Source organism: Anaeromyxobacter terrae, from assembly GCF_022690685.1.
GTDB lineage: Bacteria > Myxococcota > Myxococcia > Myxococcales > Anaeromyxobacteraceae > Anaeromyxobacter > Anaeromyxobacter terrae.
In genome coordinates, this window is the sequence record NZ_JALCYY010000022.1 from 1 (window position 1) to 83,158 (window position 83,158).

At 71.9% G+C, this 83,158-nt stretch carries 73 protein-coding genes, 2 tRNA genes, 2 other RNA genes and 2 pseudogenes; 34 read left to right on the top strand and 45 right to left on the bottom strand.

From position 1 onward, the window contains the following. Both MNY62_RS11665 and MNY62_RS11670 read left to right on the top strand, forming a co-directional pair. Positions 1 to 222, top strand: a pseudogene (locus MNY62_RS11665) (hypothetical protein); the annotation flags it as partial. A 12-nt stretch (positions 223 to 234) separates the two neighbouring features. Then, positions 235 to 1,119 (top strand): ATP-binding protein, encoded by an 885-nt coding sequence (locus tag MNY62_RS11670; protein WP_242344334.1) that lies wholly within the window; start codon positions 235 to 237, stop codon positions 1,117 to 1,119. 70 nt (positions 1,120 to 1,189) lie between these two features. On the opposite strand, the gene MNY62_RS11675 is transcribed toward MNY62_RS11670, so the two are convergent. Continuing rightward, the gene (locus MNY62_RS11675) at positions 1,190 to 2,353 is read right to left on the bottom strand and encodes an aspartate kinase (protein WP_242344336.1); all 1,164 of its coding nucleotides are present in this window, start codon (positions 2,351 to 2,353) and stop codon (positions 1,190 to 1,192) included. A gap of 213 nt (positions 2,354 to 2,566) precedes the next feature. On the opposite strand from MNY62_RS11675, the gene rpoZ reads away from it, so the two are divergent. Next, a complete protein-coding gene (gene rpoZ, locus MNY62_RS11680; RefSeq protein WP_242338539.1) occupies positions 2,567 to 2,833 on the top strand; it encodes a DNA-directed RNA polymerase subunit omega in 267 nt (88 codons plus the stop codon). 85 nt (positions 2,834 to 2,918) lie between these two features. Here the strand turns inward: rpoZ and MNY62_RS11685 are convergent, their stop codons facing one another. Both MNY62_RS11685 and MNY62_RS11690 read right to left on the bottom strand, forming a co-directional pair. Continuing rightward, on the bottom strand, positions 2,919 to 3,605 hold the full coding sequence (locus MNY62_RS11685) for a hypothetical protein (RefSeq protein ID WP_242344337.1): 687 nt from the start codon (positions 3,603 to 3,605) through the stop codon (positions 2,919 to 2,921). Next, entirely contained in the window at positions 3,602 to 4,222 is a 621-nt protein-coding gene (locus tag MNY62_RS11690) for a hypothetical protein (protein WP_242344339.1), read from the bottom strand. Before MNY62_RS11690 ends, MNY62_RS11685 begins: the two co-directional genes overlap by 4 nt. 398 nt (positions 4,223 to 4,620) lie before the next feature. Here MNY62_RS11690 and groES point away from each other — a divergent pair, with 398 nt between their 5' ends. The 5 genes from groES to MNY62_RS11715 all read left to right on the top strand — a co-directional run bounded on the left by groES (position 4,621) and on the right by MNY62_RS11715 (position 15,983). Next, a complete protein-coding gene (groES, locus tag MNY62_RS11695; protein ID WP_242344340.1) occupies positions 4,621 to 4,914 on the top strand; it encodes a co-chaperone GroES in 294 nt (97 codons plus the stop codon). 42 nt (positions 4,915 to 4,956) lie between these two features. Then, entirely contained in the window at positions 4,957 to 6,600 is a 1,644-nt protein-coding gene (gene groL / locus MNY62_RS11700; protein WP_242344341.1) for a chaperonin GroEL, read from the top strand. Between the two features lie 637 nt (positions 6,601 to 7,237). Beyond that, the gene (locus tag MNY62_RS11705) at positions 7,238 to 13,096 is read left to right on the top strand and encodes an RHS repeat-associated core domain-containing protein (RefSeq protein WP_242344342.1); all 5,859 of its coding nucleotides are present in this window, start codon (positions 7,238 to 7,240) and stop codon (positions 13,094 to 13,096) included. Between the two features lie 1,555 nt (positions 13,097 to 14,651). Continuing rightward, entirely contained in the window at positions 14,652 to 15,398 is a 747-nt protein-coding gene (locus tag MNY62_RS11710) for a DsbA family protein (RefSeq protein ID WP_242344343.1), read from the top strand. 378 nt (positions 15,399 to 15,776) lie between these two features. Beyond that, positions 15,777 to 15,983 (top strand): hypothetical protein, encoded by a 207-nt coding sequence (locus MNY62_RS11715; RefSeq protein ID WP_242344344.1) that lies wholly within the window; start codon positions 15,777 to 15,779, stop codon positions 15,981 to 15,983. 137 nt (positions 15,984 to 16,120) lie between these two features. Here the strand turns inward: MNY62_RS11715 and MNY62_RS11720 are convergent, their stop codons facing one another. Continuing rightward, positions 16,121 to 16,567: a hypothetical protein gene (locus MNY62_RS11720; protein ID WP_242344345.1), complete on the bottom strand. Its 447-nt coding sequence runs from the start codon at positions 16,565 to 16,567 to the stop codon at positions 16,121 to 16,123. A gap of 197 nt (positions 16,568 to 16,764) precedes the next feature. Here MNY62_RS11720 and MNY62_RS11725 point away from each other — a divergent pair, with 197 nt between their 5' ends. Next, positions 16,765 to 18,279 carry an InlB B-repeat-containing protein gene (locus tag MNY62_RS11725; RefSeq protein WP_242344348.1) on the top strand — a complete coding sequence of 505 codons (1,515 nt, stop codon included), beginning with the start codon at positions 16,765 to 16,767 and terminating at the stop codon, positions 18,277 to 18,279. 8 nt (positions 18,280 to 18,287) lie between these two features. Here MNY62_RS11725 and MNY62_RS11730 read toward each other — a convergent pair whose 3' ends face one another. The 4 genes from MNY62_RS11730 to MNY62_RS11745 all read right to left on the bottom strand — a co-directional run bounded on the left by MNY62_RS11730 (position 18,288) and on the right by MNY62_RS11745 (position 22,615). After that, on the bottom strand, positions 18,288 to 18,653 hold the full coding sequence (locus MNY62_RS11730; RefSeq protein ID WP_242344350.1) for a metal-sensitive transcriptional regulator: 366 nt from the start codon (positions 18,651 to 18,653) through the stop codon (positions 18,288 to 18,290). A gap of 8 nt (positions 18,654 to 18,661) precedes the next feature. After that, a complete protein-coding gene (locus MNY62_RS11735; protein WP_242344352.1) occupies positions 18,662 to 21,070 on the bottom strand; it encodes a heavy metal translocating P-type ATPase in 2,409 nt (802 codons plus the stop codon). Positions 21,071 to 21,072: 2 nt separating this feature from the next. Further along, positions 21,073 to 21,462 (bottom strand): cupredoxin domain-containing protein, encoded by a 390-nt coding sequence (locus MNY62_RS11740; protein ID WP_242344354.1) that lies wholly within the window; start codon positions 21,460 to 21,462, stop codon positions 21,073 to 21,075. A 244-nt stretch (positions 21,463 to 21,706) separates the two neighbouring features. Further along, positions 21,707 to 22,615, bottom strand: a complete 909-nt coding sequence (locus MNY62_RS11745; RefSeq protein ID WP_242344356.1) for a DUF1207 domain-containing protein — start codon at positions 22,613 to 22,615, stop codon at positions 21,707 to 21,709. Between the two features lie 312 nt (positions 22,616 to 22,927). Between MNY62_RS11745 and MNY62_RS11750 the strand changes: the two genes are divergently transcribed. Beyond that, positions 22,928 to 23,287: a cupin domain-containing protein gene (locus MNY62_RS11750; RefSeq protein WP_242344358.1), complete on the top strand. Its 360-nt coding sequence runs from the start codon at positions 22,928 to 22,930 to the stop codon at positions 23,285 to 23,287. 105 nt (positions 23,288 to 23,392) lie between these two features. Here MNY62_RS11750 and sucD read toward each other — a convergent pair whose 3' ends face one another. Continuing rightward, a complete protein-coding gene (gene sucD / locus MNY62_RS11755) occupies positions 23,393 to 24,382 on the bottom strand; it encodes a succinate--CoA ligase subunit alpha (protein WP_242344360.1) in 990 nt (329 codons plus the stop codon). Between the two features lie 34 nt (positions 24,383 to 24,416). After that, positions 24,417 to 25,595: an ADP-forming succinate--CoA ligase subunit beta gene (gene sucC, locus MNY62_RS11760; protein ID WP_242344361.1), complete on the bottom strand. Its 1,179-nt coding sequence runs from the start codon at positions 25,593 to 25,595 to the stop codon at positions 24,417 to 24,419. A 244-nt stretch (positions 25,596 to 25,839) separates the two neighbouring features. Here sucC and prpR point away from each other — a divergent pair, with 244 nt between their 5' ends. After that, complete coding sequence (gene prpR, locus MNY62_RS11765; RefSeq protein ID WP_242344362.1) at positions 25,840 to 27,777, top strand: propionate catabolism operon regulatory protein PrpR; 1,938 nt, start codon at positions 25,840 to 25,842, stop codon at positions 27,775 to 27,777. A gap of 46 nt (positions 27,778 to 27,823) precedes the next feature. Here prpR and MNY62_RS11770 read toward each other — a convergent pair whose 3' ends face one another. After that, positions 27,824 to 27,970, bottom strand: coding sequence for a hypothetical protein (locus MNY62_RS11770; RefSeq protein ID WP_242344363.1), 147 nt, complete (start codon positions 27,968 to 27,970; stop codon positions 27,824 to 27,826). A gap of 55 nt (positions 27,971 to 28,025) precedes the next feature. Next, positions 28,026 to 28,247 carry a hypothetical protein gene (locus MNY62_RS11775; RefSeq protein ID WP_242344365.1) on the bottom strand — a complete coding sequence of 74 codons (222 nt, stop codon included), beginning with the start codon at positions 28,245 to 28,247 and terminating at the stop codon, positions 28,026 to 28,028. A gap of 572 nt (positions 28,248 to 28,819) precedes the next feature. Between MNY62_RS11775 and MNY62_RS11780 the strand changes: the two genes are divergently transcribed. Further along, on the top strand, positions 28,820 to 29,581 hold the full coding sequence (locus MNY62_RS11780) for an endo alpha-1,4 polygalactosaminidase (RefSeq protein WP_242344366.1): 762 nt from the start codon (positions 28,820 to 28,822) through the stop codon (positions 29,579 to 29,581). A 118-nt stretch (positions 29,582 to 29,699) separates the two neighbouring features. Here MNY62_RS11780 and MNY62_RS11785 read toward each other — a convergent pair whose 3' ends face one another. Then, complete coding sequence (locus MNY62_RS11785) at positions 29,700 to 30,008, bottom strand: hypothetical protein (RefSeq protein WP_242344367.1); 309 nt, start codon at positions 30,006 to 30,008, stop codon at positions 29,700 to 29,702. 88 nt (positions 30,009 to 30,096) lie between these two features. On the opposite strand from MNY62_RS11785, the gene pdxR reads away from it, so the two are divergent. Next, positions 30,097 to 31,614, top strand: coding sequence for a MocR-like pyridoxine biosynthesis transcription factor PdxR (gene pdxR / locus MNY62_RS11790; protein WP_242344369.1), 1,518 nt, complete (start codon positions 30,097 to 30,099; stop codon positions 31,612 to 31,614). 316 nt (positions 31,615 to 31,930) lie between these two features. On the opposite strand, the gene MNY62_RS11795 is transcribed toward pdxR, so the two are convergent. Continuing rightward, positions 31,931 to 32,449: a hypothetical protein gene (locus tag MNY62_RS11795; protein WP_242344370.1), complete on the bottom strand. Its 519-nt coding sequence runs from the start codon at positions 32,447 to 32,449 to the stop codon at positions 31,931 to 31,933. A 220-nt stretch (positions 32,450 to 32,669) separates the two neighbouring features. Next, positions 32,670 to 32,744: pseudogene (locus MNY62_RS25740) on the bottom strand (SEC-C metal-binding domain-containing protein); the annotation flags it as partial. Between the two features lie 183 nt (positions 32,745 to 32,927). On the opposite strand from MNY62_RS25740, the gene MNY62_RS11800 reads away from it, so the two are divergent. After that, complete coding sequence (locus tag MNY62_RS11800; protein WP_242344372.1) at positions 32,928 to 34,400, top strand: hypothetical protein; 1,473 nt, start codon at positions 32,928 to 32,930, stop codon at positions 34,398 to 34,400. Positions 34,401 to 34,554: 154 nt separating this feature from the next. After that, on the top strand, positions 34,555 to 35,304 hold the full coding sequence (locus tag MNY62_RS11805; RefSeq protein ID WP_242344373.1) for a DUF2971 domain-containing protein: 750 nt from the start codon (positions 34,555 to 34,557) through the stop codon (positions 35,302 to 35,304). 372 nt (positions 35,305 to 35,676) lie between these two features. Here the strand turns inward: MNY62_RS11805 and MNY62_RS11810 are convergent, their stop codons facing one another. The 6 genes from MNY62_RS11810 to rnpB all read right to left on the bottom strand — a co-directional run bounded on the left by MNY62_RS11810 (position 35,677) and on the right by rnpB (position 39,446). After that, positions 35,677 to 36,546: a hypothetical protein gene (locus MNY62_RS11810; RefSeq protein WP_242344374.1), complete on the bottom strand. Its 870-nt coding sequence runs from the start codon at positions 36,544 to 36,546 to the stop codon at positions 35,677 to 35,679. A gap of 156 nt (positions 36,547 to 36,702) precedes the next feature. Then, a complete protein-coding gene (locus MNY62_RS11815; RefSeq protein WP_242344375.1) occupies positions 36,703 to 37,023 on the bottom strand; it encodes a hypothetical protein in 321 nt (106 codons plus the stop codon). 11 nt (positions 37,024 to 37,034) lie between these two features. After that, a complete protein-coding gene (locus MNY62_RS11820) occupies positions 37,035 to 37,619 on the bottom strand; it encodes a hypothetical protein (protein ID WP_242344377.1) in 585 nt (194 codons plus the stop codon). A gap of 428 nt (positions 37,620 to 38,047) precedes the next feature. Next, positions 38,048 to 38,551, bottom strand: a complete 504-nt coding sequence (locus MNY62_RS11825; protein ID WP_242344379.1) for a hypothetical protein — start codon at positions 38,549 to 38,551, stop codon at positions 38,048 to 38,050. Next, entirely contained in the window at positions 38,497 to 38,994 is a 498-nt protein-coding gene (locus MNY62_RS11830; protein WP_242344380.1) for a hypothetical protein, read from the bottom strand. The genes MNY62_RS11825 and MNY62_RS11830 overlap by 55 nt, the downstream gene beginning before the upstream one ends. 72 nt (positions 38,995 to 39,066) lie before the next feature. Then, an RNA gene (rnpB, locus tag MNY62_RS11835) (RNase P RNA component class A) lies at positions 39,067 to 39,446 on the bottom strand. 164 nt (positions 39,447 to 39,610) lie between these two features. Between rnpB and MNY62_RS11840 the strand changes: the two genes are divergently transcribed. Beyond that, positions 39,611 to 40,285, top strand: a complete 675-nt coding sequence (locus MNY62_RS11840) for a PadR family transcriptional regulator (protein WP_242344381.1) — start codon at positions 39,611 to 39,613, stop codon at positions 40,283 to 40,285. 40 nt (positions 40,286 to 40,325) lie between these two features. Here the strand turns inward: MNY62_RS11840 and nth are convergent, their stop codons facing one another. Then, on the bottom strand, positions 40,326 to 41,006 hold the full coding sequence (gene nth / locus MNY62_RS11845) for an endonuclease III (protein ID WP_242344382.1): 681 nt from the start codon (positions 41,004 to 41,006) through the stop codon (positions 40,326 to 40,328). Positions 41,007 to 41,097: 91 nt separating this feature from the next. On the opposite strand from nth, the gene MNY62_RS11850 reads away from it, so the two are divergent. The 7 genes from MNY62_RS11850 to MNY62_RS11880 all read left to right on the top strand — a co-directional run bounded on the left by MNY62_RS11850 (position 41,098) and on the right by MNY62_RS11880 (position 48,066). Continuing rightward, a complete protein-coding gene (locus MNY62_RS11850; RefSeq protein ID WP_242344384.1) occupies positions 41,098 to 41,709 on the top strand; it encodes a mismatch-specific DNA-glycosylase in 612 nt (203 codons plus the stop codon). A gap of 12 nt (positions 41,710 to 41,721) precedes the next feature. Continuing rightward, positions 41,722 to 42,753, top strand: a complete 1,032-nt coding sequence (locus MNY62_RS11855; RefSeq protein ID WP_242344385.1) for a threonine aldolase family protein — start codon at positions 41,722 to 41,724, stop codon at positions 42,751 to 42,753. 90 nt (positions 42,754 to 42,843) lie between these two features. Next, positions 42,844 to 43,827, top strand: coding sequence for a M23 family metallopeptidase (locus MNY62_RS11860; protein WP_242344387.1), 984 nt, complete (start codon positions 42,844 to 42,846; stop codon positions 43,825 to 43,827). A 346-nt stretch (positions 43,828 to 44,173) separates the two neighbouring features. Further along, positions 44,174 to 45,226: a hypothetical protein gene (locus MNY62_RS11865; protein ID WP_242344388.1), complete on the top strand. Its 1,053-nt coding sequence runs from the start codon at positions 44,174 to 44,176 to the stop codon at positions 45,224 to 45,226. A gap of 144 nt (positions 45,227 to 45,370) precedes the next feature. Beyond that, positions 45,371 to 46,225, top strand: a complete 855-nt coding sequence (gene pssA, locus MNY62_RS11870; RefSeq protein ID WP_242344389.1) for a CDP-diacylglycerol--serine O-phosphatidyltransferase — start codon at positions 45,371 to 45,373, stop codon at positions 46,223 to 46,225. 3 nt (positions 46,226 to 46,228) lie between these two features. Next, positions 46,229 to 46,816, top strand: a complete 588-nt coding sequence (locus MNY62_RS11875) for a phosphatidylglycerophosphatase A family protein (protein WP_242344390.1) — start codon at positions 46,229 to 46,231, stop codon at positions 46,814 to 46,816. Positions 46,817 to 46,830: 14 nt separating this feature from the next. Continuing rightward, on the top strand, positions 46,831 to 48,066 hold the full coding sequence (locus MNY62_RS11880; protein WP_242344391.1) for a competence/damage-inducible protein A: 1,236 nt from the start codon (positions 46,831 to 46,833) through the stop codon (positions 48,064 to 48,066). A 58-nt stretch (positions 48,067 to 48,124) separates the two neighbouring features. Here the strand turns inward: MNY62_RS11880 and MNY62_RS11885 are convergent, their stop codons facing one another. Next, positions 48,125 to 48,571 (bottom strand): hypothetical protein, encoded by a 447-nt coding sequence (locus tag MNY62_RS11885; RefSeq protein ID WP_242344392.1) that lies wholly within the window; start codon positions 48,569 to 48,571, stop codon positions 48,125 to 48,127. Between the two features lie 64 nt (positions 48,572 to 48,635). Between MNY62_RS11885 and MNY62_RS11890 the strand changes: the two genes are divergently transcribed. Next, positions 48,636 to 49,121, top strand: a complete 486-nt coding sequence (locus MNY62_RS11890; RefSeq protein WP_242344393.1) for a hypothetical protein — start codon at positions 48,636 to 48,638, stop codon at positions 49,119 to 49,121. A 91-nt stretch (positions 49,122 to 49,212) separates the two neighbouring features. Further along, complete coding sequence (locus MNY62_RS11895) at positions 49,213 to 52,347, top strand: hypothetical protein (RefSeq protein ID WP_242344394.1); 3,135 nt, start codon at positions 49,213 to 49,215, stop codon at positions 52,345 to 52,347. A gap of 51 nt (positions 52,348 to 52,398) precedes the next feature. Here MNY62_RS11895 and recA read toward each other — a convergent pair whose 3' ends face one another. From recA to MNY62_RS11980, 17 genes are all read right to left on the bottom strand, one after another. Next, positions 52,399 to 53,421, bottom strand: coding sequence for a recombinase RecA (gene recA / locus MNY62_RS11900; protein WP_279426480.1), 1,023 nt, complete (start codon positions 53,419 to 53,421; stop codon positions 52,399 to 52,401). Positions 53,422 to 53,479: 58 nt separating this feature from the next. Further along, on the bottom strand, positions 53,480 to 55,003 hold the full coding sequence (locus tag MNY62_RS11905; protein WP_242344395.1) for a YifB family Mg chelatase-like AAA ATPase: 1,524 nt from the start codon (positions 55,001 to 55,003) through the stop codon (positions 53,480 to 53,482). 133 nt (positions 55,004 to 55,136) lie between these two features. Then, positions 55,137 to 55,850, bottom strand: a complete 714-nt coding sequence (locus MNY62_RS11910; protein WP_242344396.1) for a uracil-DNA glycosylase — start codon at positions 55,848 to 55,850, stop codon at positions 55,137 to 55,139. Positions 55,851 to 56,010: 160 nt separating this feature from the next. Further along, complete coding sequence (locus MNY62_RS11915) at positions 56,011 to 57,564, bottom strand: tetratricopeptide repeat protein (protein ID WP_242344397.1); 1,554 nt, start codon at positions 57,562 to 57,564, stop codon at positions 56,011 to 56,013. A gap of 299 nt (positions 57,565 to 57,863) precedes the next feature. Then, on the bottom strand, positions 57,864 to 58,457 hold the full coding sequence (locus MNY62_RS11920) for a hypothetical protein (RefSeq protein ID WP_242344398.1): 594 nt from the start codon (positions 58,455 to 58,457) through the stop codon (positions 57,864 to 57,866). Between the two features lie 118 nt (positions 58,458 to 58,575). Continuing rightward, complete coding sequence (locus MNY62_RS11925; RefSeq protein ID WP_242344399.1) at positions 58,576 to 59,163, bottom strand: GTP-binding protein; 588 nt, start codon at positions 59,161 to 59,163, stop codon at positions 58,576 to 58,578. Between the two features lie 2 nt (positions 59,164 to 59,165). After that, complete coding sequence (locus MNY62_RS11930) at positions 59,166 to 59,645, bottom strand: roadblock/LC7 domain-containing protein (RefSeq protein ID WP_242344400.1); 480 nt, start codon at positions 59,643 to 59,645, stop codon at positions 59,166 to 59,168. Positions 59,646 to 59,814: 169 nt separating this feature from the next. Further along, complete coding sequence (gene recR, locus MNY62_RS11935) at positions 59,815 to 60,411, bottom strand: recombination mediator RecR (RefSeq protein WP_242344401.1); 597 nt, start codon at positions 60,409 to 60,411, stop codon at positions 59,815 to 59,817. Between the two features lie 2 nt (positions 60,412 to 60,413). Continuing rightward, positions 60,414 to 60,725: a YbaB/EbfC family nucleoid-associated protein gene (locus tag MNY62_RS11940; RefSeq protein ID WP_242344402.1), complete on the bottom strand. Its 312-nt coding sequence runs from the start codon at positions 60,723 to 60,725 to the stop codon at positions 60,414 to 60,416. A gap of 18 nt (positions 60,726 to 60,743) precedes the next feature. Beyond that, the gene (gene dnaX, locus MNY62_RS11945) at positions 60,744 to 62,546 is read right to left on the bottom strand and encodes a DNA polymerase III subunit gamma/tau (protein WP_242344403.1); all 1,803 of its coding nucleotides are present in this window, start codon (positions 62,544 to 62,546) and stop codon (positions 60,744 to 60,746) included. A gap of 28 nt (positions 62,547 to 62,574) precedes the next feature. Further along, an RNA gene (ffs, locus tag MNY62_RS11950) (signal recognition particle sRNA small type) lies at positions 62,575 to 62,668 on the bottom strand. A gap of 66 nt (positions 62,669 to 62,734) precedes the next feature. Next, positions 62,735 to 62,824: transfer RNA gene (locus tag MNY62_RS11955), tRNA-Ser, on the bottom strand. 351 nt (positions 62,825 to 63,175) lie between these two features. Continuing rightward, positions 63,176 to 63,263, bottom strand: a tRNA-Ser gene (locus MNY62_RS11960). Positions 63,264 to 63,307: 44 nt separating this feature from the next. Continuing rightward, a complete protein-coding gene (tadA, locus tag MNY62_RS11965; protein WP_242344404.1) occupies positions 63,308 to 63,760 on the bottom strand; it encodes a tRNA adenosine(34) deaminase TadA in 453 nt (150 codons plus the stop codon). Positions 63,761 to 63,817: 57 nt separating this feature from the next. Further along, the gene (locus MNY62_RS11970) at positions 63,818 to 64,723 is read right to left on the bottom strand and encodes a hypothetical protein (protein WP_242344405.1); all 906 of its coding nucleotides are present in this window, start codon (positions 64,721 to 64,723) and stop codon (positions 63,818 to 63,820) included. A gap of 12 nt (positions 64,724 to 64,735) precedes the next feature. Then, the gene (locus MNY62_RS11975) at positions 64,736 to 65,587 is read right to left on the bottom strand and encodes a hypothetical protein (RefSeq protein ID WP_242344406.1); all 852 of its coding nucleotides are present in this window, start codon (positions 65,585 to 65,587) and stop codon (positions 64,736 to 64,738) included. A 147-nt stretch (positions 65,588 to 65,734) separates the two neighbouring features. Continuing rightward, a complete protein-coding gene (locus tag MNY62_RS11980; RefSeq protein WP_242344425.1) occupies positions 65,735 to 67,483 on the bottom strand; it encodes a radical SAM protein in 1,749 nt (582 codons plus the stop codon). A gap of 250 nt (positions 67,484 to 67,733) precedes the next feature. Here MNY62_RS11980 and MNY62_RS11985 point away from each other — a divergent pair, with 250 nt between their 5' ends. From MNY62_RS11985 to truD, 3 genes are read left to right on the top strand one after another with little or no spacing between them, the layout of a single operon-like run. Beyond that, positions 67,734 to 68,678, top strand: coding sequence for a DsbA family protein (locus MNY62_RS11985; RefSeq protein WP_242344407.1), 945 nt, complete (start codon positions 67,734 to 67,736; stop codon positions 68,676 to 68,678). A gap of 10 nt (positions 68,679 to 68,688) precedes the next feature. Then, a complete protein-coding gene (locus MNY62_RS11990) occupies positions 68,689 to 69,963 on the top strand; it encodes a DUF4388 domain-containing protein (protein ID WP_242344408.1) in 1,275 nt (424 codons plus the stop codon). Further along, on the top strand, positions 69,960 to 71,009 hold the full coding sequence (gene truD, locus MNY62_RS11995; protein WP_242344409.1) for a tRNA pseudouridine(13) synthase TruD: 1,050 nt from the start codon (positions 69,960 to 69,962) through the stop codon (positions 71,007 to 71,009). The genes MNY62_RS11990 and truD overlap by 4 nt, the downstream gene beginning before the upstream one ends. A 53-nt stretch (positions 71,010 to 71,062) precedes the next feature. Here the strand turns inward: truD and MNY62_RS12000 are convergent, their stop codons facing one another. Both MNY62_RS12000 and MNY62_RS12005 read right to left on the bottom strand, forming a co-directional pair. Then, complete coding sequence (locus MNY62_RS12000; protein WP_242344410.1) at positions 71,063 to 72,307, bottom strand: OmpA family protein; 1,245 nt, start codon at positions 72,305 to 72,307, stop codon at positions 71,063 to 71,065. Beyond that, positions 72,304 to 72,603, bottom strand: a complete 300-nt coding sequence (locus tag MNY62_RS12005; protein ID WP_242344411.1) for a DUF4398 domain-containing protein — start codon at positions 72,601 to 72,603, stop codon at positions 72,304 to 72,306. The genes MNY62_RS12000 and MNY62_RS12005 overlap by 4 nt, the downstream gene beginning before the upstream one ends. 150 nt (positions 72,604 to 72,753) lie before the next feature. Here MNY62_RS12005 and MNY62_RS12010 point away from each other — a divergent pair, with 150 nt between their 5' ends. Next, on the top strand, positions 72,754 to 73,020 hold the full coding sequence (locus tag MNY62_RS12010; protein ID WP_242344412.1) for a GlsB/YeaQ/YmgE family stress response membrane protein: 267 nt from the start codon (positions 72,754 to 72,756) through the stop codon (positions 73,018 to 73,020). 54 nt (positions 73,021 to 73,074) lie between these two features. On the opposite strand, the gene MNY62_RS12015 is transcribed toward MNY62_RS12010, so the two are convergent. From MNY62_RS12015 to MNY62_RS12025, 3 genes are read right to left on the bottom strand one after another with little or no spacing between them, the layout of a single operon-like run. After that, positions 73,075 to 74,730 carry a right-handed parallel beta-helix repeat-containing protein gene (locus MNY62_RS12015; RefSeq protein ID WP_242344413.1) on the bottom strand — a complete coding sequence of 552 codons (1,656 nt, stop codon included), beginning with the start codon at positions 74,728 to 74,730 and terminating at the stop codon, positions 73,075 to 73,077. After that, the gene (locus tag MNY62_RS12020) at positions 74,730 to 75,698 is read right to left on the bottom strand and encodes a PEGA domain-containing protein (RefSeq protein WP_242344415.1); all 969 of its coding nucleotides are present in this window, start codon (positions 75,696 to 75,698) and stop codon (positions 74,730 to 74,732) included. The genes MNY62_RS12015 and MNY62_RS12020 overlap by 1 nt, the downstream gene beginning before the upstream one ends. Further along, on the bottom strand, positions 75,695 to 77,134 hold the full coding sequence (locus MNY62_RS12025; RefSeq protein WP_242344416.1) for a serine/threonine-protein kinase: 1,440 nt from the start codon (positions 77,132 to 77,134) through the stop codon (positions 75,695 to 75,697). The genes MNY62_RS12020 and MNY62_RS12025 overlap by 4 nt, the downstream gene beginning before the upstream one ends. 165 nt (positions 77,135 to 77,299) lie before the next feature. Between MNY62_RS12025 and MNY62_RS12030 the strand changes: the two genes are divergently transcribed. From MNY62_RS12030 to MNY62_RS12050, 5 genes are all read left to right on the top strand, one after another. Next, on the top strand, positions 77,300 to 78,232 hold the full coding sequence (locus MNY62_RS12030; RefSeq protein ID WP_242344417.1) for an FHA domain-containing protein: 933 nt from the start codon (positions 77,300 to 77,302) through the stop codon (positions 78,230 to 78,232). 152 nt (positions 78,233 to 78,384) lie between these two features. After that, positions 78,385 to 79,836, top strand: coding sequence for a sigma-54-dependent transcriptional regulator (locus tag MNY62_RS12035; RefSeq protein WP_242344419.1), 1,452 nt, complete (start codon positions 78,385 to 78,387; stop codon positions 79,834 to 79,836). 90 nt (positions 79,837 to 79,926) lie between these two features. Further along, positions 79,927 to 80,310, top strand: coding sequence for a hypothetical protein (locus MNY62_RS12040; RefSeq protein ID WP_242344420.1), 384 nt, complete (start codon positions 79,927 to 79,929; stop codon positions 80,308 to 80,310). Positions 80,311 to 80,329: 19 nt separating this feature from the next. Further along, complete coding sequence (locus tag MNY62_RS12045; RefSeq protein WP_242344421.1) at positions 80,330 to 81,028, top strand: PTS sugar transporter subunit IIA; 699 nt, start codon at positions 80,330 to 80,332, stop codon at positions 81,026 to 81,028. Beyond that, on the top strand, positions 81,025 to 83,037 hold the full coding sequence (locus tag MNY62_RS12050) for a proton-conducting transporter transmembrane domain-containing protein (protein WP_242344422.1): 2,013 nt from the start codon (positions 81,025 to 81,027) through the stop codon (positions 83,035 to 83,037). The genes MNY62_RS12045 and MNY62_RS12050 overlap by 4 nt, the downstream gene beginning before the upstream one ends. The last annotated feature ends 121 nt before the right edge of the window (positions 83,038 to 83,158 follow it).

Here is an 83,158-nt window from a genome sequence, read left to right on the forward strand (position 1 = left end):
CGGCTCGAGGCCGCGCTGGCCGACGCAGACGCCCGCATCCTCGCCGGCTGGCTCGCCTCGCTCGAGCCGCCCGCCCGCGCGGCGCTCGGGCCGCGCGCGCGCCTGCTCGCCGGCCCGCGCCTGCGGGCGGCGAGCCGCTCCGCCTACCGCGACGCGCTGCGGGCGCACCTCTCCGACGCGGCGCGGGCGGCGGGGGTCACGTGCCTCCGCGGTTCGGTGTAGACTCCCGCCCCCATGTCAGACCCCGGGACGACCTCCTGCGCCGACTGTGGCGGCAGCGGCTACGTCGTGGAGCAGGTGCTCGGGCAGCCCGCGCGGGCGCGGCGCTGCACGTGCCAGTCCGCCTGCCCCCGCTGCGGCGAGACCGGCTACACGCTCGTCCCGTCGGGCGGCTCGATGGTCGCGCAGGTCTGCTCGTGCCGGCACCTCGACGAGCGCATCGGCGTGTTCAACCAGATCGGCATCCCCGCCGCCGTCGCGAAGGCCTCGTTCGACGGGTTCAAGAGCTGGTCGCAGGACCACGCCAAGGCCAAGGCGGTCGCCGAGGACTTCGCGCGCAAGTTCCGCAAGGACGCTCCGACGAAGGGCTACCTCCTCTACGGGCGCCCAGGGGCGGGCAAGACGCACCTCCTCGTCGCGACGCTCCGCTACCTCGCGCTCGAGAAGGGCGTCGGCGGCCGGTACGTCGAGTTCATGCTGCTGCTCTCCGACATCCGCTCCGGCTTCGACGCGAACCGCGGCCACATGGAGATCCTGCGGCCGCTCCTCTCCGTCCCGGTGCTCGCCATCGACGAGCTCGGCAAGGAGCGCGGCACCGAGTGGGAGCGCTCGATGCTCGACGAGCTCATCAGCCGCCGCTTCAACTCCGGCCTCGCGACGCTGTTCGCGACGAACTACTTCCTCGAGGCGCGCGCCCCCGCCGAGGAGCCGGGCCGCGTCGTGCGCACCCGCTCGCCCGAGTTCCAGCGCGACGCCGAGGCGATGACGCTCTCCCAGCGCGTGGGCGATCGCATCTACTCGCGGCTCAACGAGATGTGCAGCTTCGTGAAGCTCGACCCGGGCCACGACCTCCGCAAGGACCGGCACGGCGCCGGGAGCGGCGGCTTCTGGGGGTCGTGAACGGCGACGAGCGGCTCGCCCGCGCGCGTCCACGGACGCCCGCCGCGGGGCCGCCCTCGCGCGCCGCAGCTCAGCCGATGAGCCGCCGGTGGAGCTCCCTCGCCGCGTCGGGCAGCGCGCGCGCGTCGCAGTAGGCCGTCACCCGCAGCGCGGAGGTGAAGAGCGCGCGGGCGGGCGCGCCGAGCCCGTCGAGCACGCCGGTCACCTCGCGCAGCACCCGGTGCCCGGCGGAGAGCCCGGTCCCGACCACCGATACCGCACCGAGCCCCTCGTCGGCGATGTCGATCCCCGGCACGTCCGCGCGGAGGGCGCGCGCGAGGAGCTCCCAGTCGTGCACGTTCTCGAGCGCGAGGACGAGCCCGGCGCGCGTGCCCGGCATCGCGATCTCCGCGGCGATGGCGCCGCGCCCCTCGAGCCGCTCCAGCACGGCGGGCAGCGCGCCGGCGGGCAGCCCGAGCAGGGCGAGCTCCTTCTGCGTGGCGACCCCGGCGATCCGCTCCGGGTGCGTCCCGCCACGGACGACGGTCTCCTCCGCCCCGCCGAACGTCGAGCGGGCGTGGATGGCGATGCCCTTCTCCTTCGCGAACTCGACCGCCTGCGCGTTCAGCACCTTCGCGCCAGCCTGCGCGAGCTCCTGCATCTCGTCGTAGGAGAGCGCGTCGAGCCGCCGCGCCGAGGGGACGACGCGCGGGTCCGCGGAGAACACCCCCGCGACGTCCGAGTAGATCTCGCAGTCGCCGCCGAGCGCCGCGGCGAGCGCGACCGCGGTCGTGTCCGAGCCGCCGCGGCCGAGCGTCGTCACCTCCTTGCGCGGAGAGACGCCCTGGAACCCGGCCACGATGACGACCTTGCCGCGGGCGAGCTCCTCCTGCACGCGGTACGGCCTCACCTCGATGATGCGCGCGGAGGCGTGCGCGTCGGTGGTGATGATGCCCGACTGGCTCCCGGTGAAGCTGATCGCGTCGACGCCCTGGTCCTGGAGCGCCATCGAGAGGAGCGCCATCGAGATGCGCTCGCCGGCGGTGAGGAGCATGTCGAGCTCGCGCCGGGGCGGAGCGGCGGAGACCTGCTTCGCGAGCGCGAGGAGCTCGTCGGTCGTGTCGCCCATCGCGGAGACGACCACGCACACGTCCTTGCCCGCGCGCCGGGCCGCCGCGACCTTCGCGGCCACCTTGCGCATCTTCTCGACGTCGGCGACGGACGAGCCGCCGTACTTCTGCACGACCACCGGCATGGGGGACCTCCGGGCGGGAGAGCTTGCCCGCGGAGCGCCCGGCGGTAAAGGGCCGCGGGGCGAGCGGGGCGGCCCCTCGCCTGCCCGCCGGCGTGTGCGATATCTGGGGCCCGCACGGTACGGCGGGGAGGCCCGCCCGCAGCTGGAGGTTGACCCCCGCGAAAGACCCTCTTATGTTCCGCCGTTCCGCCGTTCCGGAAAGAAGGTAGAGCTATGGCCCGCGTCACCGTCGAAGACTGCCTCCCCATGGTCGACAACCGCTTCGCGCTCGTGCTCCTCGCGACCAAGCGGACCCGTCAGCTGATGGCGGGCGCACGGCCCCTCCAGGGCATGACCAAGAACAAGCCGCCCGTGCTCGCCCTCCGCGAGATCGCGACGGGCAAGGTGCGCTTCGACCGCTCGGTGAAGGACGCGCTCTCCGGCAAGTTCGACAAGGAGAAGTCGACGATCCCGGCCGGCCAGACCCGCACGCTGCGCTAGCCGCGCGTCCGAGCGTCGCCGCACCCGCGGGGCGTGTCCGAGAGGGCGCGCCCCGCGCGCTTTCTCCCGCCCCCCTCCGCCCTCGTCACGAGAGAGCGCGCGTCCCCAGGTAGGCGAGCTTCTCCCACCCTCCGAGCCGGTAGCTCTGGCGCAGCTCGCGGAGGAGCCCCTCGATGTCGGCGTCCTCGACGAACCGCCCCTCGAGCCACCGCGCGTAGCCGCCGCCGAGCCGGTTCGCCTCCCGGTAGCGCGCGAGCGCCTCGGGGCCGAGGTGCGGGTGGTAGCGGACGCGCTCGAACAGCCGCCGCCGGAGCGCGCCGCTCGTCCGGCGGAGGCCGCGCCGCCACAGGTGCAGGAGCAGGACCGCGAACTTGTCCACCTCCGCCTGCGCCTCCAGCTCGAGGAGCGACACCGGCCGCCCCGCCGCGGCGCGGGTCGCGAGGTAGACGAAGTGCGAGACGCCCTCGGCGGCGCAGGCGACGCGCGCGAGCGCTGCGCGCGCCACGAGGCGCGGGCGGCGGTGGTGCGGATCGGCCGCCGCCGCGGTCTCCATCACCGCGTCGTCGAGGTAGAGCCCGAGCGCGACGCCGTCCTCCTCCTCGAGGACGAGCAGCTCCTCCGGCGCCTCGGGCACCCGCCCGGCGGCCTTCGCCGCGTCGCGCCCGACGAGGAACGCGCCGACGCGCGGCGCCTCCACGGCGTAGATCGCCTCGAGCTCGCCCTGGAGGAACGCGAGCGTCCGCCCCGCCCGGCCGCGCGCCGCCCGCGTCACTGCGGCAGGTCTCCCTTGCCGCGCGGCGCCCCGGGCCCGGCGAAGAGCGCGACGCCCCGCTCGCGGAGCAGCTGCGCGACGCGCTCCGAGCGCGTCTGGAGGAAGCGCTCGTAGAGCCGCACGAGGCCGCGGTTCGAGCGCAGGTCCGAGAGCTCCGCGATCTCGGCGAACAGATCGACGAACTGCCCGAAGCGCCCGGAGAGCTCGGCGTAGAGCGCGTCGAGGCCCGGGCCGCGCTCGGACTCGGCGAGGGCGGAGTAAGCGCGCTCCCCCATGGCGATGTAGTAGTCGACGTCGACCGGCGAGCGCGCGAGCGAGTCGCCGAAGAAGCCCGAGACGAAGAGCGCGGTGTCGCCGAGGCGGCGCAGGTGCGCGGCGCGCGCGCGGCGATCCGCCTGCAGCGCGCGGAGCAGGACGAGCGCGAGCGGCTCGGAGTGGACGGTCCCGTCCGCGTCCTCGACGAACAGCCGCTCCGTCTCGAGGAACCGGGTGAGGAGATCGACGAGGTAGAACTCGGTGACCTCCTGGATCTTGAGCCTGCGGGTGGAGAGGGTGTCCGCGACGAGCTCGCGGAACCACTCCTGCGCGGACTTGCCGACCAGGATCGACTGGCTCACGGCTGCCGGGCCCTCCTCTCGCCCCCCCACGAAGCGCCCTCCCCGACCGGCGGAGAGAGACCTCTCCAAGACGGTACGCTTCGTGATCTCGCGCGGCAACTTGCCGCACTTTGGGCGGATTTCCCCGAGCCGTGCGCCGCGCCGCGCCACGCCGAGCAGCCCGGCCGCACGACTGCCAGCCGCCGCCTCGGCACTCGATCGGGGTGACTGCCAGCCGCAGGCGTAAAAGGCGCCCGTTTTCAAGGATTTCCGGATCCGCGCTGGTCGCTTGACACGTGGGGGGCGGTGGTTAGGATCCGCCGCGCCGCTGGCAGTCGGTTCGGTCGAGTGCCAGCGGCGAAGAACGACCTTCTTCACCGTCCCGGCGCGGCGCGTCGGGAACACACCGGAGGCATCCAATGACGAAGATCCGTCCGCTGCAGGACCGCATCATCGTGAAGCGCGTGCAGGAGGAGGAGAAGACGAAGGGCGGCATCATCATCCCCGACTCGGCGAAGGAGAAGCCGATCGAGGGCAAGGTGCTCGCCGTCGGCAACGGCAAGGTCCTGGAGGACGGCAAGGTCCGTCCGCTCGACGTGAAGGCCGGCGACCGCATCCTCTTCTCCAAGTACGCGGGCACCGAGATCAAGATCGACGGCGAGGAGCACCTCATCATGCGCGAGGACGACATCCTCGGCGTGATCGAGGGCTAGTCGCTCAGCCTTCCCCCTCCCAACGAAACGGAGCACATCAGAATGTCTGCCAAGGAAATCTGCTTCGACCAGAAGGCGCGCGACGCGATCCTCAAGGGCGTCAACACGCTCGCCGACGCGGTGAAGGTGACGCTCGGGCCCAAGGGCCGGAACGTCGTCATCGAGAAGAGCTTCGGCTCCCCGACGATCACGAAGGACGGCGTGACGGTCGCGAAGGAGATCGAGCTCGAGAACAAGTTCGAGAACATGGGCGCGCAGATGGTGAAGGAGGTCGCCTCGAAGACCTCCGACGTCGCCGGCGACGGCACCACCACCGCCACCGTGCTCGCCCAGGCGCTCTACCGCGAGGGCTCGAAGCTCGTCGCCGCCGGGCACAACCCGATGGACATCAAGCGCGGCATCGACAAGGCCGTCGAGATCATCGTCGGCGAGCTGAAGAAGCTCTCGAAGCCGACGAAGGACCAGAAGGAGATCGCCCAGGTCGGCATCATCTCCGCGAACGGCGACACGACCATCGGCAACATCATCGCCGAGGCGATGGAGAAGGTCGGCAAGGAGGGCGTCATCACCGTCGAGGAGGCGAAGGGCCTCGAGACGACGCTCGACGTGGTCGAGGGCATGCAGTTCGACCGCGGCTACCTCTCGCCGTACTTCGTGACGGACGCGGAGCGGATGGTCGCGAACCTCGAGGACGCGTACATCCTCATCCACGAGAAGAAGATCTCGAACATGAAGGATCTGCTCCCGCTGCTCGAGCAGATCGCGCGCTCGGGCAAGCCGCTCCTCATCGTGGCCGAGGAGGTCGAGGGTGAGGCGCTCGCGACGCTCGTCGTGAACAAGCTCCGCGGCACGCTGCACGTCGCCGCGGTGAAGGCGCCCGGGTTCGGCGATCGCCGCAAGGCGATGCTCGAGGACATCGCGATCCTCACCGGCGGCCGCATGATCGCCGAGGAGCTCGGCCTCAAGCTCGAGCAGGTCAGCCTGAAGGACCTCGGCCGCGCGAAGCGCATCTCGATCGACAAGGACAACACCACGATCGTCGACGGCGCCGGCCAGAAGGCCGACATCGAGGCGCGCGTGAAGACGATCCGCGCCCAGATCGAGGAGACCACCTCCGACTACGACCGCGAGAAGCTCCAGGAGCGGCTCGCGAAGCTCGTGGGCGGCGTCGCGGTGATCAACGTCGGCGCGGCCACCGAGACGGAGATGAAGGAGAAGAAGGCCCGCGTCGAGGACGCGCTCCACGCGACCCGCGCGGCCGTCGAAGAGGGCATCGTCCCCGGCGGCGGCGTGGCGTACCTGCGCGCGGTGAAGGCGCTCGAGGGCATGAAGGTGAGCGAGGGCGAGAAGTTCGGCCTCGACATCGTCCGCCGCGCCGTGGAGGAGCCGCTCCGCCAGATCGCCGGCAACGGCGGCTACGAGGCGTCGATCGTGGTGAACAAGGTGAAGGAGGCGAAGGAGGCCAACTTCGGCTTCAACGCCGCCTCGGGTGAGTACGAGGACCTCGTGAAGGCGGGCGTCATCGACCCGACCAAGGTCTCGCGCTCGGCGCTCCAGAACGCGGCCTCGGTCGCGTCCCTCATGCTCACCACCATGGCGCTCATCGCCGAGAAGCCGAAGGAGGAGGGCGCGGCCCCGGCCGGCGGCGGGATGGGCGGCATGGGCGGCATGGGCGGGATGATGTAGCTCGCCTCCCGCTGGCGTCGCGCCCGCCTCAGGGCGGCGCGGACCGCGGGACCGCTCGCAGGAATCGAAGGGCCGCCGGGAGACCGGCGGCCCTTTTTCTATTGGCATTTCCATTCCCGCCGCTGGACGAGCGCGGTCGCGCTGCGCCCGGTCTCCGCCCCTCGCCGGTCACGTGTACGAGGTTCGCGGGGTGTCGGTCGAGGCTCTGCAGGTACTCCTGCGCTCACGGTGATCGACGGGTGCGGCGTTCGGCCGCGAGCCCGTGAAATCCACCATTCGTGTGTGCTGGACCGCCTGGAGGACGAGCACCCGACCGAGCCCTTGTGTTTCACGCGGCGTGTAGAACTATGCCCGGACGCGGCGTGAAGGGTCGGATCCCTCTGGACCCTCACCCTCGGAACCAGGGGGGTCATCGATGTTCGCCGGGATCGTCGCAGCACAACTGCTGTTCTTGACGCAGGGAGTCTGTGCCACGGGGAGTACGCGTACCTGCAAGCTCAGCGGCTGCGCCGCTGCCGAGCAGGTCTGCCTCGACGGCCGGACGTGGGGCACGTGCACGTGCACGCGCTGCGACGACGCGAACGTGTGCACCGCAGACAGCTGGGGGGGAACGAGCTGTCGCTACGATCCCGTACCCGTGGAGGACGACGGAGACTCTTGCACGACGGACAGCTGCGATCCCGTCAAAGGGATGCTTCACGTCGCAATCGCGGGCTGCACAGTCACGCCTCCCGACCCGTCGACGGTGGCGAGTCCGCTCAGCAGCACGTCCATCACGTCGTTCGCCGATTCGGTAGCGTTTCTCTACTCGGGAACGAATCGCATCCAGTTCGGTGTCGCTGCCGGCGCGATCGATCTCACGCGTATCGCGGTCGCGCGCGGCAAGGCGCTCTCGAGCGAGGGCGTTCCGGTTTCGGGCGCGCTGGTGACGATCGTCGGGCGCCCGCAGTTCGGTCATACGTACACCCGAAGCGATGGCAGCTACGACCTCGTCGTGAACGGAGGAGAGCAGGTCGTGGCGCAGGTCGCGAAGGCAGGGTTTCTCCCCGCGCACGCGCGGGCTTTCGCACGACCACTGGACTACACGCCTCTCGAAGACGTCATCTTGCTCCCACACGATGCTAGGGTCACCAGGGTCGCCATGGGGATCTCGGCGACGCAGGTCGCACGTGGCTCGGCGGTCGATGACGGCGCCGGCGTGCGGCAGGCCACGGTGGTGTTTCCTCCTGGGACCTACGCTGGGATTTCTCTTCCCGATGGGACGAGCCAGCAGCTCTCCACGATGAACGTGCGCTTTACCGAATACACGGCGACGCCATACGGGAAGAAGGCGATGCCGGGCGAGCTCCCCCCGACCAGCGCCTACACATACGCAATCGAGCTGGGAGCCGACGAAGCGGTCGCGGCGGGAGCGACCGAGGTCAAGTTCAATCAGGCCGTAGCGATGTACATCGAGAATTACCTAGCGTTCCCCGTGGGCGGACGTGTGCCCGTGGGGTATTACGACCGGGCGAAGGGGAAATGGGTCCCTTCGAACGACGGTCGAGTCGTCGCGATCTTGGGCGTGAATGCCGGGCTCGCCGCGCTCGACGTAGACGGAAGCGGGTTCGAAGCGACCCCGACGCAGCTATCGGCTCTCGGAATCACTGACGCGGAGCGAATCGAGCTCGCCGGCCTTTATCAAGCCGGTCGGAGCCTCTGGCGCGTGCAGGTGACCCATTTCACACCGTGGGACTGCAACTGGCCCTACGGTTGTAAGGACGCGGACGGCGACGGCAAGCCGGACTGTGCGCAGCCGAACGCTCCGCCACCTAAGGAGCACCACGACGACTGCAACAGTACGCAGACGGGTTCGATCATCGAGTGCCAGAACCAAACGCTCGGCGAGAAGGTGTCCGTGGTTGGGACGCCGTTCGAGCTCTACTACAAGAGCGACCGTGCTTCAGGATACAAGGCGGCGAACACTGCCAGGATCCCAATCACCGGCGCTGTCGTTCCGCCAGGCCTGCTGAAGATCGAGGTCGAACTCGGGATCGCGGGGCGCAGCTTCAAATACGACTTCGTGCCTCCGTTCTCGCCGGACCAAAGCTTCACGTTCGAGTGGGACGGAAAGGATGCGTATTCTCGTGAGCTACGGGGAAGAGCGGCGCTGAGCATTCGCATCGGATATTCCTACGATACAGTCTACTTGGAGCCCTCAGACCGAAACGGTCCGATGAGCTTCGGCGCGCTCTCGGGGAGCGGCGTCTCATTCTCGGCAACCCGGTCCCGCGGCCCCGTCACGATATACCAAGCGTGGAACACGTCGTTGGGCGCGTGGGCGCCTCGGGCCGCGGGTCTCGGCGGGTGGGCACTGAGCCCGCACCACGGGTACGACCCGGTCGGTAGAATCGTGTACTTCGGGGACGGAAAGCAGCGGCGCCTCGCAGAGCTTCCGCCCATCATGACGACGTTCTCGGGCGGGGGCACCGACACCGGCGATGGGATTCCAGCCGGGCAAGCATCCCTGTCCGCTCCGATCGCCGTCGGCGTGGCACCGGATGGAACCGTGTACATCGGCGACGGTAGCCGAGTGCGAAGGGTCGGGCAGGACGGACTCATCACCACGGTCGCTGGAATCGTCGGCACGTGCAGAGAAGCCGGCGAAGGGGGCGCAGCAATCGGCGCCTGCCTGGGTGCAAAGGACGTCGAGGTGGAGGAGGACGGAGCGCTTCTCGTCGCCGATTATCACGCTTCGGGGGGTCGGTACGTTTCAAGGATCATTCGGATCACACCGGACGGCCTCATCCACATCGTCGCAGGCAATGGGACCACCGGATTCTCCGGGGATGGTGGGCCGGCGACGCTGGCCATGATCGACCAGCCGTTGACTGCTGTTCGCGGCCCCGACGGGAGCATCTTCTTCAACGAGTACAGCTGTCGCGTTCGGAGAGTGGATCCCGTCGGAACGATCAGCACCATCGCCGGGACGGGCGTGTGCGGTTCGTCAACCTTCGTCGAGGGCAGCCGCGCAGCGAGCGTGAGCTTCTTCGCGCGCGGGGCGCAGATCGGGGTTGGGGGCGACGGGAGCGTCTACATCCCGGACTGGGACGGTTCGATGTACCGTACCTCGCCGTACCTGCGCGTGCTCCGCGTGACGCCGGAAGGCGCGGTCTACACCTTCGCTGGCAACAACGACGACCACGTCACGGGCGATGGGGGACAGGCACGCCTGGCGGGGGTCGGCTGGGTATTCAGCGTCACTGTCGGTCCAGACGGAAGCGTGTATCTCGGTGAGGGCGACCTGTGGCTTGGGACAGGGGACAACCTGGTGCGTCGCATCAGGCCCGACGGGGTCATCACGACGCTTGCGGGGAAGTATCAAGGCGGAACGACGCAGGAGGGCGTCGTGGCGACCGAGGGCGCCCTCTCGCGCCCCGAGGGCCTCGCAATCGGTCCCGACGGATCCCTGTACGTTGCCTCGTCGTGGTCGAAGAGAGTGAAGAAGGTGGCGCTCCCGCTCCCGGGGCATGTCGCAGGGAACATCGCGGTCGCGAGCTTTTCGGGGAAGGACCTCTACGTCTTTGATGCTAAAGGGCGGCACCTTCGAACGTTGGACACACGGACCGGTCTGGCGTCACATTCGTTCGCCTACGACTCATCGGGACTTCTCGCATCCATCGCGGACGTCGACGGCAATACGACGCGTATCGAGCGCGATGGGCAGGGCTCGCCCGTCGCCCTGCTGGCGCCCAATGGCCAGCGTACCGATTTCGTGGTGGATGCCGACGGGTATCTCAGGAGCGTGGCCAACCCCGCGGGAGAGGCGACGACGTTCGCATATTTCCCCGGGGGCTTGCTCTCGACCTACGTCGATCCGCGGCAGAACTCACACACGTTTGGCTACGACACTCTCGGCCGCCTCACCAGCGATGCGAACCCCGCGGGAGGCCTGAAGAACCTCGCCCGATCTGAGCGGACGGACGGTTACACCGTGTCGCTGACGAGCGCGTTCGACGCAACCACGTCTCTGGCGTACGTGTACGAGGTCCAGGAAGCAGCTACCGGAGACCGCACGAATACGGACACCGAGCCGGACGGTTCCCAGACGACAACGGTGCGGACCGCGAGCGGGAGCATGGTCACCACGTTCGCCGATGGGACGGTCGTCAGTACGTCGCAGGCGCCTGATCCACGATTTGGGCTTCACGCGCCGTTAGCCGCCACCAGCATGTCCACGCCGGGCGGTCTCTCAATGACGACGCTACAGAGTCGTTCCGTCGTCCTTGCCGACCCAAACGACCTCCTGAGCGTGACGTCAGCCTCAAGCAGTCTTACCGTTAACGGTCGTGCGTTCACGGAGACGTACAACGCGACGACTCGGCGCCTCACCGCGACGACCCCCGCAGGCAGAACAGCACGTCGGGTGTTCGATGAGCGGGGGCACGTAGTGCGGCTCGAGCCGGCAGGCTATCCCGCCCTGAACGCGATCACCCTCGCATACGACAGCTCGGGCCGGGTCACACTTGTCGAGCAAGGCAGCCGTACGCTGGGCATCGCGTACGACAGCGCCGGGCTCCCCAGTACGCTGACAGAGCCGTCGCGCGATCCGGTTCGGCTTTGGTACGACCTCGCTGGAAGGACCCGGCAAGCGGATCTGCCTGGGAACCGGAGCGTTCTCTACGGATACGACGCGAATGGCAACATGACTAGCATAGAGCCGCCGGGGCGGACAGCACACGTATTTGGCTTTGACTCGGTAAACAGGCTCGACACATACAATCCGCCGGCAGTTCCGAGCCTCGATCTCACGCCTACTGTTTATGAGTATGGATTTGATGATGCACTCACGGCCACCCTGCTCCCGGATGGAAGCTCGATTGCCATCACCCATGAACGAGGCGTGACGGGATACTCAACTGGGCGCATCGGTTCCCTGACCACATGGCGCGGAACCACATCCCTGTCCTACGATCTGGCCGGGCGCCTCGCCGTACTCACGGCGCCTGGGGGAGAAGCCCTGTCCAAAGGCTACGATGGGGCCCTACTTACTTCCGAGATTTCCACTGGGTCTGTGTCCGGCTCCGTCACGTTCGGCTACGACACTGATCTGCGACTTGCGACTGTCGCAGTGGACGGGGCTCCGGTCAGTAACAGTTATGACGACGACGGGCTACTGACGAGTGCGGGTCAGCTGTCTATCGTGCGCCATCCAGCGACAGGGCTCGCCACGTCCACTTCGCTAGGCGTCATCTCTACGGCGCAGTCGTACAATGGGTATGGAGAACTCGAGAGCTTCAGTGCCGCCGCGGGGGCGTCGACTCTGTATTCCTACGTGCTCGTTAGCGACACATTGGGGCGCATCTCGTCCAAGACCGAGAACATTGGCGGTGTAACGACAGCATACGACTATGGATATGACACCGCAGGGCGGCTCTCCGACGTAACTGTGAACGGGCAGCTTGTCGCGACGTACCTATACGATGCGAACGGGAACCGGCTACAGAAGACGAGCGCCGCTGGCGTTGAAGAGGGTGCCACAGACGCGCAAGATCGGATGCTCTCCTACGGTAGCGCCACATATACATACGGTCCCAACGGGGACCTGCGGACCAGGGCGGTCGGAGACGAGATGACAGCATATGCCTACGATCCCTTCGGAAACCTGGTAGCGGTGACGTTGCCCGATGGGACCCAGCTCGACTATTTGGTGGATGCTCGGAACCGCCGTATCGGCAAGAAGGTAAACGGTCAGTTGGTGGAAGGCTTCCTGTATCAGGATCAACTCAAGCCTATCGCTTGGCTCGACAGCTCTGGAAACATCCGCGCTCGGTTTGTGTACGGAACAGGAGTTAACGTTCCGGAGTACATGCAAACCGTCGATGCCACGTACCGCATCCTGACTGACCACCTCGGCAGCCCGAGGCTCGTCGTCAACACGAGTAATGGAGCGGTGGCCCAGCGACTCGATTATGACGAGTGGGGACATGTAACGTACGACTCCAACCCCGGATTTCAGCCGTTCGGGTTCGCGGGAGGGCTCTACGATCGCGACACGGGGCTCGTCAGGTTCGGCGCGAGGGACTACGATCCGCAGACTGGGAGGTGGACGAACAAGGACCCGATCCGCTTCGCGGCCGGGCTGAATCTCTACGCGTACGTGGACAACGACCCGGCCAACCGTACTGATCCAAAGGGCCTGTATGGCACGACGAGCTGCGCGCCGTACGATGCGCGATGTCAGCAAAACGGGCATCCGTACTACTGCGAGATCGCACCGATGTTCTGTGAGTTCTTCCCCAAGAATGAACCAGTGTCAGATTGCATGAGGAAGTGCCTGCAGGACTACGACAAGCAACGCGACACGAACGTCTGCGAAGACAAGTCGAATCCCTTCAAGAATCCGGATCCGTCGTTCGAGTTCAACCTTCAGTGGGAGCACGAAAGCTGTCTCGCCTCGTGTCTCGCCGACGCCAACGCGAACCCGTTCACTCATCAGTCCCAACCCAATGACTAACGAGACTAGGGGCGTACTCCTGGCGCTCGGCGTCTTCGTCGTCGAAGCGACGGCGCTGATCGCGATTGTTTGGGGGGTATGGAGGTCTCGAGGTCCGCTGTGGCTTCGATGGCTCGTGGGCGCGACAGTCTACGTCGCCTATGCCTCCCTGGCGAGCCGGTGGGTGCCCGTCGTGTGGAGCGGCATGGTGATCGCCGTGTTCGCCGCTCTCGGGAATGCGCTTCTGTTCGGCGCGCGTTCCGGAGCGCATCGGCCAAGTGAATGGTGGGTCATCGCGATGAGGGCGTGGATCGCTCTTGCCGTCGTTCCCGCGATCTTCCTATTCATCTCGCGAGCGGTCCTGCGGGGCGTCCGAGCATATCGAAGAACGGGGGCACAGTAGGCGTGCCGCGCCGCCTCCGGGAGTAAGTCGTGTCCGCGGCTGTGCCGGCAAAGTGCGCGTGAGCGAGCGGGGCATTGAGGATGGCGCGCTCCCGCGAGGTCCTGCGGAGGTCTACCCGTGCGTTGCGGTCGACTTCAACGGTGAGCATATGGCGGAGGGGCGAGAACGCGACCCGGCGGGTCTCTATGGTACAAACGACTGCTGGTTACTACGGCCAGGCGTGCGCCGCGAATGGCGGCTTCTACGGAGTGCAATGTCGCTCCCGCTGCTTGTAGTGCGTTCCCGCACGAGACAAACGACTGGGGGGATGAAGCCGATCTGCCGATCGAAAGCCAAGAAGCACATGCAGTCCAGGACTGGGCAGCATGCGTTCGCCAGTGCCTGCAGGAACGGCACAGGGACCGAATGCCCCACCAGAATCAATGCCGTGAAGACAACAATATACCACGCGGCGAGAACTTGTCCGATCACGCAGAGTGCATGAAGTCGTGCGGGGAGGACCCGGAGAATCCCTATAGTCCCGGCGGCCCCCCACTCCCGGACGCGGAGATTCTGCTGTGGAAATGAAACTTCGGCGCACGTCAGCGATGCTCTTGTGGGTTAGCGCGGGTGCGGCGCTACTTGGGATAGCACTCAACGTCCTCCCTGGATACCGAAATGCCCTCGGCGTCGTCCGATCGGCAACAGACCTATCGATATCCGTTGGCCCGGCACTCGTTTGCGCAGCGATGCACGCTGGCTGTGCAATACTAGCAAGACGGCGGCAGCCCCCTCGGGGTCGCATCATCGTGCTCTGCGGGATCTACGACGTCGTCGTCGGAGCGCTAATGTGGGTTCCATGGGCCGGGCTTTGGTTCAGTCTGTTCGCGCCATTCGGGTTCGTGGCTTTCATAGCGGCGTACGGGTCTCGCGGCGTCCAAGTCCTGAGCTATGCCGCCGCGGCCACTGCTACACTCACGACGGGCATCTGGATCGTGGTGGAGTCCATTCGTTCGCGCGAAAGGCCTGAAAGGGCGCTCGGCTGAGCTGTACACCCTACGGGAAGTGTGGGTTAGGGATTGCGGGCGGCACGTCGGGCTATAGCCCTCCGCGACGGAATCGGCACTTGTACAACCGCGACAAACGTTCCACAGGTTGGGAGGGGGAGTGCATCGAATGCGAAGAAGCGAGCTCGTGATCGTCGCGATCATTGCAGGAACCGTTGGCGCCGCGGTTGGAGCGTCGGGGGCAGTGCTGTGGCAGCGAGGGACGACTCGCCGCATGACGGCCCTGCGGACCGGAACCGCCGGCCAATCGATCAGCCCGTCGCAGATGCCTGCCGCGACCGGCCCGAGCAGGATCGAGCCGCGATCCGACGACCCGACGCGAGGACCAGCCGTTGCGAAGGTCACACTCATCGAGTTCGCGGACTTCCAGTGCCCGTTTTCTGCACAGCTACGGCCCACATTGATGCGTTTGCAGCGAGACTTTGGCAAGGACCTGCGCATCGTGTGGAAGCACTCACCCCTCGCATTTCACTCGAGGGCGATGCCAGCAGCGATCGTCGCTGAATCCGCGCGAGAGCAAGGGAAGTTCTGGGAGATGCATGACAAGCTCTTCACGGATTCCCCGTCACTATCCGACGAGGAGTTGTCCTCCGCAGCTGAAGACCTCGGCCTCGACATGACGCGGTTCGTCGACTCGATCCGGACGCAGCGTGACCGGAGCCGGGTCGAGGAGGACGCGCGACTAGCAACACTGGTGGGCGCGACCGGTACGCCTACCATCTTCGTGAACTGCAGGCGTGTAACGGGCGCGCAACCGTATGAACAGATGCGCACGATCGTGGAACAAGAGTTGATGAAGGCTGAGAAGCTCGCCGAGTCGGGTATACCCCTGGACGAACGGTTCTACGATCGGATCTGCTCCGAGAACCTGTGACGCCGACGGCAATCGACAAGGCCGTCGAGATCAACGTGAGCGAGTTGACGACGCGGCCTCGGTCGCGTCCCTCATGCTCACCACCATGGCGCTCATCGCCGAGAAGCCGAAGGAGGAGGGCGCGGCCCCGGCCGGCGGCGGGATGGGCGGCATGATGTAGCTCGCCTCCCCGCCGGCGTCGCGCCGCCTCCGCGGCGGCGCGAACCGCGGGAACGCTCGCAGGATCGAGGGGCTGCCGGGAGACCGGCAGCCCCTTTTCCTTTCGAGTTCCGAGGGGATCGCGATCGGCGCTCGCGCGCAGCCCCCGGGGGGCAACCCCACGACGCGGACCCCACCTTTCGCGGCACCCGCGGGCTCGGGGGCGCGCACGATGAAGCCATGAAAAAGCGCATCATCAGGACGAAGTGGGCGACGATCGAACGGCCGGGCGACATCGGGATGGACCTCCCTGCCGGCGTGACCGCGACGCAGCTCAAGCCGACGGACTATCACCCGGTGGACATGGAGCAGGCGGCGGCGCCGGCGCCGAAGAAGGCGCGCGTGGTCGCGAAGGTGCGTCGCGCGCTGCACCACTCGCACCGGTAGTCGCTTCACGGCGGGTGTCGCCGCACGCGTTCCCGGCGGTGCCCGCGTCACGGGTCGGGAGATCGGCGCGGAAGTCCGTTCGCGTCGGTGGTCTTCGCGTCATCATCCGACATTCGTGGGCGCTCCGTCCCGCGGAGTCATCTCATCGGCGGGAGCGAGGAGGCCGGCTCGCCCGGGAACAGCGCTCCGACCAGGAGCGCGAACGCCGCGACGACCCGGTCGAGGAACACGAGCGCCGGCAGGGCGAAGGCGAGCCCCAGCACGAACGCCCAGAGCCGCCGGTGCGCCGTCTCGAGCTGCGTCGCGACGAGCACGGAGGCGCCGAACATCGCGAGTGTCAGCGTCCCGCCCACGAGGAGCGCCGCCGGCCAGCGCAGTCCGAGGAGGCGCAGCGCGCCCGCGATGGCGACGAGGCCCGCCGCGTTCAGGAGATCGCGCCCGGTGCCCGCCCACCACGCGCGCTGCTCCTCGTCCCGCAGCCGCAGCCCGATCTCCTGCAGGAGCAGGAACGCGAGCACCGCCCCCAGGTACGCGGCGAGGGCGAGGGCGCGGGCCGCTCCGGCGGGCGAGGTGATCGTCCACACGCTCGAGCTTTACCAGAAGTCGCCGCCCCTCCGGGCGCGCCCGAACGACCGGCCCCGCCAGGACGGAGCCGGCGGTGAGGCACGGCGCCACGCGCAGGCAGTGAACGCACGCCCGCGCGCCCGGCCGTACCCCTGCGCAGGCGGATTGAGCCACCGCCGCCGTGGGCGGACGATCTGCATGCGGCGGGAGGTGGAGCATGAGCAGCGCGCGCGGGTTCGCGCTCGTCGCCGTGGCGCTCGCCGCGGCGGCCTGCGGCGGGGGCGGCAAGAACGGCGGAGACGGCACACCTCAGCCGGTGAGCTACGCGGTGCGCATCGCGCTCACGGGGCCGGGCGCGGTGGACGTGACGGGCGACGCGACCGGGAGGTGCGAGGCGACGTGCAGCCTGTCCGCGAAGGCGGGCGGACAGGTCGTCCTCACGCCGGTGCCGGGCGAGGGCGCGACGTTCAAGGGTTTCGGCGGCGCGTGCTCCGGGATCGCTCCGTGCACGCTCGACGTGAACGCGGACCTGGACGTCACGGGGATCTTCGAGGCGACGCCGGCGCCGGCGGAGGTGACGCTCACGATCGAGCGCACGGGCGACGGCCAGGGTGCCGTCACGAGCGATCCCGCGGGCGTGGCCTGCCAGGCCGCGGCATGCTCCGGCACCTTCGCGAGCGGCACGCGGGTGACGCTCACCGCGACGCCCGACGCCGACTCTCGCTTCGAGGGGTGGGACGGCGGCGGCTGCAGCGGGACCGGCACGTGCGAGGTCGTCCTCACCGCCGCGACCACGGTCAGCGCACGCTTCGCCAAGGGTGCGCCGGGGACGTACGCCCTGAAGATCCTCTCCTACCCAGGAGGCACCCTGTACGCCGCGGGGATCGATGCGAGCGGCGACGTGGCGGGCACGTTCTCGGCGAGCACCTGCTGCGAGTCGCAGGTCTTCCTCTACGACGCGGCGGCGGATCGCGTGACGCTCCCCCTGCCCGACCACACCAGCGCGCGCAGCGTGGCGATGAACGACGCGGGCATGCTCCTCGTCATGCTCGAGGACGGGAAGACCTACCGGTTCCAGGACGGCATCCTGGGGACGCCGCTCGGGCCGATGATGACGGCGCAGGCGCTGAACGTGCGCGGCTGGGCGGCCGGCTGGGTGGAGGTCGGGCCCGGCCCGCTCCACGCGGCGCTGGACGACGGCACGGCCGTCCGGGACCTCGATCCGGACGGCACCGTCCCGAGCACCGCCAGCGGCCTCGACGCGGAGGGCCGCGTGGTCGGGACCCGCAACGGCGTGGCGGTGGTGTTCGAGGCGAGCGGCCCGCGCGCCCTCCCGGTGCCTCCGGCCTCGAGCGCGCTCGACGTGAGCGACACGGGTCTCGTGGTCGGCGCGGCGAAGCGGACGTTCAAGTGGACGGAGCAGGCGTTCGTCTCGGACCTCACGACGGGCGCGGTCACGCTCATCGATCACCCGAGCGGCACCGTCGGGATGAGCCTCGACCACGTCAACCGCACCGGCACGATCGCCGTCGGCCAGCTGTTCACGAGCGATGGCGCGGGCGACGCGTTCGTGTACCGGAGCGGGAAGGTCGAGCCGCTCGGCGCGCTCGTGCAGCTCCCCGATGGCACGCGGATCCTGAACGCCGTCGGCGTGAACGATCGCGGGCAGGTCGTCGTGTCGCTCCGGGACACCCAGGGCACCTGGACGACCGCCATCCTCACGCCGCGGTGAGCGGCCGCTCAGCGCGCGCTGCGGTACATGAGCTCCACGAGCTCGTCGTACATCGCGTCCGCGCTCTCGCCGCCGGCGCGGATCGCGTTCGACGCGCAGTGCTTCAGGTGGTTCCGCATGAGCTCGCGCCCGACGCCGCGGAGCGCCTCGTGGACCGAGGCGATCTGCGTGAGGATGTCGGCGCAGTAGCGCCCCTCCTCGACCATCTTCTGCAGCCCGCGCACCTGCCCCTCGATGCGCCGCAGCCGCTTCAAGTTTGCGTCCTTCGTGGCGGGATCGACCGCGGCGGCCTTCCCGCCCGGCCCGACGTGGTCGCCCGCGCCGCACGGGCACTGCGCCTCGAGAGCCACCGCCTCCTTCGCGCCCTTCGCCATGTCGTCCCTCACGCGCCCCGGAACCGGCGCAGCCGCAGGCTGTTCGTGACCACGCTCACGCTGCTCATCGCCATCGCGGCGCTCGCCAGGATGGGCGAGAGCTGGAGGCCGAGCGCCGGGTACAGCGCGCCCGCCGCGATGGGGATGCCGACCACGTTGTAGACGAACGCCCAGAAGAGGTTCTGCCGCATGATCCGCATCGTGCGGCGCGAGAGCGCGACGGCGTCCGCGACGGCGCGCAGGTCGGCGCGCATGAGCGTCACGTCCGACGCCTCGACCGCGATGTCGGTGCCGCTCCCCATCGCGATGCCGACCTCGGCCCTGGCGAGCGCCGGGGCGTCGTTGATGCCGTCGCCGACCATGGCGACGACCTTGCCCGCCGCCTGGAGCCGCTCCACCTCCTCGAGCTTCCCCTCGGGCAGCACGCCCGCGACGACGCGCGGGACCCCCGCCGCGCGGGCCACCGCCTCCGCGCTCCGGCGCGTGTCGCCGGTGAGCATCACGACGTCGAGCCCCATCCGGCGGAACCGCGCGATCGCCTCCCGCGAGGTGGGCCGGATGGGATCCGCGACCGCCAGGAGCCCGGCGAGCGCGCCGTCGACCGCGGCGTACACCGCCGTCCGCCCCTCCGCCGCGAGCGCCGCCGCGGCCTCCGCGAACGGGGCCGTGTCGACGCCCTCGCCCGCGAGGAACGCCTCGTTCCCGACCGACACCTTCCGGCCCAGCACCTCGCCGCGCGCGCCGCGGCCCGTCACCGACGCGAAGCGCGTCACCTCGAGCGCGGGGGCGCCGGCGTCCGCCGCGTGGGCGGCGATGGCCGCCGCGAGGGGGTGCTCGCTCGAGCGCTCCACCGCCCCCACGAGCGCGAGCAGCCGATCCTCCTGGACGACCGCCGGCTCCGGCAGGACCACGTCCACCACCGCCGGCTTCCCCTCCGTGATGGTCCCCGTCTTGTCGAGGACGATCGTGTCGATCGCGTGCGCCCGCTCGAGGGCCTCGCCGCCCTTGATGAGCACGCCGAGCTCCGCGCCCTTGCCGGTCGCGACCATCACCGCCGTCGGGACGGCGAGCCCCATCGCGCAGGGGCAGGCGATGACGAGCACCGCCACCGCGGCCGCGAAGGCGCGCACCGCGGGCGCGGCGTCGGCGGCGACGAACCAGACGACGAAGGTGGCGATCGCGATCGAGAGCACCACCGGGACGAAGATCCCGCTGATGCGATCGGCGAGCTTCTGGATGGGGGCGCGCGAGCCCTGGGCCTCGCGCATGAGCTTCACGATCCGGGCGAGGACACTCTCCGCGCCGACCGCGGTCGCGCGGTAGCGGAACGCGCCCGTGCCGTTCACGGTCGCGCCGATGACGCGGTCGCCGGCGCCCTTCTCGACGGGCAGCGGCTCGCCGGTGAGCATCGACTCGTCCACCGCGCTCGCGCCGGAGAGGACCTCCCCGTCCACGGGGATCCGCTCGCCCGGACGAACCACGACGGTGTCGCCGTGCTCGACCTGCTCGACCGGCACGTCCACCTCGGCGCCGCCGCGCACGACCCGCGCCGTCCTCGGCTGAAGCTGCATGAGGCCGCGCAGCGCGGCGGAGGTCTCGCGCTTCGCGCGCGCCTCGAGCGTGTTCCCGACGAGGATGAGCGCGATGATGAGGACGACCGCCTCGTAGTAGACGTCGGGCGGCACGCCGCGCGCGACGAAGAAGCCGGGCGCGAGCGTCGCGATGACGGAGAGCAGGTACGCAGCGCCCGTGCCGACCGCGACGAGCGTGTTCATGTCCGCCGAGTGGTGGCGGAACGCGGCCCAGGCGCGCGTGTAGAAGTGCCGCCCGGCCCAGGCCATCACCGCGGTGGTGAGGACGAGGAGGCCGTACGAGATCGCGCGCTGCGGGATCGCGTACAGCCAGGGCAGGGCGCGCGCGAGCGGCGGATCGAGGACGCGCATGCTCCAGCGCATGAACGGATCCGCCGCGGCGCCGAGGCCGAGGTGCGCGTGGGCGGCCATGAGCGGCATCGACGCGACCATCGCGATCGCGCCCGCGGCGAGCGCGACGAGCGCCTTCCCGCGGAGCTCGCGGAACTCCCGGATGCGCGCCTCGTCCTGCTCGGCGAGGGCGTCGCCGCCGGCGAGCGGGAGCGTCGCCCCGTAGCCGGTGGAGCGGACGCGCTCGAGGAGCGCGTCGGCGGAGGCCGCGCGCGGGTCGTAGGCGATCGACGCCTCGGCGGTCATGAGGTTCACGTTCGCGTCGATCACGCCCGGCGCGCTCGAGAGCGCCTTCTGCACGCGCGCCTGGCACGCGGCGCAGGTCATGCCCGAGACCTGGAGCGTGAGGCGCGCCGGACCGAGCTGGGCCGGCGTGGCGGTGTCCGCCGTGTCCGGCGCGTCCGCGCGCCGAGCGGTCTTCGTCCTCGCCTCCATCGTCACTCCTCCTCCACGACGAGGCTGCCGCGGAGCATGCCCATGCCGCAGGTGAACTCGTAGGTCCCGGCGCGCTGCGCCGGCAGGTCGACGCCGGTCCGCTGGTGGGCCGGCAGGAAGCGGCGGATGCCGAGGTCGGGGATGACCACCTCCTCGGAGCAGCTCGAGTCCTCGCGCCGGTCGAAGACCAGGCGCGCCGGCTGCCCGGCCCGCAGCCGCACCCGCGCCGGCGAGTAGCCGCCCTCCACGCGGATCACCGCCTGCTGGACGCCCGTCGCGCCGACCTTCGCCGCGACCGCCGCCTTCCGCCGCTCGGCGAGGAAGAAGTACCAGTTCACCCAGCCGATCGCGGCCACCCCTCCCGCCACGACCGCCACCTCGCTCACGTCCATCCCGTGCCTCCGCTGGCGTCCCAGATACCCCGGGGACCTATCGCCACCGAGAGGGATCTAAATACCCCCCTCCCCTATGTCAAGCGGGAGCGGACAGCCGAGCCGCCCTGGGGAAGGCCGGACGCGTGGGCGGCGTGCCGAGCGACGAGCGAGCGGTGCGCTGGAGCCGCCAGGCGCGCATGGGGCCGCGGCTCCGGAGCGAACCGGTCGAGCGACCGGCGCGAAACCCGAGCCCTCGGGATCGTCACAGCTGCACGTGGAACCCGGCGCCCACGTAGCGGGTGGACTCGAGGAAGAACTGCCCGTACGGCGAGGGCCCGTCGTAGTACTCGCCGAGGATGCTCCAGAGCCGCGGGGGATGACCCTCGCGACGCCACCAGGCCGCCTCGACCCCGGCGCGGACGCTGACCGCCGGCTTCCACTCCTGCTGCTCCGTCGACTTGACGTCGACGGCCGCGACGAGCCTCAGCCCCCGCATCGGCCCCACGCGCGCCTCGGCGCCGGCGTGGACCAGCCTCGGGTCGAGCGTGCTCGGCTTCCGGTTGAACAGGTACTCGCCCCCCGCGTAGAAGCGGAGCACCCCGAGCTCCTGCGACACGATCAGCTCGGCGGACTCGTACGCCAGGTTCTGCCGCTGGATCTCGTTGTCGGCGCGCAGGAGCAGCTCGTCCCCGAGGTGGGAGCTCTGGTGGTAGATGCGCGCGCGCGCAGAGAACCCGGCATACCGGTACGTGAGCGGGAAGCCCACGAGGTAGTCGGCGTTCAGGAGGTCGTCGCTCGGGGAGTCCAGGTCGAACTGCGCGAACACGGCCGCCTCGAGCCCGAGCTGGAGCCCATCGCCGGGCTTTGGACCGCCGAGCCGGAAGAGTGCGAAGCCGTCGCCCACGCCGATCGAGCCGAGATGGAGCGTCTGCTCGCTCGTCGGGAACTTGCCCCACAGGAACGATACGAACGAGCGGATCGCCTTGGGGTCCGCGAGGAGTGGACAGAACACGTCGCCCTGCGGCAACGGCACGAGCCCCTCGGCCTCGCCCGCGTGGACGCCCGTTCCACAGCGGAGGATGTGGCCTTCGTCGGCAGCCGCGGAGGACCCGAGGGCGGCTGCCGCGAGCGCTGCAACTGCAAGTCGTCCGGTCCGTGACGTCGTGGTCATTCGGCGGCTCCGTCGTGAGCGCCGTCGGCCATGGACGGCGCGTCCTTCCACGGTACCGCGCAGCGCTAGCCTGTGTGCCCCCTGGGCGGGCTCCTGCTCCGTCTGGACCCGCGGCCGCGCGCCACGGAGTCCTCATCCCACAGCCCCGCGCGTCCCGCCCGCGTCGCCTCACCCTGCGCGCCGACTTCGGCCGCTCGAAGGAGATCACGCGCGCGAGTGGTCCCGCCGCGATCCCGTCGTGGACGTGGCGCGAAACGCGGCGTCGCTCTTCGACGAATGGCTGTAGCCGGGAGCGCGATCTAGATAGAGCCGATGGACAAGGTGAACCTCGGGGAGAAGCTCGCGCTCGTCACCGAACACTGGCATCCGCGCATCGTGGCGGAGCTCAACGGTCAGCACGTGAAGGTGGTGAAGCTCGCCGGGCCGTTCGTGTGGCACCAGCACGAGCGCGAGGACGAGCTGTTCCTCGTCCTCCGCGGCACGCTGCGGATGGAGTTCCGGGATCGCTCCCTCGAGCTGGACGAGGGAGAGCTCATCGTCGTTCCGCGCGGCGTCGAGCACAGGCCGGTCGCCGAGCGCGAGGTGGAGGTCCTCCTGTTCGAGCCCGCCGGGACCCTGAACACGGGGAACGTCCGGAACGAGCGGACCGTCGAGGCGCCCGAGCGCATCTGACGAGCCGCCCTCGTCACGGGCAGCGCCTCCACGAAAGTCCGGGGGCGACACCCGGCTCTGGCCCACGGGCCGGGTGTCGCCCTCCGGTATCCCCGGTTCTCCGCGCTAGAGGTTGGGGGGATTTTGCTCGGCGCGAGCCGCGCGCCGGCCTGCCACCGACGACCGCGCTCGGCGCGAGGTCTGGGGCGCGGCGACGCGCTTCGTGCTGCGGGTCTTGCGGCGGGCGAGGACGTGGCGCACCGCCTCGCCGATGCCGGCGGGGCTCTCGGACACCACCACGCCGGCCTCGCGGAGCGCGGCGATCTTGGCCTCCGCGGTCCCGCTCGAGCCCGAGATCACCGCCCCGGCGTGGCCCATCCGCCGCCCGGGAGGTGCGCTCCGTCCGGCGATGAAGCCCACGACGGGCTTCGTCACGTTCTTGCTGATGTACCGCGCGGCCCACTCCTCGCCCGAGCCGCCGATCTCGCCGATGAGGACGATGGCCTCGGTCTCGGGGTCGGCCTCGAAGCGCGAGAGGCAGTCCACGAAGTCGGTGCCGTTGACCGGGTCGCCGCCGATCCCCACGGCGGTCGACTGGCCGAGCCCGAGGTCCGTGAGCTGCTTCACGGCCTCGTACGTGAGCGTGCCGGAGCGCGAGACGATCCCGATGGGACCGGGCCGGTGGATGTGGCCCGGCATGATCCCGATCTTGCACTGGCCCGGCGTGATCACGCCCGGGCAGTTCGGGCCGAGGAGCCGGACCCCGGGCCGGTCCTGCAGGAAACGCTTCACCGTCACCATGTCGAGGACCGGGATCCCCTCGGTGATCGCGGCGATGAGCGGGACGCCTGCGCCGGCCGCTTCCATGATGGCGTCGGCCGCGAACGGAGGCGGGACGAAGACGACGCTCGCGTTGGCGCCGGTCTCGCGCACCGCGTCCGCGACCGTGTCGAAGATCGGGACGCGCTGCTCGAACCGCGTGCCGCCGCGCCCGGGCGTGACGCCGCCGACGACGCGCGTTCCGTACCCGAGCATCTGCTCGGCGTGGAAGCTGCCCGCGGCGCCCGTGATCCCCTGCACCAGGACCTTCGTGTTCCTGTCGACGAAGATGCTCACGACTCCTCCCGATCGATGAGTGCTGGCTGCCGCGTCACGCCGCCCGCGCCGGCTCCCGCGCCGCGGCGACCGCCTTGCGGGCGGCGTCGGCGAGATCGTCGGCCGGGATGATCTCGAGGTCGCTCTGCGCGAGGAGGCTCTTCCCGAGCTCGACGTTCGTGCCCTCGAGCCGCACGACCAGCGGGATCGAGAGGCCCACCTGCTGCGCCGCCGCGACGATGCCCTTCGCGATGACGTCGCACTTCATGATCCCGCCGAAGATGTTGACGAGCACCGCCCGGACGCCGGGATCCGCGAGGAGGATCTTGAACGCCGCCGCCACCTTCGCCTCGGTCGCGCCACCGCCCACGTCGAGGAAGTTCGCCGGGCGGCCGCCGGCGAGCTGGATCATGTCCATCGTGCCCATGGCCAGCCCGGCGCCGTTCACCATGCAGGCGATGTCGCCGTCGAGCGCGACGTACGACAGATCGTGCTCCTTCGCCTCGAGCTCGCGCGCCTGCTCCTCGTCGGGGTCGCGGAGCGCCGCGAGGTCCGGGTGACGGTGGAGCGCGTTGTCGTCGAGCTCGAGCTTGGCGTCGAGCGCGACGAGCTCGCCGTCGGCGGTGACGACGAGGGGGTTCACCTCCACGAGCGACGCGTCCGTCGCGGCGTACGCGCGGTACAGGGCGGCGGCGAGCTTCACGAACCGGCCCACGAGCTCGCCGTGGAGCCCGAGCCCGAAGGCGAGGGCGCGCGCCTGATTCGCCTGGAGCCCGGTGAGCGGATCGATCACCGCCCTGAGGATCTTCGCGGGGTGAAGCCGGGCGACCTCCTCGATCTCGACGCCCCCCTCGGTGGACGCCATGACGGTGACCCGCCCGTTCTCGCGATCGACCGTCATGCCGACGTAGAGCTCGCGCTCGATCCGGCAGCCCTCCTCGACGTAGAGCTTCCGGACCTGCTGGCCCGCGGGCCCGGTCTGGGCGGTGACGAGCACCCTCCCGAGCATGGCCTCCGCGTGATCGCGGGCCTCGTCGGGTGAGCGCGCGAGCTTCACCCCGCCGGCCTTCCCGCGCCCGCCCGCGTGGATCTGCGCCTTGATCGCGCAGATCGGCGTCGCGAGCTCGCTCGCGGCCTCCTCGGCTTCCGCGGGCGACGTCGCGAGCTTTCCCCGCAGCACCGTCACCCCGAAGCCTCGCAAGAGCTCCTTCGCCTGGTACTCGTGAATCCTCATCGGTCGGGCTCCTCCTCGATGTCCGCCGCTCATGGACGGGAAGAGCAATGGCTGCGCCAGCGGCGCGCACCCTGCGTCCCACGGCTCCAACCCACCGGAAATCCTTCGGTCGCCTCCTCCGGCCGGGTTGCCGCTGGTGCGCCGGGCCTGCGTCGCGTACCGTTTCTGGGACAACCGTGTCCCGGATCCGGCTCTGCGCCTCTCGGCGAGAGCGGGCGCGCCCCGGGGACACCGGAGGCTCGACGTGCCCTTCCGCAGCGAGGAGAAGCCGGTCATCTGGGCGTTCAGCGCGAGCCGCCTGCGCCAGGTGCTCGAGAGCGCCGCCCCGATCTACGCCGAGCGCGCCGAGGTGCGCGTCTTCGACCTGAGCTTCGAGGGCGCGCTCGAGACGGCGCGCAGCCTCACCGAGGCGGACGAGCGGGTCGACGCGTTCGTCGCCGCCGGCTCGAACGGCGCGTACCTCCGGGACCACGCCCCCGTCCCGGTGGCGCTCGTGGAGGTGTCGACCACCGACGCGCTCCAGGCGCTCGCGCACGCGCGCACGCTGGGCCGCCGCGTCGGCATCGTGAACCACCGCCGCGTGCTCCCCGGCCTCGAGCGCTGGAAGGACCTCCTCCGCGGGGTGCAGATCGAGCAGCGCTCGTACGTCACGCCCGAGGAGGCCAGGGCGGCCGTCGCCGAGCTCGCGGCGCACGGGTTCGAGGTGGTGGTCGGCCCCGGCCCCGCGTGCGACGAGGCCGAGCGCGCCGGCCTCAAGTCGGTCCTCCTCTACTCGCTCGAGTGCGTCTGCGGGACGATCGAGCGGGCGATGGAGATGGCGCAGGTCGCGCGGGCGGAGCGGCGGCGGCGCGAGCAGCTCGCGGCCGTCATCGACCACATCGACGAGGCCGTCGTCTCGGTCGACGCGAGCGAGCGGATCGCGCTCGTGAACCCCGGGTTCGAGCGGCTCCTCGGCGTGAGCGGCGCGGAGCTCCTGGGCAAGCGTCTCTCGAGCGTCGCGCCCGAGCTCTCCCTGTCCCGGGTCCTCGAGACGGGCTCACCCGAGCTCCGCACCTTCCAGAAGCTCGGCGCGCGCAGCCTCGTCGTGAGCCGCATCCCGGTGCGCGAGCGCGGCGTCCTCTCCGGCGCGGTGCTCACCTGCCAGGACTCGCGGACGCTCCTGCGCGTGGACCGCGATCTCCGCTCCGAGCTCCGCCCCCGGCGCTTCATCGCCCGCTACGAGCTCGCCGGGATCGTCGGGACCTCCGCCCCCATCCGGACGGTGAGGGCGCTCGCCGAGCAGTACGCCGGCACGGAGGGGACGGTGCTCATCACCGGCGAGAGCGGCACAGGGAAGGAGATGGTGGCGCAGGGGATCCACAACGCGGGGCGGCGCCGCGACCGCCCGTTCGTCGCGATCAACTGCGCCGCGTTCCCCGAGGCGCTGCTCGAGTCGGAGCTGTTCGGCTACGAGGAGGGCGCCTTCACCGGCTCGCGGCGCGGAGGGAGGGCCGGGCTGTTCGAGGCCGCCCACACCGGGACGATCTTCCTCGACGAGGTCGGGGACGTCCCCATCACCCTGCAGACCCGGCTCTTGCGCGTCCTGCAGGAGCGCCAGGTGCTGAGGCTCGGCAGCAACGACCCGACGCCCATCGACGTCCGCGTCATCGCGGCCACGAACCGGGACCTCAAGCGCGAGATCGCCCGGGGCGCGTTCCGCGACGACCTGTACTACCGGCTCAACATCCTCCCCATCCCCGTGCCGCCGCTCCGAGCGAGGAGCGACGACGTGGCGCCGATCGCCGAGGCGCTCCTGCGCGACGCGCTCTCCCGGCACGGCGTGCCGGACGTGCTCCCGCGCGCGCTCGGACTGCTCCTGCCCTGGCTGGAGCGCTACGCCTGGCCGGGGAACGTCCGCGAGCTGGAGAACGTGCTCGAGCGCATCGCCGTGCTCTACTCCCACCGCGCCGCGGCGCCGGACCGGGTCGGGCCGGACGAGCTCCGCGCCGTGCTCCCCGAGCTGTTCCAGGGCGGGGAGGAGCCGCAGGGCGGCGACCTTCGGAGCGCGCGCGAGGCTCAGGAGACGGCGGTGATCCGGCGCGTGATCGGCGAGTGCGGCGGCAACATGAACGAGGCCGCGAAGCGCCTGGGGGTGGGACGCTCCACGCTCTACCGCAAGCTCCGGGCGCCGGAGCGGACCTGACGAGCCGTCCTCGCCGAGGGGCGAGGGAGCGATGGGGCCGCGACGCTCACGGCGTGGAGACGTGGTGGGCGAACCGCTCCGTCTCCTCGCCCTCGGGCGGCGTGCCCGCGTGCGAGGCGTAGTAGATCCCCAGCGCGACCACGATGACGAACAGGACCCACATCGGGCCGCGGGCCTTGCGGTCCACGCTCATGCCGCGCTCCCGTCGCCCGGACGAAGCACGCTGACGCCGGCGTCCGCGTCGTCGCTCATGAGGTGAGGCTACCTCCTCGAAGGACCGCCACCAACGCGGCGTCGTGGCGCAGGTCGAGCGGCGCGCCGGGGCCGCTGGCCATCGAGACGCGCCGGTCGAGCGTGGAGGAGGCCTGTTCGAGGTCGGCTTTCCGCTCCTGGCCAGTCTCTCGAGCGACGACGGCATCAACGTGAAGACGAGCGACCCGGCGACCCGCAACGTCGGCTTCGCCCTTCACGCCGATCCCCGCCTGACCGGGTGCGGCGCCGGGACGCCCGGACGAATCGCGCGGCTCCCCTGCCCCTTGCGCTTCATCGAGGCGCCGGAGCGCCCCGGCTGCCGCAGGAAATCGTTGGTACCCAAAATCTCCACGGGCGTGACGGCGCCCGCGGTGAGAGCGCGTCCCCGTGCGCGTGCTCGCTCGCGCGCCGCGGCACGGCCCTGCGCGATTTCTCAATCCTGCCAGCCGAAGACGGCGATCGGCCTCCGTGTGCGTATTCGCCTACCAGTAGGCACAGGTAGGCGCACCTGGGCGCGTGCGCCCCTGCGCCTTCCTTTGCTCACCGTTGACCACCTGACCGTCGGGAAATGTCGTCGGAACTCCTCCCGTTCTGACGCGGAACCCCGAAACGGAAGGAGTCAGCTCTGACCAGACAGCAGGCGTTCACCTCCGCGATCTCCCTCGTCTCGCTCGCCACGGCGTGCGGAGGCGGCGCCCACCCGGGCGCATCCAGCCCCGACCCCGGCGCGGCCGGTGACCGCCGCGCCGAAGCTGCAGTCGAGGCCTCGTTTCGCGGCGACGGCTCGCAGATGCCGTCATTCGGAGGCTGGGGCGCCGAACCGTTACCGGCGGAGGCGGTCGCGGCCGCCGGCTTCGACTGGTTCGAGACCGGTTACCCCGGAGACACGCGGACGAACGAGATCCTCGCGAACGCGGGCGTGCGCCCCTTCGCGTACATCAACCTGGCCGAGCTGCCCGGCGAGCTGGCAGCCGCGTCCGGCTATAGCGGCGCGTTCCTGCGGACGAACAGCGACTGGGGATTGCAGCTCGTCGACGTGACGGATTCCTCGTGGCAGGACTGGCTCGTCCGCCGCGCGGACGAGGCGTATCGGACCGGCTCGAGGGGCATCAAGTGGGACGCGGCGACGCCGGACGTGCCTCCCGGCAAGACGCGCGCGGACGTGAACGACGCGATCGCGTCGGTGATGCAGCGGATCATCGACCAGCACCCCGACATGAAGTTCATCTTCAACCAGGGGTTCGAGTTCGCCCTCGCGTATCCGAAGTTCGTTCACGGCATGGAGACCGAGGGGCTCTTCTCCGCCTCGAGCTTCCCCGCCGCGTACCTCAAGCCTTGGGAGGACCCTTTCTACTGGGGGCCGCAGTTCCAGCAGCTGAAGGCGCTCCAGGAGCGCGGCGTCCCGGTCTTCGTCGCGGAGTACGCCGACCCCTTCAGCGACAGAGCGCGCGAGCTGTACGACGCGATCGCCGCACAGGGGTTCGTCCCGTACATCACGAGCGAGCAGTGGAACGTCCGCGGCCGGGGCTACAACGTGAATCCGGGCTGGTGACCGATAGAGCCGGCCAGGCACGCCATCCAGCACCCGGTGCTCACCTTCGATCGTCGGGCGCCCTGAGGTGAGAGACGGGCCGTCGGGACCTCCTGACGGCCCGTCTTCCACCCTGCCGCTACCCGCGCCGCGCAGGCAGCGCCTCGCCGGGCTGCCAGTCGGGGCAGACGCAGAGGCCCGGCGCGATCCCGGCGCCGGCCTCCTCCGCGGGCGACGCCGTGCCTGGCGGGACGGTCCGCGACCCGGCCTCGAAGCGCGCCACCGCATCCGCGAGCGGCGCGACCACGCCGAGGGCGACGAAGATCCACAGCGCGAGGCCCGTCGCGATCCCGAGGAGCCCCGGCCACTCGTGCCACGCCCGCCAGCGACGGGCCGCGTCGAACCGCGGGGCCGTCGTCTCGTGCGGGTGCCATTCCTGTCGAGCCATGTTTCGTCCTCCGGTCTGGACCTCGACGGGAAGATGCCGGCGCACCGGCACTTGAAAAAGTGCCGGTTCCGACTTTATCGATGTACCGGTGCGCACCTGGGATCTCGCCCTGCCCGTCGACCGCGACGACGCCGCCCCCGTCGTGGCGCAGCTCGCGCAGGCGATCTCGAGCCACATCGCGGCGGGCCGGCTCCGCCCCGGCGAGCGGCTCCCGGGCTCGCGCGATCTCTCGCGGATCGTGCGCGTCCACCGGAACACCGTCGTCGCGGCGTACGCGGAGCTCGCCGCGGAGGGCTGGGTGGATACGTCGCCGAGCCGCGGCACGTTCGTGTCGCGCGAGATCCCCGCGGCGCTCCGCTCGCGCGCGGCGGCGCGCGGCGCCCACGCCGTCCGCGCCCCCGGCTATCCCATCGAGCCGGGCCCCGCCCCGCGCGCGAGGCTCCCGCGGTCGCCGGGGGCGCTCGTGCTCGGCGGGGGCGTCCCCGACCTGCGCCTCGTCCCAATCGCCGCCCTCGCGCGCGCCTACCGCCGCGCGCTCCGGAGGCCGGCGATCCTGGACTACGGCGAGCCCGCCGGCGAGGAGCGCCTCCGCGCGGCGATCGGCGCCATGCTCGGCTCGACCCGCGGCCTCGATCCCGATCCGGCGCGCCTCCTCGTCACGCGCGGCAGCCAGCTCGCGCTCACGCTCGCCGCGCGGGCGCTCGTGCGGCCCGGCGACGTCGTCGCGGTCGAGGCGCTCGGGTATCGCTCGGCGTGGGAGGCGTTCCGGGCCGCGGGCGCGCGCCTCGTCCCGGTCCCCGTCGACGAGAGCGGGCTCCGCGTCGACGCGCTCGAGGCGCTCACGCGTCGCGAGAAGATCCGCGCGCTCCACCTCACGCCGCACCACCAGTACCCCACCACGGCGACCCTCCCCGCCGGGCGGCGCCTCGCGCTGCTCCGCCTCGCCGCGGCGGAGCGGATCGCGATCGTGGAGGACGACTACGACGGCGACTTCCATTACGACGGCCGCCCGGTGCTGCCGCTCGCGAGCAACGACCCTGCGGGCGTCGTGATCTACGTCGGGACGTTCTCGAAGGTGCTCGCGCCTGCGCTCCGCGTCGGCTACGTGCACGCGCCGGCCGAGGTGGTGAGCCGCCTCGCCGAACACCGCCGCTACGTGGATGGGCAGGGGGACCGCGTGATGGAGCTCGCGCTCGCGGAGCTCCTGGAGGACGGCGAGGTCCAGCAGCACGTCTGGCGAATGCGCCGGGCGTACGCCGCGCGGCGGGACGCGCTCGCCGCGGAGCTCCGGGAGACGTTCGGCGACGCGCTCCGGTTCGAGGTTCCGGCGGGCGGCATGGCGCTCTGGTGCCTGACGGCGCCGGACGTGGACGTGGATCGCTGGGCCGCCGCGGCGTGCGAGCGGGGCGTCGTGTTCGAGCCCGGGAGCGAGTTCGCGTTCGACGGCGCTCCGCGGGCGGCGCTGCGCGTCGGGTTCGCGCGGCTCGCCGAGCAGGAGCTGCGCGAGGGCGTCCGGCGGATGGCCGCCGCGCTGCCTGCGGCGCTCGCCGGAGCGCGCAGCGGTCGGCCCGCATCACGCCCGACCGCACGCCCTCGGCGAACGTGAACCCGCACGGCGTCGGGCCTCCTGCCGCACGGGGCGGCATGAGCCAGAGCGTTCATCGGAAGGCTAGGTCAGCGACGCCGCCCTATCCGGCGGCGACGACCGCGCCCATCAGCTCGCGCTCAAGCCGTCCGGCTCTCCCCGCCGAAGCTCGCCAAAGACATCTCCCTGACGCGAATCGGGCGCTGCCCGTACGAACCTTGCCCCCCTGGTGCGGCTCGCCCGTGCAAGCGCAGGCGGGTGACGTGAGGAGTAACAGTTGTCGTCGTGCCACCCGCTCCGGACGACGACACGGCTGGGCTCCGAAGCGGGATCACGATCACGGAGACGGCGGAGGATCGTCCGAGCGAACTGGTTTCGCGCTCCACACCAGCGTTGCCGTCAACGCCTGACTGAACTGCTCGCGGAGGTGCGCGAGTCCGTCGGGGAGGCGGGGCATGACAGCGGTGACCATCTCACGAAGTGAGTCGAAGTGCTTGGCCGCGACCGCTGGGTCGAGGCTGTCGCCGAGTCGTGGAGTAGCGACTGCGCGCTGAGGCAGTATCGCCAACTCGTCGAGCCCCGTCGCTGGCTGTTCCCCGAGTACCCACTCGACCGGATCAGACTCGGTCACCGTGAGGTTCTTCGAATGCCGGAAATGGACGAGTGCGTTCCGCGCTTCGACAGCGCGCGCGTACCGTTGGAGCGGTCCCTCCCCAAGTCGGAAAGGTGGCTCCACTCCAAGTCGCTTGGAGAGTTCTGCCCATTTTACGGGTGAGGACTTCCCCTCCAAGCCCTTCTTGTCCTTCGTACCGATCCACTCGTCCTCCGGAACCATCGGTTCGAGCAGTCGGTTCACGAGGGCCTCTCCCGCAGTTGTGACTAGTAGGAGAGCCAATCAGCGCATGGTAGTTGCCAGCCATGGGCTTTGCCGCCTCCTCCGCCGCGTTGCGCGCGAGCGCGAGCAGCCAGTGAGGAAGGCTGTGCTCCTCGGTGGTGACCGCTCGCGCCGTGATCCTTGGTGGCGCTGACAGCACGAACCCACCGCCCACGTCCACCGGCTGCCATGAACGTGCGGGGTTGCCGTGGCAGTTCTTGATCTTCTTCCCGCTCCCGCACGGGCATTTCTCGTTTCGGCTCCGCTTCCGCGCCATGAAGACGATCCCCTCGACGAAACGCTCGGTGCGCGCTACTCCCTTGCTCGACTTGGCCTAGTCCACACACGGCCCAGGTGGACATCGGGTATGCGTCGCGGTCAGGCCGGGCCGCGGCAACGTGAGTGGCCAGCCGGTCGCCGGAAGGTGTCATGTCTACCCGCACGAGCTAGGTCGCTCACGATGCCACTCGACAGCCGCGCAGCGGAAGCATTCCACGAAATGGTGTTCCGAACACGCGACGCTGAGTGGATTTCTGGTGCCGCGGCGAACCTCGCGCTTCGGGTCGCGTTCGACGACCTGCGGTTTCGGTTTCCGGAGTTTCCAGCCGTCGTCAGTGGAACTGTCGAGGGCGAGACCCTGTCACGCGGGTCCGCCACGCGGATCGAGCCCGAACGGGGAGAGCTTCGCGTCCATCTGGACGGCATCACACCGGACCTGATGCTCCTCGTCGAGCGGTTCAACCGTTCGAACTCTGCGCCGACACGTTCGGCATGCCTTGTCTTGGCGGATGGAACCGAGGTAACCGCTCGCATAGGCCACTTCGTGAAATACGGTGGCTCCTCGTGCGTCATCCGCTTCCTCGACTGGGAAGTGAAGAGAAGCGAACCTGTGTGTTGGACTGCCCCGGTGAAACGCGGTTCATTGCGACGCACGCAGGGCAACTTGCTGATTCATGAGCGCAAGAGCGAAGGAATTCGCTCTTCGCTCACGAACCTGCTCTTGCGTGGCAACTACACGTGGTCTCTGGTTGGGAAGGACGACGAGGCGTTCGCCATTGTCGAGACAGGCGGTGTCCCGTTACAGCGGAGGTCGCTCGTCGCCGACTTCTGCGCTCTCGAACTCGCGTTCGGACAACACCTCGGAATCGAGTGGCTCACGGGTGTGGACGCCGACGGAAACCCTGTGGCTTGGAGCGGCACGAGCGGGCTCGACGATCCGGGCGAGAAGCAGGCGCGTGAGCCGCCTATTCCAGTTGGCGATGAGCCCGTCGGTTCCTGGCTACCGGAGTTCTTCGCACAGGCTGCAAGGGCATTGGCCGACGACGACGCTACCGCGTGGGTGTTCTACAACGCGTACATGGATTCACTGTCCGAGCATCTCGACGGATCGTACCTGAAGCTTCAGGTCGCCTTGGAGGCTCTGAGTTCTCCATACGCGCGCGGCGGTCAACCGCAACTGGTCAAGGATCGCGATGAGTGGAATGCCTGGGTCGATGAGCACGCGGACGCCATCCGCTCGCACGCGGCCGGTGCGGGCGATTCCGAGAAGCTTCTTAGCAAGGTGAAAGCAGCAGCGAACAGGCCGACGACAGACACAGTGGAGAGGGCCTTCGCGACCCTGGCGCTCACTCTTCCGCCCGAAGCGAGTACGGAGATCCGCCAACGGAACGTATCGGCGCACCGGTTCTTGATGAACAAGCCGGACGCGGACCGTGATCTGCTTCGTGACTGGAACCGAGTTCGCATGATCCGAGCGCTGCTCGTGGCGGTGTTCGCGAAGAGCATCGGCTACTCGGGGCCGATTGGCGGATGGGAGCGCGACGCGTTGGGGGGCCCCCGGCCTGCGCCGTGGTACCCGGCCGCCGATGCTGACCGGAAGCATCGCCTGTTCGGCTATCGACGGATGGATGCAGCGGACGGTCCCTCGGAGTAGTTCCTTCTCTGCCGAGCCGGCCCTATGCCCACGAGCGTACCGGACGCACGTGTCAAGCAGACCCAGGCCGAGTTGAACTTGCCGACCGTCGCACCGCAACGTGGCGGGAGTGAACCTTCACGCTCGCGAATCAGTTCTGCGCAAGGTGAATTGAATGGTCCCCGACCCCGGCCAAGAGTTCGTGTACCACTACACGAGGGCGTCTACCGCCATCGAGTACATCTTCCCGCGCATGAGGCTTCGGCTTGGGTCACCAGCCGACACCAACGATCCCATCGAGGGGTTGACGGCTGTTAGCGCCGCTGGCGGTCGTAACTCGTCGGACCGGATGGGCGCGCTCTTCGCCGCACGCGACGTGGTCATCGGCTCGCGCATCGCGTGCTTCAGCCGCGATACGCCCTCTTCACCGGGTTGGCAGCACCACCGGATGTGGGCTCAGTACGCCGAGCATCACCGGGGCGTCTGCCTCTGCTTGGATCGTCGGACGTTGGAGTCGAACGCCGAGGCTCTCGAGTCGGAACGCCGAAAGGTGATCGGGAGGAATGTCGAGTACGTCGATGCGGTCGACCACTCCCTTGACATGGACGCGCTCCTGGCCGAAGGCGCACCGAGCTACGTGGCCCGGTACTTCCGTCAGCATCCGCGCCCACGCTACTTCACGAAGCTTACGGACTGGGCGGGCGAGTCCGAATTCCGGCTGCTGCTCACGGGTGGCGACAACGCCTCTCAGTACGAGTTCGTTACGCTTGTCGGAGCCCTTCGCGGCGTGTACGTCGGAGCGCGGTTCAGCCAAGGTTACCGCGTCTGCATCGAGGAACTGTGCTCCCGGGAACGCATTCCAGCGCGTCAGATCGACTACATGGCCGACCTTGGATGGACGAACTACTTCACGCCAGACCCTTGATCGACGCCGTCGTGGCGGCATGAGTGCGGGACCAGCCATCGGAGCGGGTCGGTCCGATCACGCTCTAGCGATGCTTGGAGATCAGAAGCCGTGCCGCGGAGGCCCCTCCCCCCAGTCACCCGAGATCGCTGCCCAGTTATCTGAGAGCAAGGCCGGGATCATCTGTGTGACCCGCGAGAACGTCGGACAACCTTGGCCGAATTTCGAGGCAGGAGCGATTTCCAGTGGCAGAGACCTTCGTGTGCCCTTCTTATTTGATCTTTCCCCCGCAGATGTGACTGGGCCATTAGCGCAGTTTCAGGCGACCAGGGCTGAAAAAGACGACGTAAAGCGCTTGCCGGAATCAATGTGCAAGGCCCGGGTTCTGACTGATCATGAACCGTCGCTACTGCGAGCGTACGCTGATGGCGCCCTCGGGATCACAGGCACGTTGATGTGCCTATACGTCACACCGCCTTGCACCTCGTCGGCGGGCACCTGCACGTCACGTCCCGACACGATGACGATGTAGCGGTAGCTGCGTAGCTCCGTCCCGCCGAGGACGCCACCGGCGTACTTCTCGGCCTGCTTCCGAGCGCTCGTGATCATCTCTGGAAGAGCGGCCTCGTCCTGAAGCCGCTTCCACTCCGTGAGGACGAGCGCCTCCGCCGCAGTCTCTATACGGTCCGTGGACGACAGCGGCTCGCCGAGAACCAAGTCGGTCGCCCCGCCAATGGCAGATGCCTTGAAGCCCCAGAGGCCATGGCCGAGCAGGTGGACAGCTCCGAGCCGCTCGCAATGCGTCTCATGCGTTTCGAACGCGGAGCGCCATCGCGCCGCCAACTCGGGATCGACGACGATGCTCCGCTTCAGGTGCGCGAACGCGCGCTCGACGAGCCTGTGGGCCGCGAACTCCGAGTCTGCGAGGAAATAGCTGACCTCGGTCTTGATCGAGAGCAGGAGCGCGACCATCGCCTGAAGGCCAGCGAACCCCATCGCTCGGCCGTCGCTGAAGAAGCGCTCCTGCTTCTTCAAGAACTCGAAGAGAGCGCCCCGTGCAGCGGGAGGGAGCGCGTTCTCGTGCGCGTTCTGGAACTCCACCAGCGCTTGGAAGATGCGTGCCGCCGTCGGTAGCAACTGAGCGTTGATGATGCCGTAGAAGTCGCTGCCCACGGCATCCGTCGCCTGAACCACGAACATGCCGCCGCTTGCGAGACCATCGATGCGAGCAACCAACGCGTTCCAGTCCGTCCGAAATCCCATGACGAAGGACGTTCCTCCCGACGCTGCGTTGGCGTCAAGTTCCGCGACGATGTGCAAACTAGGGGGAACTACCAGCACCCGTCGCCCCCACAAGATGCCGGACGCCGCGTGCAAGCCGGGAGCGACGGCGAGCGTCCGCGCCTGCTACTCGGACGATCAGAACGCTCTGCCGGGTCTGATCGGCGTCAGCGCAATCCGGCGCGGCGCGATCAGCGCGGGGGCATCCTCGACGATGTAGTCCATCAGTCGCTGCGCGTCCTGCGCGACGAGTGCCGACATCTCATCTCCGTCGTCCCACGGACTCGGCAGCGGATGGCGTTCCGCGAAATCGCGACAGACGAAGTTGTGGTACCGCGCGGCCCACTCGTACTTGGACCGGACACCCGCGTTGCCAGAGTGCTTGGCGAGCCCGCTCCGGATCGCGTTTCGATGCTTCTCGATAACGTCGAAGAAGATTCCGTCGTCCGGGACGGCCATGAACGCGAGATTCAGGTAATTGAGAAAGAGCGTTCCATCGGCGTCCTGCAGAAGGTCGTCGTAGTGAGGCGCCCACCGGGCCTGCCGTAGAACCCTAGGTGATGCTGGACTTGCTCGACCGTCTCACGAGCTAACGTGAGGCGAGGTGGTCCTCCGCCCATGTCGAGGGCAACAGCATCGAGCAGGGCCGGGCCGAAGACGATGTCGTCATCCATGTAGTGGTCTCCGAACGCGATGCCGCCGCGAACAAAGAAGCCGCTCGTCGCGAGGGTTAGTTGCAACTCGGAGAACACCCATAGCATCGTGCCGAATTCAGCTTCACCGTGGTCCAGAACGACGCGCGTTACCGGGTGCCCAACGACGATGTTGTCCGTGAACACCTTGACACTGAACGTGCCATCGCCCGCCATCTCCCGAACACGCTCGTAGGCAGCATTCAGCACCGTTCGGAGGCTGTTCAGGAACTGCTCGCCCTCTCCCGCCTTCATGGCGGCGCGACTCAGTTCGGAGAACCCGAGGATATCTGCGTAGCACACGAAGGAAGGAACGAGGGCGGGCTCGCCCGACGGCCGCGTGTACGGCGTTCTGGTCGGCATCGTGTGCTCCTCCTCGAAATCGACAGTGCGGCGTTCCAACGTACCCCCACCGTCCCAGCAGACCACAACTCCTCTCGCCGCGATCCGATCTAAACTCGCACCACACCAGTGCGCACGAAGTGGCCCCGAGGTCGGCGCCAGTGAAACAACGCCGAGGTGACGAGTGACGGTTGATCTGAACGAGTACTACGGCGTCACGGTCCGGACTCCACGGAGGGTCCAGGGAGGCTGGATCGCAACCGGCGAAGTCTTCCGGCGCGACACGCAGCAAAGCGTTCATAGCGTCACAGGCGAGGGCGGCGCGCAGTCGACCGCGTCGAATGATGCCGTACGTCAGGCACGAGTCTGGGTTTCCCAGAAGGCGCCGCCCGCAGACTGGAAGAAGCCGTAGCTAGTGAAGTCGCGACCACTTGGGGTGAACACCCCCATCAATCATCATCGGCCACGGCGGCGTCGAAGCACTCGGAACACACGACGCCTTGTTCCCCGTCCTTATAGAGTGCGCCGCAGGTCATGCATTTGAAGAAGTGGTCTGTCTCGCCCCCGCAGGAGAAGCAGACGTAGCCGCCCTCCTCCTCAACGAGGGCATCACTCTCACAGTCGGGGCACGTGTGCAGGGGCCAGGCACCACCCTCCCTCATCGCATCGTAGCGGGAGTACCCGAGAAGCCCTAGGTACTCCTCGGCCGCGTCCTCCGCCGACAGTTTTCTAGCGCAGAACGCACAGTGAACGTCGCCTGCGCCGAGCATCAGTGCGTCCTGCGCGCAGTTCGAACACGAACGTACTGAGGTCGCCTTCTTCAGGTTCTCGGTGATCGCGTCGCGGCGCGCCTTGACCATTGCCGTAAAGTCGAGCAGTCCATCTCTGATCTCATCGATCAGCTCCGCCTCGTCTCCACTGATGTGCCCCAACTGGTCGCGCACGAAGTCCACGGCGACGAGAGGACGGAAGCCGTGATCGCTGATAGCTCCCGTACTGCGATCCTAGCGCCGAGGTGTTCGAGTCGGTTTCGCTCGCGCTTCAGGGCCTGGATCGCCGTCCGAGCCGTGAGCGGTACCGGGACGCCGATCTGGTCTAGGCGCTTGATGCACTCGTCGACGCCGACGCTCTGGAAGTTGCCCGCCGTGTACGCCGCCTCTGAGAACTTGTCGGCATTGTGGAACAGCAGCTTCGGGTCGCGTCGCCGGAGGGGTTCCTTCAACAGGAGCGCGACACCGGCCGAGAGGTGAAGGACGCCGTACTTCACCTTCCGCGCCGACGGATCACCCTGAAGGTGTTCGAGAGCGCTGACGAGGAAATCGAGCGCGTTGTAAAGGAGCCCGAACGTCGCGTCCTTCTCGTCGTCCTTCGGTGCGACCACGTGGTCTTCCAGCACGGCAGCGTGATGGGCAGAGAACGGGCAGACAGCCCGAGGCGCCCCCGCTAACAGTTGAAATTACAGAGAAAATGCCGGAGCCGCCCTGTAAGCCGAGTTCTGTCCCGCGGGTTACCCCGCGGCAGCGAACATTCATCTAGAACGCGCGTTGCCGCGCGCCTCGAGCGGGCCATACCCGGAGGCGAAGACCGGGCCAGTCGCCTCCCTATTTGCCCTTGCACCGGGTGGGGTTTGCCGTGCCGCGCCGGTCACCCGACGCGCGGTGCGCTCTTACCGCACCGTTTCACCCTTGCCACGCGCGCCTCGCGGCGCCGTTCGGCGGTCTGTTCTCTGTGGCACTGTCCTGCGGGTCGCCCCGACCGGTCGTTAACCGGCACCCTGCCCTGTGGTGCTCGGACTTTCCTCGGCGGCCCCCGTTCCTGCAAGGCCGACGCGTTCGCCCGAGCGGCTCCAGCGCCATGCGTGTAACACGCGAGGTGGGCCCGGGCAATGGGCGCTCCCTCGCCCTCAGCCCGGGCGTGGGACCGGGGGCTCCGGCTCGACGGCGCGATCGGGGCGGCGGTTGACGCCGAGCCGTCGTCGATATATCGATGACACACGACGAGCTGACGCTCGCATGGAGGTGCTCATGTTCGGTCCCTGGTCGCTTCGACGTTTCCACGATCCGGAAGCCTGCTTCGCCGGCGGAGGCCGCGGCCGGCACCACCGCCACCACGGCGGCCACGGGCACGGCGGCGGCGGTGACGGTCCCGGCCCGGGCGGCGGCGGCAACCCGTTCGGCGGGAATCCGTTCGGCGGCAACCCCTGGTCCTTCTTCTTCCGCGCGCGCCGGACGCGGCGCGGCGACGTGCGCGCCGCCATCCTCGCGCTCCTCTCGGAGCAGCCCCGCAACGGCTACCAGATCATGCAGGAGCTCGAGCAGCGCAGCGGCGGGGTGTGGCGCCCGAGCCCGGGCTCGGTCTACCCGGCGCTGCAGCTCCTGCAGGACGAGGGCCTCGTGAAGGCCGAGGAGATCGCCGGAGGCCGCGTCTTCCAGCTCACCGAGCAGGGGCGGGCGTACGTGAAGGACCACGCGGAGGACGTCGCGGCGCCGTGGGAGACCGCGCGCGCCGCCGCCGGAGAGGATCTCCCCGAGCTCCTCGGCCTCGCCCACCAGGTCGGCGTGGCCGCGGCGCAGGTGGCGCACGCGGGGACTGCTGCGAACGTGGACGAGGCGCGCAAGGTGCTCCAGGACGCGCGCCGCGCGCTCTACCGGATCCTGGCGGAGGAGGCGCCCGAGCGCGATCGGTGAGCGACGACCAGCGCGGGCCGCCGGACGTGCCAGGGAATCTTCACCGCCGCATCGCCGGCGGGACCCCGCGCTTCGGGCACAGCGCCTCGACCGGGCAGCGCGAGCACGCCGGCCGCCGCGCGTCGCAGGTCCGCCGGCCGTGCCACACGAAGAGCTGGTGCGCCTCGCCCCAGCGCTCCTCCGGCACGAGCGCCATGAGGTCCTGCTCCACCTTGGACGGGTCCTCGTGGCGCGTGAGCCCGAGCCGGCGCGAGACGCGGCCGACGTGCGTGTCCACCGGGAACGCGTGCGCCGCGCCGAGGTGCACGAGCACGACCCCCGCCGTCTTGCGCCCGACGCCGGGCAGCGCCTCGAGCGCCTCGCGCGTCCGCGGCACGCGCCCCGCGTGCTCGGCGGCGATGGCCGCCATCGCGGCGACGATCGCCTTCGCCTTGTTCCGGTACAGCCCGAGGCTGCGGATGAACGGCCAGAGCTCCTCGGGCGCGGCCGCGGCGTAGTCGGCGGCGGTGCGGTAGCGCGCGAAGAGCGCGGGCGTCGCGCGGTTCACGCCCGCGTCGGTGCTCTGCGCCGAGAGGATCACCGACACGAGCAGCTCGAGGTCGTTCCGGAACTCGAGCGCGATGCGCACGTCCGGCATGGCGAGCGCGAGCCGGTCCACGATCTCCACCGCCCTCGCCCGCTTCTCTGCCGCGGGCGGCCGCCTCCTCGCTCGCGTCGACATCGCGCGCGGATGCTAGCACTACCCGCGCTCCCGGAGCCGCCGCGTCGCCCACGAGCGACCCCCCGCCCCACGGGTGCTAGATCGTGGGTGAATGCCCGTCATGGACGTCCCCTCTCCGCCGCTCGCCGACCGCGTGGCGTCCGACCTCGACGTCCTCTTCGTGGGGATCAACCCCTCGCTCTTCTCCGCCGCGGTCGGTCACCACTTCGCCTCGAAAGGAAACCCGTTCTGGCGGCTGCTCCACGCCGCCGGGCTCACACGGGAGCTGCTCGACCCGGCGGACGACGTCACGCTGCCGGCGCACGGCCTCGGCATCACGAACGTATGCCCGCGGCCAACCCGGAGCGCGGCCGAGCTCGGCCGGGAGGAGCTGCGCGAGGGGGCCCGCGCACTCGCAGAGAAGGTCGCGGCGCTCCGTCCGCGAATCGTCGCCCTCGTCGGCGTGAGCCTCTACCCGCTCGTCTTCCCGGGCGGACGCGAGCCCGGGCCCGGCGCGAAGCGGGCCCGGCTCGCGGGAGCGCGCGTCTTCGTCCTCCCGAACCCGAGTGGCCTCAACGCCTCCTACCCTGGCTTCCAGCACAAGCTCGTCTGGTTCCGGCGCCTCGCCCGCCTCGCGGGGCGCGTCCCCGCGGAACGCGACGGCTCGGGGGGCATGCGCCCGGCGGAGCACGGAAATCCGGCCTCCCGGCCTCGCCGGAGTTAGTCTCCCCTGCCCATGGACCCCATCGACCTCCGCTCCGACACGGTCACCCGTCCCACCGCCGCCATGCGCGAGGCGATGGCCCGCGCCGAGGTCGGCGACGACGTCTACGGCGAGGACCCGACCGTGAACCTCCTCCAGGAGGAGGTAGCGGCGCTCCTCGGGAAGGAGGCGGCGCTCTTCGTCCCATCCGGCACGATGGCGAACCAGGTCTCGCTCGGCGTCCTCACCCGGCCCGGCGACGAGATCGTCTGCGACGCGGGCGCCCATTGCATCTCGTTCGAGAGCGGCGCGCTCGCGGCGCTGTGGGGCGTGCAGGCGCGGACGATCGCGGCGGAGCGCGGCCTCCTCGAGCCGGCCGCGGTCGAGGCGGCGATCCGCCCCGCCGGCGACGTCTACCCCCGCACCCGCGTCGTCGCGCTCGAGAACACCCACAACCGCGGCGGCGGCGCGATCTACCCGCTCGAGCGGGTGCGCGCCCTCGGCGAGCTCGCCCGGGCGCGCGGCCTCTCTTTGCACCTCGACGGCGCGCGCCTCTGGAACGCCTGCGCCGCGACCGGCGTCGCGCCGGCGGACTACGCGCGCGAGGCGACCACCGTCTCCGTCTGCCTGTCGAAGGGGCTCGGCGCGCCCGCGGGCTCGCTCGTCGCAGGCGCGCGCGACCTCGTCGCCGAGGCGCGCCGGCTGCGCAAGCGGCTCGGCGGCGGCATGCGCCAGGCCGGGATCCTCGCCGCGGCCGGCCTCCACGCGCTCCGCCACCACCGCGCGCGGCTCCTCGACGATCACGCGAACGCCCGCCACCTCGCGGACGGCCTCACCGAGCTCGGCGGGCTCCTGCCCTTTCCCGTCGAGACGAACCTCGTCTTCGCGGCGTTCACCGGCAGGAGCGCCGCCGAGCTCTCCGCGCGCCTCGCGCGCGAGGGCGTCCTCGCGAACCCGGAGGGCTCGCGCCCCGATCTGCTCCGCTTCGTCACGCACCTGGACGTGTCGCGCGCCGACGTCGACGAGACGCTCGTCCGGATCGGGCGCGTGCTGCGCGCCGCGTGACGCGGACCGTCCCGCTCGCGCTTCGACAGGCTCAGCGCGAGCGGCCGCGGACGGGAGCGCCCGATCTCGCCGTGCTAGCATCCGCGCCGCGTGCCCCGCGCCCTCGCGATCGCCCTCGCCGCCGCCGCGCTCGCCTGCGGCCCCGCGCCGGCGCGGAAGATGTCGTTCGCGGACGCGGGCTTCACCGGCGCGCCGGCGGTCCGGGACGACACCGCGAGCGCGCAGGAGCCCGAGGAGCCTCCCCCGCCGCCCGTGGACGTCCCCGCGCCCGAGTCCATCGCGAGCGAGGCGCCCGAGGGTCCGCCCATCGACGGCACGCTGCTCCGCTTCGCGGCCCAGGCGCGCGATCGCCGCGCGAGGCGCCCGGCGGGCCGCGGCTTCCCCGAGGAGGCGGATCGCGCGTGGCGGGCGCTCGTGGCCGAGCTCGACGCCTACCTCGGCCGCGCGCTGCCGCAGACGCCGCTCCTCGAGCTCGTGCGCGCGCGCGTCACCGTGGAGGCGGAGTGGGACTACGACGTCCGCCACTACGGGCCGCCGCCGCGAGACCTCGCCGCGCTCGTCGCGTCGCGCGCGGCACGCTTCGGCACCCGCGTCGCCACCGCCCGCGCGCTCGGCCTCGGCCTCTTCGCGCGCACGAAGCCGCCGCTCCTCCGCTGGCCGGTGGAGCAGGCCGGGATCTCGAGCGTCTTCGGCATGCGCACGCACCCCGTGGACGGCCGCCGCCGGATGCACTTCGGCGTCGATCTCGCCGCCGACGCCGGGCGCGTCGTCGCGGCCGCGGCGAAGGGCTTCGTGGTCCGCGCCGGCTGGATGGGCGGCTACGGCCTGATGGTGGAGGTCCACCACGACGGCGGGCTCACCACGCGCTACGGCCACCTCGCCGCGCTGCTCTGCGCGCCGGGCGACGCGGTCGAGCCGGGCGGGCCGCTCGGCGTCGTCGGCCGGACCGGTCGCACGACGGGCCCGCACCTGCACTTCGAGGTCTGGCGCGGCGGCGAGCCGTCGGATCCGCTCGCGTGGCTCGGGGTCGTCCCCGCGTCGGGCGCCGGCTACGGCCACGCCGCGGCCCGCTGATTACAGCGTTGTTCGCTCGGGTAGAGCCCGTCGCGAGGTGCACGATGGCGTCGCCGAGGCGGGCACACGAGGACCGAGCAGCGCAGGCGTGCCTGTAAGGCACGTCGAGCAGCGCAGGGACGAGTCTGCCCGCCGCAGGCAGCCAGCGTGCGCCGCAGCAGGGATCAACCCGAGCGGACAGCGCTATAGGCCGGAAAAGCGAGCGCCCCGCGAGCTGCGCGCGGGGCGCCCGGGTTCCCACACCCTCCCCCGAGGACCTTGCTCCACCGGGGCGCGGCGGATGACGCTCTCGTGTATCAATGGCGGGGACGCGAGGTCAAACCCCCGCCCTTCACGTGGAGTCCCGATGCCGGCGTTCCTGGCGGCCACCCTCCCGCTCCTGCTCGCCGCGACGATCGACGTTCCGGCCGGAACCGACCTCGCCGCCGCGCTCGCGCGCGCCCGCCCGGGCGACGTCGTGCGGCTCGCCGAGGGCGAATACCGCGGGGGCATCGAGCTCCCCGCCGGGGTCCGCCTCGAGGGCGCGGGCGCGGGCCGCACGCGCGTCGTGGCGCCCGAAGGACAGGACGCGCTCACCGCCTCCCGGACCTCCGGCGCCGCCGAGGTCGCCGCCCTGTCGCTCGAGGCCGCCGCGCCGCGCTGCGCCGTGCGCATCTCCGCCGGGACCCTGCGGGCGCGTGACCTGCGCGCGGCGGGCGGCGGCTGCGGCGCGCGGGTCTCGGGCGGCGCGCTCGAGGGCACCGACCTCGCGCTCGACGGCGATGTCGGCCTCCTCGTGGACGGCGGCGAGGCCGAGCTCCGGGGCGGACACCTCCATGGCACCCTCGCCGGCGTGACGGTCCACGGCGGCACCGCCACGCTCCGCCACCTCGCGATCAACGGCCCTTCGCGCGAGGCGGGGCTCACGGTCGCGGGCGGCGCCGCGCGCCTCGAGGGCGTGGTGATCCGCTGGCCCGGTCCCGCCGGCATCGCCGTGGCGAGGGGCGGGCGGGTGGAGGGGACGGCGGTGGTCGTCGCCGGGGTGAGCGAGGAGGAGGGCATCCCCGGAGCGTGCGTACAGGTGCGCCGCGGCTCGCTCGCGCTCTCGGCGAGCACCCTCCTCCGCTGCGGTGGCGCGGCCGTCGAGGCGTCGGGCGGCGAGGTGCGCCTCTCGAGCGTCGACGCGGCCGGAGGAGCCGCGGGCGGCATCGTCCTGCTGGACGGCGCGACGGCCGTGCTCGACGGCAACCTCGTGACCGGGCACGGGCCGGCGCTCACGCTCGCGGGCGGTGCGCGAGCGACCGCGCGGATGAACCGCTGGTGGGCGGACCCGGTGTTCTGGGTCGACTGCGGGAGCGGCGCTCGCCTGGTGCTCGGCGACGGGGAGGGCGCGCGGGCCCCCTGTGGCGGGTCTCCTTGACGCCAAGCGTCCGTCTCGACAAAAAAACCCGCCCGTGACAGCCTCTGCCGTCGGCGGTCGAGGGAGCGGGCGCGCGGTTCGGCGCCCGGCCTGACTCGCCGGCACTGCGCCGAGGCCGGCGACCTTGAGGAGGGTGGCGCGGAAATGCAGATCAACCTGCGCAAGGCGATGTTCGTGCTCCCGAACCTGTTCACGGTGAGCTCGATCCTGCTCGGCTTCTACGCGCTCACGCTCTGCGCCGGCGAGGCGACACCGCTCCAGCTTTACCAGGCGGCGCTCGCCATCTTCTTCGCCATGTTCTTCGACGCGTTCGACGGCCGGGTCGCGCGCATGACGAAGACCCAGTCCGACTTCGGCGTGCAGCTCGACAGCCTCGCGGACGTCATCTCCTTCGGCGCGGCCCCGGCGCTGCTCGTCTACAAGTGGGCGCTCGCGCCCCTCGGCTTCCTGGGCTTCTTCGTCTCGTTCGCGTTCGCCGCCTGCGGCGCCCTCCGCCTCGCGCGCTTCAACGTCCTCGCGCAGCGCGGGGACAAGGGCTCCTCGCGCTTCTTCGTCGGGCTGCCCATCCCGCTCGCCGCCGGGACGATCGTCTCGCTCGTCATCGCGCACTTCCGGCACTTCGCGACGACCACCGACCCCGCGACGCGCGTGCCGATCGCGCTCGTCGTGGGGCTGCTCGCGTTCCTCATGGTGTCGACCGTGCGCTACCGCACGTTCAAGGACGTCCACCTCTCGGCGCGCAGCCTCACGATCTTCGCCTTCTTCACCATCGCCGGCGTCGCGGTCGGCATCGCGACCCGCGCGTCGTTCGTCCTCGTCATCTACATGGCCGCCTACATCGCGCTCGGCCTCGCCGAGGCGCTCCTCGCCCGCGCGCGGCCCGCGCCCGACAAGGCCTCGCTCCCGCCCGCCATCCGCGCCGAGCTCGAGGCGGACGAGGCGCTCGAGCCGGAGCCCGAGGACGCCGAGGACAAGCCGCAGCAGGACGAGTACATCTAGCGCGTGACCGGCTCGCCCTCTCCCGCCAGCCCCGCCTTCCTGGCGCGGCTCCGCGCCCGCGGTCTCCGCCGCTCGGCGCGTCCGGCCGAGCCGCCCGGCGCCTGGGTCCTCCTCGCCGCCTGGGGACCCTGCGGCTACGCGCCGGTGGCCCCCGGCACCTTCGGCACCCTCGGCGCGGTCCCGGTCTACTGGGCGCTCTCGCGGCTCTCCCCGTCCCTGTACCTCGTCACGGTCGCCGCGCTCGTCGCGCTCGGCGCCTACGCGGCGCAGCGCGCGGGCGCGTACTGGGGCGTCGCGGACGCGTCGCCCATCGTCATCGACGAGGTGGCGGGTTACCTCGTCACCGTCGCGCTCGTCCCCTTCTCCTGGCCGGCGGCGCTCCTCGGCTTCCTCTTCTTCCGCGTCTTCGACGTGCTGAAGCCCTGGCCGGCCTCGGCGTTCGACCGCGTGAAGAACGGCTTCGGGGTCGTCATGGACGACGTCGCGGCGGGCGTCTTCGCCTGGGCGGCGCTCCAGCTCGTCGCGCTCGCGCTGCGCCTCGTCGCCGGCTGCGGCGGCGCGGGGTGGTGGTGCGCGCCGCTCGGCTCGTAGCGAGGTCCCCGGTGATGCCCCTCCACGTCGAGATCCTCTCCACCGGCGACGAGCTCCTCACCGGCCAGGTCGTGGACACGAACTCCACCTGGCTCATGGACCGGCTCTGGGACCTCGGCGTCATGGTCCGGCGCAAGACGCTCGTGGGCGACGATCGGGCCGACCTCGACGCGGCGATCCGCGAGACGACCGCGCGCGCCGACCTCGTGGTGATGAGCGGCGGCATGGGCCCGACCGAGGACGACCTCACGAGCGAGTGCGTCGCCGCGGTGATGGGCGTGCCGCTCGAGCTGCACGAGCCGTCGCTGCGCGCGCTCGAGGAGCGCTTCCGCCGCTTCGGCCGCACGATGACGCCCAACAACGAGAAGCAGGCGCGCTTCCCGCGCGGCGCCGAGGTCGTGCCGAACCGGTTCGGCTCGGCGCCCGGGTTCGCCGTCCGCATCGGCCGCGCGGAGGTGGTCTGCTTCCCCGGCGTGCCGCTCGAGTACCGGGGGCTCGTCGAGGAGTGGCTGCTGTCGCGGCTCGCGGCGCGGCTCGGCGAGGTGCCAGCGGGACGCGTGCTGAAGCTGTTCGGCGTCCCCGAGTCCCACGCCGATCACGCGATGCGGCCGCTCATGGACGATCCCGCGAACGCGGACGTCCGCTTCGGCTTCCGCGCGCACTGGCCGGAGGTCCACGTGAAGTGGACCGTGCCCGCCCCGGACGCCGCCGCGCGCGCCGACCGGCTCACCGCCGCGGCCCGCGCGATCTTCGGCGACGCCGTCTTCGGCGAGGGCAAGGAGGAGCTGCCAGAGCTCGTCGTCGCGCGGCTCGCCGCCCGCGGCGAGCGCGTCGCGCTCGCGGAGAGCTGCACGGGCGGGCTCGTCGCCGAGCTCCTGACCGAGGTCCCCGGCGCCTCGGCGGTGCTCGACCTCGGCGTCGTGGCCTACGCGGACCCCATGAAGGAGGCGGTGCTCGGCGTCCCGGGCCACGTCCTCGCGGCCCACGGCGCGGTGTCCGAGCCGGTCGCGCGCGCGCTCGCCGAGGGGGCGCGCCGCCTCGGGCGGGCGACCTGGGGGATCGGGATCACCGGGATCGCCGGGCCGACCGGTGGGACGCCGGAGAAGCCGGTCGGGACGGTGCACCTCGCGCTCGCCGGGCCCTCGGGGACGAGCGCGGTGCAGCGGCTCTACCGCGGCGACCGCGAGCGGATCCGCCGCACCGCAGCCCACGAGGCCCTGAACCTGCTGCGGCTGGCGATGCGCTCGTGACCGTTCGGGACGCCGGAGGCGCGTCCCGCCGTCCCCGGCTCGCTCCTGCGCGGCGGCGCTACCCCGCCACCTCGTCGCAGAACAGCTCGACGAAGCGGTCCCAGGAGACGAAGCCCGCAGTGGTCTCGACGAGCTCCGCGTAGAGGACGGTCGCCCCCGGGAGGAGCGCGTCGAGCGGCTTCGGCCGGTAGCGCTCGGCGAGGCCACCCTCCTCGAGCACCCGCCGGACCAGCGCCTGCACGTTCACCGCGCGGCCCTCGAGCTTCCCCTCGCGGTCGAGGAGCCAGCCGATGAGCTGCCCGATCCGCTGCCGGACGGCGACGCGCGGGTCCGCCCCGCCCGCGGCGAGGGCCTCGTTCACGGCGTCCGGCGGGGCGTCGCGCACGACGAGCCACGTGAGCGAGCGCTCCGCCTCGAAGCCGGCCCGCGCGAGCGACGCGCGGCAGCGGGCCTCCTCGTCGGGGCCACAGCGGATTCGCACGACGGGCTCGGTCCTCGCGGTCACGCGCGGTTCGTTACCACCCGAGCGCCGCCTCCGCAACGGCGGTCGCCGGTCCTATGATGCGCGGGTGACGACCGTCGACGACGCCGCGCTGGAGCTCCTGCGATCCCGGAGCGGCCTCTCGATCGACGACGAGGGCCGCTTCCTCCACCTCGGAGAGCCCATCACCCACGCGCGCACGCTGGACGTCCTGTGGCGCTCGCTCTCGCGCGCGCCCGACGGGAGATGGCTCGTGCGCGTGGGCCGTGAGTCCGCGTACGTCGAGGTGAGAGAGACGCCCTACACGGTGCGGGGCGTCCTGCCGGATGCGCCTGCCGGAGCGCTCGCGCTGCTCCTCTCCGACGGCACGCGGGAGCCGCTCGATCCCGCCACGCTGAGCGTCGGCGACGACGGCGTGCTCCGCTGCGCCGTGAAGGGCGAGGAGCGCGCCCGCTTCACCCGCGCGGGCCAGGTGGCGCTCGGGTTCGCGATCGACGAAGACCCCCCAGGGACGGGACGCTATGCCATCACCATCGGTGGGACCCGCTGGCCCATCCGCACCGGCCAGCGCTGATCGGCGGCGCGGTCACACGACGCCGCGCGGCACGGGCGGCCCTCCTTTCGGTTGCTCGCCTGGAGAGCCCCTCCTACGTAGTGTTGCTCGAATGAGAGTCCTCGCGCTCTGTGCCCTCGCGCTGCCCCTCGCGGCCGCCGCACAGCTCGGACCGAGCCCGTCGATCGGCGAGGCGATGCGATCGATGGAGCGCATGCCGGCCGAGAAGCCCCGGCCCGACCTCGAGCAGACCTTCATCCTCCCGGAGCGCCCCGGCCAGAACCAGGTCGCCTGGTTCGACTTCAACTGGCAGTTCATCGACTTCCCGCCACCGGGCGGCGGCCCCGGGGGCCTCCGGCTCTACTACTACCGGAACGAGCTCGCCCAGGCGGAGCGGGCGCTGCCGGCCATCCAGAGCGCGTACGCGCGCCTCGTCGATCAGTTCCACTACAACCCGACGAAGCGCATCCCCTACATCCTGTACGCGACGCAGCGCGAGTTCCAGACGCAGAACGTCTTCGCCGTCACCGAGTCCGTCCTCGGCGTCACCTCGCCCGACGACCTCAAGATGACGGTCCCGTACTTCGGCGACCACGCGAGGTTCATCGAGGTCTCGACGCACGAGATGGTGCACCAGTTCACCATCCAGAAGCTGCTCGAGGCCGCCGGCGCCGAGGAGATGTCCTCGCCCATCGCGTTCCTGCCCCTCTGGTTCATCGAGGGCATCGCCGAGTTCTACTCGAAGGGCGGCATCGACACGGAGACGGACCTCTACCTCCGCGACCTCGTCTGGAACCCCGATCCGCGCAAGGGCTACGACGTGCTGTCGTTCGGGGAGGACCGCATCCGCGGCTACATCCCGACCTACAAGCTCGGCCAGGCCCGCATCGCCTTCATCGCCGACCAGTACGGCCACGAGAAGATCCAGGCGTTCCTCGAGAACGCCTACCTCATGGGCGACGGCGGGGGAGGCTACGGCGGAGGGCCCGCCCAGGGCGGCACGACGCGCAACTTCGGCGCCCTCGTGCGGCGCGTGCTGAACGAGCCCATCGAGCAGGTCGACGCGCGCTGGCGCGCGTGGCTGAAGCGCCGCTACTACCCGCAGTACCTCGAGGCGAAGCACGATCTCCCGCAGCTCAGGGAGCTGCGGCAGCTCCCCTCGGAGCCCGAGGCCTTCGTCTCGTCCGCCGACGGGAACCTCCTCCTCTTCCGCGGCATCGACCGCGAGAAGGGCCGCGCCCGCATCTACCTCCTCGACGTGCGCAACCCGCGCAGCGCGGTCGAGATCGTCTCCGACAGCGTGCCGGGCTACGAGTCCCTCCACCCCATCGAGTACGGGGTCCTCGGCCTCGGGAACGGGATCCTCGCGTTCTCGGCGCAGGACGGGATCGGCGACCGCCTCCACGTCCAGCGCTTCCGGCACCAGCTCAAGGAGGGGAGGCCCCCGCGCATCCAGCTCGGCCGGCGCCACAAGCTCGACGTGCACGCGGCGGGCGGCGCGCCGTTCATCCAGATCGCCAGTCCTGCCTTCTCGCCGGACGGCTCGCAGATCGCGTTCGCCGGCGTCTCGACCGACGGCCAGTCCGACATCTACGTCGTGTCGGTGAAGGGCGGCGAGGCGCGCCGCATCACGAAGGATCCCTACGTCGAGAAGGACATCGCGTGGGGAAACGACGGCATCTACTTCGCCTCGGACGCGACCGATCACGGCCGCCTGAACCTCTTCCGCATCGATCCCGTGAGCGGCGCGCGCACGCGCCTCACCACCGCCGCGAGCACCGACCGCGGCCCGTTCCCGCAGGCGGACGGCTCCGTCCTCTTCACCTCGGACGTCTCCGGGAAGCCCGACCTCTACATGCTGAAGGGGGGCGCGATCCAGCGGATCACCGACTTCACCACCGGCCTCACGAGCCCCGGCCCCTCGCCGAAGGGGCGCGGCGTGTTCGCGAGCACCTTCTACGGGGGCGTCTTCAGGGTCGTCGAGGTGCCGAAGGTGGCCTGGCTCGAGCAGCCGGGCGTCGCCGTCCTGCCGCCCGCGGGCGACGTGCTCGACATCCCCAGCGCCGCCTGGCCGGAGCGGGTGAAGGACTACGAGTCGCTCTCGATCCGCAACTGGCGGCCGGAGGCGGGCTTCGTCTACGGCGGCGGCGCGGGCAGCGCGGTCGCCGGGCGGGCCGCGGTGCTGTTCTCGGACATGCTCCGGGACAACGTCCTCTTCGTGGACCTCTCGGTGTACGGCTCGTTCGACTACACCCAGGGTCTCCTGCTCTTCGAGAACCGCTCGCGGCGGCTCTCGTGGGTGCTCGGCGGGTTCCACTTCGTCCAGCAGAACCTGGACCGGCTGGACCCGAACCTCGCCTACTACCAGCGCGACTTCGGGGTGGTCGGCGCGCTGCGCTACCCGCTCGACCGCTTCCGCCGGGTGGAGGCGGAGCTCACGCTGGGCGGCGTCCAGCGCTACTGCCTCACCGACTTCTCGGGCGCGGTGACCCTGATCTGCCAGGGCGTCGCGCTCACCGGCGGTCCCTACGCGACCACGCAGGACTGGGAGCGCCGCAACGGCGGCGTCAACTTCACCATCTCCCCCACCGTCCGCTACGGCTACGACACCATCCGCTACGATCCGCTCACCGGGCCGGTGGCGGGCGGCTCGCTCCTGCTCGAGCTCGGCGGCGGGTACCTCCCCGGCCGCGAAGCGGTGCACGGCTTCTTCCGGGCGGACGCGCAGAAGTACTGGCAGCTCGTCGGCCGCTCGAACTTCATGCTCCGCGCCGCCGGTGGGACGACCTTCGCGCCGAACGCGAAGAGCAGCGTCTGGGAGAAGAGCTGGTGGCTCACCTCCGCCGACAACCTGCGCGGCTTCTACCCGCTCGATCTCGAGTTCCTCATCGGGCAGCACTACTACGTGATGAACGCCGAGCTGCAGTTCCCGCTCGACCCGCTCATCCGCCTCCTCATCTTCGACTACCTCGAGGGCGTGGCCGCGCTCGACTTCGGCGGCGTGTTCAACCGCTTCGAGAGCCGCGTCGGCGGGGCCAGCCCCACCGAGGTGGTGGCGCACAACGATCTCGGCGCCTGGGACTCGCGCACCCTCACCGGCGTGCTCGGCGTGAACGTGCTCTTCGGACCGCTCCTCCTGCGCGTCCACTTCGGCCACCCGTTCGACATCGGTGGGCTCCAGACCCCCGCCCTGCGCGACCACGCGCGCTGGGTGACGAACATCACGCTGCGCTACTTCTTCTTCTGATCCCGCGAGGCGGGACGGGGACGGGCCGAGTCCCCGCCCCGGCTCGCGGCGTCACCCCACGGCGGCGAGCGCCGGCGCCGCCCCGCCGGCGCACTCCCGCACCCGCGCGGCGAGCCGCTCGAACGCCTCCGGGTTGGCCCGCAGCCACTCGATGGCGCGCTCGCGGCCCTGGCCGATCCGCTCGCCGTCGAGGGCGAAGTACGCGCCCGACTTCTCCACCACGCCGCGCTCGACGCCGAGGTCGAGCGCCTCGCCGTGGCGGTCCACCCCGGCGCCGTAGCGGACGTCGAACTCCGCCTCGCGGAACGGCGGCGCGACCTTGTTCTTCACCACCTTCACCCGGGTCCGGTTCCCCACCACCTGGTCGCCGTCCTTCACCTGGCCGATGCGCCGGATGTCGAGGCGGACCGAGGCGTAGAACTTGAGCGCGTGCCCGCCGGTCGTGGTCTCGGGGTTCCCGAAGACGACGCCGATCTTCATCCGGATCTGGTTGATGAAGACGACGAGCGACTGGTTGCGCGAGACGACGGCGGTGAGCTTCCGGAGCGCCTGGCTCATGAGCCGCGCCTGCACCCCCATGTGCGCGTCGCCCATCTCCCCCTCGATCTCCGCCTTCGGCACGAGCGCCGCGACCGAGTCCACCACGACGAGGTCGATCGCGCCCGAGCGCACGAGCTGCTCGGCGATCTCGAGCGCCTGCTCGCCGGTGTCGGGCTGGGAGACGAGCAGATCGGCGAGGTTCACGCCGAGCTTCCGGGCGTAGGTCACGTCGAGCGCGTGCTCGGCGTCGATGAACGCCGCCACCCCGCCCTGCCGCTGCACCTCCGCGATGGCGTGCAGCGCGAGCGTGGTCTTCCCCGAGGACTCCGGCCCGTAGATCTCCACGACGCGCCCGCGCGGCAGCCCGCCCACCCCGAGGGCGAGGTCGAGCCCGAGCGAGCCGGTGGGCACCACCGCGACCGGCGCCGGCTCATGCCCGTCGCCGAGCCGCATGACGCTCCCCTTTCCGAACTGCTTCTCGATCCCGGCGAGCGCCTGGCCGAGGGCCTTCATCTTGTCGCTCAGCTTCGTCACGTCGTCCTCCTCGCCCCGCGGTCGGGGCCCTGTGCGCCGCCTCCGCGGCGTGTGTGGTTCACGAGAGCGGCCGGTCCAGCGCGCGGTACTGGATCGCCTCGGCCACGTGCGGCGCGCGCACCGCCTCCGAGCCCTCCAGATCCGCGATGGTCCTGGCGACGCGCAGCACCTTGTCGTGGGCCCGCGCGGAGAGCCCGAGCTTCTCGACCGCGGCCTGGAGGATCCGCCGGCCGCCCTCGTCCGGGCCCGCGATCCTGCGGAGCGCGCCGCCGCGCAGGCGGGCGTTCACCCCCGCGGCGCGCCCACCCGCTCGCTCCCGCTGCACCGATCGCGCGCGCTCCACGCGCGCTCGCACCTCCGCGCTCGTCGCCGTCGGCGGGGGCGGCTCGCCGAGCAGCGGCGCGGGGAGCGACGGGACGTCCACGTGCAGGTCGATGCGATCGAGGAGCGGCCCGGAGATGCGCCGCCTGTACGCGAGCAGCTCGTGCGGGGTGCAGTGGCAGCGCCGCCGCCGGTCGCCGTGGTAGCCGCACGGACAGGGGTTCATCGCGGCGACGAGCGTGAGCTCGGCAGGGTACGTGACGCTCCGGCCGGCCCGCGCGATGGTGACGTCGCCGTCCTCGAGGGGCTGCCTCAGCGCCTCGAGGACGTGACGCCGGAACTCCGGCAGCTCGTCGAGGAACAGGACGCCGTGGTGCGCAAGCGAGACCTCGCCGGGGCGCGGGACGCTCGTCCCGCCCACGAGGCCGGCGTCCGAGATGGAGTGATGCGGCGCGCGGAAGGGGCGAGCCGTGAGGAGCCCGCGGTGCCGCGTCAGCCCGGCGACGCTGTGGACCACGGTCGCCTCGAGCGCCTCCTCGAACGCGAGCGGCGGGAGCAGCGTCGGGAGCCGGCGCGCGAGCATCGTCTTTCCGCTGCCCGGCGGGCCGAAGAAGAGCAGGTTGTGCGCGCCGGCCGCGGCGATCTCGAGGGCCCGCTTCGCGTTCTCCTGCCCCGTCACGTCGGCGAGGTCGATCGGGACCCCCTCCGGGGGCGGCCGCGGCGCGATCCCGAGCGGCGGTCGGAGCGACGCCGTTCCGCGCGCCCAGGCGACGACGTCGCCGAGGTGCCCCGCGGCCAGGACCTTCACTCCCTCCACGATCGATGCCTCGAGCGCGTTCGCCTCGGGCACGACGATCGCGAGCGCGCCGGCGCGGCGCGCCTCGATGGTGAGCGGGAGGACGCCGCGGACGGGCTTCACCTCCCCCGAGAGCGCGAGCTCGCCGACGAAGTGGACCTTCGCGATCGCGTCCGCGGGGATCTCCTCCACGGCGGCGAGCACGCCCATCGCCATCGGCAGATCGAACCCCGTGCCGTCCTTGCGCAGGTCCCCCGGCGCGAGGTTCACGGTGATCCGCTTGTGCGGCAGCTTCACCCCGAGGTTCCGCACCGCCGCCGCGACCCGGACCTTCGCCTCCTGCACGGCGCCCGTGGCGAGCCCGACGAGGTGGAAGCCCGGCATCCCGAGCGTCGCCTCGACCTCCACGTCGACGGGGATCGCCTGCACGCCGAGGACGGCGCCGGAGCGGATGCGGACGAGCATGCACGGACGTTCAGCAGGGGCCGTGCCAGCGCGGGAGCACGGCAGCGTGGCGCGCGCAGGTTCCGTCGCGGCCGCCCCGCGCTCCCGCGCGTACGCCCCGCGGACGCTCGGGCGATCACGACGGCGCGGGGTGTCAGCGACCGGCGAGCCGGACCGCGCGCGCGAGCACCGCGTCGAGCATGGCCGGGGTGAGCCGGCCGGTCTGCGTGTTCTGGCGGGAGGGGTGGTAGCTGCCGACGAGCACCGGGGCGTGCGGGATGGCGAGCTCGGCGCCGTGCCCGAAGCGCGGCCGCGGGCGCGGGGGCGCGTGACCCGTCCGCGCGAGGTGCGCGAGGGCGGCGTCCCAGGCGATCGCGCCGAGCGCGAGGATCACCCGCACGCCGCCGAGCGCCGCGAGCTCGCGGTCGAGGAACGGCGCGCAGCGCGCGAGCTCGTCCGGCGCGGGGCGGTTCTGGGGCGGGACGCAGCGACAGGCGGCCGTGACGAACGCGCCCGAGAGCACGAGCCCGTCGTCCGCGGCGCGCGAGGCGGGCTGCGAGGCGAGCCCGGCCCGGTGCAGCGCTGCGTAGAGGAAGTCGCCCGAGCCGTCGCCGGTGAACATGCGCCCGGTGCGGTTCGCGCCGTGGGCGCCGGGCGCGAGCCCGAGGAGCACGATGCGTGCGGCGGGGTCGCCGAAGCCCGGGACCCCCCTCCCCCAGTACGCCTCGTCCCGGTAGGCCCGGCGCCGCGTCCGCGCCACCTCCTCGCGCCACGCGACGAGGCGCGGGCACGCGCGGCAGGCCTCGACGTCGCGGGCGACGAGGGAGAGGGCGCGGGGCGAGGGACGGGCGGGAGCCGGAGCGCTCACGCCTACGGATCTAACCGACCGACAGAGATTCGCGACACGAGCGAGGCGCGCCTGCCAGGGCCGCAGCCCCCGTGAGATCACGCCCGCGCCGTCCCGGAACGGGAGCGGCGCGGGCGCGGGTGTTCTCTTCGGACGCCGCCTCGGCGGCGCGCGGATATCGCTACGGCTTGCCCATCCGGCGCTTGGCGTCGTCGATCTGGCTCTTCGCGACCGTGTCGGTCACGCCCTTCGTCGCGACGGCGGCGGCGTACGCCTCCTTCGCCTTCGCCTTCTGCTTCGCGTCCTCGAAGAGGCGTCCGGCGCGGTACAGCGCGCGGGCGGCGACGTTCGCGTCGGCGGATGCGCACTTCTCGTCCTTGCCGAAGGCGACGTACCGCTCGGCGGCCTGCGCCGGCTTCTTCGCCAGATCGAGCTCGGAGGCGACGTTCTGGAGCGCCACGCAGCGGTTCGGCGACTCGGGGTTCTTCTGCAGGAAGTCCTCGTACATCTTCGCCGCGCCCACGTGGTCGTTCTTCTTCGACTTGTAGACGGCGAGGAGGAGCATGTTGTTCGGCGCGACCTTCGAGTCGCCGTGCTCCTTCAGGATCTTCTCGCGGACCTCGGCGGCGCGCTCGGGCTTGCCCGCCTTGTCCCACGCCACGGCGGCGTTGTGCAGCGCGTTCGCGGCGTCGCCGCCCCTCGGATCGGCCGCGAGCTGCTCGAACGCCTGGGCGGCCTCCGCGGCCTTGCCCTCGTCGAGGAGCTTCTGCGCGGACGCGAAGTGCGTGCCCGCCTCGGCCCGGGAGAGCGCCTCGAGCACCTTGCCGTAGCTCTCCTTCTCCTTCGGATCGGTCGCCTTCTGCACCTGCGCCTCGACCACCTGGCGGACGCGCGCCACCTCGGACTGATAGCCCGCCTCGTCGTTCGCGTAGAGGAACGTCTGGAGGTACAGGGGGACGGCGCTCTCGAGGACCTCGCCCTCGGTCGGCCAGCGCTTCAGGATCTCGTCGAAGCGGCGGCGCGCGTCGTCCATGTTGTCGAACGCGTACTCCACCTCGGCACCGATGAGCGCGAGCTGAGCGGGGGGGAGGCCGCCGCGGCGCTCGGCCGCGGGCTTCTTCAGCTCGGGGTCGGCCTCGAGGTTCTGCAGGTAGACGTCCGTGGCCTCGACGAAGCGCTTCCACTCGCCCGGCGGGACGCGGGGCTTGAGCGGCTCGCCCCGGCGCTGGTCGGCGTTCGCGAGCTTGATCGGCTCGAGCTGGTTCGCCTTCACCTTCTGGTTGGCGGCGTTGAGCCAGGCGCCGGCCGCGAGCCGCGCGGCGACCGCCTTGGAGGACGCGTCCGCCTGCGCGTCGGTCGCGACCTTCTGCGCCTGCTCTGCGGCGCGCTCGAACTGCATGCCCTGCATGTAGAGCTCGGCGGCGCGGTAGCGCACCGGCATCCGCCACTCGGAGGACACGAACTGGTCGGCGAACTGCGCGTAGCCCTCGGCGGCGGTGACCCACTCCGCGCGCGCCTGGTCGATGTTGCCGGACTGCTGCGCGACGAGGCCGCGCTCGTAGTGCGTGCGTGCGTCGCGGATCTTCCCGCGCTCTGCGTCGTCGAGCTGGCTGTCGACGGGGAGCTTGTAGTTCGCCTGGTAGAACCGCTCGCTGCGGCCCTTGCCGCCGCCGCCCGTTGCACAGGCCGCGGCGAGAGCGAGCAGGACGACCGAGATCCGCATCTTAGAAGTCATGTCGTGCACCTCTCCGTCTACCGTTTGATCCGTGCCGCCCCGGGCTCGCCCGTCGCACGGCGCCCCTCCGGTGCGGCTTGCCGCCCCGCGGCGGGCGCGATGCCCCGGACGCCCGACGACGCGCTGCTGCTGCACGGAGGTGGCGTAACATACCGCGCCCGGCGCGCGGCGCCTCGTTCCGTTTACCGCGTTTCCGCCCCTGCGACACCCGCCATCCTGCGAGCTCCACGAGCGGACCGCCCCGACAGGTACGCCCGCGTCCGCCCGACACCGGCGGCGGAACTCGCCTACACGACCGGTCACGGGCGGACGGCGCCGCCCTCCGCGGAAGCACCCTCGGACGCGCCGCCCTCGACGGCGAGCTCGAAGCGAACCGCCGCGCGCTCCTCGTCCGCCGCGTCACCGCCACGGTCGTAGGTGACGAGCGTGACGCGCGTGACCGCCCCGGGCTGGGCGTCGAAGGCATAGGAGGAGCGGATGTCGAGCCGGCGCGGCGCGCCTTCCGGGCCCGAGCGCACGCGGTACACGAGCTCGGCGGACACCCGGTGCGCGCCCGCCGCGATGCGTCGATCGAGGATCCCCGCGGCGACCCCTCGCGCGCCGGCCTCCGGCGGCGCGTCGGGCGGCGCCCCGTCGAGCGCGTAGGAGGCCGACTCGAGCGCGTAGGCGGGGCCGAGCTCCTCGCGGTGGAGGAGCACGGCACGCGTCCCCGCGGCGAGCTCCGCCCCCACCCGCTCGTAGAGATCCCGCAGCCGCGCGTTCGCGGGCGCGAGCTTGCCGTGCAGCCCCGAGACCCGCTCCTCGAGGGTGCGCACCGGAGGCGCGGTGTCCTGCGCGCGCGCGAGCGCCGCGAGCGCGGCGACACCGAGGGCGATGAGGCACCGGACTCGCACCGCGTCGCTCCCCTCCCCGAGCCCGAGCGAGCCTCGAGGCCCGGGTCGCGTTCGACTCCGGGTCGTTATAGCACGCGGGGACGGCGCGGCCTGCGCACGTCCGGGGGGCCTCGCGGCGCTACGCGCCCTTCTTCAGCTCGGTGAGGACGAGCTTCGCGACCGCCTTCAGCGTGTCGAAGACGCCGACGCCGGTCGGGGCGACCGCCTGGTACTCGGGGACGCTGCGCGGATTGATGAGCCGGCGGAGCTCGTCGACCGTGGCGACGTTCGGGAGGTCGCGCTTGTTGTACTGGACGACGTACGGGATCTTGTCGAGGTCGTAGCCCTGCTCGCCGAGGTTCACGCGCAGGTTCTCGACCGACTCGAGGTTCGCCTCCATGCGCTCGATCTGCGAGTCGGCGACGAACACCACCCCGTCGACGCCCTTCAGGATGAGCTTGCGGGAGGCGTCGTAGAACACCTGGCCCGGCACCGTGTAGAGGTGGAAGCGGGTCTTGAAGCCGCGGATCTCCCCGAGCGACAGCGGCAGGAAGTCGAAGAAGAGCGTGCGCTCCGTCTCCGTCGCGAGGGAGATCATCTTGCCCTTCGCGTCGGGGTTGGTCTTCGCGTAGACGTACTGGAGGTTCGTCGTCTTCCCGCAGAGACCCGGGCCGTAATAGACGATCTTGCAGTTGATCTCGCGCGAGCTGTAGTTGATGAAGCTCATGATCACTCGCTGAAGAGGTTGTCGATGTCGTCGTCGGTGATCTCGGCGAACGGGCTCGCCGCGCCGGGGGCCGCCTGCTTCTTCGCGAGGCCGTCGAAGACCTTCGCGAGCTCCTCCCCGGCCTTCTTCACCCGCAGGCGCACGAGCCCGAGCGAGCTCTTCGCGTCGAAGATGACGACGAGCACCACCCGACCGCCCACGATGCTCATGTGGAGCGACTCGCGCTCCCCCTCGTGGAACTGGTTCGGGAACTCCTTCTCGCCGATGAGCTTCGCGAGGCCGCCCATGGCGGCGACGTTGCCCGCGGTGAGCGAGGCGAGCGAGGTCGTGTCGAGGTTCTGCGCCTGTCCGCTCGAGGAGATGAGCTGACCGTTCTTGTCGACGAGGAAGACGACCTTGGCGTTCGCGTCGCGTGTGAGCCGGTCGCAGATCCCGGCGATGAGCCGGAACTCCTCCTCGTACATCACCAAGCCGGAATTCATGGGCGCTGGGCTCCGCGAAGGTCCGAGTCCATGGCGAAATACCAGGGAACCTCGCCCCTTTCAATCCGGCGGCCACGGCGCCGCGAGCGGTGTAGCCGGCTGTCGCATGGTTCGATGGGCTCGACCATGAGCGCGCGCCGACCGGTCCCCCACGAACCGAGCGTCGCGCTCAGAGCTCGCGGCGGCCGGCGAGCGCGCGCGCCAGCGTCACCTGGTCAGCGTATTCGAGATCACCGCCCATGGGAATTCCTTGAGCGATGCGCGAGACCTTCACCCCGAGCGGCTTCAGGAGCTTCGTGAGGTAGAGCGCGGTCGCCTCACCCTCGACGTCGGGGTTCGTCGCGACGACGATCTCCTCGGCGGGCTCGCGCTCGAGCCGCAGCAGGAGCTCGCGGATCTTGAGGTCGGAGGGGCCGATCCCGTCGAGCGGCGACAGGGCGCCGTGGAGCACGTGGTAGCGGCCGCGGAACTCGTGGGTGCGCTCGATGGCGAGGAGGTCCGGGACGCCCTCGACGACGCAGATGATCCTGGGGTCGCGCCGCGGGTCGGCGCAGATGGCGCACGGGTCCTTGTCGGTGAGCGTCTGGCAGCCCGAGCAGAGCCGGACGTCGCGGACCACCCCGGCGATCGCGCCGGCGAGGTCGCTCGCGTAGGCCGGGCCGGCCTTGAGGATGTGGAACGCGAGGCGCTGGGCGGTCTTCTCGCCGATGCCCGGCAGCTTGGCGAGCTCCTTCACGAGCCGGGCGATGGGGTCCGCGACCGCCATGGCTACCCGGCGACCCCCGGGATCTTGATGCCGCCCGTCGCCTTGGCCAGGTGCTCGTCGGCCGCTGCGCGCGCCTTCTCGACCGCGGCGTTCACGGCGGCGGTCACGAGATCCTCGAGCATCGCCTTGTCGGCGGGGTCGACCGCCTTGGGATCGACGACGAGGCGGGTCACCTCGCACTTGCCGTTCATGGTGACCTTCACGAGCCCCCCGCCGCTCTCGGCCTCCACCGAGAGCTCGCCGAGCTGCTCCTTCGCGTCGGCCATCGCCTTCTCGAGCTTCTTGGCCTGACGCATGAGGTACTGGATGTCCATTCGTCGCTCCTGGAGCCGCTAGAGCTCCTCGATCTTCTCGATGCCGCCGTCGAGGATGCGCGCGGCCTCGCGGATGTTGGGGTGGTTCCGGGCGGCGTCCCGCACGCTCGCGCTGCGCGCCTGGCGCTCGGCGGCCTCCGCCGCCGCGATCGACGCGGGGGGCGGCGTGGGCGCGTGGCCGTCGGGCGCGGCCTGCAGCCCGTCGGCGGGCACCGCGCCGACGGAGATCGCGAGGCGCGTCGGGCGGCCGAGGAAGCGCGCCAGCACCTCCTCCACCTCCGCGCGGCGACGCTCGACGCTCTTCGCGAGGAAGTCCGTCGGCATCACGATGGCGACCTCGCCGTCGCGGATGCCGCGCAGCGCCGCCTGCTTCAGCATCGGCGCGGTGACCGGGCTCACCTTCTCGACCTCGTCCACCGCGCCGCGCCAGCGATCCGCGTCCGAGCCGTAGGCGATCGGGGCTGCCGTCGCGGTCACCGGGGCCGGCGGAGGCGGGGGCGGGGTCGGGATCGAGCTCGCCGCCGGGGTCGCGGTCGACGTCGGCAACGGCCGCCAGCCGGCGGGCTCCGACCCGGCGGCGCAACCGGGCGTGCCGAAGCTCGCGACCGAGCGCGCGGCGCCCGTCGTGCCTCCGCCCGCGGGCGGAGGAGGGACCGACGCGGGGGTGGGGCGCGGCGGCGGAGGCGCGCCGCGGGCGAGCGCCTCGAGCCGAGCCACGAGCTCCGACACCTGCGCGCCCGGCGCGAGGAACACGCCCGCGAGCAGGGCGACCTCGAGCGCGTACCGCGGCTGCTCGGCGAGCTTCACGTCGACGACGGCGCGCTGCACGAGATCGAACAGGCGCGTGAGCTGCGCCGCGTCGGCGGCGGCGGCCTGGGCGCGCACCTCCGCGAGCTCTCCGTCGGGGAGGTCCATCGGCGCGGACGGGACGAGCTTCGCGACCACCACGTTCCTGAGGTGGCGCACGAGCTCCTCGGCGACGCGCTTCATCTCGAGCCCGCGCGCGTGGAGCGCCTCGAGCTCGGCGAGGAGCGCCCCGCCGTCGCGGTGGACGAGCGCGCCGCAGATCCGCGAGATGGCCGCGGCGTCGACGGCACCGAGCGCCTCCGCGACGGCCGCCTCCTCCGGTGCGTCGCCGGCGGCGGCGCGGACCTGATCGAGGAGCGAGAGGGCGTCGCGCATCCCGCCCTCCGCCTGCCGCGCGACGAGCGCGAGCGCGGCGGGCGAGAGGCGCATTCCCTCCGCCTCGGCGACCTTCGCGAGCTGGTCCGCGATCTGCTGGAGCGTGAGCCGGCGGAAGTCGAACCGCTGGCAGCGCGAGAGGATCGTCTCCGGGACCTTGTGGACGTCGGTCGTGGCGAGCACGAACTTCACGTGCTCGGGCGGCTCCTCGAGCGTCTTCAGGAGCGCGTTGAACGCGCCCGTGGAGAGCATGTGGACCTCGTCCACGACGAAGACCTTGTAGCGATCGCGGGCGGGCCGGTACTTCACCGCCTCGACGATGTCGCGGACGTTGTCGACGCCGTTGTTCGAGGCGGCGTCGATCTCGACCACGTCCACCGCGCGCCCCTCCGCGATCTCGACGCACGGGGTGCAGACGCCGCACGGATCGGCGGTGGGGCCCTTCTCGCAGTTGAGGGCCTTGGCGACCAGGCGGGCGGTCGTCGTCTTGCCGACGCCGCGCGGCCCGGTGAACAGGAAGGCGTGGGCGAGCTGCCCGGTCTTGAGCGCGTTGGAGAGCGTCCGGACCACGTGCTGCTGGCCGGACATCTCTCCGAACTGCTGCGGGCGGTACTTGCGGGCGAGGACGAGGTAGTTCATTCGACCGCCATTGAAAACAAACGAGCCGGCCCACAATCCCCGGGCGCACGGAGGACCACCTACCGTTGCTCCCTTCCGGGCCTGGCGGGGTTTGGCAACCCCCACGTCGCCCGAGGATTCTGGGCCGGCTCAGCCGGCCTTGGCCGCCGGTGCGGCTCCCTCTTGTAACGTGAAGGGAGCTGCAGCGCTGGCGGAGAGGGTGGGATTTGAACCCACGGTACCGTTCCCGGTACACACGATTTCCAGTCGTGCACCTTCAGCCGCTCGGTCACCTCTCCATTGTACTGGGGGAGTGCTCGGCTCCCCCTCTGGCTTCGCCAGGGGGAGCCTGCGCTCCCCCAGACCCCCTGGCTCGCTCCGGGGCAGCCTCAGCCGGCTGCCCCTTCGCTCGCTACGGAGTCCAAATCGCCAGGGGGAACCTGCGCTCCCCCAGACCCCCTGCTCGCTCCGGGGCCGCCTCAGCCGGCGGCCCCTGCGCTCGCGTCGGGGCTTCAATCTTCGCGCTACTCCGCGAGGAGGGAACTTCGTCCGTTCCTCGCTTGAACGACTGAACGACCTGCCTGCCGACCTCCGCCTTTCCCGGTGCGTGCTTCCGACCGGTATTCTGCACAGCCTGCAGGCAAAAGATGCGGAGAGCGAGGGATTCGAACCCCCGGTACCGTTGCCGGTACACCTGATTTCGAGTCAGGCGCCTTCGACCAGCTCGGCCAGCTCTCCGCCGGCGGATGTAACCGATCTCCGGCCGCGTGCCAAGCGGCAACCTACGTGGTCTGCCCGTTTCCGGTCGAGCGCCTGGCGCGGAAGAAGGCGCGCAGGAGTTCGCCGGCCTCCTCGGCCATGACGCCCTTCTCCACCGGGAAGCGGTGGTTCAGGCGCGGATCGGCCGAGAGGTCCATGAGCGACCCGATCGCGCCCGCCTTGGGGTCGCTCGCCCCGTAGACGAGCCGGTCGATCCGGCCGAGGACCATGGCGCCGGCGCACATCGCGCAGGGCTCGAGCGTCACGTAGAGCGTGACGCCGGTGAGCCGCCAGCGCCCGAGGTTGCGGGCCGCCTCCTGGATGGCGAGGAGCTCGGCGTGGGCGGTCGGATCGTGGGCGGCCTCGCGCGCGTTCGCGCCCCGGCCGACGATCCGCCCCTCGAACACCGCGACGGCGCCCACCGGCACCTCGCCGCGCTCCGCCGCGGCGCGGGCGAGCGCGAGCGCCTCCTGCATGGCTTCCTCTGGCGTCACCGGCGGGAGGGTAACCCGCGGCGGCCGGCGGTGCGCGAACTACGGCGTGGGGGGCAGCGGCGCCGGAGCGCAGACGTGATCCGCCCCGCAGGCCTCGCTCGCCGCGCAGTCGGCGTTCGTCGCGCAATGGCCCGTCGCTGTCGCACACGTGTTCGTGGCGTCGCAGACCTGCCACGTCACGTCGCAGTCGGCGTCCGTCCCGCAGCGCCCGGCGGTCAGCAGGCACGTGTACGCGGTCGACGAGACCGGATCCACGTCGCAGCGCTGCCAGGGCTGGCAGTTCGCGTCCGTGCCGCAGCGGCCCGCCGCCAGCAGGCACGTGTACGCGGTCGGCGAGGTGGCGGTGACGTCGCAGCGCTGCCACGTCGCGCAGTCCGTGTCCGCGCCGCAGCGCCCCGGCGCCGACAGGCACGTGTACGCGGTCGGCGAGGTGGCGGCGACGTCGCAGAGCTGCCACGTCGCGCAGTCCGCGGTCGAGCCGCAGCGGCCCGGCGTGAGCCCACAGGTGTTCGTCGGGACGTCGCAGGACTGCCAGGCCTTGCAGTCCACGTCCGCGCCGCAGCGCCCCGGATCGGCGAGGCAGCGGTTCACGCCCGCGGGACAGCGCTGCCAGGCCTCGCAGTCCGCCTCGCCGCTGCAGCGTCCGGGGAGCGGCACGCACGCGTGGTCGGTGCAGCTGTTCCAGGACGTGCACTCGGCGCTCCCGAGGCAGGCGCCGGTCGCAAGAGCGCACCGACCGTCGGAGCAGGAGGCCCAGGCCGCGCAGTCCCGCTCCACCTCGCAGCGCGCGCCCACGTCCCCGACGTCTGCGTCCGAGACGCAGATGCTCGCGGAGCAGTGCTGGCCCGCGAGGCAGTCGCCGTCGCGGCTGCAGCGCCCCCCGGGCTCGAGTTGGCAGGCGGCGAGGAGCAGGACGGGGACGAGCGCGAGGATTCGGCGGTTCATGAGGTCTCCTCGCTAGAACCGGCCCGACACGCCGACGCTCGCGCCGCCGTGCTCGGGGGATAGCGCGGGCGCGAAGGTCCACATCGCGGTGCCCGTCGCCGCCGCGACGCCCCCCACGATGAGCAGCACCCTCGTGGCGGAGGCGAATCGATCGACGCGGTCGTAGCCGGCCCGGTCGGACCAGCCGAGGCTCGCGCTGCGGTACTTCGCATCGAGCGCGTCCGCCTCCTGCTTGCCGAAGTAGGCGGTCACGCCGCTCGCCGCGAGGACGACGGCGCTCGTGGCGACGAGCAACTTGCCTCCGGGCCGCATCCACATGCCGGGCGGCGGGCCCGATTCGGGCTTGAGCTCGAGCGGCGCCGCGGCCATCGCCGGGGTCGGCTTCGCGCCGGCGGCGGCCGGATGGGCGGCGGGCGCGGGCACCCCGGCGAGGACGAGCGCCTCGAGATCGAGGAGCGCCTTCGCGATCGGCTCCGCGTTCGAGATGACCGCGTCGACGCCGACGCGGACCGGGCCGAAGGTCTTGCCCATCCCGTCCACCGCCTGGAGCGAGAAGACGAGCACGCCGCCGGCGTCGCGCGCGCTGCCGGTCACGACGACGCCCTCGCCGGCGAGGCGGCCGAGGCACTCGGGCGAGGGGCGGACGCCGCAGGTGCGGCCGAGCGTGAGCCGCTTGGCCACGACGAAGGCGCGCGCCCGTCCCGGGAGGCGCAGGAACGCCGACTCGAGGAGCGCGCGCGCGTCGGCGGAGCCGTCGACGGGGTAGAGCTGCACGGGCACGCTCTGCGCCGCCGCGGGCGCGCCGCAGACGAGCGCCAGCGCCGCCACGGCCGCGCGAACGCGCACCCGGTCTCGCTCCCGCATCGTGACCCCTCCCGTCCGTCAGCCGCACGGACGCGGGGGACTGTACCAAACGGGCAGCCAGGGGAGCGACTTGGCGGCCGGCGGGTCGCCGCGCCGCGGCGTGGTTCTCCCCCGATGTGCGCGGGGGTGGTCGCCGTTCGCCCGAGCTCAGCCCAGGACCGGCAGCGCCCCCGGCTTCAGCTCGGGGTGGTCCGCGCAGGCCAGGCCGCAGGCGCGGCAGGTCTCCACCGCGCACTTGGGCGTGAGCTTCGAGCCCACGCCGCGGCGCAGCTCGCGGGCGAGGAACGTCTTCGTGAGCCCCTGGTCGAGGAAGTCCCACGGCAGCCGCTCCTCCACGCCCGCCTCGCGGAGCACGAAGAAGTCGGGATCGTGCGGCCACCGGCGGAGCGCCTTGCGGAGGTCGCCGCCGGTCTCGCGGTGGGCGAGCTCGAGGAGGTCCGCGCAGCGCCGGTCGCCGCGCGACATGAGCGTCTGGACGTAGGCCTCGCGCGGGCTGAAGAACTCGACGTCGATCCCCTTCGGACGGAGCGTCTTCTCGAGCAGGCGCCGCTTCTCCTCCAGGCAGCCGCGCTCGTGCATGGGCAGCCACTGGAACGGCGTCCACGGCTTCGGCACGAACGGGTTCACCGAGAGCGAGATGCGCCCCATGCGCCCGCGCTCGCGGGCCCACGGGAGCATCACCTCCTCGCGGATGCGGATCGCGATGCGCGCCATGCCGAGGATGTCGTCGTCCGTCTCGGTGGGCAGCCCGCACATGAAGTACATCTTCACGTGCTGCGTGCCCTTCCCGAGCGCGTGCGCGGCGGCCTGCACGATCTGGTCGTCGGTGAAGTCCTTGTTGATGACCCGCCGCATCCGCTCGGTGCCGGCCTCCGGCGCGATCGTGATCGACCGCTCGCCGCCGGCCGCCATCCGCCCGGACAGCTCCGGGGTGATGGCGTCCACGCGCAGGGACGACGGGCTGAAGGTGCCGCCGAGCTCCCCGATGTAGCAGGTGAGCGGATCGAGCCCGGTGTAGTCGGAGGTGTCCGGCCCGACGAGGCCGAGCCGGAGCCCGCGCTCGACGCCCTTCCTCGCCTCGGCGCGCAAGGTCTCGAGGTCCACCTCGCGGTAGGGGCGCTGGACGAACCCGGCCGCGCAGAAGCGGCAGCCCCACAGGCAGCCGCGCGCGACCTCGGTGAGGAACAGGTCCCCGAACTGCGCGTCGGGCGAGTCGACCACGCGCGAGGTGGGCTTGCCGCGCAGGTCCGGGACGTAGGCGCGGAGGACGCGCTCGGGGGCGCCGCCGAGCGGCGCGAAGCGCGTCACCCAGGCGCCCCGCGGGTCGCGGCTGTCGGAGTACTCCACCTCGTAGAGCGCCGGGACGTACGACCCGGCGAGCCCGGCGAGGCGCCGGAGCAGCGCGTCGCGCGGCAGGGCGTCGGCGACGGCCTCGCGCACGAAGGCGAGGAAGGGCGGGACGAGCTCCTCGCCCTCGCCGACCAGGAAGGCGTCGAAGAACGGCGCGAGCGGCTCGGGGTTGATCTGGACGGCGATGCCGCCGGCCACGACGAGCGGGAAGCCCTCCCCGCGGTCCTCGCTCCGGAGCGGCAGGCCGGCCCGGTCGAGGATCTCGAGGACGTGCCCGTAGTCCTCCTCGAACGAGAGCGAGAACGCGACGACGTCGAAGTCGCGGAGCGGCCGCCCGGACTCCATCGTGCGCGGCTCCTCGCCCGGCTCGTCGGGCAGGAAGGCCCGCTCGCAGAGGGCGCGCGGGTCGTCGTTGAGGAGGCGGTAGACCGCGTGGAGCCCGAGGTTCGCCATCCCGAGCCGGTAGGCGTTCGGGTAGACGAGGGCCACTCCGAGCTTCCCGCCCGGCTCCTTGCGGATCGCTCCGCGCTCGTTCGGCACGTGCACGTGTTCCAAGGCCGTCCTCTGTAAGGAGAGCACGGACTGGACGCACCCTCAAACGGCACCGGGCCGGCCGCGAGCGGGCGAGCGCCGCCCCGGCGCGGGCGGGCCGGCGGCGAGCGCGGGGCTCGCGGGTTCGGCGACGGGGCACTGCCTTCACCCTGCGTCATGGCGCGCGGGTGCCCCGGCGGCCGCTTGCCGGGCCGGGCGGCGCGGGGTACAGAGATCCGGTCCTCATCGCCCGCGGGAGCTCTCGATGCGCGCTCGACTGGTCACCCTCCTCGCGGCGCTCGCGGTCTCCGCCGCGATCGCCGCCTGCGCCGCCCCCGCCCCGGGCCGTCCGGGCGCGGCGCCGGCCCCCGGCACGCCCGCCGCGTCGTCGTCCGCGCCGGCCACCGCCGACGATCCGAAGGCGGTCCTGCCCGGCGTCGACCTCGAGGGCCTCTCGCCCGAGCAGCAGCGCGCGGTGGCCGAGTTCGCTCTCGACGAGTTCTGCTACTGCGGCTGCCCGCACACCGTCTCGAGCTGCCTGCACGAGCACAAGAGCTGCGCCCACGCGCCCCGGATGGCGGGCCAGGCCGTCCGGCTCGCGCGCGGCGGCGCGACCAAGGCGGACATCCTCCGCCAGGTGACCGCGTACTACGCGGCGTTCGACCGGCGCGCGCAGCTCACCGTCGCGGACTTCGGCCCGCCGCTCGGCGACGCGGCCGCGCCCATCACCCTCGTCGAGTTCTCCGACTTCACCTGCCCGTATTGCCGCGCGTTCCGCCCGCAGCTAGAGGCGTTCGTCGAGAAGCACGCCGGACGCGTGAAGCTCTACTACAAGCCGTTCCCCATCGAGAGCCACCCGAACTCCGGCGAGGCGGCCCAGGCGGGCGAGTGGGCCCGCGGGAAGGGCTTCTTCTGGCAGATGCACGACCGGCTCTTCGAGGGGCAGCACGCGCTCGGGGTCGACGATCTCGCCGCTCACGCCGCCGCGCTCGGGGGCGACGCGGACGACCTCCGGGCCGCGCTCGCCGACGGCCGCTTCCGCGCGCGGATCGAGGCGTCGCAGGCCGAGGCCCGCAACGCCGGCCTGAAGGGCACCCCTACCCTCTTCATGAACGGGCGGCTCCTCACGGATCTCTCGGAGGATGGGCTCGAGCAGGCCCTCCGCGACGAGGAGGAGTGGTTGCAGCACCGCGGCTGGGCGCACGACTAGCGGAGCCCCGATGCCCCTCGTCTTCGACCTCGACGCGCACGGCCGGCTCGTCGCGCACTCCGACGACACCCGCCGCGCCCTGGCCGACCGCGCCGGCCGGTTCCTGCTCCTCCCCGCCGCGCCGGATCTCCTGGTCGCCCGCCGCACGCCCGCCGCGGGCGGCGCGGCCGTGCAGCCGCGCTGCGTCCTCGCGGGCGACCTGTCCGGCTTCCCCATCGGCGACTTCGTCGCCTTCATCCACCAGTCGCGCCTCTCGGGCGTCCTCACCGTCGCCTCGAGCGGCGCGGAGCGCTCGGTCGCGTTCAAGGACGGCGAGGTGCGCGGGGCGCAGTCCACCGCGCCGGGCGAGCGGATCGGCGAGGTGGCGGTCCGGCTCGGGTACGCGAGCGAGGCCCAGATCGCGAAGGCGGGCGCCGGCGGCCGCCCGCTCGGGAAGGCCCTCGTCGAGCTCGGGTTCGTGTCGGCGAGCGACCTGTGGAAGTGCTTCCACGAGCAGGTCACCGAGGTCTTCCACGCCATCCTGCTCACCCCGTCCGGCACGTTCCACCTCGTCGACGAGGACGACCCGGAGCGCCCGGGCGCGGCGCTGTCCGTGAACACGCAGTCGCTCCTCATGGACGGGATCCGGCGCATCGACGAGATGAGCCTCTTCCGGGCGCGCATCCCGGGGCCCCTGGCGTTCCTCCGGCGCCGCGAGCCGCGCCGGCCGATCACGCTGAAGACGCTCGAGCAGACGCTCCTCGGGCTCGTGGACGGGCGGCGCACGGTGGGGGAGATCGCGACCGCGGCGCACGCGAGCGAGTTTGACGCGACGAAGATCCTCTACCACCTCGCCGAGGCCGGATACGTCGAGGCGGTCGCCGAGCCGGCGGCGACGGTCGCTCCGGCGGCGCGCCTGGAGGCGCTCGCGCAGGGGATGAACGAGCTCCTCCGCGCGACGGTGGCGGCGGTGCCCGCCGCGGGCCGCGCCGCGTTCCTCGAGTCGGTGCGGGGGTACCTCGCCGACACCGCGGGGCCGTTCGCGCCGCTCTGGGCGCGGCTCGAGCCCTCGGCGGACGGCACGCTCGACGGGGCGGCGCTGTTCGGCAACCTGGGGGCGCTCCCCGCCGGCGTCGTCGCCGGGCTCGCGCCGGGCGGCGAGCGCACGACGCTCCTCCTCCACGCCCTCCGCGAGCTGCTCTTCTTCTACCTGTACCTCGCGGGCGAGCGGATCGACCGCGCGACCGACGACGCGCTCGGCGAGACCGTGAAGCGCAAGCTCTGGCAGCTCGAGGAGCTCGCGTGACCGAGACGCCGCTCGTCACCGCTGAGCTGCCCGGCTCCGGCGGCGCGCTCCGCCGCGCGCCCGAGGACTTTCGCGTGGACGAGGTCCCCGCGTACCTTCCGTCCGGCGCCGGGCCGCACCTCTACGTCCGGATCGAGAAGCGCGGCCGCACCACGCGCGACGCGCTCCGCACGCTGGCGCGCGCGCTCGGCGTCCCGGAGCGGGACGCCGGCTACGCGGGGCTCAAGGACAAGGACGCGATCACGACGCAGTGGCTCTCGTTCCCCGTGCCTCGCGATCCGGATCCCCGTACGCTCGAGTCGGACGGGCTGCGCGTGCTCGAGGTGTCCCGCCACGCGAACAAGCTCAGGACCGGGCACGTCCGCGCGAACCGCTTCCAGCTCGCCGTCCGCGGCGGCGACCTCGACCGCGCTCGAGGAGCGGCGACCGCGCTCGCGGCGCGCGGGCTCCCGAACTTCTTCGGCCCGCAGCGGTTCGGGACGGAGGGGCGGAACGCGGCGGTGGGCCGCGCGATCCTCCTCGGCGACGGCTCGCCCGAGGCGCGCCGCGCCGCGCGCGACCGCTTCCTGCGCCGGCTCTCGATCTCGGCGTACCAGGCGCTGCTCTTCAACCGCTGGCTCGCGGAGCGCATGGCGGACGGGCTCTTCGCCACCGCCATAGCGGGCGACGTCCTGAAGAAGCTCGACACCGGCGGCCTCTTCACCTGCGCCGACCCCGCCGTGGATGGCCCGCGCGTCGAGCGCTTCGAGGTGTCGCCCGCCGGGCCGATGTTCGGCCACAAGCTGCGGGCCGCCGAGGGCGAGGCGCTCCGCCGCGAGGAGCGGCTCCTCGCCGCGGAGGGCATCGCGCTCGCGGACTTCGCGCGCGGCGGGGGCGAGGCGGAGGGGACACGCCGGGCGGCGCGACTCCGCGTCGAGGTCGCGCTCGCGCCGCTCGACGACGGCTACCTCGCGACCTTCGAGCTGCCGAAGGGCTCGTATGCGACGGTGGTCATGCGCGAGCTCATGAAGGCCTCCGCGGAGCTGCCGGAGGCGGACGAGGACTGACGCCGCGCGAGCCCGCGCGAGCGCCGCCGCCCGCGCAGGCCCTCCGGCGTCCGCTACTCCACCGCGACGATCCGGAACTCCGTCCGCCGGTTGCGGGCGCGGCCGGTCACGGTCTTGTTCGAGGCGATCGGCTTTGTCGGACCGTAGCCGACGGCCTCGAGGCGCTCGGGCGAGATGCCCTTCGAGATGAGGTAGTCGAGCACCGCCTCGGAGCGGCGCTGGCTGAGCTTCATGTTCGCGGCCTCGGTCCCGACCGCGTCGGTGTGTCCCTCGATCGAGATGCGCATGTTCGAGAAGTCGCGGAGCACCTGGACGACCTGGTTCAGCAGCGGGAACGAGTCGGGCAGCACGCGGAACTTCGCGGTCGCGAAGTGCACCTGCTGCTTGATGTCGATCTTCTCGCGCTTCACCTCGACGAGCGTGTACTTCTTCGGGCAGCCGTCGGGCGGCGGCCCGAACTGCGACGGGCACTTGTCGAGCCGGTCCGCGATCGTGTCGCCGTCGGTGTCGACGTCGGGGCAGCCGCCGTTCTCCTTCGTGCCGGCCTGCTGCGGGCACTTGTCCTCGGCGTCGGCCAGGCCGTCCGAGTCGGAGTCGGGGCAGCCGGCGAGCACCTTCAGCCCCGCGACGTCGGGGCAGGCGTCGGCCAGATCCGAGACGCCGTCGCCGTCCCGGTCCTTCACCGGGCAGCCGCGCGTCTCCATCGGGCCGGCCTCGAGCGGGCACGCGTCCGCCTTGTCGACGATGCCGTCACCGTCGTTGTCGGGGTCCGGGCAGCCGTCCTCGTCCTGGAAGCCGTCGCGGTCCTCCGGGTCGAGCGGGCAGCGATCGATGTCGTCGGGCAGGCCGTCGGAGTCCGAGTCCTTCGCCACCGGGGGGCAGCCGCCCGTCTCCGCCGGACCGGGGATCTCCGGGCAGCGGTCGTCGACGTCGGGCACTCCGTCCTTGTCGGTGTCGGTCTTCTCGATCCGGACGACCGGCTTCTCCTCGCGCTTCGCGATGGTGACCTGCGTCGGGCCGCAGCCGCGCGACAGCTCGAGCGCGCGCTTGACGCTCGCCTCGGAGGCGTCGAGGTGCTCGCGGGCGCGGGCGCCGTGGCCGGTCGCGGTCTCCTTCTCGGCGAACTCCACGTTCGCCTCGGCGAGCGCGAGATCCCGCGGAGCGCAGCGCATCGCGCCCGAGGCGCGTGCCTTCGCGATGTCGGCGCGGGCGACCTCCGCGTCCGCGCGCAGCTTGCCGCCCGCCGCGCACCCGGTCGCGAGCCCCAGGAGGAGCGCCAGCGTCGCCCGGCGGCTCACAGCGAGGCCTCCGGCTTGTCCGTCGCCGAAGCCGCCTTCGCGCGCGCCTCGCGCGCGAGGTCGCGCGCCCGCTCCGCGTAGTTCGCCGACGCCTCGTACTCGGCGCGCCCGGCCGCCTCGCGCGCCTTGTGGAGGTAGGCCTCGGCGCCCGAGTACTCGTACGTCGCGGTCTTCGCGGCACCCGCAGCGCGGGCGGCCTCGAAGGCGACGTCGGCATCGATGAGGGAGGCGGTCGACTGCACCGGACCGCAGGCGCAGAGGCCTGCGAACGCCAGGACGGCGGGGAGGAGCCGCACGGGTGGAACCCCTTTCGCGAAGGCCGAGCGACGCTACCCGCGGGGGGCAGGCGAGTCAAGGAAGGGTCCCCCGGACCGATGCCCCCCAGACACACAGGCGAGCCCCGCCGGAAGGCGAGGCCCTAGCTTGCGGGGGGGAAGGAGAGAACCATGGGAATTCTGGCTTGGATCGTGTTCGGGTTCATCATCGGCCTGCTCGCGCGCGCCGTCGTCCCGGGCAAGCAGGGGATGGGGCTCGTGATGACGACGCTGCTCGGCATCGCCGGCTCGCTCATCGGCGGCATCGTCGCGTCGGCGCTCTCGGGGGGCAACACCACCGGGTTCCAGCCGAGCGGCTTCATCGGAAGCCTCATCGGCGCCGTCGTTCTGCTGCTCATCGCCGGGTTCGCGACGCGGCCGCGCCGGCGCGTGGCGTAGCGGCGCTCGTGCGCGGCGCGTCCCCGCGGCGAGGGGGGCGCGCCGCGGAAGGTTTCACTTCGGGTCGGGTGAGCTGCAGTCGAGACCGACGGGGAGCATGCAGTACCAGGGGGTCCCGGTCAGCGACACCGAGCCCCCGAAGGCTTTGAAGTCCGTCGATGGCGCGGGGAAGATCTGGCCCGAGCTCCACGCGATCCTGCTCGCGTCGGCGAGCGCGTCGATCACGACGAGTCCGCGGTACGAGACGGTCGATTCCGAGGAGCTCGGATCGTAGCATCCGAATACCGTGGTGTCGGTGCTGGTCGTCCCGCAGGCCGTGGCGCCGAGCGGCCAGGGGCGGCCGCTCGAGAGCATCACGAGCACCTGATCGCCGCGGTTCGCGTACACCCGGTTCCGTCGGAAGCGGAACGTGGCCTCCGTGACCTCGGGCGGGGGACCGATGAGGACGATCCCGCCGCACTTCCGGGAGGTGTTCGTCGAGTTCTGGTACGTCGGCGGCCCCCACACAGTAGGTGATGCGCCGAGTCCATTGCCGAAGATTGTCGAGTCAACGATGAACAGGCGCGTCGTGTTCGTCGCCGCGATCCCCGTGTCGCCGTTGCGCAGCACCTTCACCGCGTTGAGCTCGAGGGCGACGCCGTTGGTGGACGACCCGGCCTCGATGCCCATCCCAGCGTTGTCCTCGATGGTCACGCGGTCGAGCTTCAGGACACCCTGCTTCAGGTGAGCGCCCTGGCCGCTCTGCCGGAGCGCCCCGCGCAGGAAGGCGCTCACGACAGCAGGGTCGCTCGGGTCGACGCGGAGCGCGTCCGATTCCATCCCCGCGATCACCACGTCGGCGGCGGTCACACCGCAGGTGTCCTTCACGCTCAACCCATGGCCGAGCTTCTTCTGGCCGTCGGCCGCCGACCTCCCCTGCATCGCGACCGACTCCAGGACCGCGGACGCGCTCGATCCGTCGCAGGCGAGCTCGAGCGCGTCGCCCGTCGAATCGCCCACGACGTTCTCGATCGCGAAGGCGGCGAGCGTCGCGCCCGCGTGGAGCCGCACCGCGGCGGTGGCCGTCGCGTCGTCGAGCTGGATCGCGTAGCTCGCTCCCGAGCTGGAGGCGTCCGAGGTGAGGATCACGCCGGAAGGGACGTCGAGCGGGAGCGTCTCGCCGGTGGAGCTGCCGAACGCGACCGTCTGCCCCGACGTCCCGCCCTGGGCAATCACTGTGCCTCCGGACTGCGCAGCGACGACGATGGCCTCCGTGAGCGAGCGGAAGCGGCACCGAGGCGGCTGCGACGCGCCGGTCGGCGTGGGGCCGCCCGCCGGGACGGAGCCGGGCGCGGCGACCGCATAGGTCGTCCCGTCGCTCGCGGGACACTCGCAGCTCGGGGCACCGCTCTTCTCGCACACGAGCCCGCTCTCGCAAGGGATCACCGTCTTCCACTCGCCGCACACCGGGTCCGCGGTGGCGCTGCACTCCTGGATCTTGGCGCTCGTGCTCGTGCCCGTGCTGTCCGTGTCCTTGCAGCGGCGGTCCTCCGGCGTGCAGAGCGCGCAGGTCGGCGCGGCCGCGCGCGCGCTGCACCTCCCGTCGAGGCCGCAGCCCTGGCCCGCGGGGCAGTCCTCGCTGGCGAGGCCCAGCCCGCGGCACGGTGCGCCCTCGACGTCGACCTGGCAGGCCGCGAGCGCGACGAGGACGATCGGCAGGAGGCGGCGCATCAGAACTTCTTCTCCACGAAGAACAGGGTGGCGCTCGCGGCGGCGGCGGTGCCGGCGACGACGAACATCGCGTTCGCGCGGTGCGCGCGCGAGGTCGCGTCGGCTGCGTGGCCGCTCGAGACGGTCCCGCTCGGCTGGCTCATGCCGTCGATGGCGGACTCCGCCTGGCGCGCGGACCAGCCGAAGTAGCCGCCCGTCGCGGCGGCGGCGACCGCCGTGCCCACCGCGATCCAGGTGTAGATCCGGCGCTTCTCCCGCCTCGGCGCCGCCTCGGCGGCGGTCCCGGAGACGAGAGGCGAGGACCGCGGCGCGGCAGCGGCGTCCTTCGGCCGCGCCGCCAGATCCGGCGCGGGCGTCGCGGTGAGCGCCTGCGCCGCTCCGGCAGGCGGCGCCTCGGTCGCGGCGGACGGCTGCGCGGGCCGGAGCTGCAGCTCGAGCACCTGCGCCGCCCGGGAGCTCATGGCGATCTCCTGCTCGACCCGCTCGTGCCCGGCGAGCGCGAGCGCCACGTCGTAGCTGCCCGGCGGCAGCACGATGTGGAAGGGGGTCACGCCGCGGAGGCGGCCGTCGATGCGGACGTCGGCGCCGGGGGGATCGGAGTAGACGAGGAGCGGCTGCGCGCCCGTCGCGGCGAGCCGCTCCTCGAGCTTCTTCACCGCCGCGCGCACGACGGCGCGATCGTTCGCCTCGGGCGCCTCGCGCAGGTAGTCGTGGTAGCTGCGGATCGCCGCCGGCCACTCGCCGAGCTTCTCGTGGCACTGCGCGACGTTGTAGTGGATCGCGCCGGCGGGCTTCAGCCGGTACGCCTCCTCGAACTCGGCGATCGCCTCCCGGTACTGGCGGGCGCGGTACAGCTCGGCGCCCTTGCGGAAGCGCGCCTTCGCATCGGCGACCTCGTCCGCGCGCGAGGACAGCGGCGGGGCGAGCACCGCGAGGAGGAGCAGGATGGGGAGGAGGCGGCGGGTCATTGGAAGGGGTCCGGCTTCAGGTCCTTGCCCTCGCCGGCGTAGGGGTCCTTCACGCCGTCGGGCACCGGGCGCGCGCGCGCTCGGATGCGGGCGGGGGCCGGTGCGGGGTCGGCGCCGCTCCCGGGCGGGAGCTCGGCCGGGCGGAAGGCGAGTGATGCGGGGACGCGATCGCGGTCGGGGGCGGAGTCAGAGAGCGTCGCGGTCGGGGTCGCGGCCGGGGTCGCGGTCGCGGCCGGGGTCGCGGTCGGGGTCGCGGTCGGGGTCGCGGTCGGGGTCGGGGTCGGGGTCGCGGTCGGGGTCGGGGTCGCGGCCGGGGTCGCGGTCGCGGTCGGGGTCGCGGTCGGGGCGGAGGTCGCGTACTCGAGCCTTCGCCTCCCCTCCCCCCGCAGCCACCACCCTCCCGCCAGCGCGGCGCCCAGCACCGCGACGGCGCCCACCGTCGCGAGCGTCCTCTTGCGGCGGGGACGCGGCGAGGGTGAGCCGACCTCCGCCTCGGTGAGCGCGAGGGTCTCGCCGTGCGAGCGGCTCGCGCGCGGAGACCGGCGCTGCGCCCGGACCGGCTCGGGCCGATCGAGCGCGTCGGAGCGCGCCGTGTCGAGGGCGTGCCGGATGCCGCTCGCCCTCGCGATCGCCCCGCGCAGCCGGGCGATCTCCGCGGCGAACGCGGCCATCGACGCGTGCCGATCGTCCGGCCGCTTCGCGAGCGCGCGCAGGATGAGCGCGTCGACCTCCGGCGGCACGGCCGAGTTCCGCCGGCTCGGCGGATCCGGCGGCTGCGTCTGCGCCGCGACGAGCGTCGCGATCTCGGTGGGCGCCTCGATGGGGAGCGCCCCGGTGATCATCTCGAACGCGAGCACGCCCACCGCGTAGACGTCGGCGCGGTGATCCACCACCCCGCCCGTCGCCTGCTCCGGCGCCATGTACTCGGGCGTGCCGATGATCGCGCCGGCGCGCGTCAGCCGCTCGCACCCGGGCGCCGCCGGCACGTGCGAGATGCCGAAGTCGAGCACCTTCACCTGCTCGTCGCCGCCCGTGCGGCGCACCACGAACACGTTCTCCGGCTTCACGTCGCGGTGGACCACCCCCCGCGCGTGCGCCGCGCCGAGCGCGCGGCAGATCTGCTCGAGGAGCGCGAGCGCGCGCGCGACGGAGAGCGGCCCGTCCTCGCGGAGGATCGCGCCGAGGCTGCGGCCGTCGAGCGCCTCCATCACGTAGTAGAGCGCGCCCTCGTCCTCGCCGCCGAAGTCGACCACGTCGACGACGTTCTCCTGGCCGATGCGGCTCGCGGCGATGGCCTCGTTGCGGAAGCGCTCGACGAGCTCGGGGTCGCCGGCGAGATCGGCGCGCAGCACCTTCAGCGCGAAGCGGCGCTGAAGCACCGCGTGCTCGCACAGATAGACCGTCCCCATGCCCCCCTCGCCGAGGCGGGATAGCACGCGATATCGTTTTCCGAGGACGCGCCCGAGCATCCGTTCCGGCGCCGCTCCGGACGGGTCGCGCTCCCGGGGTCCGTCTAGTGGGCGCGAGGCGGCCATGACGCGTTCACGGCTAGGGTATCATGGAAGCGACGGGCCGGAAGTTCGGCGCCCTGGGGAGCGGCCTTGTCCGAGATCGTCGTGATGAACGGGGTGTGCGCGGGGACGGTCTTCCTGCTCCCCGACATCCCGACCGTCCTCGGCCGCTCGCCCGAGTCGCACCTCCAGATCGGCGACCCCTGGATCTCGAGCATGCACGCCATGTTCGAGCGCCGCGGCGACGAGGTCTGGGTGATCGACCTCGAGAGCCGCAACGGCACCTTCGTCGGCGAGGAGCGCGTCGGCGAGGCGCGGCTCGAGGACGGGGCGATGGTTCGCTTCGGGCGCACCGAGATCCGCTTCACCGCCCGCTCGAGCTGGACCCCGCCGCCGCGCACGCCGCGCGAGGAGCGCATCCGCCCCGACGCGCAGCGCGACACCATCCGCTCCGACGGGACGACCTCGGCGCGAGCGCCTGGGGCGCACGCGCCCGTGGCCCGCGAGCCGGAGGCGGACCCCTACGCGCTCGCGCTCCGGCCGGTCGTCGTGCTCCGGATGTCGCTCCACGCCGTGCGCCTCGCCTCCTCGCCGGACGCCGCGGCGCGGGTCCGGGCGGCCGTCGACGCCGCGGCGCGAGCGGCCCTGGACGAGGGGGCGATGGTCGGGCGGCTCGCGTCCGTCGGCGTGCTCGCGCTCTTCGGCGTGACCGGACCGGGCCCGGACGACGCCGCTCGCGCCGTTCACGCGGCGCGTACCGCGCGCGGCGCGGTCCGACGGCTCGGCGGCGTCGACCTCCGCGCCGCCGTGGACGCGGGACCGCTGCTCGCCGGCAACGCCATGGGGCCGACCGGCGCGGACGTCACCGCGCTCGGCGCCGCGGCGGACCGCTGCGAGCGGCTCGCAGCGCTCGCCCTCCCCGGCGAGATCCTGCTCGGCCCGGGCGCCGCAGGGGCCGCCGGTGAAGGCGTGACGCAGCGCGAGCTCGACGGTGCCCCCGTCGAGGTCCTCCAGGACGGATAGCCGGGCGCCCGGCCGGCGCTTCCTCGCCTCCCGCCGCCGTCCCCCGGAATCACGGGCAGCATCGCCGCGCGCGCCCCCGCGCCTGCGGCGCGATCACGCTTAGCCTGCCGTTCTTGCACCCTGTGCCGTTTCGGCAGTAGAACCTCCCTGCCATGGCAGAGCTCGCTCGTTTCGGCGCCGGGAGCGCCTGTCTCGTCGTCGCGCCCCAGGGGGCGCCGGGCCTCGTCGAGGCGCTCGCGCGAGCGGGCTTCACGGCGGTCGCGGCCACGGGCGAGCGCGACGCGCTCGACGCGCTCGAGCAGACGCCGTTCGCGGCGGTGTACGTGTCGCAGTCCCTGGGTCCCCCGGCCGTCGCGCGCGTCGTCACGGCCGGCGGGCAGCGCCTCGGCGAGGCGCCGATCATCGTGCTCGGGAGCTCCGGGACGGTCCAGGAGGCGGTCGACGCCATGCAGCTCGGGGCCACCGACTACGTCGCCCCGCCGTGCGACCCGGACGCCGTGCTCCGACGCCTCGCCCGCGCGCTCGAGCGCTCCGCGCCGGTCCGGCGCGCGCCCTTCCCCGCGGGCCTCCTCGGCGTCGTGGGCACCTCCGAGGCGATGCGGAGGCTCCACGACTCGATCGACAAGATCTCCCGCTACAAGAGCAACGTCCTCCTCCTCGGCGAGAGCGGCACGGGCAAGGAGATCATCGCGCGGGCGCTGCACGAGCGCGGCCCGCGCCGCCAGCACCTCTTCGTGCCCGTGAACTGCGCGACGCTCGGGCGCGACATCCTCGAGAACGAGCTCTTCGGCCACGAGCGGGGCGCGTTCACGGGCGCCAACGAGCGCAAGAAGGGGCTCTTCGAGCTCGCCGACGGCGGCACCTTCTTCCTCGACGAGATCGCCGAGATGGATCTCTCGACGCAGGCGAAGCTGCTCCGCGTCCTCGAGCGGAGCGAGTTCAGGCGCGTCGGCGGCACCGCCAAGGTGAAGGTGGACCTGTCCATCATCGCCGCGACGAACCGCGACCTCGAGGAGGCGATCGCCGCCGGCCGGTTCCGCGAGGACCTCTACTACCGGCTCAAGGTCGTCACGCTCGTCGTCCCGCCGCTGCGGGACCGGCGCGAGGACATCCCCGCGCTCGTGGACGCGTTCATCGCCGACTTCAACCGCCGGACGGGCGGCCGCATCGCCGGCGTCGAGCCCGCCGCGCTCGAGTGGCTCGTCGGGTGCGACTGGCCGGGCAACGTCCGCGAGCTTCGGAACGCGGTGGAGGGCGCGTGCGTGCTCGCGCCGGGCGAGGTGGTGAAGCTCGCGGACCTCGAGGAGCGCGTCGAGCGCCGCGGCCGCCGCCCCGCGCCCCGGGCTCCCGCGCGCGCTCCGGCCGAGCCTTCCGCAGCCCTTCCCGCCGCGTCGCCCGGCGGCGCGCCGGTCGCGCTCGCCGGCAGCATCGAGATCCCGATCGGCTGCTCGCTCGCCGAGGCCGAGCGCCGCATCGTCCTCGCGAACCTCCGCCACTACCGGACGCGGGCCCGCGCGGCCAGGGCGCTCGGCGTGGGGCTGCGCACGCTGTACACGAAGCTCGCCGCGTGGTCGCGCGACGGCGAGGATGCCGAAACGGCATGATCCGGCCAGGCCCGATCCGGCCGTCTCCTCGAAGCTGAGCGGAAGCCCGCGGAAATCGGGGCTGGCGCGCTTCCTGCTCTCCTCCGGGGCGTGACGTCGAGACCGCCGCCCTCCGTGCTCGTGCTGGCCCGCCCCGGGCCCGAGAGCGACGATCTGTTCGCCGACCTCTCGCAGCGAGAGGACGTCTGCCTGCTGCGCGTCGCGACCGCGGCGGCGGCGAACGTGGCCATCGGCGAGATCGCGGTCGCGCTCGTCATCTCCTGCCCACAGATCCCACCCTCGGCGATCGACTCGGTCCTCGCCCAGCTCGACGAGCTCCGGCCCGGGACGCCGGTGCTCGCCATCCGCACGCGCCAGGCGCAGGAGCCGGCCGCGTGGGCCGAGAGGGGCGTGGCGGTGCTGCGCCTGCCGCTGCTCGCCGGCGTCCTCTCGCGGGCGGTGGACGTCGTCCTCGGCATGACGGGCAAGCTCTAGGAAGGAACGGCAACAGACGATGCAGCTCACGACGCGCGACGCATCCCGCCTCCTCGGCGTCCCGGACTCGACGCTCCACCGCTGGCTCAAGAGCGGCGAGCTCCCTTCCACCCGGGTGAACGATCAGTACCGGCTCAACCGGATCGACCTCCTGGAGTTCGCCGCCGCGCGGAACCTGCCCATCTCCGCCGAGCTGCTCGCGGAGCTCGAGACGGAGGCGCCGGAGCTGCCGAGCCTCGCCGACGCGCTCCGGGCCGGCGGGGTCCACCGCGGCCTCTCCGGCACTGACAAGCCGGCCATCCTGCGCGCGGTCGTCGAGCGGCTGCCGCTCCCGCGCCCTGCCGATCGCGAGCTCCTCCACCGCGTCCTCCTCGCCCGCGAGGCGCTCGGCTCGACCGGGCTCGGCAACGGGATCGCCATCCCCCACGCCCGCAACCCCATCGTCCTCCGGATCGCGCGCCCGGAGGTGGCGGTCTGCTACCTCGATACGCCCGTCGAGTTCGGGGCCATCGACGGGAAGCCCGTGCACACGCTCGTCACGCTCGTGAGCCCGTCCACCCGGGTGCACCTGCACCTGCTCGCGGTCGTCGCCGCCGCGCTCCACGACCCCGCCGTCCTCGCGAGGCTCGAGGCGCGCGCCGGCGCCGAGGAGCTCATCCCCGAGATCGCCCGCGTCGAGGCGGCCATCGCCGCCCGGCGCGCCGGGAGCGCCCGGTGAGCCTCTACCTCGCAGCGCTCGTCCTCCTCGGCGCCGGCGGCCTCGCCGCGCTCGCCGCGTCCGCCCGCCCGTCCGCCGCGCTCGCGATCGGCAGCGCGAGCGCCGCCGTCGGCTCCGCGCTGGGGCTCATCGCCGCGTTCCCCGCCCTCCGCGCCCCCCCCGCCGCGTGGGAGCTCGCCTGGGCGGTGCCGAACGGCGCGCTCGCGCTCGGGCTCGACCCGCTCTCCGCCGTGTTCGCCGTCGCGGTGTTCGCGCTCGGGCTCGCCGCCGCCGTGTTCGGGGCGGGCTACATGCGGGCCCACCTCGCCCGCCGCTCGCTCGGCGCGTTCCTCTTCTTCTTCAACGTCCTGCTCGCCTCGATGGCGCTGCTCGTCGCCGCGCGCCAGGCGCTCCTCTTCATCGTCGCCTGGGAGACGATGACCGTCTCCTCGGCCCTCCTCGTCGGGCTCGAGCACGAGGATGGGGCGGTGCGGATGGCGACGCGGACGTACCTCGTGGCCTCCCACCTCGGGACCGCGTTCATCTTCGCGGTGTTCCTCACGCTCGGTCACGCGGCCGGGTCGCTCCGCTTCGAGGCGTTCGGCGCGCTCGGCGCGGGCGCCGGCTCCGCGCTCCCGGCGACGCTCCTCTTCGCCTTCGCCCTCGTGGGCTTCGGCACGAAGGCCGGCCTCGTCCCGCTCCACGTGTGGCTGCCCGAGGCCCATCCGGCGGCCCCGAGCCACGTGTCGGCGCTCATGTCCGGCGTCCTCGTCAAGATGGGCATCTACGGGATCCTGCGGGTGCTCTCGTTCCTGCCGCCCGCGCCGCTGGGCCACGGCCTCGCCCTCGCCGGCGTCGGGCTCCTCGGCGCGGTCGCGGCGCTGCTCCTCGCGCTCGGACAGCGCGACCTGAAGCGCATCCTCGCCTACTCCACGGTCGAGAACGTCGGGCTCGTCGCGTTCGGCCTCGGGATCGGCCTCGTCGGCGCGGCGGCCCGGGCCCCCGCGGTGGCCGCGCTGGGCGTCGCGGGCGCGCTCCTCCACCTCTGGAACCACGCCCTCATGAAGGGGCTCGCCTTCATGGGCGCCGGCGCCGTGGTGCACGGCACGGGCACCCGCGACGTGGAGCGCATGGGCGGGCTCCTCCGGCGCCTCCCGGTGAGCGCGGGGCTCCTCGTGTTCGCGGCCGCCGCGCTCGCGGCGCTCCCGCCGCTCAACGGCTTCGTCTCCGAGTGGCTGCTCTACCTCGGGCTCCTCCAGGGCGGGCGGGGCGCGAGCGCCGGGGTCGCCCTGCTCGCCTACCTGTCGCTCGCCGTCCTCGCGCTCGTCGGCGCGCTGGCCGCCGTCGTGTTCACGCGGCTCGTCGGCGCGGCGCTCCTCGGCAGCCCGCGCAGCCCCGAGGCGGCGTCCGCCCACGAGGGCGGCCCGCTGCTCCTCGCGCCGCTCGCCGCCCTCGCCGCGGCGAACGCGGCCGTCGCGCTCTTCCCCGGGCAGGCGATCGCGCTCCTCACCCCGGCGGCCGCGCTCGTGCTGCGCGTCCCCGAGGCGCAGCTCGCGGCGACGCTCGCCCCCGCCGTCTCGGCCCTCACCGTGCCGCTCCGTGTCGGGCTCGCGGTCCTCGTCGTCGCCGGCGTCGCCCTCGCCCTCGCCTCGCGGCGGATGCTCTCCCGCCGCGACGTGCGCGCAGCCGCGACGTGGGGCTGCGGCTTCTCGGCCGAGAGCCCGCGCGTGCAGTACACCGCCGCGTCGCTCTCCGAGCTCGCGCTCGCGGCGATGGCGCCGCGCGCCCTCCAGCCCGTCGCGACCCCGCAGCGGCCCGAGGGGATCTTCCCCCGCCGCGTCCGCTTCGCGCTCGAGGCCGACGACCCCGCCCGCGCCCGCGTGTTCGAGCCTGCGTTCCGCGCGGTGGGCGAGTGGTTCGGCCGGCTGCGACGCTTCCAGCAGTCGCGGCTCAACCTGCAGCTCCTCTACACCGTCCTCACCGTCCTCGCCCTCTCGGCGCTCCTCCTGTTCCACCAGCGGGGCTCATGACGATCGTCCCCGTCCTCGGCGCCATCGCCCTCCCCGCCGCGAGCGGGCTCGCCGCGGCCGCGCTGCGCAGGCGGCCCGCCGCGGGCCAGGCCGTCGCGTGCGCGGCGCTGTGCGCCGGGGC

Bases quoted from the DNA above. Each gene is read 5' to 3' on its own strand.
- MNY62_RS11670 (WP_242344334.1), top strand. From the start codon at position 235: ATGTCAGACCCCGGGACGACCTCCTGCGCCGACTGTGGCGGCAGCGGC.
- MNY62_RS11675 (WP_242344336.1), bottom strand. From the start codon at position 2,353: ATGCCGGTGGTCGTGCAGAAGTACGGCGGCTCGTCCGTCGCCGACGTC.
- rpoZ (WP_242338539.1), top strand. From the start codon at position 2,567: ATGGCCCGCGTCACCGTCGAAGACTGCCTCCCCATGGTCGACAACCGC.
- groES (WP_242344340.1), top strand. From the start codon at position 4,621: ATGACGAAGATCCGTCCGCTGCAGGACCGCATCATCGTGAAGCGCGTG.
- groL (WP_242344341.1), top strand. From the start codon at position 4,957: ATGTCTGCCAAGGAAATCTGCTTCGACCAGAAGGCGCGCGACGCGATC.
- MNY62_RS11715 (WP_242344344.1), top strand. From the start codon at position 15,777: ATGAAAAAGCGCATCATCAGGACGAAGTGGGCGACGATCGAACGGCCG.
- MNY62_RS11725 (WP_242344348.1), top strand. From the start codon at position 16,765: ATGAGCAGCGCGCGCGGGTTCGCGCTCGTCGCCGTGGCGCTCGCCGCG.
- MNY62_RS11730 (WP_242344350.1), bottom strand. From the start codon at position 18,653: ATGGCGAAGGGCGCGAAGGAGGCGGTGGCTCTCGAGGCGCAGTGCCCG.
- MNY62_RS11735 (WP_242344352.1), bottom strand. From the start codon at position 21,070: ATGGAGGCGAGGACGAAGACCGCTCGGCGCGCGGACGCGCCGGACACG.
- MNY62_RS11740 (WP_242344354.1), bottom strand. From the start codon at position 21,462: ATGGACGTGAGCGAGGTGGCGGTCGTGGCGGGAGGGGTGGCCGCGATC.
- MNY62_RS11745 (WP_242344356.1), bottom strand. From the start codon at position 22,615: ATGACCACGACGTCACGGACCGGACGACTTGCAGTTGCAGCGCTCGCG.
- MNY62_RS11750 (WP_242344358.1), top strand. From the start codon at position 22,928: ATGGACAAGGTGAACCTCGGGGAGAAGCTCGCGCTCGTCACCGAACAC.
- sucC (WP_242344361.1), bottom strand. From the start codon at position 25,595: ATGAGGATTCACGAGTACCAGGCGAAGGAGCTCTTGCGAGGCTTCGGG.
- MNY62_RS11770 (WP_242344363.1), bottom strand. From the start codon at position 27,970: ATGAGCGTGGACCGCAAGGCCCGCGGCCCGATGTGGGTCCTGTTCGTC.
- MNY62_RS11780 (WP_242344366.1), top strand. From the start codon at position 28,820: ATGCCGTCATTCGGAGGCTGGGGCGCCGAACCGTTACCGGCGGAGGCG.
- MNY62_RS11785 (WP_242344367.1), bottom strand. From the start codon at position 30,008: ATGGCTCGACAGGAATGGCACCCGCACGAGACGACGGCCCCGCGGTTC.
- MNY62_RS11800 (WP_242344372.1), top strand. From the start codon at position 32,928: ATGCCACTCGACAGCCGCGCAGCGGAAGCATTCCACGAAATGGTGTTC.
- MNY62_RS11805 (WP_242344373.1), top strand. From the start codon at position 34,555: ATGGTCCCCGACCCCGGCCAAGAGTTCGTGTACCACTACACGAGGGCG.
- MNY62_RS11810 (WP_242344374.1), bottom strand. From the start codon at position 36,546: ATGGGATTTCGGACGGACTGGAACGCGTTGGTTGCTCGCATCGATGGT.
- MNY62_RS11815 (WP_242344375.1), bottom strand. From the start codon at position 37,023: ATGGCCGTCCCGGACGACGGAATCTTCTTCGACGTTATCGAGAAGCAT.
- MNY62_RS11820 (WP_242344377.1), bottom strand. From the start codon at position 37,619: ATGCCGACCAGAACGCCGTACACGCGGCCGTCGGGCGAGCCCGCCCTC.
- MNY62_RS11840 (WP_242344381.1), top strand. From the start codon at position 39,611: ATGGAGGTGCTCATGTTCGGTCCCTGGTCGCTTCGACGTTTCCACGAT.
- nth (WP_242344382.1), bottom strand. From the start codon at position 41,006: ATGTCGACGCGAGCGAGGAGGCGGCCGCCCGCGGCAGAGAAGCGGGCG.
- MNY62_RS11850 (WP_242344384.1), top strand. From the start codon at position 41,098: ATGCCCGTCATGGACGTCCCCTCTCCGCCGCTCGCCGACCGCGTGGCG.
- MNY62_RS11855 (WP_242344385.1), top strand. From the start codon at position 41,722: ATGGACCCCATCGACCTCCGCTCCGACACGGTCACCCGTCCCACCGCC.
- MNY62_RS11865 (WP_242344388.1), top strand. From the start codon at position 44,174: ATGCCGGCGTTCCTGGCGGCCACCCTCCCGCTCCTGCTCGCCGCGACG.
- pssA (WP_242344389.1), top strand. From the start codon at position 45,371: ATGCAGATCAACCTGCGCAAGGCGATGTTCGTGCTCCCGAACCTGTTC.
- MNY62_RS11880 (WP_242344391.1), top strand. From the start codon at position 46,831: ATGCCCCTCCACGTCGAGATCCTCTCCACCGGCGACGAGCTCCTCACC.
- MNY62_RS11895 (WP_242344394.1), top strand. From the start codon at position 49,213: ATGAGAGTCCTCGCGCTCTGTGCCCTCGCGCTGCCCCTCGCGGCCGCC.
- MNY62_RS11905 (WP_242344395.1), bottom strand. From the start codon at position 55,003: ATGCTCGTCCGCATCCGCTCCGGCGCCGTCCTCGGCGTGCAGGCGATC.
- MNY62_RS11915 (WP_242344397.1), bottom strand. From the start codon at position 57,564: ATGACTTCTAAGATGCGGATCTCGGTCGTCCTGCTCGCTCTCGCCGCG.
- MNY62_RS11925 (WP_242344399.1), bottom strand. From the start codon at position 59,163: ATGAGCTTCATCAACTACAGCTCGCGCGAGATCAACTGCAAGATCGTC.
- MNY62_RS11930 (WP_242344400.1), bottom strand. From the start codon at position 59,645: ATGAATTCCGGCTTGGTGATGTACGAGGAGGAGTTCCGGCTCATCGCC.
- recR (WP_242344401.1), bottom strand. From the start codon at position 60,411: ATGGCGGTCGCGGACCCCATCGCCCGGCTCGTGAAGGAGCTCGCCAAG.
- MNY62_RS11940 (WP_242344402.1), bottom strand. From the start codon at position 60,725: ATGGACATCCAGTACCTCATGCGTCAGGCCAAGAAGCTCGAGAAGGCG.
- dnaX (WP_242344403.1), bottom strand. From the start codon at position 62,546: ATGAACTACCTCGTCCTCGCCCGCAAGTACCGCCCGCAGCAGTTCGGA.
- tadA (WP_242344404.1), bottom strand. From the start codon at position 63,760: ATGCAGGAGGCGCTCGCGCTCGCCCGCGCCGCGGCGGAGCGCGGCGAG.
- MNY62_RS11970 (WP_242344405.1), bottom strand. From the start codon at position 64,723: ATGAACCGCCGAATCCTCGCGCTCGTCCCCGTCCTGCTCCTCGCCGCC.
- MNY62_RS11975 (WP_242344406.1), bottom strand. From the start codon at position 65,587: ATGCGGGAGCGAGACCGGGTGCGCGTTCGCGCGGCCGTGGCGGCGCTG.
- MNY62_RS11985 (WP_242344407.1), top strand. From the start codon at position 67,734: ATGCGCGCTCGACTGGTCACCCTCCTCGCGGCGCTCGCGGTCTCCGCC.
- MNY62_RS11990 (WP_242344408.1), top strand. From the start codon at position 68,689: ATGCCCCTCGTCTTCGACCTCGACGCGCACGGCCGGCTCGTCGCGCAC.
- MNY62_RS12010 (WP_242344412.1), top strand. From the start codon at position 72,754: ATGGGAATTCTGGCTTGGATCGTGTTCGGGTTCATCATCGGCCTGCTC.
- MNY62_RS12015 (WP_242344413.1), bottom strand. From the start codon at position 74,730: ATGCGCCGCCTCCTGCCGATCGTCCTCGTCGCGCTCGCGGCCTGCCAG.
- MNY62_RS12020 (WP_242344415.1), bottom strand. From the start codon at position 75,698: ATGACCCGCCGCCTCCTCCCCATCCTGCTCCTCCTCGCGGTGCTCGCC.
- MNY62_RS12035 (WP_242344419.1), top strand. From the start codon at position 78,385: ATGGCAGAGCTCGCTCGTTTCGGCGCCGGGAGCGCCTGTCTCGTCGTC.
- MNY62_RS12045 (WP_242344421.1), top strand. From the start codon at position 80,330: ATGCAGCTCACGACGCGCGACGCATCCCGCCTCCTCGGCGTCCCGGAC.